112 protein-coding genes, 3 rRNA genes and 2 pseudogenes (2 of these 117 only partly in view) are annotated in these 112668 nt (G+C 71.1%); 54 read left to right on the top strand and 63 right to left on the bottom strand.

Going from position 1 to position 112668, the window contains the following annotated elements:
* Positions 1-777, bottom strand: a pseudogene (locus AMETH_RS04700) (FAD-dependent monooxygenase); it reaches 634 nt to the left of the window's first position.
* A 37-nt stretch (positions 778-814) separates the two neighbouring features.
* On the opposite strand from AMETH_RS04700, the gene AMETH_RS04695 reads away from it, so the two are divergent.
* Positions 815-1411, top strand: a complete 597-nt coding sequence (locus AMETH_RS04695; protein ID WP_017986891.1) for a TetR/AcrR family transcriptional regulator — start codon at positions 815-817, stop codon at positions 1409-1411.
* Here the strand turns inward: AMETH_RS04695 and dapC are convergent.
* The gene (gene dapC, locus AMETH_RS04690) at positions 1405-2499 is read right to left on the bottom strand and encodes a succinyldiaminopimelate transaminase (protein WP_017986890.1); all 1095 of its coding nucleotides are present in this window, start codon (positions 2497-2499) and stop codon (positions 1405-1407) included. The two genes, AMETH_RS04695 and dapC, sit on opposite strands and share 7 nt — an antisense overlap.
* Positions 2496-2816, bottom strand: coding sequence for a ferredoxin (gene fdxA / locus AMETH_RS04685; protein WP_017986889.1), 321 nt, complete (start codon positions 2814-2816; stop codon positions 2496-2498). Before fdxA ends, dapC begins: the two co-directional genes overlap by 4 nt.
* A gap of 117 nt (positions 2817-2933) precedes the next feature.
* Here fdxA and AMETH_RS04680 point away from each other — a divergent pair, with 117 nt between their 5' ends.
* Genes AMETH_RS04680 through AMETH_RS04660 form a run of 5 tightly spaced genes read left to right on the top strand, consistent with a single transcriptional unit; the run spans position 2934 to position 6879 of the window.
* The gene (locus AMETH_RS04680; RefSeq protein WP_017986888.1) at positions 2934-3680 is read left to right on the top strand and encodes a GNAT family N-acetyltransferase; all 747 of its coding nucleotides are present in this window, start codon (positions 2934-2936) and stop codon (positions 3678-3680) included.
* Positions 3677-4672 (top strand): 2-phospho-L-lactate transferase, encoded by a 996-nt coding sequence (gene cofD, locus AMETH_RS04675; RefSeq protein WP_026153814.1) that lies wholly within the window; start codon positions 3677-3679, stop codon positions 4670-4672. The genes AMETH_RS04680 and cofD overlap by 4 nt, the downstream gene beginning before the upstream one ends.
* Positions 4665-5999 (top strand): coenzyme F420-0:L-glutamate ligase, encoded by a 1335-nt coding sequence (locus AMETH_RS04670; protein ID WP_017986886.1) that lies wholly within the window; start codon positions 4665-4667, stop codon positions 5997-5999. Before cofD ends, AMETH_RS04670 begins: the two co-directional genes overlap by 8 nt.
* On the top strand, positions 5996-6526 hold the full coding sequence (locus AMETH_RS04665) for an NUDIX hydrolase (RefSeq protein ID WP_017986885.1): 531 nt from the start codon (positions 5996-5998) through the stop codon (positions 6524-6526). The genes AMETH_RS04670 and AMETH_RS04665 overlap by 4 nt, the downstream gene beginning before the upstream one ends.
* The gene (locus AMETH_RS04660; RefSeq protein WP_017986884.1) at positions 6523-6879 is read left to right on the top strand and encodes a GntR family transcriptional regulator; all 357 of its coding nucleotides are present in this window, start codon (positions 6523-6525) and stop codon (positions 6877-6879) included. The genes AMETH_RS04665 and AMETH_RS04660 overlap by 4 nt, the downstream gene beginning before the upstream one ends.
* Before the next feature lie 148 nt (positions 6880-7027).
* On the opposite strand, the gene AMETH_RS04655 is transcribed toward AMETH_RS04660, so the two are convergent.
* Positions 7028-7924, bottom strand: a complete 897-nt coding sequence (locus AMETH_RS04655; RefSeq protein ID WP_017986883.1) for a DNA-3-methyladenine glycosylase family protein — start codon at positions 7922-7924, stop codon at positions 7028-7030.
* Positions 7924-9003 (bottom strand): mannose-1-phosphate guanylyltransferase, encoded by a 1080-nt coding sequence (manB, locus tag AMETH_RS04650; RefSeq protein ID WP_026153813.1) that lies wholly within the window; start codon positions 9001-9003, stop codon positions 7924-7926. Before manB ends, AMETH_RS04655 begins: the two co-directional genes overlap by 1 nt.
* 208 nt (positions 9004-9211) lie before the next feature.
* Here manB and AMETH_RS04645 point away from each other — a divergent pair, with 208 nt between their 5' ends.
* Entirely contained in the window at positions 9212-9490 is a 279-nt protein-coding gene (locus AMETH_RS04645; RefSeq protein WP_017986881.1) for a hypothetical protein, read from the top strand.
* Here AMETH_RS04645 and AMETH_RS04640 read toward each other — a convergent pair whose 3' ends face one another.
* The 3 genes from AMETH_RS04640 to AMETH_RS04630 all read right to left on the bottom strand — a co-directional run bounded on the left by AMETH_RS04640 (position 9491) and on the right by AMETH_RS04630 (position 12877).
* Positions 9491-10363 (bottom strand): glycosyltransferase family 2 protein, encoded by an 873-nt coding sequence (locus AMETH_RS04640; RefSeq protein ID WP_017986880.1) that lies wholly within the window; start codon positions 10361-10363, stop codon positions 9491-9493. It abuts the gene before it with no gap.
* A gap of 273 nt (positions 10364-10636) precedes the next feature.
* Positions 10637-11785 carry a glycosyltransferase family 4 protein gene (locus AMETH_RS04635; RefSeq protein ID WP_038531877.1) on the bottom strand — a complete coding sequence of 383 codons (1149 nt, stop codon included), beginning with the start codon at positions 11783-11785 and terminating at the stop codon, positions 10637-10639.
* A gap of 42 nt (positions 11786-11827) precedes the next feature.
* On the bottom strand, positions 11828-12877 hold the full coding sequence (locus AMETH_RS04630) for a glycosyltransferase family 4 protein (protein WP_017986878.1): 1050 nt from the start codon (positions 12875-12877) through the stop codon (positions 11828-11830).
* An 18-nt stretch (positions 12878-12895) separates the two neighbouring features.
* Between AMETH_RS04630 and AMETH_RS04625 the strand changes: the two genes are divergently transcribed.
* From AMETH_RS04625 to AMETH_RS04615, 3 genes are read left to right on the top strand one after another with little or no spacing between them, the layout of a single operon-like run.
* Positions 12896-13801: a glycosyltransferase family 2 protein gene (locus AMETH_RS04625; protein WP_017986877.1), complete on the top strand. Its 906-nt coding sequence runs from the start codon at positions 12896-12898 to the stop codon at positions 13799-13801.
* A gap of 36 nt (positions 13802-13837) precedes the next feature.
* Positions 13838-16342 carry a glycosyltransferase gene (locus AMETH_RS04620; RefSeq protein ID WP_017986876.1) on the top strand — a complete coding sequence of 835 codons (2505 nt, stop codon included), beginning with the start codon at positions 13838-13840 and terminating at the stop codon, positions 16340-16342.
* Complete coding sequence (locus tag AMETH_RS04615; protein WP_017986875.1) at positions 16335-17420, top strand: glycosyltransferase family 4 protein; 1086 nt, start codon at positions 16335-16337, stop codon at positions 17418-17420. Before AMETH_RS04620 ends, AMETH_RS04615 begins: the two co-directional genes overlap by 8 nt.
* 65 nt (positions 17421-17485) lie before the next feature.
* Here the strand turns inward: AMETH_RS04615 and AMETH_RS04610 are convergent, their stop codons facing one another.
* A complete protein-coding gene (locus AMETH_RS04610) occupies positions 17486-18226 on the bottom strand; it encodes an SDR family oxidoreductase (protein WP_017986874.1) in 741 nt (246 codons plus the stop codon).
* A gap of 74 nt (positions 18227-18300) precedes the next feature.
* Between AMETH_RS04610 and AMETH_RS04605 the strand changes: the two genes are divergently transcribed.
* Complete coding sequence (locus AMETH_RS04605) at positions 18301-18855, top strand: TetR/AcrR family transcriptional regulator (protein ID WP_017986873.1); 555 nt, start codon at positions 18301-18303, stop codon at positions 18853-18855.
* Positions 18856-18861: 6 nt separating this feature from the next.
* Here AMETH_RS04605 and rfbD read toward each other — a convergent pair whose 3' ends face one another.
* Positions 18862-19746, bottom strand: coding sequence for a dTDP-4-dehydrorhamnose reductase (rfbD, locus tag AMETH_RS04600; RefSeq protein ID WP_209436885.1), 885 nt, complete (start codon positions 19744-19746; stop codon positions 18862-18864).
* A 2-nt stretch (positions 19747-19748) separates the two neighbouring features.
* Positions 19749-20741: a dTDP-glucose 4,6-dehydratase gene (rfbB, locus tag AMETH_RS04595; protein WP_017986871.1), complete on the bottom strand. Its 993-nt coding sequence runs from the start codon at positions 20739-20741 to the stop codon at positions 19749-19751.
* 107 nt (positions 20742-20848) lie between these two features.
* Between rfbB and AMETH_RS04590 the strand changes: the two genes are divergently transcribed.
* The 3 genes from AMETH_RS04590 to AMETH_RS04580 all read left to right on the top strand — a co-directional run bounded on the left by AMETH_RS04590 (position 20849) and on the right by AMETH_RS04580 (position 24528).
* Positions 20849-22156, top strand: coding sequence for an LCP family protein (locus tag AMETH_RS04590; protein ID WP_017986870.1), 1308 nt, complete (start codon positions 20849-20851; stop codon positions 22154-22156).
* A 54-nt stretch (positions 22157-22210) separates the two neighbouring features.
* Positions 22211-23416 carry an LCP family protein gene (locus tag AMETH_RS04585; RefSeq protein WP_017986869.1) on the top strand — a complete coding sequence of 402 codons (1206 nt, stop codon included), beginning with the start codon at positions 22211-22213 and terminating at the stop codon, positions 23414-23416.
* A gap of 413 nt (positions 23417-23829) precedes the next feature.
* Positions 23830-24528, top strand: coding sequence for a TIGR03089 family protein (locus AMETH_RS04580; protein ID WP_017986868.1), 699 nt, complete (start codon positions 23830-23832; stop codon positions 24526-24528).
* Here the strand turns inward: AMETH_RS04580 and AMETH_RS04575 are convergent.
* The 4 genes from AMETH_RS04575 to AMETH_RS04560 form a co-directional block, all read right to left on the bottom strand.
* Complete coding sequence (locus tag AMETH_RS04575) at positions 24525-24953, bottom strand: DoxX family protein (RefSeq protein ID WP_017986867.1); 429 nt, start codon at positions 24951-24953, stop codon at positions 24525-24527. The two genes, AMETH_RS04580 and AMETH_RS04575, sit on opposite strands and share 4 nt — an antisense overlap.
* A 126-nt stretch (positions 24954-25079) precedes the next feature.
* Positions 25080-25469, bottom strand: a complete 390-nt coding sequence (locus AMETH_RS37710) for a DUF3558 domain-containing protein (protein WP_156131603.1) — start codon at positions 25467-25469, stop codon at positions 25080-25082.
* A complete protein-coding gene (locus tag AMETH_RS04565) occupies positions 25466-25756 on the bottom strand; it encodes a hypothetical protein (RefSeq protein ID WP_017986865.1) in 291 nt (96 codons plus the stop codon). The genes AMETH_RS37710 and AMETH_RS04565 overlap by 4 nt, the downstream gene beginning before the upstream one ends.
* A gap of 301 nt (positions 25757-26057) precedes the next feature.
* On the bottom strand, positions 26058-27227 hold the full coding sequence (locus AMETH_RS04560) for an acyl-CoA dehydrogenase family protein (protein ID WP_017986864.1): 1170 nt from the start codon (positions 27225-27227) through the stop codon (positions 26058-26060).
* A 97-nt stretch (positions 27228-27324) separates the two neighbouring features.
* Here AMETH_RS04560 and AMETH_RS04555 point away from each other — a divergent pair, with 97 nt between their 5' ends.
* Positions 27325-28986 carry a class I adenylate-forming enzyme family protein gene (locus AMETH_RS04555; RefSeq protein ID WP_017986863.1) on the top strand — a complete coding sequence of 554 codons (1662 nt, stop codon included), beginning with the start codon at positions 27325-27327 and terminating at the stop codon, positions 28984-28986.
* Positions 28987-29062: 76 nt separating this feature from the next.
* Here the strand turns inward: AMETH_RS04555 and AMETH_RS04550 are convergent, their stop codons facing one another.
* The gene (locus AMETH_RS04550; RefSeq protein ID WP_209436848.1) at positions 29063-29989 is read right to left on the bottom strand and encodes an LLM class flavin-dependent oxidoreductase; all 927 of its coding nucleotides are present in this window, start codon (positions 29987-29989) and stop codon (positions 29063-29065) included.
* Positions 29990-30085: 96 nt separating this feature from the next.
* Between AMETH_RS04550 and AMETH_RS38980 the strand changes: the two genes are divergently transcribed.
* Positions 30086-30307, top strand: coding sequence for an alpha/beta hydrolase family protein (locus tag AMETH_RS38980; RefSeq protein WP_209436847.1), 222 nt, complete (start codon positions 30086-30088; stop codon positions 30305-30307).
* Between the two features lie 70 nt (positions 30308-30377).
* Positions 30378-30758 (top strand): cutinase family protein, encoded by a 381-nt coding sequence (locus tag AMETH_RS38975; RefSeq protein ID WP_209436884.1) that lies wholly within the window; start codon positions 30378-30380, stop codon positions 30756-30758.
* Here the strand turns inward: AMETH_RS38975 and purE are convergent.
* The 5 genes from purE to AMETH_RS04520 are packed head-to-tail and all read right to left on the bottom strand — an operon-like array spanning position 30755 to position 35766.
* Positions 30755-31288, bottom strand: coding sequence for a 5-(carboxyamino)imidazole ribonucleotide mutase (gene purE / locus AMETH_RS04540; RefSeq protein ID WP_051079491.1), 534 nt, complete (start codon positions 31286-31288; stop codon positions 30755-30757). The two genes, AMETH_RS38975 and purE, sit on opposite strands and share 4 nt — an antisense overlap.
* Positions 31261-32442, bottom strand: coding sequence for a 5-(carboxyamino)imidazole ribonucleotide synthase (locus AMETH_RS04535; RefSeq protein WP_017986861.1), 1182 nt, complete (start codon positions 32440-32442; stop codon positions 31261-31263). Before AMETH_RS04535 ends, purE begins: the two co-directional genes overlap by 28 nt.
* 5 nt (positions 32443-32447) lie before the next feature.
* Positions 32448-33593 carry a glycosyltransferase 87 family protein gene (locus tag AMETH_RS04530; protein ID WP_017986860.1) on the bottom strand — a complete coding sequence of 382 codons (1146 nt, stop codon included), beginning with the start codon at positions 33591-33593 and terminating at the stop codon, positions 32448-32450.
* Positions 33568-34899, bottom strand: a complete 1332-nt coding sequence (locus AMETH_RS04525) for a glycosyltransferase 87 family protein (protein WP_026153807.1) — start codon at positions 34897-34899, stop codon at positions 33568-33570. The genes AMETH_RS04530 and AMETH_RS04525 overlap by 26 nt, the downstream gene beginning before the upstream one ends.
* A 42-nt stretch (positions 34900-34941) precedes the next feature.
* Positions 34942-35766 carry a GGDEF domain-containing protein gene (locus AMETH_RS04520; RefSeq protein ID WP_017986858.1) on the bottom strand — a complete coding sequence of 275 codons (825 nt, stop codon included), beginning with the start codon at positions 35764-35766 and terminating at the stop codon, positions 34942-34944.
* Positions 35767-35931: 165 nt separating this feature from the next.
* Here AMETH_RS04520 and AMETH_RS04515 point away from each other — a divergent pair, with 165 nt between their 5' ends.
* Both AMETH_RS04515 and AMETH_RS04510 read left to right on the top strand, forming a co-directional pair.
* Entirely contained in the window at positions 35932-38094 is a 2163-nt protein-coding gene (locus AMETH_RS04515) for a sigma-70 family RNA polymerase sigma factor (RefSeq protein WP_026153806.1), read from the top strand.
* A 68-nt stretch (positions 38095-38162) separates the two neighbouring features.
* Positions 38163-38696: a GtrA family protein gene (locus AMETH_RS04510; protein ID WP_026153805.1), complete on the top strand. Its 534-nt coding sequence runs from the start codon at positions 38163-38165 to the stop codon at positions 38694-38696.
* A 210-nt stretch (positions 38697-38906) separates the two neighbouring features.
* Here the strand turns inward: AMETH_RS04510 and AMETH_RS04505 are convergent, their stop codons facing one another.
* Positions 38907-40196, bottom strand: coding sequence for an ATP-binding protein (locus AMETH_RS04505; protein ID WP_017986856.1), 1290 nt, complete (start codon positions 40194-40196; stop codon positions 38907-38909).
* Positions 40196-40888 (bottom strand): response regulator transcription factor, encoded by a 693-nt coding sequence (locus tag AMETH_RS04500; protein ID WP_026153804.1) that lies wholly within the window; start codon positions 40886-40888, stop codon positions 40196-40198. The genes AMETH_RS04505 and AMETH_RS04500 overlap by 1 nt, the downstream gene beginning before the upstream one ends.
* Before the next feature lie 47 nt (positions 40889-40935).
* Between AMETH_RS04500 and hisN the strand changes: the two genes are divergently transcribed.
* Positions 40936-41718 (top strand): histidinol-phosphatase, encoded by a 783-nt coding sequence (gene hisN, locus AMETH_RS04495; protein ID WP_017986854.1) that lies wholly within the window; start codon positions 40936-40938, stop codon positions 41716-41718.
* On the opposite strand, the gene AMETH_RS04490 is transcribed toward hisN, so the two are convergent.
* The 8 genes from AMETH_RS04490 to AMETH_RS04455 all read right to left on the bottom strand — a co-directional run bounded on the left by AMETH_RS04490 (position 41703) and on the right by AMETH_RS04455 (position 47199).
* Positions 41703-42236, bottom strand: coding sequence for a DinB family protein (locus tag AMETH_RS04490; protein ID WP_017986853.1), 534 nt, complete (start codon positions 42234-42236; stop codon positions 41703-41705). The genes hisN and AMETH_RS04490 overlap by 16 nt on opposite strands.
* Before the next feature lie 68 nt (positions 42237-42304).
* The gene (locus AMETH_RS04485; protein WP_017986852.1) at positions 42305-42583 is read right to left on the bottom strand and encodes a hypothetical protein; all 279 of its coding nucleotides are present in this window, start codon (positions 42581-42583) and stop codon (positions 42305-42307) included.
* Positions 42580-44397: a TNT domain-containing protein gene (locus AMETH_RS38970; RefSeq protein WP_017986851.1), complete on the bottom strand. Its 1818-nt coding sequence runs from the start codon at positions 44395-44397 to the stop codon at positions 42580-42582. The genes AMETH_RS04485 and AMETH_RS38970 overlap by 4 nt, the downstream gene beginning before the upstream one ends.
* A 3-nt stretch (positions 44398-44400) precedes the next feature.
* Positions 44401-44721 carry a hypothetical protein gene (locus AMETH_RS04475; protein ID WP_017986850.1) on the bottom strand — a complete coding sequence of 107 codons (321 nt, stop codon included), beginning with the start codon at positions 44719-44721 and terminating at the stop codon, positions 44401-44403.
* Complete coding sequence (locus AMETH_RS04470; RefSeq protein ID WP_017986849.1) at positions 44718-45143, bottom strand: YbaB/EbfC family nucleoid-associated protein; 426 nt, start codon at positions 45141-45143, stop codon at positions 44718-44720. Before AMETH_RS04470 ends, AMETH_RS04475 begins: the two co-directional genes overlap by 4 nt.
* A gap of 85 nt (positions 45144-45228) precedes the next feature.
* Positions 45229-45828 (bottom strand): GNAT family N-acetyltransferase, encoded by a 600-nt coding sequence (locus AMETH_RS04465; protein ID WP_017986848.1) that lies wholly within the window; start codon positions 45826-45828, stop codon positions 45229-45231.
* Positions 45809-46354: a PH domain-containing protein gene (locus AMETH_RS04460; RefSeq protein ID WP_017986847.1), complete on the bottom strand. Its 546-nt coding sequence runs from the start codon at positions 46352-46354 to the stop codon at positions 45809-45811. The genes AMETH_RS04465 and AMETH_RS04460 overlap by 20 nt, the downstream gene beginning before the upstream one ends.
* Positions 46355-46377: 23 nt before the next feature.
* On the bottom strand, positions 46378-47199 hold the full coding sequence (locus AMETH_RS04455; protein ID WP_017986846.1) for a biotin--[acetyl-CoA-carboxylase] ligase: 822 nt from the start codon (positions 47197-47199) through the stop codon (positions 46378-46380).
* Between the two features lie 99 nt (positions 47200-47298).
* Between AMETH_RS04455 and AMETH_RS04450 the strand changes: the two genes are divergently transcribed.
* Positions 47299-48426 (top strand): C40 family peptidase, encoded by a 1128-nt coding sequence (locus tag AMETH_RS04450; protein WP_017986845.1) that lies wholly within the window; start codon positions 47299-47301, stop codon positions 48424-48426.
* A 7-nt stretch (positions 48427-48433) separates the two neighbouring features.
* Here the strand turns inward: AMETH_RS04450 and AMETH_RS41320 are convergent, their stop codons facing one another.
* Both AMETH_RS41320 and AMETH_RS36375 read right to left on the bottom strand, forming a co-directional pair.
* Positions 48434-48556 (bottom strand): hypothetical protein, encoded by a 123-nt coding sequence (locus AMETH_RS41320; protein ID WP_267283471.1) that lies wholly within the window; start codon positions 48554-48556, stop codon positions 48434-48436.
* Between the two features lie 1484 nt (positions 48557-50040).
* Positions 50041-50562, bottom strand: coding sequence for an MFS transporter (locus tag AMETH_RS36375; protein WP_017986844.1), 522 nt, complete (start codon positions 50560-50562; stop codon positions 50041-50043).
* 83 nt (positions 50563-50645) lie between these two features.
* On the opposite strand from AMETH_RS36375, the gene AMETH_RS04440 reads away from it, so the two are divergent.
* Positions 50646-51161: a winged helix-turn-helix transcriptional regulator gene (locus tag AMETH_RS04440; protein WP_017986843.1), complete on the top strand. Its 516-nt coding sequence runs from the start codon at positions 50646-50648 to the stop codon at positions 51159-51161.
* Positions 51162-51265: 104 nt separating this feature from the next.
* Here AMETH_RS04440 and AMETH_RS04435 read toward each other — a convergent pair whose 3' ends face one another.
* Both AMETH_RS04435 and AMETH_RS04430 read right to left on the bottom strand, forming a co-directional pair.
* Positions 51266-52438: a serine hydrolase domain-containing protein gene (locus tag AMETH_RS04435; protein WP_026153802.1), complete on the bottom strand. Its 1173-nt coding sequence runs from the start codon at positions 52436-52438 to the stop codon at positions 51266-51268.
* A 128-nt stretch (positions 52439-52566) separates the two neighbouring features.
* Positions 52567-53088, bottom strand: coding sequence for a peroxiredoxin-like family protein (locus AMETH_RS04430; protein ID WP_017986841.1), 522 nt, complete (start codon positions 53086-53088; stop codon positions 52567-52569).
* Positions 53089-53160: 72 nt separating this feature from the next.
* On the opposite strand from AMETH_RS04430, the gene AMETH_RS04425 reads away from it, so the two are divergent.
* Positions 53161-53769, top strand: coding sequence for a TetR/AcrR family transcriptional regulator (locus AMETH_RS04425; RefSeq protein ID WP_017986840.1), 609 nt, complete (start codon positions 53161-53163; stop codon positions 53767-53769).
* On the opposite strand, the gene AMETH_RS04420 is transcribed toward AMETH_RS04425, so the two are convergent.
* Positions 53766-54206: a PPOX class F420-dependent oxidoreductase gene (locus tag AMETH_RS04420; RefSeq protein ID WP_017986839.1), complete on the bottom strand. Its 441-nt coding sequence runs from the start codon at positions 54204-54206 to the stop codon at positions 53766-53768. The genes AMETH_RS04425 and AMETH_RS04420 overlap by 4 nt on opposite strands.
* Before the next feature lie 110 nt (positions 54207-54316).
* Between AMETH_RS04420 and AMETH_RS04415 the strand changes: the two genes are divergently transcribed.
* The 5 genes from AMETH_RS04415 to AMETH_RS04395 all read left to right on the top strand — a co-directional run bounded on the left by AMETH_RS04415 (position 54317) and on the right by AMETH_RS04395 (position 58598).
* Positions 54317-54631, top strand: a complete 315-nt coding sequence (locus tag AMETH_RS04415) for an ArsR/SmtB family transcription factor (RefSeq protein ID WP_017986838.1) — start codon at positions 54317-54319, stop codon at positions 54629-54631.
* On the top strand, positions 54628-55569 hold the full coding sequence (locus AMETH_RS04410) for an SRPBCC family protein (protein WP_017986837.1): 942 nt from the start codon (positions 54628-54630) through the stop codon (positions 55567-55569). Before AMETH_RS04415 ends, AMETH_RS04410 begins: the two co-directional genes overlap by 4 nt.
* Before the next feature lie 324 nt (positions 55570-55893).
* Positions 55894-56661, top strand: coding sequence for a hypothetical protein (locus AMETH_RS04405; RefSeq protein WP_017986836.1), 768 nt, complete (start codon positions 55894-55896; stop codon positions 56659-56661).
* A 47-nt stretch (positions 56662-56708) separates the two neighbouring features.
* Entirely contained in the window at positions 56709-58349 is a 1641-nt protein-coding gene (locus AMETH_RS04400; protein ID WP_017986835.1) for an acyl-CoA carboxylase subunit beta, read from the top strand.
* A 9-nt stretch (positions 58350-58358) separates the two neighbouring features.
* Positions 58359-58598: an acyl-CoA carboxylase epsilon subunit gene (locus AMETH_RS04395; protein WP_017986834.1), complete on the top strand. Its 240-nt coding sequence runs from the start codon at positions 58359-58361 to the stop codon at positions 58596-58598.
* A gap of 52 nt (positions 58599-58650) precedes the next feature.
* Here the strand turns inward: AMETH_RS04395 and AMETH_RS04390 are convergent, their stop codons facing one another.
* On the bottom strand, positions 58651-59895 hold the full coding sequence (locus tag AMETH_RS04390; RefSeq protein WP_223843057.1) for an MFS transporter: 1245 nt from the start codon (positions 59893-59895) through the stop codon (positions 58651-58653).
* Between the two features lie 59 nt (positions 59896-59954).
* Between AMETH_RS04390 and AMETH_RS04385 the strand changes: the two genes are divergently transcribed.
* Positions 59955-60602, top strand: a complete 648-nt coding sequence (locus AMETH_RS04385; protein ID WP_017986832.1) for a GntR family transcriptional regulator — start codon at positions 59955-59957, stop codon at positions 60600-60602.
* Between the two features lie 8 nt (positions 60603-60610).
* On the opposite strand, the gene AMETH_RS04380 is transcribed toward AMETH_RS04385, so the two are convergent.
* Entirely contained in the window at positions 60611-61183 is a 573-nt protein-coding gene (locus AMETH_RS04380) for a dienelactone hydrolase family protein (RefSeq protein WP_017986831.1), read from the bottom strand.
* A 262-nt stretch (positions 61184-61445) separates the two neighbouring features.
* Between AMETH_RS04380 and AMETH_RS04375 the strand changes: the two genes are divergently transcribed.
* The 4 genes from AMETH_RS04375 (at position 61446) to AMETH_RS04360 (ending at position 65544) form a co-directional block, all read left to right on the top strand.
* Entirely contained in the window at positions 61446-62057 is a 612-nt protein-coding gene (locus AMETH_RS04375; RefSeq protein ID WP_017986830.1) for a PadR family transcriptional regulator, read from the top strand.
* Positions 62041-63480, top strand: coding sequence for an MFS transporter (locus tag AMETH_RS04370; protein ID WP_017986829.1), 1440 nt, complete (start codon positions 62041-62043; stop codon positions 63478-63480). The genes AMETH_RS04375 and AMETH_RS04370 overlap by 17 nt, the downstream gene beginning before the upstream one ends.
* A 16-nt stretch (positions 63481-63496) precedes the next feature.
* Positions 63497-64123: a Maf family protein gene (locus tag AMETH_RS04365; protein WP_017986828.1), complete on the top strand. Its 627-nt coding sequence runs from the start codon at positions 63497-63499 to the stop codon at positions 64121-64123.
* A 101-nt stretch (positions 64124-64224) separates the two neighbouring features.
* Positions 64225-65544, top strand: coding sequence for a dicarboxylate/amino acid:cation symporter (locus AMETH_RS04360; protein ID WP_017986827.1), 1320 nt, complete (start codon positions 64225-64227; stop codon positions 65542-65544).
* Here the strand turns inward: AMETH_RS04360 and AMETH_RS04355 are convergent.
* Positions 65541-66164, bottom strand: coding sequence for a hypothetical protein (locus AMETH_RS04355; RefSeq protein ID WP_017986826.1), 624 nt, complete (start codon positions 66162-66164; stop codon positions 65541-65543). The two genes, AMETH_RS04360 and AMETH_RS04355, sit on opposite strands and share 4 nt — an antisense overlap.
* A gap of 178 nt (positions 66165-66342) precedes the next feature.
* Between AMETH_RS04355 and AMETH_RS04350 the strand changes: the two genes are divergently transcribed.
* The 5 genes from AMETH_RS04350 to AMETH_RS04330 all read left to right on the top strand — a co-directional run bounded on the left by AMETH_RS04350 (position 66343) and on the right by AMETH_RS04330 (position 70050).
* Entirely contained in the window at positions 66343-68142 is a 1800-nt protein-coding gene (locus AMETH_RS04350; RefSeq protein ID WP_017986825.1) for an acetyl/propionyl/methylcrotonyl-CoA carboxylase subunit alpha, read from the top strand.
* Positions 68143-68151: 9 nt separating this feature from the next.
* Entirely contained in the window at positions 68152-68613 is a 462-nt protein-coding gene (locus tag AMETH_RS41315) for a DUF1707 SHOCT-like domain-containing protein (protein WP_017986824.1), read from the top strand.
* Positions 68610-68969 (top strand): DUF1707 SHOCT-like domain-containing protein, encoded by a 360-nt coding sequence (locus AMETH_RS04340; protein ID WP_017986823.1) that lies wholly within the window; start codon positions 68610-68612, stop codon positions 68967-68969. Before AMETH_RS41315 ends, AMETH_RS04340 begins: the two co-directional genes overlap by 4 nt.
* Positions 68969-69292: a hypothetical protein gene (locus AMETH_RS04335; RefSeq protein WP_017986822.1), complete on the top strand. Its 324-nt coding sequence runs from the start codon at positions 68969-68971 to the stop codon at positions 69290-69292. Before AMETH_RS04340 ends, AMETH_RS04335 begins: the two co-directional genes overlap by 1 nt.
* Before the next feature lie 119 nt (positions 69293-69411).
* The gene (locus AMETH_RS04330; RefSeq protein ID WP_209436846.1) at positions 69412-70050 is read left to right on the top strand and encodes an AMP-binding protein; all 639 of its coding nucleotides are present in this window, start codon (positions 69412-69414) and stop codon (positions 70048-70050) included.
* A 488-nt stretch (positions 70051-70538) separates the two neighbouring features.
* Here AMETH_RS04330 and AMETH_RS04325 read toward each other — a convergent pair whose 3' ends face one another.
* A complete protein-coding gene (locus AMETH_RS04325; protein ID WP_017986820.1) occupies positions 70539-72251 on the bottom strand; it encodes a glycerol-3-phosphate dehydrogenase/oxidase in 1713 nt (570 codons plus the stop codon).
* A 151-nt stretch (positions 72252-72402) separates the two neighbouring features.
* Between AMETH_RS04325 and AMETH_RS04320 the strand changes: the two genes are divergently transcribed.
* Together AMETH_RS04320 and glpK are read left to right on the top strand one after the other, a co-directional pair.
* Positions 72403-73389, top strand: a complete 987-nt coding sequence (locus tag AMETH_RS04320; RefSeq protein WP_051079489.1) for an MIP/aquaporin family protein — start codon at positions 72403-72405, stop codon at positions 73387-73389.
* A gap of 51 nt (positions 73390-73440) precedes the next feature.
* Positions 73441-74946 (top strand): glycerol kinase GlpK, encoded by a 1506-nt coding sequence (gene glpK, locus AMETH_RS04315; protein ID WP_026153798.1) that lies wholly within the window; start codon positions 73441-73443, stop codon positions 74944-74946.
* Positions 74947-75070: 124 nt separating this feature from the next.
* Here the strand turns inward: glpK and AMETH_RS04310 are convergent, their stop codons facing one another.
* The 3 genes from AMETH_RS04310 to AMETH_RS04300 form a co-directional block, all read right to left on the bottom strand.
* Positions 75071-75598, bottom strand: a complete 528-nt coding sequence (locus AMETH_RS04310) for a class F sortase (protein ID WP_017986817.1) — start codon at positions 75596-75598, stop codon at positions 75071-75073.
* Complete coding sequence (locus tag AMETH_RS04305; RefSeq protein ID WP_017986816.1) at positions 75595-76098, bottom strand: hypothetical protein; 504 nt, start codon at positions 76096-76098, stop codon at positions 75595-75597. The genes AMETH_RS04310 and AMETH_RS04305 overlap by 4 nt, the downstream gene beginning before the upstream one ends.
* An 83-nt stretch (positions 76099-76181) precedes the next feature.
* Entirely contained in the window at positions 76182-77585 is a 1404-nt protein-coding gene (locus AMETH_RS04300) for an NAD(P)H-quinone dehydrogenase (RefSeq protein WP_017986815.1), read from the bottom strand.
* A gap of 99 nt (positions 77586-77684) precedes the next feature.
* Between AMETH_RS04300 and AMETH_RS04295 the strand changes: the two genes are divergently transcribed.
* The gene (locus tag AMETH_RS04295) at positions 77685-78137 is read left to right on the top strand and encodes a gamma-glutamylcyclotransferase family protein (protein ID WP_081617741.1); all 453 of its coding nucleotides are present in this window, start codon (positions 77685-77687) and stop codon (positions 78135-78137) included.
* Positions 78138-78261: 124 nt separating this feature from the next.
* Here AMETH_RS04295 and AMETH_RS04290 read toward each other — a convergent pair whose 3' ends face one another.
* The 6 genes from AMETH_RS04290 to AMETH_RS04265 form a co-directional block, all read right to left on the bottom strand.
* On the bottom strand, positions 78262-79194 hold the full coding sequence (locus AMETH_RS04290; RefSeq protein WP_223843056.1) for a DUF559 domain-containing protein: 933 nt from the start codon (positions 79192-79194) through the stop codon (positions 78262-78264).
* Between the two features lie 176 nt (positions 79195-79370).
* On the bottom strand, positions 79371-80666 hold the full coding sequence (locus AMETH_RS04285; protein WP_017986812.1) for a M20 family metallopeptidase: 1296 nt from the start codon (positions 80664-80666) through the stop codon (positions 79371-79373).
* A 164-nt stretch (positions 80667-80830) separates the two neighbouring features.
* Positions 80831-81121 (bottom strand): hypothetical protein, encoded by a 291-nt coding sequence (locus AMETH_RS04280; RefSeq protein WP_017986811.1) that lies wholly within the window; start codon positions 81119-81121, stop codon positions 80831-80833.
* A gap of 42 nt (positions 81122-81163) precedes the next feature.
* Complete coding sequence (meaB, locus tag AMETH_RS04275; protein WP_017986810.1) at positions 81164-82147, bottom strand: methylmalonyl Co-A mutase-associated GTPase MeaB; 984 nt, start codon at positions 82145-82147, stop codon at positions 81164-81166.
* Positions 82148-82151: 4 nt separating this feature from the next.
* Positions 82152-84320 carry a methylmalonyl-CoA mutase gene (scpA, locus tag AMETH_RS04270; protein ID WP_017986809.1) on the bottom strand — a complete coding sequence of 723 codons (2169 nt, stop codon included), beginning with the start codon at positions 84318-84320 and terminating at the stop codon, positions 82152-82154.
* Positions 84320-86191 (bottom strand): methylmalonyl-CoA mutase family protein, encoded by a 1872-nt coding sequence (locus AMETH_RS04265; protein WP_017986808.1) that lies wholly within the window; start codon positions 86189-86191, stop codon positions 84320-84322. The genes scpA and AMETH_RS04265 overlap by 1 nt, the downstream gene beginning before the upstream one ends.
* Before the next feature lie 127 nt (positions 86192-86318).
* Here AMETH_RS04265 and AMETH_RS04260 point away from each other — a divergent pair, with 127 nt between their 5' ends.
* The 3 genes from AMETH_RS04260 to AMETH_RS04250 all read left to right on the top strand — a co-directional run bounded on the left by AMETH_RS04260 (position 86319) and on the right by AMETH_RS04250 (position 90732).
* Complete coding sequence (locus AMETH_RS04260) at positions 86319-88058, top strand: serine/threonine-protein kinase (RefSeq protein ID WP_017986807.1); 1740 nt, start codon at positions 86319-86321, stop codon at positions 88056-88058.
* Between the two features lie 245 nt (positions 88059-88303).
* Positions 88304-89095, top strand: a complete 792-nt coding sequence (locus tag AMETH_RS04255; protein WP_017986806.1) for a purine-nucleoside phosphorylase — start codon at positions 88304-88306, stop codon at positions 89093-89095.
* Positions 89092-90732 (top strand): phospho-sugar mutase, encoded by a 1641-nt coding sequence (locus AMETH_RS04250; protein ID WP_017986805.1) that lies wholly within the window; start codon positions 89092-89094, stop codon positions 90730-90732. Before AMETH_RS04255 ends, AMETH_RS04250 begins: the two co-directional genes overlap by 4 nt.
* A 107-nt stretch (positions 90733-90839) precedes the next feature.
* On the opposite strand, the gene rrf is transcribed toward AMETH_RS04250, so the two are convergent.
* The 3 genes from rrf to AMETH_RS04235 form a co-directional block, all read right to left on the bottom strand.
* Positions 90840-90956: ribosomal RNA gene (gene rrf / locus AMETH_RS04245) — 5S ribosomal RNA — on the bottom strand.
* Between the two features lie 76 nt (positions 90957-91032).
* Positions 91033-94149, bottom strand: a 23S ribosomal RNA gene (locus tag AMETH_RS04240).
* A 277-nt stretch (positions 94150-94426) separates the two neighbouring features.
* Positions 94427-95946, bottom strand: a 16S ribosomal RNA gene (locus AMETH_RS04235).
* The 16S, 23S and 5S rRNA genes sit together here, the layout of an rRNA operon.
* A gap of 689 nt (positions 95947-96635) precedes the next feature.
* Between AMETH_RS04235 and AMETH_RS04230 the strand changes: the two genes are divergently transcribed.
* Both AMETH_RS04230 and AMETH_RS04225 read left to right on the top strand, forming a co-directional pair.
* Positions 96636-97088 (top strand): flavodoxin family protein, encoded by a 453-nt coding sequence (locus tag AMETH_RS04230; protein ID WP_017986804.1) that lies wholly within the window; start codon positions 96636-96638, stop codon positions 97086-97088.
* A 58-nt stretch (positions 97089-97146) separates the two neighbouring features.
* Positions 97147-97545, top strand: a complete 399-nt coding sequence (locus AMETH_RS04225) for a hypothetical protein (RefSeq protein ID WP_017986803.1) — start codon at positions 97147-97149, stop codon at positions 97543-97545.
* 14 nt (positions 97546-97559) lie between these two features.
* Here AMETH_RS04225 and AMETH_RS04220 read toward each other — a convergent pair whose 3' ends face one another.
* On the bottom strand, positions 97560-98540 hold the full coding sequence (locus tag AMETH_RS04220) for an aldo/keto reductase (RefSeq protein WP_017986802.1): 981 nt from the start codon (positions 98538-98540) through the stop codon (positions 97560-97562).
* Positions 98537-98941 (bottom strand): MerR family transcriptional regulator, encoded by a 405-nt coding sequence (locus tag AMETH_RS04215; RefSeq protein WP_017986801.1) that lies wholly within the window; start codon positions 98939-98941, stop codon positions 98537-98539. Before AMETH_RS04215 ends, AMETH_RS04220 begins: the two co-directional genes overlap by 4 nt.
* A gap of 84 nt (positions 98942-99025) precedes the next feature.
* Here AMETH_RS04215 and AMETH_RS04210 point away from each other — a divergent pair, with 84 nt between their 5' ends.
* Positions 99026-99631 carry a TetR/AcrR family transcriptional regulator gene (locus tag AMETH_RS04210; protein WP_017986800.1) on the top strand — a complete coding sequence of 202 codons (606 nt, stop codon included), beginning with the start codon at positions 99026-99028 and terminating at the stop codon, positions 99629-99631.
* Here the strand turns inward: AMETH_RS04210 and AMETH_RS39635 are convergent.
* The 3 genes and pseudogenes from AMETH_RS39635 to upp form a co-directional block, all read right to left on the bottom strand.
* Positions 99592-99900 (bottom strand): hypothetical protein, encoded by a 309-nt coding sequence (locus AMETH_RS39635; RefSeq protein ID WP_017986799.1) that lies wholly within the window; start codon positions 99898-99900, stop codon positions 99592-99594. The two genes, AMETH_RS04210 and AMETH_RS39635, sit on opposite strands and share 40 nt — an antisense overlap.
* A 50-nt stretch (positions 99901-99950) precedes the next feature.
* Positions 99951-100037 (bottom strand): annotated as a pseudogene (locus AMETH_RS41310) (class I SAM-dependent methyltransferase); the annotation flags it as partial.
* Positions 100038-100178: 141 nt separating this feature from the next.
* Positions 100179-100802 carry a uracil phosphoribosyltransferase gene (gene upp / locus AMETH_RS04200; protein ID WP_038531865.1) on the bottom strand — a complete coding sequence of 208 codons (624 nt, stop codon included), beginning with the start codon at positions 100800-100802 and terminating at the stop codon, positions 100179-100181.
* Between the two features lie 134 nt (positions 100803-100936).
* Here upp and AMETH_RS04195 point away from each other — a divergent pair, with 134 nt between their 5' ends.
* Genes AMETH_RS04195 through AMETH_RS04180 form a run of 4 tightly spaced genes read left to right on the top strand, consistent with a single transcriptional unit; the run spans position 100937 to position 104802 of the window.
* The gene (locus AMETH_RS04195; RefSeq protein WP_017986797.1) at positions 100937-101557 is read left to right on the top strand and encodes a DUF1707 SHOCT-like domain-containing protein; all 621 of its coding nucleotides are present in this window, start codon (positions 100937-100939) and stop codon (positions 101555-101557) included.
* Positions 101554-102507 carry a deoxyribose-phosphate aldolase gene (gene deoC / locus AMETH_RS04190; RefSeq protein WP_017986796.1) on the top strand — a complete coding sequence of 318 codons (954 nt, stop codon included), beginning with the start codon at positions 101554-101556 and terminating at the stop codon, positions 102505-102507. Before AMETH_RS04195 ends, deoC begins: the two co-directional genes overlap by 4 nt.
* On the top strand, positions 102507-103940 hold the full coding sequence (locus tag AMETH_RS04185) for an aldehyde dehydrogenase family protein (RefSeq protein ID WP_017986795.1): 1434 nt from the start codon (positions 102507-102509) through the stop codon (positions 103938-103940). The genes deoC and AMETH_RS04185 overlap by 1 nt, the downstream gene beginning before the upstream one ends.
* Entirely contained in the window at positions 103933-104802 is an 870-nt protein-coding gene (locus tag AMETH_RS04180) for an aldehyde dehydrogenase family protein (protein WP_017986794.1), read from the top strand. Before AMETH_RS04185 ends, AMETH_RS04180 begins: the two co-directional genes overlap by 8 nt.
* A 118-nt stretch (positions 104803-104920) precedes the next feature.
* On the opposite strand, the gene AMETH_RS04175 is transcribed toward AMETH_RS04180, so the two are convergent.
* Together AMETH_RS04175 and AMETH_RS04170 are read right to left on the bottom strand one after the other, a co-directional pair.
* Complete coding sequence (locus AMETH_RS04175; RefSeq protein ID WP_017986793.1) at positions 104921-105559, bottom strand: GNAT family N-acetyltransferase; 639 nt, start codon at positions 105557-105559, stop codon at positions 104921-104923.
* Between the two features lie 11 nt (positions 105560-105570).
* The gene (locus tag AMETH_RS04170; RefSeq protein WP_017986792.1) at positions 105571-106203 is read right to left on the bottom strand and encodes a TetR/AcrR family transcriptional regulator; all 633 of its coding nucleotides are present in this window, start codon (positions 106201-106203) and stop codon (positions 105571-105573) included.
* 130 nt (positions 106204-106333) lie between these two features.
* Between AMETH_RS04170 and AMETH_RS04165 the strand changes: the two genes are divergently transcribed.
* Positions 106334-107518 (top strand): cytochrome P450, encoded by a 1185-nt coding sequence (locus tag AMETH_RS04165; RefSeq protein ID WP_026153792.1) that lies wholly within the window; start codon positions 106334-106336, stop codon positions 107516-107518.
* A gap of 8 nt (positions 107519-107526) precedes the next feature.
* Positions 107527-107718 carry a ferredoxin gene (locus AMETH_RS04160; RefSeq protein WP_017986790.1) on the top strand — a complete coding sequence of 64 codons (192 nt, stop codon included), beginning with the start codon at positions 107527-107529 and terminating at the stop codon, positions 107716-107718.
* On the opposite strand, the gene AMETH_RS04155 is transcribed toward AMETH_RS04160, so the two are convergent.
* Genes AMETH_RS04155 through AMETH_RS04140 form a run of 4 tightly spaced genes read right to left on the bottom strand, consistent with a single transcriptional unit; the run spans position 107719 to position 111809 of the window.
* On the bottom strand, positions 107719-108543 hold the full coding sequence (locus tag AMETH_RS04155; RefSeq protein ID WP_017986789.1) for a carbohydrate ABC transporter permease: 825 nt from the start codon (positions 108541-108543) through the stop codon (positions 107719-107721). It abuts the gene before it with no gap.
* Positions 108540-109475 (bottom strand): carbohydrate ABC transporter permease, encoded by a 936-nt coding sequence (locus AMETH_RS04150; protein ID WP_026153790.1) that lies wholly within the window; start codon positions 109473-109475, stop codon positions 108540-108542. The genes AMETH_RS04155 and AMETH_RS04150 overlap by 4 nt, the downstream gene beginning before the upstream one ends.
* Positions 109472-110812, bottom strand: coding sequence for an ABC transporter substrate-binding protein (locus tag AMETH_RS04145; protein WP_017986787.1), 1341 nt, complete (start codon positions 110810-110812; stop codon positions 109472-109474). Before AMETH_RS04145 ends, AMETH_RS04150 begins: the two co-directional genes overlap by 4 nt.
* A complete protein-coding gene (locus AMETH_RS04140) occupies positions 110805-111809 on the bottom strand; it encodes a zinc-dependent alcohol dehydrogenase family protein (protein WP_017986786.1) in 1005 nt (334 codons plus the stop codon). The genes AMETH_RS04145 and AMETH_RS04140 overlap by 8 nt, the downstream gene beginning before the upstream one ends.
* 136 nt (positions 111810-111945) lie before the next feature.
* On the opposite strand from AMETH_RS04140, the gene AMETH_RS04135 reads away from it, so the two are divergent.
* On the top strand, positions 111946-112668 hold the 5' portion of the coding sequence (locus tag AMETH_RS04135; RefSeq protein WP_017986785.1) for a sugar-binding transcriptional regulator. The gene runs 219 nt beyond the window's last position; the window shows 723 of its 942 coding nt (coding positions 1-723); it begins with the start codon at positions 111946-111948; its stop codon lies off the right edge, out of view.

Genomic DNA, 112668 nt, shown 5'->3' with positions numbered 1-112668 from the left:
CCCCGCGTTCAGACCGTCCAGAATGGACTGGAGCGTCTCCGCCGTCGGCTCCGCGTCGGCCTCCCCCAGCGGCGCGCCGAACTGGAACAGGCCGATCCCGGGCAGCGGGCTCATCATGACCCCGCTGCCCGGATCCGCCGCGCGCGCGAACCAGTAGCCGAACTCCGGGTCCAGGTCGGCCTCGACGTCGCCGAGCAGCATCTTCACCGACTCGTCAGTGCCGCCCTCGAACTCGATCCCCAGCGCCTTCCGCACGAAGCTGCGCCCGCCGTCGGCGCCGACCAGGTAGTCCGCGCGCACCGTCTCGCCGGTCGACAGCTCCGCGGTGACCCCCGCGCCGTCCTGCGTGAAGCCGGTCAACTCCGCGCCCAGCTCGACGCGCACCCCGAACTCGGCCAGGCGGTCGCGCAGGATGCCCTCGGTCTGCGACTGCCCCAGCACCCAGCCGTTCGGGTAGGGCACGTCGGGTGCCGGCTCGCGCCGCTCGCCCATCCGGCGCTCCATGACGTACTCACCATCGAGGTGCACTCGGAAGGCCGGTATCTCGCGGCCCGCGGCCAGCACGGCGTCGATGACCCCGAGGTCGTCGAACACCTCCAGCGTGCGCGGCTGCAGCCCGTCGCCCCGGGAGCCGCGGAAGAACTCGGTCGCTTTGTCGACGATCCGCACGCCGATGCCGCGCCGGGCGAGATCGATGGCCAGGGCCAGTCCGGCCGGTCCTGCGCCCGCGATCAACACGTCCAACGCTGAATCTCCATTCACTGAATTAGAATTCATGACGGACTTGCTAGCGTGCTCCCGTCAAGGAGGTGCCGTGAAGCGCAAGGAGAAGGCCGCGGAGACCGAGGCCGCGCTGAAGGCCGCGGCGCAGCGACTGTTCGCCACGCGTGGCTACCTGAACACGAAGATCACCGACATCGCGGCGGAGGCGGGCCGGGCGGCCGGATCGTTCTACAACCACTTCGCCGGCAAGGAAGAGCTGCTCGAATCACTGCTGGCGGACCTGGAGGAAGCCGGCGACGAGAGCGCCGACCAGCCGGGCCACAGCCCGGACTTCGCCGACCCCGCGGCGGTCCGCTTCCACGTCGAGGCGTACTGGCGCTTCTACCGCGAGCACGCGCCGACCCTGCGCGCGCTGCAGCATGCGGCGATGGTCAACGCGGACTTCGCCCGCAAGCTCGCGGAGTTCACCCGGGCGCAGAACGAGGAGCTGACCGACCACGTCGACTACGTGACCAAGGCAGGCCACCGCCTGCCCGGCACCCCGCTCGCGAGCGTCACGATGATGACCACGGCGGCCGAGACCTTCGTCCGGCAGTGGCACGACGGAGTCGTGGACATGTCCGAAGAAGAGGCGCTCGAAGCCCTCACCCGGTTCGTCTACCGAGGCCTCACCGGCCGCGACTACTGACCGAGGCGCTCGGCGGCGACTTCGACGCGCTCGTCGGTCGCGGTGAGCGCGACCCGCACGTGCTCGCCGCCCGCGGGGCCGTAGAACGTGCCCGGCGCGACCAGGATCCCGCGTTCGGACAGCCACCGCACGGTCTCCCAGGAGTCCTCACCGCGGGTGGCCCACAGGTAGAGCCCGGCCTCCGAGTGGTCGATGCGGAAACCGTTGTCCTGCAACGCCTTCTGCAGCACCACACGACGGCGGGCGTAGCGCTCGCGCTGCAGCGACAGTGCGCTGTCGTCGGCCAGTGCGACGGTCATCGCCTCCTGGACCGGGCGCGGCACGATCATGCCGGCGTGCTTGCGCACCGCCAGCAGCCCGGCGACCAGCTCCGGGTCACCGGCGACGAACCCGGCGCGGTAGCTGGCCAGGTTCGCGGACTTCGACAGCGAGTGCACGGCCAGCAGGTTGTCGTGGCGGCCGCCGCACACCGACGGGTGCAGGATCGACACCGGATCGGCGTCCCAGCCCAGCGCGAGGTAGCACTCGTCGGAGACCACGATCACGTCCCGCTCGCGCGCCCACTCGACGATCTCGCGCAGCGCCTCGGCGCCCAGCACGCGCCCGGTCGGGTTGGACGGCGAGTTCAGCCACACCATCGCGGGCGGCTCGGCGAGGCGTGGGGGGTCGTCGGCACGCAGGATCCCGGCGCCCGCCAGCAGCGCGCCGACCTCGTAGGTCGGGTAGGCCAGCTCGGGGATCACCACGGTGTCGCCGGGCTCGGCGCCCAGCAGCCGCGGCAGCCACGCGACCAGCTCCTTGGACCCGATCGTGGGCAGCACCGCCGCCGGATCGACGCCGGTGACCCCGTGCCGACGGCTCAGCGCCTCGACCGCCGCCGCACGCAGCTCGGACGTGCCGTGGGTGGTCGGGTACCCGGGGATCTCCGACACCGACGCCAGCGCGGCGCGGATCGACTCCGGGACCGGGTCGACCGGTGTGCCGACCGAGAGGTCGACGAGGCCGCCAGGGTGGGACTTCGCCCGCGCCGTGGGCTCGGCGAGCGAGTCCCACGGAAAGTCGGGCAGGCCGGCGCCGCCGCGGTTCATTCGCCCTGCGGGGGCAGGTCCTTGACCCACTGCGGATCGTTGCTGGTCTTGCCGACCTTGGAGGCGCCGCCGGGCGAGCCGAGGCTGTCGAAGAAGTCGACGTTGGCCTTGGTGTACTCGGCCCACTCGTCCGGAACGTCGTCCTCGTAGTAGATGGCCTCGACCGGGCACACCGGCTCGCAGGCACCGCAGTCCACGCACTCGTCCGGGTGGATGTAGAGCATGCGGTCGCCTTCGTAAATGCAGTCGACGGGGCATTCGTCGATGCACGCCTTGTCGAGCACGTCGACGCAGGGCTCGGCAATCACGTACGTCACTGCGATCTCCAGCTAGGTCCAAGGATCCACTACCGATCCTGGACATTACGCGCCGATGCGCGGACCTTCCAAAGTAAGGCCACCCTTAATCCGGGGATCGGCGAGCACAATGGGGACGTGGACTCCTCCGAGACGCTCGAGCTCCGCTGCGCCGAGGCCTGGCCGGCGGTGACCGTGGACAAGATCGGTGACTGGCGGCTTCGCGCCGCGGGCGGGTTCACCGGACGCGCCAACAGCGCACTGGCCGTCGGCCACCCGGGAGTGCCGGTGGCGAGCGCGTTGGCGGCCGTTTGTGACTTCGCCCACGCCAACGGCATCCCGCCCGTCGCCCACGCGGTCGTCGGCAGCGCGAACGAGCGCGCGATCGAGGCCGCGGGCTGGGTGCCGAACACCGGTCACGTGGCCGGGCACCTGGTGTCCGTGCTCACCGGCCCGCTCGGCACGGGCGCCGACGAGGTGCCCGTCCTCGCCGCGCCGACCGCGGGTTGGTGGGAGCTGACCGTCGGACGGCCCGAACCGACGGATGCCGAACGGCACGTGCTGACCACCGGCGAAATCGGCTACGGGGTCGCCGAGGTGATGGGTGTCATAGCCGGTGCGGTGCGTGCGGCGGTGGTCGACGACGTGCTCCACATCGCCCGGCTCGCCGTCCGGCCCGGGTACCGCCGGCGCGGTCTGGCCTCGGCGTTGATGGCCGCCTGCGGACCGTGGGCGGCCGAGCGCGGGGCGACGCGGGCCGTACTCCAGGTCGCGGTGGACAACGCCGGGGCGCTGGCGTTCTACGACCGGCTCGGGTTCGCCGAGCACCACAGGTACCGGTACTGGGTTCCGGGACCCCGGGCGTGCGAGGATCGCTCGCTGTGAAGGTTGTCGTAGTTGTCGGCGGGGTGGGCGGCGCCCGCTTCCTGCTCGGAGTCAAAGCCGCGCTGGGTCTGCCCCCCATCGGCCCTGGGGACTCGACGCACGAGATCACCGCGGTGGTGAACACCGGCGACGACGTGTGGATGCACGGCCTGCGGATCGCGCCGGACCTGGACACCTGCATGTACACGCTGGGCGGTGGGATCGACACCGAGCGCGGGTGGGGGCACCAGGGCGAGACCTGGGTGGTCAAGGAGGAACTGGCGGCCTACGGCGCCGAGCCGACCTGGTTCGGCCTCGGCGACAAGGACGTCGCCACCCACCTCATCCGCACCCGCATGCTGCGCGCGGGCTACCCGCTGTCCGCGGTCACCGAAGCGCTGTGCGACCGGTGGCAGCCCGGCGTGCGGCTGCTGCCGATGACCGACGACCGGGTCGAGACGCACGTCGTCATCGACGACCCGGACGAGCCGGGCAGCCGCAAGGCGATCCACTTCCAGGAGTGGTGGGTGCGCTACCGCGCGGAGCCGCGGGCGCATTCGATCGTGCCGGTCGGTGTCGAGGAGGCCAAGCCGGCGCCGGGTGTGCTGGACGCCATCGCGGAGGCCGACGCCGTCCTGTTCGCACCGTCCAACCCGGTCGTCTCGGTGGGCACCGTGCTGGCCGTGCCGGGCATGACGGAGGCGCTGCGCAAGACCGAGGCCGGGGTGGTCGGCGTGTCGCCGATCATCAGCGGCAAACCGGTGCGCGGCATGGCTGACGCGTGCCTGACCGCGATCGGGGTGGAGACGTCGGCCGAGGCGGTCGGCATCCACTACGGGTCGCGCCAGACATCGGAGGACGGGCTGCTCGACGGGTGGCTGGTCGCGGAGGGCGAAACCGTGCACGTGCCGGGTGTCGCGGTGCGGGCGGTGCCGCTGCTGATGTCCGATGTGGACGCCACCGCGGCCATGGCGCGCGCCGCGCTCGAACTCGCGGGGGCCGAAGTTGAGTGACCACTCCGCCGCACGACTGGAGATCCTGCCGGTCCAGGGCCTGCCGGAGTTCCGGCCGGGCGACGACCTGACGGGCGCGGTCGCGACCGCCGCGCCGTGGCTGCGTTCCGGCGACGTCGTCGTGGTCACCAGCAAGGTCGTATCGAAGATCGAGGGACGCCTGGTGCGCGTGCCCAGCGACCCGGAGGCCCGCGACGCGGCCCGGCGCGAGCTGGTCGAGCAGGAGTCGGTGCGGGTGCTGGCCCGGTTCAACCGGACCCTGATCACGCAGAACCGGATCGGGATCGTGCAGGCCGCCTCGGGCGTGGACGCGTCCAATGTGAACGGTGACGAGATCGCGCTGCTGCCCGCCGATCCGGACGCGGCGGCGTTGGCCCTGCGCAACGGGTTGCGCGAGCGGCTGGGTGTCGAGGTCGCGGTCGTCATCACCGACACGATGGGCCGGGCGTGGCGGGTCGGCCAGACCGACAACGCCATCGGGGCCAGCGGGTTGCGCGTGCTGCACTCCTACGAGGGCGAGGTCGACCCGCAGGGCAACGAGCTGCAGGTGACCGAGATCGCGGTGGCCGACGAAATCGCCGCGGCCGCGGACCTGGTGAAGGGCAAGCTGACCGCGACGCCGGTCGCGGTGGTGCGCGGGCTGGAGATCGCCGACGACGGGTCCGACGCGCGGAAGCTGGTGCGGCCGTCGGAGGAGGACATGTTCTCCCTCGGCACGCGGGAGGCCATCGCGCAGGGCCGCCGCGAGGCCGTGCTGGTCCGCCGGTCGGTGCGCTCGTTCACCGACGAGCCGGTCGACCCGGAAGCGCTGCGCCGCGCGATCGGCGCCGGGCTGACCGCGCCCGCGCCGCACCACACGCGGCCGGTGCGGTTCGTGTGGCTGCGCGACCGCGGGTTGCGGACGAAGCTGCTCGAAGCGATGCGCGAGGCGTGGCGGGCGGACCTGTGCGGCGACGCGTTCACCGAGGAGCAGGTCGCGAAGCGGGTGTCCCGCGGCGACATCCTGTTCGAGGCGCCGGAGGTGGTGATCCCGTTCCTGGTGCCGGACGGCGCGCACACGTATCCGGACGAGCGGCGCAACGCCTGCGAGCGGACGATGTTCACCGTCGCGGGCGGGGCCGCGGTGCAGGGGCTGCTGGTGGCGCTGGCGGCGGAGGACCTCGGCTCGTGCTGGATCGGGTCGACGATCTTCGCGGCCGACGTGGTGCGTGAGGTGCTGGGGCTGGGGCAGTCGTGGGAGCCACTGGGCGCGGTGGCGATCGGGCACCCGGTGGGCGGGCCCGCGGCGCCGCGCTCGCCCGCGCTGGACGGGCTGGTCGAGCTGTGAACCTGCACACCGACGTGGTCGAGACGCTGGAGAAGTGGCAGCCGGGGACGGCAGGGCAAGAGGCGCTGCGGCACGCGTTCCTGGGTTTCCTCGCCGCGCGCGAGGACGCGTGCCGCCGGTCGTGCGCGGCCGGGCACATCACCGCGTCGGCCGTCGTGCTGGACGCTTCGCGGTCGCACGTGCTGCTGACCCTGCACCCGCGCGTCGGGCGGTGGTTGCAGCTGGGCGGGCACTGCGAGGACTCGGACACCTCGCTGGCGGCGGCCGCGTTGCGGGAGGCGTCGGAGGAGTCCGGGATGAGCGGGCTGACGATCTCGGCGGAGCCGGTGCACCTGGACGTGCACCCGATCACGTGCTCGCTGGGGGTGCCGACGCGGCACTTCGACGTGCGGTTCGTGGTCGTGGCGCCGGAGGGCGCGCCCCCGGTGCGGAGCGCGGAGTCGGACGACCTGCGGTGGTGGCCGCTGACCGCGTTGCCGCCCGGGAGCGAGGACCTGACGGAACTGATCGCGGCGGCGTGCGAATGATCGTCTCGGTCGACCCGGCGTCCGCGGTGCCGCCGTACGAGCAGGTGCGGTCCGGGCTGGCCCGGCAGATCAACTCCGGCGCGCTCGCGGTGGGCACGAAACTGCCGACGGTGCGCGGGCTGGCGGAGGAGCTGGGCATCGCGCCGAACACGATCGCCCGCGCCTACCGGGAACTGGAGGAGGCCGGGCTGATCGAAACGCGCGGCCGGGCGGGTTCGTTCGTGGCCTCCTCGGGCGACGAGTCACTTTCGCGGGCCCGCGAGGCGGCCGAGACCTACGCCGCGGTGACCCGGGCTTTGGGGTTGTCGGGTGAGGACGCGCTGAAGATCGTCCGCGCCGCACTCGCCCACTGAGCAGACCTCACGCCGCCAACCGCAGACCTCATGCCCGCGAACGTGGGACTCGCCCAAGCCCGCGAGTCCCACCCTCCACCGCGCGAGTCCCACGCTCAGCCGCGCGAGTTCTGCGTTCCGGCGCGCGAGTTCGGGCCGGCAGCGCGCTTCACATCGCGCGGTAGTCCCGCGGCGAAAACCTCGGCCCGAACCGCGGCCGCGAGAAACCAGCGGCCTCCAGGTAGCGCACCGCGCGCTGGCGTTGTGGCGCGTAGGGCGCCAGGACCTCCGCCATGCCCTCGTCGTCCAGGGGCTCGCCCACCAGCGCGTACCCGACCACCGCCGGGATGTGGAAGTCACCGAAGCTGACCGCGTCCGGGTCGCCCCACGCGCGCTGCGCGACCTCCGACGCGGTCCACACCCCGATGCCCGGCACCTTCCGCAGCCACGCCCGCCCCTCGGCGCCCCGCAGCTCGACCGCCTTCTCCAGCTGGTGCGCCACCTGCGCCGCGAAGATCAGCGCCTTCCGCCTGCTGTGGTCCACCCCGGCGCGGTGCCACGTCCAGTCCGGAATGGACAGCACAGCCGCAGGCGTCGGCGGCACCCGCATGCCCGCCGGCGCCGGGCCGGGCGCCGGCTCGCCGAACCACCGGCACAGCTCCCGCCACGACCGGCGCGCCTCGAACCCGGTGACCTTCTGCTCCAGCACGGCCGGCACCAGCACGTCCCACACGCGCCCGGTCGAGCCGAGCCGCAGCCCGGGCATGCGGCGCCGCACCTCGGCGATGCGGTCGTGGTGCGAGACGAACCCGCTGTCGTCGTCCTCGGCGCCGACCAGCGCGGGCACGCCGTCGAGCAGCCGGTCCGCCCCCGGGCCCCACGCCGCGGCCTCGATCTCGCCGTCCGGCATCCGCCGCAGCGCCAGCGTTCCCGGGCCGTCGGCGGTGTTGCCGGTCAGCCACGTCCGGCCGTAGTCATCCGCCCGCAGACACGGATCGCCCTTGCCCCGGCGCAACGGCCGGAGGACCGCGTCGAGGTCGAGGGGGAACGGCGGGCGGTAACGCATCAGGCGTCGCTGGAGAACCGGATCGAACCGTCGGGCAGGGTCACGTCCGGCCACACCCGGGCGCCGTCGAGCAGCTCGCACCCGGCGCCGACGACCGCGCCGTCACCGAGGACGACGCCCTTGAGCACCGCGCCCTTGCCGACGCGCGCGCCCACACCCAGCACGGAGTTCTCCACGACCGCATTCTCCGCCACGGACACCCGGTCGAACAGCACCGACCCGCTGATCCGGGCGCCGGCGGCGACCTGGGCTCCCGCGCCGACCGTCGAGCCGCCGGTGACGGCCGCGTCCGCCGCGACCTCCGCACCGTCGAGGACCAGGGCCTCACCGACCGGGCCGGGCAGCGCCGACGTGGGAGCGAGCCCGCGCACCAGGTCCGCGCTGCCCCGCACGAACGCCTCCGGGGTGCCCACGTCGAGCCAGTAGGAGGCGTCGACGAACCCGTGCAGGTGCGCGCCCCCCTCCAGCAGGCCGGGGAAGGTCTCGCGCTCGACCGACACGCGGCGGCCGGCCGGGATCGACTCCAGCACCGGGCGGCGGAACACGTAGCAGCCGGCGTTGATCTGGTCGGTCGGCGGGTTGGGCGTCTTCTCCAGGAAGGCGGTGACGCGGCCGTCGGCGTCGGTGGGCACCGAGCCGAAGCGGCTCGGGTCCTCGACGCGCTGCAGGTGGAGCGTCACGTCGGCGCTGGTGTCGAGATGGGTCTGGACCAGTGCGCGCAGGTCGGCGCCGGACAGGATGTCGCCGTTGAAGATCACGGCGTGGTCGGCGCGCAGGTGGTCCGCGACGTTGCGGATGGCGCCGCCGGTGTCGAGCGGCTCGTCCTCGACGACGTACTCCAGTTCCAGCCCCAGCGACGCGCCGTCGCCGAAGTGCTCCTCGAACACCTCGGCGCGATAGGACGTACCGAGCACTACGTGCCGGATCCCCGCGCCGCGGATGCGGGACAGCAGGTGTGTCAGGAACGGCACGCCCGCCGTGGGCAGCATCGGTTTCGGGGCGGACAGGGTCAACGGCCGCAGGCGGGTTCCCTTACCGCCGACGAGCACCACGGCATCGACATCAAGCTCCGATGTCACCTCGAAAAATCCTTCCCGTTATCACGCTCCGGTGGGCGACAAGCCGCGGGAAACAATGACGGCGACGGCCCGGAGGGCCTACCCTAGACAGCACACGGAGGGCCCCGTTCGGAGAGGGCCCACGTCGAGTCGGGAGGCCTAGGGGATGGACCCCCGCGATCGAGCGAATGCTCTGCTGGCCAGGGCACAGTCCCGTGGCGCGTTCGTCGTGACGCCGGACGCCGCGACCTCGCCGATGGACGCTTCGACCACCCAGCAGATCCCCCGGAACGTCGTCAACGAGATCGACAACGACGACCCGGACACCACGGCCGTGGTGCCGTCGTCGGTGATCGAGTCGGTGCAGGGGAGCCTCGCCGCGTCGAAACCGGACACCCACGTGAACATGGCGCCGGTGCAGCCCGAGGAAGAGGTCGACGGTCTGGTGCCGACGACCAAGACCCAGACCGGGAACTCCGATTTCGCGCGGCGGCTGGAAGGCCTGTGACTACTTGCCGCGCGTCTCGAACTTCAGGCGCAGCTTGAGACCGAGCTTCACCGCGGCGAGCACCGGCTTCCAGGCCGGGCCGCGGTGGCGGTCGGCGAGGTAGCGGTAAGCGCTGTCGTGGTGGGCGGCCAGCATCTTCTTCGGCGCCCGGGACGTGGCCTTGCCGCCGATGTGGGTGACCGCCGCCGAGGGCACGTACACGTTGTGCCAGCCGGCGCGGCCGATGCGGTCGCCGAGGTCGACGTCCTCGAAGTACATGAAGTAGCGGGTGTCGAAGCCGCCGACCGAGTCCCACGCTGCGCGGCGGATGAGCTGGCACGAGCCGGACAGCCAGCCGGACGTGCGTTCGGTGGGGGCGGCGTGTTCCTGGCGGTAGGCGCGGGTCCACGGGTTGGCGGGCCAGATCTTGCCGAAGACGGCGTGGCCGACGCCGCGGCCGAGCGAGGGCAGCAGGCGCGCGGACGGGTAGACGGTGCCGTCGGGGTCGCGGATGAGCGGGCCGAAGGCCCCGCCGCGGGGCCAGCGCTGGGCGGCCTCGACGAGCGTGTCCAGCGAGCCGGGCTCCCACTCGAGGTCCGGGTTGGCGATGACGATCCAGCCGTAGCGGTCGTCGAGGGTGGCCACGCCGCGATTGGCGCCGCCGCCGTAGCCGAGGTTCTCGCCGATGCGCAGGACGTGCGTGTTCTTGCGCTTCTCGGCCCGGTCGAGGGCGTCGTCGGTCGAGTCGTTGTCGGCGACGACCACGTGGACGTCGCGGGTGGTCGCCTTTTCGAGGCTGTCGAGGAAGCGGTCGAGGTCCTCACCGGGGAAGTACGTCACGACAACCACGGCGACCCCGTCGCCGTAACGGCTCGGCTCGGTCACGCGGGCCATTGTGCCCCCACCACGCAGCGCGACGGGGCAGGCACCCCTCGATTGCTGACCGCGGTGGTCCGCTACCGCTTGCAGTCGTACGTGTACTGCTCGTCCAAGATGGCTTGGTGCCGGTTCACACCTTCATGGACCTCAACGCGCACCAGCTGGTGTTCGACAGCCGCGAGGTGCCCGTGACACGACCGTCCGGACGCACCACGGGCTCACTTCTCGGCCCTACGGAGGCCTCGCGTCACTGACTTTTACCCCATCCGGCGAAACACCGTCCAACGACTACTGCTCCCGCTGGTGCAGGTGCCACGCCTTCGCGTACGCCTCGCGGTGCTTGTCCGCGCTCGTGGCCCAGGAGAACTCCTTCGCGCGCCTCTGGGCGGCCGAGGCGAGGGACGCCCGGCGCGCGGGGTCGTCCAGCAGTTCGCCCAGCGCGACCGCCACGTCGCCGGGGCCGACGCCGCAGTACGCGACCGCGTCGCCGCCCACCTCGGGTAGCGACAGGCGCCGGGTGGTGAGCACGCAGGCCCCGCACGCCATCGCCTCGAGGACCGGTAGTCCGAACCCCTCACCGAGGCTCGGGTAGGCCACCAGCTCCGCCCCGCCGAGGAAACCCGCCAGCGAGTCGAACGGCAGGTACCCGGCCCGGATCACCCGCAAGCGCAATGGGGCCGCCGCCAGCGCGTTCTCCACCTGCGTGTCCCAGCCCGGCTGACCGGCCAGCACGAGCGCGGGCGGGTCGGGCCGGTTCTCCACGGCCTTCACGAAACCGCGGATCAACGCGGGCACGTTCTTCCGCGGCTCCAGCGCCCCGAGGAACGCCACGTACGGCATCCGCTCCAGGCCGATCGCCGCCCGCGCGGCCCGCACCTCGTCCGGCGTCGGCGGGTGGAAGCGCTCCACATCGACCCCGTGCTCGATGATCTCCGGCTGCCGCCGCGGACGGGCCACCCGCGCCAGCTCCGACGCGGTCGCCTTCGACGGCACCACGCACAACGTCGCCCGCTGCAGCGCCGTCCGCGTCCACCCGCGGAAGAACCGCGCCTTCACCGACGAGTGCAGCACGGCGTCGGTGAAGAACGTCGCGTCGTGCAGCGTCACGACCGACGCCGACGGCCCTGCCAGCGGCATCGTGTAGTGCGGCGAGTGCACCACGTCCACCCCGAGCCGCCGCGCCAGCGACGGCAGCGTCGTCTGCTCCCAGATCAGCCGCGCGGTGCGCGTCGCGGTGGACTGGACCGCCGGGACGACCCGCGAGTGCGGCGCGAGCCGGTCGAAGAGCCGGAAGTCACGCGGCTGGCAGACCACCGTGATCGGCGCGCCGCCTTCGTCCAGGGCCGCGACCAGCGAGTCCACGTAGCGCCCGACCCCGCCGCGATCCGCCGGCACGGCCGTGGCATCGATCAGGACGCTGGGTTCGCCTCTTCCCACCCGTGCAGGGTACGGCTGATCGGGATCGCGGTGGTCAGGAACTCACGAAGTGGCGCGCTCGTGAACCGCCCACACGGCCCGTGCCGCGCCCGCCCAGGAGAACGACGCCGCCCGCGCCCGTCCACGAGCGACCAGGTCAGCCGCGAGTTCCGGACTGGACAGCACCTCGCGCAACGCCGCCGCCAGCGCCGTCGCGTCCCCGCGCGGGAACGCCATCCCCGCTCCCCCGGCGACCTCGACCAGCGCTGGAGCGTCCGAGTGCACCACCGGCACCCCGGCGGCCATCGCCTCCAGCACCGGCAACCCGAACCCCTCCGCGACGCTCGGCGCCGCCAGCACGGACGCGCGCCGCAGCACCGCGGCGAGCGAAACGTCGTTCAACCGCCCCAGAACCCGCACGTCCGCCCGGTTCCCGGCCATCGCGACCGGGTCCAGACCACCCCAGCCCGGCTGCCCCGCGAGCAGCAGCGGCACACCGAGCCGCGACACCGCCTCGACCAGGACGTCGATCCCCTTGCGCGGCTCGATGGTCCCGATCGCCAGCACGTAGGACTCCGGCACGTCCACTTCGGGCAGGTCGTCGCGGGTGAACACGGCCGCCGCGCCGTGCCCGGCCACGGTCACCGGCACCCCGACCGGCACCCGCGTGCGCAGGTCGTCCGCCACCGCCCGCGTCGGCACGACGAGCCCCGAAGCGCGCCGGGCCGCCCGCGCGATCACCGCGCGGTGCCAGCGAACCCCGCGTGGCGTCAGCGTTTCCGGGTGCGTCCACGGCACGGTGTCGTGCACGGTCACCGACAACGTGCGGCCGCGCGGCACCCGCGACGGGGCGAGCGGCGTCGGCGCGTGCACCGCGTCCCCGCCCGGCCAGTACGGCAGCCCGGCCTGCCACGCCGCGACCAGCGCCCGCGGCGGCAACGGCAGCATCCGCGCGCCCGGCAACCCCTCCGCGTGCCGCGCGGTGACGGCCGACACCGTCCACCCGGGCGGCGCCGTCTCGGCCAGCGCGCGCAGCAGCTCCGCGGTGTAGCGGCCCGTCCCGCCCGGCACGGGCGCGAGCAACTGCTCGGCGATGACCACGAGTTCCGGCACGGCCCGTATTCTCCCGGTGTGCCGATCCGCAGCACCGTCGTGGTGGTCACCTGGCGCGGCGCCGCGCACATCACCGCCTGCCTGGACGCCCTCGCCGCCCAGACGCGCCCGCACCGGCTGCTGGTGATCGACAACGCCTCCGACGACGGCACCGCCCGCCTGCTGGCCACGCACCCGTCCGCGCCGGAGGTCGTCCGGCTGCCGCGCAACGCCGGCTACGCGGGCGCGACGGCGCACGCCGTGTCCGAAGTGGACACCGAGTTCACGGTGTGGCTCAACGACGACGCCGCCCCTGCCCCCGACTGGCTCGCCGAGCTGGAGGACCACGTCGGCGACGCCGCGGCCGCCGGGTCGCGCCTGGAATACGCCGACGGCCAGGTCCAGTCCCTCGGCGTGAACCTCACCCCGGACGGCCACGGCTACGACACCCCGGAGACCCCGGCCTTCGGCTTCTGCGGAGGCGCCGCGCTGATCCGCACCCGCACGCTTCGCGAAGTGGGCGGGGTGCCGGCGAGCTTCTTCTGCTACTACGAAGACACCGACACCGCGTGGCGGCTGCGGCTGGCCGGGCACGACATCGTGACGGTCCCCACGGCCCGTGTCACACACCGGCACGGCGCCAGCACGAACCCGGGATCCGACGCCTTCCACCGGTGGAACGAACGCAACCGCCTGCTCACCCTCCTGCGCTGCGCCCCGGCCGCGATCGCCGCGCGGGAGCTCGCCCGGTTCGCCGCGATCACCGCCCTGCTGCCGCTGAAGCGCGACGTGCCGGAAGCGCCCAATTTCCGCCTGGGCCTGCGGTGCCGCGTGCTCGGCGAAGTGGCCCTACGGCTGCCCGGCACGCTGGCCGCGCGGAAGTCGATCACGCGCCGCTCGACGGTCGGCCGAGGCGCGGTCTGGGCGGCCTGGACCTCCCGATAGTCTCTGCGGACATACGGCGAGTACGGAGGTCGGGCGTTGGTCCAGGGGGACACACCACTGCCGCTGGTCTCGGTGATCTTGGTGAACTACCGGGGCGCGGAGCACACGATCGCCTGCCTGCGCGCCCTGCGCGAGGACCTCGACTACCCGGAGCTCGAGGTGCTGGTCGTCGACAACGCCTCGGGCGGTGACGACGTCGCGCGCATCAAGGCGGCGGCCGGCGACGCCCGGGTGATCGAGTCCGGCACCAACACCGGCTTCGCGGGCGGCTGCAACCTCGGCGCCCGGCACGCCCGCGGGAGCGTGCTCGCGTTCCTGAACAACGACGCCCGGCCGGACGCCGCGTGGGCGAAGGCGGCGGTCGACGTGCTGCGCACCCAGCCGACGGTCGCGGCCGTGGCCAGCAAGGTCCTGGACTGGGACGGCACCGGTGTGGACTTCGTGGACGCCGGCCTGACCTGGTTCGGCATGGGCTACAAGCGGCACGCGGGCGGCCCGCTGGCCGATGTCGCGCCGGGTGAGCACGACGTCGCCAAGGACGTGTTGTTCGCCACCGGCTCGGCGATGTTCGTGCGCGCCGAGGTCTTCCAGGCGCTCGGCGGGTTCGACGAACGCTTCTTCATGTTCTATGAGGACGTCGACCTGGGCTGGCGGCTGAACCTACGCGGCTGGCGCGTGCGGTACGTGCCGGAGTCGGTGGCCTACCACCGCCACCACGGGACGATGTCCGAAGTGGACGCGCCGGACACCGGCCGGGAGACGTTCCTGTTGGAGCGCAACGCTCTCGCCGCCCTCTACAAGAACCTCTCCGACGAGACGCTGGCGAAGGTGCTGCCCGCCGCGCTGGCGCTGGCCGTGCGCCGCGCCACCGCTCGCGGCGAGCTGGACCCCACACGGCTGGACCTCGCCAAGGCCGGCCCGGTCGAGACCGCGCCGGTGGCGATCCCGCGCACCACGCTCGCCGGGGTGCTGGCCATCGACCAGTTCGTCGAGCTGCTGCCGTCGCTGGCCGAGTCGCGCGCCGCCGAGCAGGCCGCGCGTGTGCGCACCGACGCGGACCTGATCCCGTTGATGCGCAAGGCGATGGAGCCGGCTTATCCCCTGCCGCGATACCTGGACGCGCACGACATTCTGGCCGACGTCTTCGGCATCGAGGCCGTGTTCGGGCAGCGCCGCAAGGTCCTGGTGATCACCGGCGACGCGATCACCGACCGGATGGCGGGCCCCGCGATCCGCGCGTGGAACATCGCCACCGTGCTGTCCGCCGAGCACGACGTGCGCCTGGTCACGGTCAACCCGCTGGCCGCGCCGCCGCCCGCGCCGTTCCCGGTGAGCGCGGCGAAGAAGCGGGATCTGACCGAGCCGGTCGAGTGGGCGGACATCGTGATCCTGCAGGGCCACGTGCTGGAGATGGCGCCCGCGCTGAAGGCGCAGGACTCCAGCAAGATCGTGGTCTGCGATCTGTACGACCCGATGCACCTGGAGCTGCTGGAGCAGGGCAAGAGCGCGCCGGACGACCGTCGCGCGGCGGACCTGGCCGGCGTGACACGGGTGCTCGACGCGCAGCTGCTGCGCGGTGACTTCTTCCTGTGCGCGTCGGAGCGGCAGCGGCTGTTCTGGCTGGGGCACCTGGCCGCGCTGGGCCGCCTGTCGCCGCGGCTGTACGACGCGGACCCGACCACGCAGTCGCTGCTGTCGGTCGTCCCGTTCGGCCTGTCGCCGGAGCCGCCGGTGCGGACGGGCCCCGGCCTGCGGGCGACGCTGGACATCGACGGAGCCGACCGGGTCGTGCTGTGGGCGGGTGGCGTCTACAGCTGGTTCGACCCGCTGACGCTGGTGCGCGCCATCGACCGGCTGCGGCAGCGGCGGCCGGACGTGAAGCTGGTGTTCCTCGGCATGAAGCACCCGAACCCCGAGGTCGCCGAGATGGACATCGGAGCGCGCACGATCCACCTGGCCGACCGGCTCGGGCTGACCGACAAGCACGTCTACTTCAACGAGCAGTGGGTGCCCTTCGGTGAGCGGCAGAACTGGCTGCTCGACGCGAACTGCGGCGTGACGACGCACTACGAGCACGTGGAGACCACGTTCGCGTTCCGCACCAGGGTCCTGGACTACCTGTGGGCGGGGCTGCCGATCGTGACCACGGACGGTGACGCGTTCGCCGACCTGGTCCGCGAGGAGAAGCTCGGTGTCGTGGTGCCCGCCGAGGACGTGGACGCGCTGGCCGACGCGCTGGAGCGGGTGCTGTACGACGAGGACTTCGCCGCGGAGTGCCGGGCGCGGATCGAGGTCGTGGCGCAGCGGTTCGCGTGGCCGACGGCGCTGGCTCCGCTGGTGGAGTTCTGCCGCGACCCGCGCCCGGCGGCCGACCGGCTGATCGGCGCGGCTCCGCTGACGGCGGAGGTGCCGCCGCGTGGCGCGGTGGCGGTGCGGCGGGATCTGGCCCTGGTGAAGGAGTACCTCGCCGACGGCGGCCCGAAGGAGCTGGCGCGGCGGGTCGCGGGCCGCGTGCGGAAGGTAGTCCGCGGTCGTGGCTGAGCGAGCGCTCCGGGTCCTGCTGGACGGCACCCCGTTGCTGGGTGACCGGACCGGCATCGGGCGCTACACCGCGTCCCTGGCCGAAGAGCTCGCCTCGATGTCCGATGTGGACATGCGTGCGGTGGCGTTCACCTTGCGCGGCTGGCGGCGGTTGCGTTACGTGCTGCCGCACGGCGCGCGGGCGCGGGGCATGCCGGTGGCCGCGCGGATGCTGCGCAAGGCGTGGCTGCGGTCGACGTTCCCGCCGATCGAGCTGTTCGCCGGCCGCGCGGACGTGGTTCACGGGACGAACTTCGTGCTGCCCGGCGCGGTGCGGGCCGCGGGTGTCCTGACGATCCACGATCTGGCGTTCCTGGACGCGCCCGGCGAGTTGCCGCCCAGCGACCGCGAACTGCCGGAGCTGGTGCGCCGCGGCGCCGCCCGTGCGGACGTGATCTGCACGCCGACGGCCGCGGTGGCGGACGCGGTGGCGACCCGGCTCGACGTGGACCGAGGCAAGGTGGTGGTGACGCCGCTCGGCGTGGACGCGGCGTGGTTCACCGGCCGCCCGCCGGACGAGCCGATGCGCGAGCGCCTCGGGTTGCCGGAGCGGTACTTGTTGTTCGTCGGCGCGGCCGGCCCGCGCAAGGGCATGGACTGGCTGCTGAAGGCACACGCCGCGGCTGAAGACCTGCCGCCGCTGGTGTTTTCCGGGCCGGGCCCCGCGCCGGGCACGCCCCGCAGCCGTCGTCTCGGCTACCTGTCCGAACGAGACCTGCACAACGTGATGGCCGGGGCGGCCGCGCTGGTGCTCCCGTCCCGGGACGAGGGTTTCGGTCTGCCCGTGCTGGAGGCGCTGGCCTCGGACGTGCCCGTGGTGTGCTCGGACATCCCCGCGCTGAGGGAGATCTCGGGCGGCTTCGCACGGCTCGCACCGTACGGCGAGGTGGACGCGCTGATCGCCGCGCTGCGCGAGGCCGTGGCGGAGTCGCCGCTGGCGTCGAGGTCCGTGGAGCGCCGCGCACACGCGGCGAGCTTCACGTGGCGCCGCACAGCGGAAACGACACTGGCGGCCTACCGCCAAGCGACCGAGCGTTAGCGCAAGCGCCCCGAACACACCCCGAGCTGGGTGGTCATCCCACACCCAACACGGCCAGCCAACCATCACCCCTGCCGCGCAGGCCGAATAACCAGCTCCCCGATCTCCACGTCATCCGGCTGCTCGATCGCGAACGCGACCGCCCGCGCCACGGCCTCCGGAGCGATCCCCATCTCGGCCATGGCCCGCCGCGCCGCCTCCCGCTGGTCCGGGTCGGGGACGTTGTCGACGAGCTCCGTCCGCACGTACCCCGGCGAAATCGCGGTCGTCCGCACCACGCCGTCGGTCGACTCCTGCCGCAACGCCTCCAGTACCGTGCGCACCGCGTTCTTGGTGCCCGCGTACACGGCCTGCGTCGGCACGATCTTCAGCCCCGACGTCGACACCGTGGTGACGAAGTGCCCCCGCCCCTGGCTTCGGAAGACCGGCATCGCGGCGGCGATCCCGTACAGGACGCCCCGCACGTTGACGTCGATCATCGCGTCCCAGGCGTCCACCTCCAGGTCGGCCACCGGCGCCAGGCTGGCGATCCCGGCGTTGCTCACCAGCACGTCGAGCCGCCCGAACCGGTCCACCACCAGGCGCACCAGCTCCGCCAGGTCGCCCCGCCTGGTGACATCGACCTCCAGCATCTCCGCCCGACCGCCGTCGCCCCGGATCCGGTCCACCAGCGACGCGAGCCGGTCGCCCCGCCGCGCCCCCAGCACGACCGCCGCCCCGCGGTCCGCCAGCTCGATCGCCGTCGCCGCCCCGATACCGCTGCTGGCGCCGGTGATGGCGACGACCTTGCCGACCACTCCGCTCATCGCATGACTTCCCACTAAGCTGACAACTGTCCGCTTAACGGTACCGGACAATTGTCCGCTTGAGGAGGTGGCCCGTGGGAAGCCGTGAGCGCAGGTCGGACGCCGTCGCCAACCGCGACCGCATCGTCCAGGCGGCGCGGGCCGAACTGAGCGGTTCCGACGGCGGCGAGCTGAAACTGCACGCGGTCGCCAAGGCGGCCGGCGTCGGCCAGGGCACCCTCTACCGGCACTTCCCGACCCGCGAGCACCTGCTGGCCGAGGTGTACCGGCACGAGCTGACCCAGCTCGTGGACGCCGTGGCTCCCCTGCTGGCGGAGCACGCCCCGCTCGACGCGCTGACGATCTGGATGCAGCGGCTGATCGAGTACGCGCGGGTCAAGCGCGGTGTGATGGCGGCGATCGAGGCGTCGGCATGGCAGGACCTCTACGCGGACCAGCACCACCGGCTCGACGACGCGCTCGGCACGGTGCTCGACCACGGCAAGGCCGCCGGCGAGGTGCGCGCGGAGGTCGACGCCGCGGACGTCATCCTCCTGCTGGGCGCCCTGTCCCGGGTGCCGGAGGCGGAGTGGGACGCGCGGGCGCACAGAATCGTCGCGGTGATCGTCGACGGTCTGCGTCCGCGCTGACGCCGGCTACTTCCCGGCGAGGTAGTCGTGCAGCGCCTCGCGCCACGGGCGCAGCGGCGTGAGCCCGGCCTGCTGCCACGCCTCGTTGGACAGCACCGAGTACGGCGGCCGCGGCGCCGGCCGGGGGAACTCCGCCGTCGTGCAGGGCTTCACGCGCTCCGGATCGGCCCCGATCTCCTCGAAGACCGCCCGCGCGAAGCCGTACCAGGTGGTCTCCCCGGCGTTCGTGCAGTGCAGCACCCGCCGCTGGGGCGCGCGCCCGCTCACCACCGCCCGGCCGAGGTCCAGCAAGCCCGCGGCCAGATCGGCGGACCAGGTGGGCGAACCGCGCTGATCGTCCACAACGGACACGGTGTCCCGCTCGCCTTCCAGGCGTCGCATGGTTTCCACGAAGTTCGCCCCGCCGGCGCCGTACACCCACGCCGTGCGCACCACCCAGGCCCGCGCCCCCGAACCCAGCACGGCGTCCTCACCGGCCGCCTTCGTCCGGCCGTACGCGCTGCGCGGGCCGAGCGGGTCCTCCGGCTCGTAGGGCCGGGACGAGTCGCCGGGAAAGACGTAGTCCGTGGACACGTGGATCAGCGGCACCCGCCGGGACGAGCAGGCCGCGGCGATCACCCGGGCGCCGTCCGCGTTGACCCGGAACGCGCGCGACTCGTCGGTCTCCGCCGCGTCGACCGCCGTGTAGGCCGCCGCGTTGATCACCAGCGGGCTGCGCCCGGCCTCCGCCGCCTCGGCGGCGAGTGCGTTCACCGCGGCGATCACCGAACCCGCGCTCGTGACGTCCAGTTCGGCCGAAGACGGCGCGACCACCCGGACCTCGGACGAGGCGAGCGCGGACAGGGCGCTGCCGAGCTGCCCCGTTCCGCCGGGCACGAGCACACTGAGCATCGTCACTTCCCCACCAGCGCGGCGCGCCGCTTCAACGGCTCCCACCACGCCCGATTGTCGGCGTACCAGCGCACCGTATCCGCCAGACCCGCGTCGAAGGAAACCTTCGGCGCGTATCCGAGCTCGGTGCTGATCTTGGTGATGTCCACGGAGTACCGGCGGTCGTGGCCCTTGCGGTCGGCGACCTGCTCGACCCGCTCCCAGCCGACGCCGACCGCGGCCAGCAGCCGCTCGGTCAGCTCGCGGTTGGTCAGCTCGGTGCCCCCGCCGATGTTGTAGATCTCGCCAGGACGGCCGCCCTCGGCCACCAGCTGGATGCCCGCGCAGTGATCGTCCACGTGCAACCAGTCACGGACGTTCAGCCCGTCGCCGTACAGCGGGACCGTGTGACCGTCCAACAAGTTGGTAACGAAAAGCGGGATGACCTTCTCCGGGAACTGATACGGCCCGTAGTTGTTCGAACACCGAGTCACGCACACGGGCAGCCCGTGCGTCCGGAAGTAGGACCGCGCGATCAGATCGGAGGACGCCTTCGACGCCGAGTACGGCGAATTCGGCTCCAGCACGTGGTCTTCCGACCATGATCCGCTTTCGATCGAGCCGTACACCTCGTCCGTCGAGACGTGCACGAACTTGTCCACCCCGGCGTCCAGCGCGGCCTGCAACAGGGTCTGCGTGCCCAGCACGTTGGTCAGCACGAAGTCGGCGGAGCCGAGGATGGAGCGGTCCACATGCGACTCGGCTGCGAAGTGGACAACCAGGCCGACGCCTTTCATGACCTCGGCGACCACCTGCGCATCGGTGATGTCGCCCCGCACGAACCGCAGCCGCGGCGAGTCCGCGACCGGCGCGAGGTTCGCTTCGTTGCCCGCGTAGGTGAGCTTGTCGAGCACCACCACCTCGGCGTCGGCCAGCGCCGGGTACGCGCCGGAGAGCACCTGCCGGACGTAGTGCGAGCCGATGAAACCCGCGCCCCCGGTCACCAGGACCCGCATCGCCTTCTCCTCCTCAAGATCGTCACGGACCAGCCCACGACCGCTTCACTCACCCGAACAGTAATCTGGACGCATTCACTCGGGTCGGGGGCTGGGAGGGAGCGAGTGTGACCGACGGGCTTACCACCCGCCTGGACGCCGCGGACGAGGTCACGTGGCCGGCGCGGCCCATCCCGTCTCCCAGACGGCGGCGCAACCGTATCGCGATCGTCGCGCGCCGGGGCGGCAAACTCGTGGTCGCGCTCGTGTCGGTCGCGGTGCTCACCGTGACCTGGTACGGCTGGCAGTTCATCGGCGACCCGAACTCGGGCCTGTCCACCACCCAGGTCTTCGACGAGGAGCTGCACGCCGTCCCGCTCGACGGCGCGGTGGACATCCTGCTGGTCGGCATGGACAGCCGCACCGACGCGCAGGGCAACCCGCTGCCGCGCGAGGTGCTGGACATGCTGCACGCCGGCGAGTCCGACGGCGAGAAGCAGACCGACACCATGATCCTCGTGCACATCCCGCAGGACGGGCGCCGCGCGGTGGCGATCTCGTTCCCGCGCGACTCGTGGGTCGAGCTGGCCGGCGGGTTCGGCAAGCACAAGCTCAACGGCGCGTTCGTCTACGCATACAACGACCGGTTCCGGGAGCTCCAGCAGCAGGGTGCCGACCTGAAGTCGGCCGACGAGCAGGCCAAGGTCGCCGGCCGCAAGAACCTGATCGCCACGCTGGAGACGTTCATCGGCAAGCCGGGCATGATCGACCGCTACGCCGAGGTGAACCTCGCGAGCTTCTACGAGGTGACGAAGGCCCTCGGCGGCGTCGAGGTGTGCCTCAAGGCGCCGGTGCGGGAACGCAAGTCCGGTGTCGACCTGCCCGCCGGGCGACAGACCATCGAAGGCGTGCAGGCGCTGGCGTTCGTGCGGCAGCGGTACGACCTCCCGGGCGGCGACCTGGACCGCATCGGGCGCCAGCAGGCGTTCCTGTCCGGGCTGGCCCGCAGGATGCTCTCCCGCGACGTGCTGGCCAACCCCGGCAAGCTCTCCGACGTGATCACCGCCGTGAAGAAGTCCGTCGTGCTGTCGGACAACTGGGACCTGCCGGAGTTCGCCGCCCAGATGCGCGGGCTCAACGGCGGCAACATCGAGTTCCGCACGATTCCGGTGGTCGGCAACGCGGTCATCGGCGGCGCGGACGTCGTGCGCGTCGACCCGCAGGCCGTGCACGCGTTCGTCGACCAGCTCACGTCCGACGGCGGCGAGCGGACGTCCTCCTCGGTCGCGCCCACGTCGTCGGCGTCCAGCGCGCCGCCCACGTCGAGCCGCCGGGCGAGCTCGTCCGTGGCGGCGCCGCCCAGCTCACCGGCCCTGACCTCGTCCTCCCCCGCGCCGCCGCCCATCACGGCGGGTGACGTGCCGTGTGTGAACTGACCTCCCGGTGCCTTAACCTGGTCCCCAGGGGCTGATGAGGGGGAGACCACGGGGATGGACGACGACGAACCGAAACCGACGCCGTTCCCGCGGTCGAAGGACCCGGCCGACGAGCCGCGGGCCGAGCCACTCCGCCGTCGCCATCCGTTCCGGGCCACCGGGAAGACGCTGATCGCGCTCGTGTCGGTGTTCGCGCTGGCGGCGACCGGGTACGCGTGGGCGACCTACCACGAGGTGCAGGGCAACGTGCACACCACGGACGCCCTCGACCTGCCGGACGACAAGCCCGCGCCGCCCGCCGACGATGGCGCGGACGACATCCTGCTGGTCGGCGCGGACGCCCGGACGGACATGCAGGGCAACGCGCTGCCGCTGCAGGTGCTCAAGACGCTGCGCACCGAGCAGACCAGCGGCGTGAACACCGACACGGTCATCATCGTGCGGCTCCCGAAGAACGGCGCGAAGCCGTACGCGGTGTCGATCCCGCGGGACACCTGGATCGACGTGCCACGCGGCGGCCAGGGCAAGATCAACTCGGTGTACGGCGTCGCGAAGCAGGCGAAGGCCGACGAGCTGCGGCGCTCGGGCAGGCGCGACGCGGCCGGGATCGAGCGGGACTCCGACCAGGCCGGGCGACAGGCGCTGGTGCAGGCCGTGCAGGACTTCACGCAGGTGCGGGTCGACCACTACGCGGAGGTCAACCTGCTCGGGTTCTACCTGATCACCGAGGCCCTCGGCGGCGTGCAGGTGTGCCTGAACCACGCGACCGAGGACAAGGACTCCGGCGCCGACTTCCGGGCCGGGGTGCAGACCGTGTCCGGTGGCGAGGCGTTGTCGTTCGTGCGGCAGCGGAAGAACCTGCCGCGCGGGGACCTGGACCGGATCGTGCGGCAGCAGGCGTTCCTGTCCTCGGCGCTGCACAAGGTGCTGTCTGCCGGGGTGCTCGCGAACCCCGGCACGCTCGGCGAGCTGACCGACGCGCTGCACCGGTCGCTGGTGCTCGACCCGGACTTCGACCTGCTGCAGTTCGCGGACAGGGCCAAGGGACTGGCCTCCGGGGACGTCACGTTCACGACGATCCCGGTGGTCAAGATCGACGGCCGCAGCCCGGACGGCGAGCAGAGCATCGTGGAGGTCGACCCGGTCGCGGTGCGGCAGTTCTTCGCGGGCCTGGCCGGGCGGAGCGCCGGATCGGGCGGCGGGGCGTCGCCGGGTGGGGTTCCGCAGGCCGTGCCCGCGGGTGTGACTTGTGTGAACTGATCACCCGATCGGTGCAACCGAACGGACCGCATGAGTGAGGGCAGAGACGCCGGGGTGGCGTCGCCTGACGAGGAGACTCATGCGCATCCGAACTGTGGTGGCCGGCGTCATCGCCGCAGGCGCGGCACTGCTGGGTGGTCCACTGGCGGTGGCCGCGACCACCGCCGACGCGCCGCAGCCGGTTCCGGCCGGTCCGTCCCCTGCCGCCGGGACCACGCAGCTCACGACCAGGCCGGGCACCGAGCGGCCCACCACCCGGCCGGCGCCGGTGGCCAAACAATCCACCACCCAGTCACACCGAGCGCAGTGCCGTCCCCAGCCGTCACGCACCGGATCACTTCGCCGTCGGACGCTTCACCTCGCGCGACCACCCGGCAGTGGTCCGGGGCGGTCCGGGAGGCAGAATCGGCGGCGTGAGCCTGACCGACGCGTTGTTCCGCCCCCTGCTCGCCCAGCCAGGGAAGCCGCTGATCACCCACTACGACGACGCGGCGGGCACCCGGGTCGAACTGTCGGTGGCGACCACCGCGAACTGGGCGGCGAAGACGGCGAACTGGCTGGTCGAGGAGTTCGACGTGGAGCCGGGCGACCCGGTGGCCGTGGTTCTGCCCGCGCACTGGCAGACGGCGGGCGTGCTGCTGGGCGCGTGGTGGTGCGGCGCGGAGGTGGTCGCGTCGCCGGCCGGGGCGCGGGTGGCGTTCGTCGCGCCGGGCGGTTCGGGCGCGGGCGCCGAGTCGACGGCGGTAGTGGCGCTGGACCCGATGGGCCGCGGGCTGACCGCGCCGGTGCCGGGCGCGCTGGACTACCTCAACGAGGCGCGCGCGTATGGCGACGACTTCAGCCCGATGATCCCGATCGCCGGTGACACCCCGGCACTCGCGGGGTCCACTGTGGACGAGGTGCTGGCGGAAGCGCGTTCCCGCGCAGGCGCACTGGGTTCCGGCGCGCGCGTCTTGTCCACTGTGGAGTGGAGCGTGCCGGAGGGTGTGCTGGGCGGCCTGCTGACCCCGTTGTCAGCCGGCGCACACCTGGTGCAGATCTCCAATCCGGACGCGTCGAAGCTGGACGACCGCAGGGCCGCCGAGCGGACGACGGTCGACCTGCTCGCCTAGGCGGTCTGCAGCTCGGCCTTGCGGGCCCGGCGCCGCCCGACGAGCAGGTGGTCGAGCGAGAAGCGTCCGCCGTTGAACCCGAGCGCGAGGGCGGCCGCGCCGAGGACGAGCACGAGCTCGTAGCCGCCCTGACCGGTCAGGCCGGCGTCGAGGTGCACCCAGAAGATCGCGCCGACCATGTCCACGGCGAACAGCACCCCCAGCACGGGCAGCGCGGCGCCGAGGATGAACCCGACCGCGCCGACGGTCTCGATGACGATCAGGAAGAGCGCGGACAGAGTGGGCAGCGGCACGCCGATGCCGCCCATCATGCCGGTGACCCCGTCCAGGCCGGCGTCCCACTTCTGCAGGCCGTGGGCGAGGAAGACCACCCCCACCGCCACCCGGCCGATCAACAACGTCACGTCCTTGACCCGGTCGTACATCGCAGCTCTCCGTTCTGGTTGAAGTTTCAACTAGCAGCGTCGACCGTACCGGAGTCAGGTGAGCGACTTGTGAAAAACCCACATTCTGGACATGAACGCGTGAGCAGGCGCACACGGTGCGTGGGCCTACGGTGCCGGAAGCAGCGGCTCCAACTCGGTGGCAAGCTCACGCGCGGCTTCACAGGCGTGCGCGCGTTGTTCCGCGCGCAGCATCGTCTCGGTCACGACCGCACGCCCGTGCTCACCGACTTGGAGGGCGAACTCGCACATCCCCTGCCCCGCACCGAACGGTTCCCCTTGGCGCGCCTCGCGGCCGTTGATGGCCGCCGGAGCGCGGCCAGGCACTTGCCGCGCGTACTCGGCAAGCCCCTGAACGGGATCGAGAGCGAGGGAATATTTGCCGTAATCAGGCTTTGATGCATGGCATTCGTTGCGTGCGGTTTTCCGCTCGCCGGGCCCGAATCCCTCACCTTCGACCAACTGTTCGAGCACGGCGCACGCGTCCATGCCGGTCAACGTCCCAGCGCCAGCGGCAGACGACGAAGAAACTTGAATCGCCGAATATGTCTCGCGGCTTCGTCGTCGGCAGCATCATAGTTGCGGATTGCCACGTCCAACGCATGCCGCAGGTTGTCCAGGCCGGCCGTCAACGTGTGGAACACCGGGACCAGGGAACGATCATCCGAGTCCATCGCTTGCCGCATGTGCTCCGCGACTTGCTGGGCATAAGCGTCGTTGCCCAGCTTCGACGCTCGCTGGAGATAGGCCACCCGAGGGGCCAGAGTGTCGAGCCGATCCTGCATCGTGGCGATGGCACTTCGGAGAGGAGTCCCCGTTTCCTCGTCGACCGCCCAGCGGCCCGCCTGCGCCTCTCCAGGCAAATGTTTCGCGCCGTCCGCGAATGACCTGACCTGTTCGGGGCGCCCATCACACCGCTTATGGCCTCAGCGATTGGCTGCGTGGGCCCCCCAAGGTTCTGCCACCGCGTCCTCCACAGGCTCAACCACTGATTTGAACACTGTACACCGTGCCTGGTCGCGGCGAGGCGCACGAAGGGGCGGCGCCCGAGCCGAAGCCCGGACGCCGCGCCAAGAACCGCGAGAATCAGCCCTTCAACAGAGCCCGCGCCATGACCATGCGCTGGATCTGGTTCGTGCCTTCGTAGATCTGCGTGATCTTCGCGTCGCGCATCATGCGTTCCACCGGGAAGTCGCGGGTGTAGCCGGCGCCGCCGAAGAGCTGCACCGCGTCCGTCGTCACCGACATCGCCACGTCCGAGGCGTAGGACTTCGCCGCCGAGGCCATGAACCCGGCACGCGCGTCGCCGCGTTCGGTGGCTGCCGCGGAGGCGTACACCAGGTGCCGGGCGGCCTCGATCTTCGTGCCCATGTCCGCCAGCATGAACTGCACGCCCTGAAACTCACCGATCGCGCGACCGAACTGCTTGCGCTCCTTCACATACGCCACCGCCGCGTCCAGCGCGCCCTGCGCGATGCCCAGCGCCTGCGCCCCGATCGTCGGCCGCGTGTGGTCCAGCGTGCGCAGCGCCGTCTTCAGCCCGGTGCCGGGCTCGCCGATGATCCGGTCCGCCGGGATCGTGCAGTTCTCGAAGTAGATCTCCCGCGTCGGCGAACCCTTGATACCGAGCTTGCGCTCCTTGGGGCCGACCGAGAAGCCCGGGTCGTCCTTGTGCACCACGAACGCCGAAATCCCGTTCGACTTCTTCGGCGCGTCCGGGTCGGTCACCGCCATCACCGTGTACCACGTCGACTCGCCGGCGTTGGTGATCCACGCCTTCGTCCCGTTCAGCACCCAGTGGTCACCGTCCAGCCGGGCCCGCGTGCGCATCGACGCGGTGTCCGAACCGGCCTCCCGCTCCGACAACCCGTACGACGCCGTCGCCCCGGCCGCGATCTCCGGCAGCACCAGCTTCTTCAACTCGTCCGACGCCGACAGGATGATCGGCTGCGTCCCCAGCTTGTTCACCGCCGGGATCAGCGACGCCGACGCGTCGACCCGCGCGACCTCCTCGATCACAATGCACGCCGCGATCGCGTCCGCGCCCTGCCCCTCGTACTCGTCGGGGATGTGCACCGCGTTGAAGCCCGAGGCGTTCAGCGCCCGCAGAGCCTCGACCGGGTACCGCTCCTGTTCGTCCACCTCGGCGGCGTAAGGTGCGATCTCCTTCTCCGCCAGCGCACGCACGGCAGCACGCAGCTCCTCGTGCTCGTCGGCCAGCTGGTAGAGGCCCGGGGTCTCCGACACCTTCGTCACCTTTCCTCGCACGGGTAAGAAGTCCGCCGTCCATGTTAGTAGTCGTTCACCAGCCGGAATTGTGTTCTGGGCCGCACCTTCGCTCTATGGTGGGGTGATGCCGATCACTGCTGCTGGGTCATGGCCGCCCCACTTCCCGAGATCGCTCGAGTACCCCGACGTCCCCGCCGGGTCGATCCTCGCCGCCGCCGCGAAGCGCTACGCCGACCGAACCGCGTTCACCCACCACGACCGCTCCCTCACCTACGCCCAGACCTACGGCGCGGCGTGCCGGTTCGCCAACGCGCTCCGGGCGCGGGGCATCGGGCCTGGCGCGACCGTCGCCATCCACCTGCCCAACTGCCTCCCCTACCCGATCGCCTACTACGGGATCCTGCTCGCCGGCGCGACCTTCACGCCGGCGAACCCGCTGCTGCCGCCCGCCGACCTCGCCCACCAGCTCGCCGACTCCGGCGCCGTCGCCGTGGTCACGCTCGGCAAGGTCGCCCCGGTGCTCAGCGCGGTGCGCGCCCGGACCGCCGTCGAGCTGGTCGTGGTCGTCGCGCCGGACGACCTCGCCGACGGACAGGTGGAGTTCCAGTCGTTCCTCGCCGACCAGCCGGACACCCGCCCCGAGCTGGACATCGACACCCGCACCCACCTCGCCCACCTCTCCTACACCGGCGGCACCACCGGCCGGTCCAAGGGCGTGCGGCTGCCGCACCGCAACGTCGTGGTCAACACCCTGCAGTACGCCTGCTGGGGCACCGGATCGCTGCCGGCGCTGGACGACGACGGCGACCTCACGCTCGACCAGGTCGGCAGCCCGGACGAGTGGCCGACCCGGCTGGGCGCCGGCTCGGGCATCAACCTCACGCCGTGGTTCCACGCGATGGGCACCATCGGCGGGCTCAACGTCCCAGTGATGAGCGGCGGGTCCACCACGCTGCACGACCGCTTCGACCCGGTCGCCTACCTCGCCGACGCGGAGCGGCTGCGGGTCACGTCGATCGGCGGCGCGCCAGCCCTGTTCGCGGCCCTGCTGGCCAGCCCGGACCTCGCCGCGCGTGACCTGTCGAGCGTGCGGGGCATCAGCTCCGGCGCCGCGCCGCTGCCGCACGAGATGCTGAAGGCGCTGGCCGCGCGGTTCCCGGACGCGGTGATCAGCGAGGGCTACGGCCTCACCGAGGTCACCATGGGCGCCACGATCAACCCGGCGTTCCGGTCCGGGCTGCGCAAGCAGGGGTCGGTGGGCGTGCCGGTGTTCGACACCGAGGTCAAGATCGTGCCGCTGGAGGGCGGCGAGGAGCCGGTGCCCGAGGGTGAGCAGGGCGAGGTGTGCATCCGCGGGCCGCAGGTGATGGCGGGCTACCACAACCGGCCCGACGAGACCGCCGCCGTGCTGGTGGACGGCTGGCTGCACACCGGCGACATCGGCGTCCTGGACAAGGACGGCTACCTGTCCATTGTGGACCGCAAGAAGGACATGCTGCTGTACAAGGGGTACAACGTCTACCCGCGGGAGCTGGAGGAGCTGCTCATCGCGCACCCCGGCGTCGCGGCGGCGGCCGTCGTGGGGCGCAAGCAGGACGACGTCGGCGAGCTGCCGGTGGCCTTCGTCGTGCGGGCGGACGCGAACGTGACCGAGGCGGAGATCATGTCCGCGGTCAACGACAACGTCTTGCCGTACAAGCGGATCCGGGAGCTGCGGTTCGTCGACGAGATCCCGGTGTCGGCGGCGGGCAAGATCCTCAAGCGCGAGCTGCGGCAGCGGCTTTAGAGCAGCGGCAGGACCCGGGCGCGGTAGAACTCGATCGCCACGCCCGGGTCCTCCTGCGGGAAATGCAGGAACGGCGTCACGCCCGCGTCGAGCAGCTTCCGCACCGCCGCGACGTGCACGGCCGGATCGGCGCCCACCGCCCAGCGGCCGGCCACCTCCGCCAGCGGCGTCGCCTGCGCGGCCTCCTGGATCGCCTCCGGGTTGGGCAGGTCGGCCGGGTTGACCGTGAACCGCCAACACTGCGCAGCCAGGTCGATCTCGCGCTGGTCGCCGACCACGGCGAACAGTTCGGCCCATTTCGGCATCGCATCCGGGTTCTCCCGGCCGCCCGCGCGCCCGCCGCGAACGCGTCCCGCGGCGCCGGGTCGAGGGACGCTCCGGCCTGGGTGATCCAGCCGTCGCCGTACTGGCCGCCCAGCCGCGCGCTCTTCGGGCCCTGGGCGGCCACGTACACCGGCGGTGGTTTCGACGGCAGGTCGTACAGCTTGAGCTGGTCGGTCGAGAAGAACCGGCCGCGGAAGGTGACCCGCTCCCCCGTCCACAACCGCCGGATCAGTGTGATCGCCTCGACGAGCCGGTCGTGCCGCTCGGCGTAGCGGCCGTAGTGGCCGGTGCCCGCCTGCTCGTTGACCGCCTCGCCGGTGCCGACCCCGAGGAACGTCCGTCCCGGCGCCAGCAGATCGAGGGAGGCAAACGCTTGCGCGACCTCGGTCGGGTGGTGCCGGTAGCTCGGGCAGGGCACGCCGGAGCCGAAGGTGACCCGCCGCGCGCGCTCACCGACCAGGGCGAGCGTCAGCCGCGGGAACATCGAGTGCCCCTGGTCGTCCTGCCACGGCTGCAGGTTGTCGCTGGCCCAGACGAACGCGAAGTCCAGCAGCCGCGAGGTCGGGAACTGCTCGTGCGACAGCACCAGCCCGACGGGTGCTCGTGCCGCGGGCGGCTCGGCCCGGACGAACCCGGCGGATGCGGCGAACAGGCCCAGCGTGCGGCGCGAGAACTCCATGATCGCCGGGTACCCGCCGGAAACCGGACCGATCAGGAGTTCACCGACACTGGTGATTTCACCGATGCCCCGGGCAACACGATGACGGGAGACTCGGTGAATGGTCCACAACAGACTTCGCAAACTGACCCTGCTCGCCGCGCGGCGGTCGGGCTGGCCCGCACGGCGACGGTCGGCACGGCGTCCGCCGCCACCAGCGCGGCCGCCTGCTCCGACCTGGAGATCGTCTTCGCCCGCGGCAGTGGCGAGGCGCCCGGCCTCGGCATCACCGGCACCCCGCTGGTGTCCGACGTGAAGTCGGCGCTGTCCTCGGCGTAGGTGTCGTCCTACGCGGTCAACTACGCCGCGAGCTACGACCAGACCAGCGCGCCGGGCCCGGCGCCACCGACTGAGCAACCACAACAAGTCCACCGCGGCCGCGTGCCCGGACACCAAGTTCGCGATCGGCGGCTACTCGCTGGGCGCGAGCGTCACCGACATCGCGATCGGTATCCGGACCTACCTCGGCACCGGCCAGACCATCCCCACCGAGTTGGCGCCGCGGGTGGTCGCGGTGATCGCGTTCGGCAACCCGCTCGGCCTGTACGGGCAGACGATCAAGACGGCCAGCTCGACCTACGGCCCGAAGTCACTGGAGTTCTGCAACCGCGGCGACACCGTCTGCGGCGGCACGGGCACCGGGCCGGGCTACGGCCACCTCGGCTACGCCACGGACGGCAGCGTCGACCAGGCGGCGGCCTTCATCGCGAAGCAGTACACCGCGAGCTAGGACTGCAGCTTCTCCTGGAGCTTGGCGTCCTTGTCGAGGACGAGCTGTTCGAGATCGGCCTGGAAGGCGGCCATCTTCTCCCGCAGCGCCGGGTCCTGCGCGGCCAGGATCCGCACGGCCAGCAGCCCGGCGTTGCGGGCGCCGCCGATCGACACCGTCGCCACCGGCACCCCGGCCGGCATCTGCACGATCGACAGCAGCGAGTCCATGCCGTCGAGGTACTTCAGCGGGACCGGCACCCCGATCACCGGCAGCACCGTCGCCGAGGCGACCATGCCGGGCAGGTGCGCTGCTCCCCCTGCGCCGGCGATGATCACCTTGATGCCTCGGTCCGCCGCGCTGCGGGCGTAGTCGAGCATCCGCTGCGGGGTCCGGTGCGCGGAGTACACGCCGACCTCGTAGGACACGCCGAACTCGTCCAGCGCCGTCCCGGCCGCTTCGAGCACGGGCCAGTCGGAGTCGCTGCCCATGATCACGCCGACGTCGGTCACGCGTCTTCCTCTCAGTGGATGTCGTAGCCGTCGGGCCATTCGGCGTGCGACAGCCAGTGCGCGGCCAGCTTGGCGCGGGTCCGCAGGTTGTCCAGGTCGCCGCCGACGAAGTTGACGTGCCCGAGCTTGCGGCCGGGCCGCTCGCCCTTGCCGTACAGGTGCACGCGGGCGTCCGGGAAGCGAGCGAACAGGTGGTGCAGCCGCTCGTCGGGCGACATCCGCGGCGTGTCCGGCGCGCCGAGGACGTTGGCCATCACCGTCGGCGCGATCAGGTCGGTCACGCCGAGCGGGTAGTCCAGGACGGCGCGCACGTGCTGCTCGAACTGCGAGGTGGCCGATCCGTCCATCGTCCAATGGCCGGAGTTGTGCGGGCGCATCGCGAGCTCGTTGACCAGCAGCCCGCCGTCGGTCTCGAACAGCTCGACCGCCAGGATGCCGACCACGTTCAGCTCGTTCGCCAGCCGCAGCGCCAGCTCCTGCGCCTCGTGCACCTGGCGCGAGGTCAGGCCCGGCGCGGGCGCCAGCACCTCGGTGTTGATGCCGTCCTCCTGCACCGTCTCCACGACCGGCCAGGCCGCGCCCTGCCCGAACGGCGAGCGGGCGACCAGCGCCGACAGCTCCCGCTTCATGGCGACGCGCTGCTCGACCAGCAGTTCGGTGCCCGCAGCGAGCAGCTCGGGAACCAGCGTGCGCGCCTCGGCGTCGGAGTCGACCATCCACACGCCACGGCCGTCGTAACCGCCGGTGGCCGCCTTCAGCACGACCGGCCAGCCGTGCTCGGCGCCGAACTTGAGGAGGTCCTCCACTTCGGACACCTCGGCGTACGGCGGGCACGGGAACCCGGTGGCCGACAGGTGGTCGCGCATCACCAGCTTGTTCTGCGCGAACGCCAGCGCGTCCGGGCCGGGCCGCACGGTGAAGCCCTCGTTGACCAGCGCGAACAGGTGCTCCCACGGGACGTGCTCATGGTCGAAGGTGACCACGTCGACGGTCTTGGCGAACTCGCGCAGCGCGTCGAGGTCGGTGTGGTGGCCGATCTGGACCTGCCCGGCGACCAGGCCGGCGGCGTCGTTCTCGTCGATCGCGAGGACCCGGAGCGACTGTCCCAGCGAAATCGCGGCCTGATGTGTCATCCGGGCGAGCTGACCGCCGCCCACCATCCCGACGACCGGGAGACCTGTGCGCTTGTCCATAACGGTTATGAGATTAACCGGAGACGCAGCTCACGGGCCGCTAGCCCGAGAATTCCCAGCGCGGCGGCCAGCACGTACGCGTTGCCGGGCACGAACAGCTCCGGTCCCCAGCCGAACTCGGTGTCGCCGCCGTTGGGCACCAGCATCACGACACAACTGGCGAAGAACGCGGCGACCAGGCCCGCCCAGACCCAGCGCGCCTTCGACGCGAGCAGGACGATCAGCGGCACCGCCCACACCCAGTGGTGCGACCATGACACCGGCGAGACCAGCAGCCCGAAGAAGGCGGTCACCAGCAACGCGGCCAGCGTCTCGCCACGCTGGTGCAGCCGCCGCACCAGCCACACCGCGGGCGCCGCGAGCACCGCGCCGACGGCCAGCGCGACCGCCGTCGACCAGGACGCCTCGTGCGAGAGCCGGTTCACCAGCCCGCCGAGCGACTGGTTGAAGATCCAGGACACCCCGCCGACGCGGTGCGGGTCGAACGCGGCCTCGGCCCAGTACCGCGCGGCGTCGCCGGGCATCAGCGCGAACATCACGGCCTGGAGCCCGGCGAACGTGGCCAGCGCGCGCAGCCCGTCGCGCCACCGGCCGGTGACGAACAGGTGCGCCACGAAGATCAGCGGCGTCAGCTTCACCGCGGCCGCGACGCCGATCAGCACGCCGGACGAGCGCGAGCCGGCCAGCACCAGCACGTCGACCACGACCAGCGCGAGCAGCACCAGGTTGATCTGCCCGAGGAAGATCGTCTTCCAGACCGGCTCCAGCCCCAGCGCCGCCACCGTCAGCCCGGCGACCGCCCAGCCGCGGAACCACCCGCTCACGCGGACCACCACGGCGAGCGACAGCACCGACGCCGCCGCCAGCACGCCCCAGGTCAGTCCGCTGGGCAGCGCGGCGAGCGGGACGAACAGCAACGCGGCCGCCGGCGGGTAGGTGAACGGCAGCGACACCCACGACGGCAGCGTGGTCAGCCGCTCCGGGGTGTAGACCGCGTCACCCTGCAGGAAGGTCAGCGCGCCGGCGCGGTAGACCGCGCTGTCCGCGCCCAGGTGCCAGCCCGCGAGCCAGCCGGCCACCCCAGCCGCGAACGCGCCCAGGACGAGGACGCCGACGAGTGCGGGCTCAGCCCGGGACCGCAACGTCGTCACGCGCCCGCTCCCGCCGGCGCTGTAGCGCCCAGCGCGTCAACAGCACCACGGTCAGCACCAGTGGCGTGAGGATGTAGGCGTTGCCGAGCACGGTCTGCCAGAACTTCCAGTGCAGCTCGATGTTGCGCCCGTTGGGCAGCGCCAGCAGCACGCAGCTGATGAACACCGCGACCACCGCACCGGTGGCGACCCAGCGCTTCCACGCGTTCGCGAGCGTGGCCTGCGGCAGCCGGGACACCAGCAGCACGATCAGCGGCACGGCCCAGACCCAGTGGTGCGACCACGAAATCGGCGAGGCCAGCAGCCCGAAGAACGCCGTGACCAGCAGGGCGGCCAGCGCCTGACCACGGCGGTGGAAGCGCAGCATCAGCCACACGGCCGGGATCGCCAGCAGCGCCGCGACGCCCAGCGCCGCCTTCGACGCCCACGGCGCGAGGTCGGTGAGCCGGTTCATCAGGCCGTTCAGCGACTGGTTCCCGGCCCAGTGCACCGGGCCGATGCGGCCGGTGTCGGAGATCGTCTTGGTCCAGTAGCGAATGGTGTCGCCCGGGATCAGCGCCAGCATCAGCAGCTGCAAGCCGAGGAACACGCCGAACGCGCGGAACGCCTCGCGGCGGCGGCCGGTCAGGAACAGGTGCGCGACGAACACCAGCGGCGTCAGCTTCACCGCCGAGGCGATGCCGACCAGCACGCCGCCCCAACGGGTGTTGCGGGTGGTCACGACGAGCACGTCGACCACCACGACGGCCATCAGGATCAGGTTGATCTGACCGAGGAAGATCGTCCGCCACACCGGCTCGAGACCGAGCATGACCAGCGAGAACAGCAGCGTCGCACGGGCCGGCGAGGACCACCAGCGGCGGACGGCGGGCGGGGTGGGCAGCGAGCCGATCGCCACCCGGACCACGAGCGCCATCGCCAGCACCGAGATCGCCGTCAGCACACCCCAGGCGATCTGGACGGGCAGGATCGCCAGCGGCACGAACAGCAGCGCGGCTGTCGGCGGGTAGGTGAACGGCAGCAGCGCCCACCACGGTTCCGGCGGCAGGGTGTTCGCGTCGTACAGCGGTTCGCCGTGGAGCAGGGTGATCGCACCAGCCCGGTACACCGCGCTGTCCACCCCGAGCCGCCAGTCGAGCAGCCAGCCGACGACACCCAGGACGAGCGCGAGCAACGGGACGAGCGACAGCAGCAGGATCGAACGCGGCCGCACCGACAACCGGGCGAGCGAGGTCCGCAGGGCCAGGCGCGGGTGCGCCGGCTCGCTGAGCGGTTCGCCGCCGGCGGCGGGCACTGACTGGGTCACCCTTTCAGGAAATCACGAATCGGGTATTCGGTGGCGACAGGGTCAGGTTCGTGCGAGTCGCTGCAGCAGGTCGCACGCGGAGTCGTGCGTCGCGGGCAGCCGGACCAGCTTGATCTTCGGCGGGCTGACCGATTCCAGCTGGTCGTCGACCGACAGGCGCTCGTGCAGTTCGCGCCGCAGCATCACGGCCTTCGCGGCGATCCGGCCATCCCGCGGGACCGCGGCGGCGACCGTCGACGGCCCGAGCTTCGCGGTGCTCTCGCCGCCGTCGAACACCCCCCGCAGCGCCTCCGCGATCAGGATCATCGCGGTGAGCCGCGACCAGCCGGTCACGCCGCTCAGGTCGACCGAGACCACCAGCAAGGTGTGGTCCTCCGACACCCGGTGGGCCGGCCGCCCGTACAGCTCGCGCAGCCTGGTCCGCAGGTAGGACGCGGTGGGCAGGCCGGTCAGCGGGTCGATGACCTCGGTGGTGGCGAGCTTGTCCATCGCGACCTCGGCCCACGCGAGTGCCGCCACCCGCAGTAGCCGGGACGGCAGCGCGTCCACGTCGGGGCTCACCAGACCACCTGAATCCCCCGGCGGGGTGATCACGGCGTGCAACGCCGCCAGATCCGCGAGCGTTTCGGCCAGCCCGGCGCCCGCCGCGGCCCGCGCCCTGGCCAGGCCCGCGATCGGGATTTCCGCCGTGCCCCCGCGCAGCACCGCCGCGCACACCGTGTCGACCTCCGGCAGCGCCCAGTCGCTGGGGAAACGCCATCCCGCGGCCAGGCTCGCGGACCGCCAGCGTGCCCGCAGCTCCGCCAGGGACCGGCCGTCGCCGCCAGGCTCCGGTTCGAGGCGCAACCCCATGGCCGGCACGTCCACTGGCAACCGTCCTCTCGTCCCGCGACCGCTGTTCCGGTGAAGTGACGATCCACTCGGCGGGCCGTGACGGAATTACACCGCGCGGGTCAATAGGGCGAGGTGTCGCGTGACGCGGCGGGGCCGGTCAGTCACACTGATCGCGCAACACTGGGGAAAAGGAGAGCGGTGTCCACCCTTCCGGCCGATTTCGAGGGCAAGAGCGACGCGGAGTTGATCACCGACGTCCGCACCGGCACCCTGGCCGCCTACGGCACGCTCTACGAACGGCACGTGGGCGCGGCATACAACCTGGCGCGGCAGCTCGCGCGGTCCAACGCCGAGGCCGACGACCTGGTGTCCGACGCGTTCGCGAAGGTCCTCGACACGCTGCGCGGCGGCAAGGGCCCGGACAGCGCATTCCGCGCCTACCTGCTCACCGCGCTGCGGCACACCGCCTACGACAAGACCCGCAAGGACAAGCGCGTCGACCTCAACGAGGACATGACGACGGTCGGCGCGGAGGCGCTGACCGTCCAGTTCTCCGACACCGCCGTCGCCGGCCTGGAGCGGACGATGGCGGCCAAGGCCTTCGCGTCCCTGCCCGAGCGCTGGCAGGCGGTGCTGTGGCACACCGAGATCGAGCAGCAAAGCCCGGCTGAGGTCGCGCCGCTGCTCGGCCTGACGCCGAACGGGGTGTCCGCGCTCGCCTACCGCGCCCGCGAGGGCCTGCGGCAGGCCTACCTGCAGGTCCACCTCGCCGAGACCTCCGCCGACAAGTGCCGGGCGTGCGCCGACCGGCTGGGCGCGTGGACGCGGGACGGCCTGTCCAAGCGGGAACGCGCCCAGGTCGAGTCCCACCTGGACGAGTGCGAGGACTGCCGCGCGCTGGCCGCCGAACTGGCCGAGGTCAACGGCGCGCTGCGGGCGATCATCGCGCCGATCGTGCTCGGCGGGGCGGCACTGGGCTACCTCGCGACCGCGGGCAAGGCGACGGCCGCGACCGTGGCGACCGCGGGCGCCGCGGCCGGGTCCGCGGGTGGCGCGGCGTCGCTCGCCGCGGCCGGGCCGCGGCAGTTCGTCGGCGTCGGCATCGCCGGGACGGCGGTGGCCGCGGCGGTCGCCGCCGCGCTGGCCGCGGGTGGCGGCACCCAGGAAATCCCGGCGGCCGCGTCGGTCCCGGCGCCACCGCCCGCCGTCGCGCCTGCCCAGCCACCGGCACCGCCCGCGGCTCCGCCCGCCGCGCCGCCGGCGCCCGCCGTCGAGCCGGCACCCGCGCCGGTCGTGCCCCCGGCGCCCGCGCCCGCGCCGACCCCGGCGCCGCCACCACCGCCACCGCCCGCCGCGCCCGCGAACATCACCGCGGAAGGCCCGGCCTCGGCGCTCGAACTGGAACCGGGCGGGGACCCGGTCGCCCTGCCGATCACGGTGCGCAACAGCGGCGCCTCGGTGTCCGAACCGGTCGCGGCGACGCTGAACCTGCCGCCCGGCATCAGCGTCGTCCAAGCCGGCGGCGGTGGTGGCGGCGCGGGCGGCTTCGCCGCGCAGGCCGCCGACGGGCCGTTGCTGGTGAACTGCCCGCCGGGCGAGGGCACGGTCACCTGCACCACGCCGCGCGGGCTGCAGCCGGGTGAGACCGCGGTGCTGACGTTCCTGCTGAAGGCAGACCGGACGGCGTCCTCGGGACAGGTGACCGGGACGGTGAACGCGGGCGCGAACATCCGGCTGTCCGTGAACGTGCCGGTGGCCGTCGCCGAACTGCCGGACGACCTGGCGCTGGAAGCGACGGCCTTCTGGAGCGGCCAGCACGTGTGGGGGCGGTCCGCGTGGCTGTCCGTCGACGTGGTCAACAAGGGCGAGAACACCAAGCTCGTCACCCTCTCGATCGACGCCGACGCGCGGCTGATCCTGGGCAACTTCCGGGCGGCGTGCGAACGCGGCCCGACGACCACCTGCACCAGCCTCAACGCGCTCCAGCCGGGCGAGCACCTGCGGCTGTGGTTCGAGCTGGACCGGCCGAAGGAGGAATCCCGCACCGTCACCGTGTCGGCGACGCTGGGCCGCGCGCACGCGTCGCGGACCGTCACGTTCGACTGCTGGTTGCCGCACTGCGGGGTGCCGGGGCTCGCGCCGACCACGACGACGGTGCCGCCGTCGTCGAAGCCCACCACGACGACCAACCCGTCGTCGAGCGGATCGACGACGTCGAGCAGCACGACGACCACGACCACGGTTTCGCCGACGACCCCGTCGGCCCCGTCGACCACGTCGACCACGTCGGCGACCTCGACGACCAAGGACCACGGGCGGCCGTGGTGGTGGTTGCCGTGGATCCCCTACCCGCCGAAATGAATGGGATGAAACCGGCTTCAGCCGCCGCCTGACGATCCCCCGTTCCGCGGACTACGTACACTGCGCAAGTGACCGTTGTGGAAAGCGTGTTGTCGCACACGCCCGAGCCATTGCGCTCGGTCTTGATCAAACATCGGGAGCTGCTCAAATTCGGGATCGTCGGCGGAACGACCTTCGTCGTCGACAACGGTGTCTGGTACCTGCTGAAACTGAGCGTGCTGGAAGACAAGCCGACCACCGCGAAAGCGATCGCGATCATCGTCGCGACCATCGTGTCCTACATTCTCAACCGCGAATGGTCGTTCCGGACTCGTGGGGGGCGGGAAAGGCACCACGAGGCCGCGCTGTTCTTCGTGATCAGCGGCCTGGCCGTGGCCGTGAACCTGATTCCGCTGTGGGTGTCGCGGTACGTGCTGCACCTGGAACTGCCGAACGTGAGCCGGTTCGCGCAGGAGTTGGCCGACTTCGTCAGCGGGTCCATCATCGGCATGCTGCTGGCGATGGTGTTCCGCTTCTGGGGCTTCAAGCGGTGGGTCTTCCCGGACGAACTGGGGAAGCGCCGCAGGGACCTGTCCCGCGACGAGGCGGACACCAACGCCTGACACCGCCCGCCGAACGTACGTCGGCGGCCGGCTGGGCTCGCTCAGCTCAGCGCGGCACGTGCCCCGCGGTCCGGCACTCCATTGCGCTTTCCGGCACCCGCGGCGAAGCACCCCGCACACCATCACTTCCAACCCCGGACGAACCTGGTCACCCCAGCAATGCCTGACGCTGCTCGCCCAGGGCCGCAGCCGGCCGAGGCTCGCGCCCGCTCAGCGCGGCACGCGCTCCGCGGGCCAGCGCACCTCCGGCACGTCCCCGGGGTTCGGCACCCGCAGGAACAGGCTGAACACCGCCGGCCGCCGGCTGGACAGCTCCAGCCTCCCGCCGTCCGCTTCCGCCAGGGCACGAGCCAGTGCCAGCCCGACCCCGGTCGAGCCGCCGCCGGAGAAGCCGCGCTCGAAGATGTGCGGCGCGAGGTCGTCGGGGATCCCCGAACCCGTGTCGCTCACCTCGACCACCACCGTGCCCTCGGTCTCGCCCCGGCGCGCGGCCAGCGTGACCGTCCCCGCCCCGTGCCGCAGCGCGTTGTCCAGCAGCACGCCGACCACCTCGCGCAACCGCCCGGGCGTCGCCCGCGCCATCAGGCCCTCGCCGATCCTCAGCCGCAGGTTGCGGCCCTCCGCGCGCAGCAACTGCCGCCACTCCTGCGACACCTCGGGCAGCTCCGCGGCCAGCTCCAGCGCCTCCGTGTCGACCTCGCTCGCCGCGCGCGCCGCCGCCAGCAGCTCCTCCAGCGCCTCCGACAACCGGTCCGCCTGCTCCTGCGCCGCCCGCGCCTCCTCCGCCGTGTCCGGGTCGTCGGCCACCGTCAGCGACTCCAAGCGCAGCTGCAACGCGGTCAGCCTGCTCCGCAGCTGGTGCGACACGTCCCCGACCAGCTGCCGCTCCCGCTGCACGAGCTGCGCCAGCGCGGTCCCCGACGTGTCCAGCGCCTCGGCGACCATGTCCAGCTCGCCGATGCCGTAGCGGCTGGTGTCCGGCCGGAAGTCCCCGCCACCGAGCCGCGCCGCCCGCTCGGCCACGTGCCGCAGCGGCTTGGCCAGCCGCCGGGCGGTCACGGTCGCCACCACCGTCCCGATCGTCACCGAGAACACCACCAGCAGCAGGACCGCCAGCGTCACCGTGGTCTGCCGCGACCGCAGCGGACCGGACGGGATCGACAACTCAAGGTGCCCCTGCCGCGCCAGCTGCACCGTCGCCGTCACCGGGTCCTCCCCCGGGTCGGCGCCCTCGGTCATCCGCTCCTGGCCTGGCACCTCGACGACCAGCTTGCCGCCCTGCGGGATCGCGACCGACACCTGCGTGAGGTCGTTCTGGTCGAGCGCGCCGTCGGCCAGCTCGGTGTCCAGCGTCGCGGCGATCTGCGCGGCGCGGCCGGCGAGGTCCTCGTTGTAGATGCTGTCGACCAGCTTCCACGCGGTCACGCCGAGCGGGATGCCGAGCGCCGCCGCAGTCACCGCGACGGCGAGCAGGATGGCGAGCAGGATCCGGCGGCGCACTAGTCTGCGTTGAACCGGAAGCCGACGCCGCGGACCGTCGCGATCCGCCGCTCACCGTCGCCGTGGTGGATCACCGACCCCTTGCCGTCGCTGGTCACCGACAGCTTCCGGCGCAGCCACGACATGTGCATGTCGAGCGTCTTCGAGGTCTTGGACTCCAGGTCGTTCCACACCTCGGCGAGGATCTCGTCGCGGCTCACCACCTGGCCGGCGTGGCTCATCAGCACCCGCAGCAGCTCGAACTCCTTGTTCGCCAGCTGCACCTCGCGGCCGTCCACGAGAACCATCCGCGCGCCGAGGTCCATCCGCACCCCGCCGGCTTCGAGCACCTCGGGGGCCCGGCGACGCAGCAGGGCGCGGATGCGCGCCAGCAGCTCGGCGAGCCGGAACGGCTTGGCCACGTAGTCGTCCGCGCCGGCGTCGAGGCCGACCACGAAGTCGACCTCGTCGGTGCGGGCCGTGAGCATCAGCACCGGCAGCTCGCTGCCGTTCGCGCGCAGCCTGCGGCACACCTCCAGACCGTCCATGCCGGGCAGACCGAGGTCGAGCACGAGCAGGTCGACCCGCTTGGCCTGGGTGGTGTCGAGCACCGCGGGGCCGTCCCCCACCACTTCGACGTCGTAGCCCTCCCGTTCGAGCGCCCGCGACAGCGGGTCCGCGATCGCCGGGTCGTCCTCGGCCAGCAACACCATGCTCACCTGGCCAACTCTACGACCGCGCCCCGTGAAAACATCGTGGCGTGGCGAGCTACTCGGACGATCTCATCCTGGCGGGGAAGCTCGCGGACGCGGCGGACTCGATCACCACGGCCCGGTTCCGCGCCCGCGACCTGAAGGTCAGCAGCAAGCCGGACCGCACGCCGGTCACCGACGCGGACACCGCGGTCGAGGACGCCGTGCGCGAGGTGCTCGCCGCCGAGCGCCCGGACGACTCCGTGGCGGGCGAGGAGCGCGGCGGCACGGCCTGGGAGTCGGGGCGCGCGTGGGTGCTGGACCCGATCGACGGGACGAAGAACTTCCTGCGCGGCGGCCCGGTGTGGGCGACGTTGATCGCGCTGGTCGAGGACGGGCGGCCGGTGGTCGGCATGGTCAGCGCGCCGCTGCTGGGCCGCCGCTGGTGGGCCGCGGCGGGCGAGGGCGCGTGGATGAGCGACCCGGCCGGTGAGCGCCGGATCTCGGTGTCGGCGGTGTCCGCGCTGTCCGACGCCTATCTGTCCACGACGGACCTCGGCTCGTGGACCGAATACCACTCGCGCGAGGCGTACCTGGGCCTCGTCGACGCCTGCTGGGAAAGCCGCGCGTTCGGCGACTTCTGGCACCACTGCCTGGTCGCCGAGGGCGCGATCGACCTGGCGGCCGAGCCGATCGTCAACCCGTGGGACGTCGCGCCGATGCAGATCCTGCTCACCGAGGCAGGCGGCCGGTTCTCCGACCTGAGCGGCGCGGAGCGCTTCGACGGCGGCTCGGCGCTGTCGTCGAACGGGCACCTGCACGACGAGGCGCTCGGCTACCTGCGGCGGTAGCGCTCGCCGGTCACGTCCCAGAGGTGGTGCAGCGAGTCGTGGATGAAGTAGCGCGCGAAGGTGTCGATCGTGAAGTGGGCGCCGTCGCTGCGGGTGCCGGTCCGGTCCCACTCCGCGCCGGTCACCTCGGCGAGCGCCGTGGCCAGCCGGTCCGCCGCCGCGATCAGTTCGTCCTCCACCGCCTGCGGGTCCTGGGTGTCGTACCGGTCCTCGACCGCCGTCGCGTCCTGGTCCCAGTTCGGGAACAGCGGGGCGTCCTGCGTCCGGATCAGCCGCAGGCGCTCCAGGTAGATCCGGCACACGTCCCGCACGTGGCAGCCGTACTCCAAGGCGGACCACTTGTCCGGCGCGGGCCGCTCCCGCGCGTCCGGCCGGCCCAGCGCGTCACGCCAGGCGCCGGCGTTCGCGCGCAGCATCGCCGGCACGTCTTCGCGCGCGAACGTCGCGGCGTCGAAACCGCATTCCGGGCACGGCGCGCGCAGCACCCAGGTCCAGTCCTTGGTGTCGGGGGTGATCATGCGTCGAGCATCACCGCGGGAGCCCGCGAGCACCAGCGCGAATTCCTTAACGGTGCCGTCAGCCCGCCTTAAGCCGGCGCGGGCAGCAACCCCACCGCGCCGCGGGCGACCTGCGACCACGCCAGCCTGCCGAACAGGTAGTGGCACGCGACCTGCTCGTTGGTGAACCGGGCCCAGTCGTAGCGGTTGCCCTGCTCGCGCCAGAACACCTCCCACACCGGGCCGCCCTCTTCGGACTCCTCGACCCGCAGCAGGCACCACGCGTTGTCGGCCTCCTTGCCGATCGAGATCACCTCGCCGGGCACCCCGATGGCCGCCAGCCACCGCACGATCGACTCGACGTTCACTGCGCAGCGCCCTCCTCGAACGTGATGTCCGCCAGATATCCCAGGGTGACCAGCTCGTCGGCCGAATAGACCGCCCGGTACCGCTCGCCGCCGCCCGGCTGCCCGAACCACGGCGCCGACACCGCGCGCCACACCGGCATGTCCCGCAGCACGCGGTACCGCCGGTAGCCGGCGTCGCGCACCGGCGGCGGCAGCGACCGGCGCGCGAACGGGGTGCCGTCCGGCGCGAACACCCGGCCACGCGGGTCGCCGAACCGGTCCAGCACCACGCCCTCGGCCAGCACCTCCGGCTCGCCCTCGGCTGTCCCGCCCTCGGGGTACAGCTCGCCCGGCGGCCACGCGTACTCCGGCACCTCACGGCGTTTCCCGGCCAGGAAGCGGCGGTCCCAGTCGCGTTCGTGCAGACCGCCCAGCGGGTCGTACCCGGCGAGCACCCCGGCCGGGGGCGTGCCGGCGGGCGAGGGACGGCGGCCGTACCCGGCCTGGACCTTCACCAGCGCGTCGTCGGTCCTGATCAGGTCGGAGCGCGGGTGGTCGTGCGGCGGGAACCGCAGGCCCGGCGCGTAGTCGACCTCGCACGGCGGCGCGGGCAGCTGCCGCGCCGGCTTGTCGGTGGCGACGGGCAGGTGGCCGATCGGGAACATGTGGACCCGGAACAACGCGACGATCGTTTCCCGTTCCTGCCGCGGCGCGCCCATCGGCGGCGGCTCCGGCGCGCGCGGGGCGGGCTCCGGGTACGGCTGACGCGGACCCGGCGCGACCGGCGCTTGTGGCGCGGCTGGTGCCTGCGGGGCGAAGGGGGCTGCGTACCCGGCCGCGGGAGCCGCCGGCGCGTACCCGGCGGCCGGAGCGGGCGCGGCCGGAGCCGGCGCGCCCGGCAGCCCCGGCATGCCCGGCATTCCGACCGGCGGCACAGCGGTGTCGGAGTACCCCGCGGCGGCGGTCGCGTTCGGCAGCCCGGTCGACGGCGTCGGCACCTCGTCGAAGCCCCCGGAGTCCAGCAGCCCTTCGTACTGCGGCAGCGACGGCGGGGTCGGCGGGTCCGGCAGCTGGATCGGGCCGGTGTCGGTGTCGGCGAAGGCCGGTTCGGGGACCACGGGCGGCACCACCGGCGGCGTCAGCACGGCCGAGGCCACCGCAGACGGCACCGACGGCACAGCCGGCGGCGCGCTGCCGAGCACCGCGGGCGACGGCGTGACGGCCGGCGCCACCAGTTCCGGCGCCAGCCCGGTGACCACCCCGAGCAGGGCGCCCTGGCCGTCCGGCGTGCGCGCGCCCGGGTTCGGCTCGACGAGCGGGGTGACCAGCGAGCCGACCGGCGCCGGCCCGAGCGTCGCGGCGAGGCCGTGCGTCACGACCGCCAGGTTCGCCGCGGTGCCGCGCAGGATCGGCTCGACGCCGAGGATCGCAGTCGGGTGGCCGTTCTCCGCGGCGGCGAGGCTCGCGTCCCGGTTCTTCGCGGCCTCGACGAGCTGCCGCACCAGTTCGACCTTCGCTGCGCCGACCTGCTCGGCCGCGTTCTCCAGCCGGTCGGCGGCTTCGGCGGCGCCACGCGCGGCGACGGTGAGGTGCCCGTTCTCCGGGTCGACGAACGCCGACCACGCCTGCCCGGCCGCCTCGCCCGCGTCCCGGGACAGCGCGGCGACCGCGGTGCCCGCCTGCTGGTCGGCCTCCGCGGCGAGCGCGGTCAGGTCGCGGTGTGCGTCGCGCCAGGCGGACGCCTGCTCACGCAACCTGTCCTCGTCCGCGTCCGGCCAGGACAGCCCGGTTTCCGCGGCAAGGGCGGCGAGTTCCCGCGGCAGCTCGATGCCCATGCGCTACCCCTGTGCCGTGTCGATGATCGCCTGCTGCGCGTCCTCTTCGGACCCGTGATATCGCCCGGCGGCCGCGCCGACGGTCTGCCCGAACGCCGTCAGCCGCCCGGACAGGCTCCGCAGCCCGGCCAGGGTCTCCTCGGCGGGCGGCACGTGCGACGCCGCGATCGCCTGCCCGACCGGGCCGTCGCCCCACGCCCCGTGCGCGCCGTCGAGGGCGCGCTCCAGCCGCTCCGCAACCGCCGCCGCGCGCTCCGCGAGGTTGCCGAAGTCGCCGGAGGAGACCGCGAGCCGGTCCGCGTCGGCCTCGAAACCGGCGCTCATCGGGTCATCCAGCGGTGGTCCTCGAGGCTCTCCTCGTCCGGGGCTGGACGGGGTTTCGCCGGCGCGATCTCGGTCGCGTCGAGGTCGCCGGTGCCGAGGAGCAGCGCCTGCGGGTCGGTGCCCGCAGGCAGCACGGGCGCAAGCACCTCACCGGCCCGCGCGAGCGCCCGCACGGTGGCTTCGGCGGTGACCCGCACGATCTGCTGCGCCAGCTCGTTCGGCCGGTACCGCCAATACGCGCCGTCGGCGACGGTCAGGGAAGTCAGCGTGCCGCGCGGACCGACAGTCGCCGTGATCAGCCCGTCCGCGTCGGTGGCCGAGGCGGTGACGGCCGCCAGATCGCGCTGCGCCGAAGCGAGGTTCTCCCGGCTGCGACGGTAGTCGGCGAGCAGTTCCTCCACCTGCGCCCGATGCTCGGTCACGGCACCCCTCCTCGCGAGTACAGCAGTCGGCTCGGACTCGGACGCGCGGCGGCGCGCTCCGGTTCCCCCTCGGCATCAGGTTGCCTCATCGAGCGGAAATACGCATGAGTGCCCGAACCGTGTCGCGCCGTGCGGTCAAATCGAAACCAGCCGCGGAGAACATCTCGATCGTGCCGTGGTAGAGCTCGCCCGCCGGCCGCTTTTTCCTGGCGTCGACCGGATATCCCTCGACGACGCGGGCCCCGCGGTCGAACGCGTGCCGGGTCGCGGCGCGCACCATCGCCGCGGCGATGCCCCGCCCGCGGGCGCGGCGGTGCACGTAGAAGCACGTCACCGACCACACGTCCGTGGGATCGTCGTCCGGCAGCGCGGCGACCCGGGAGGCGGCCAGGCGCGGGTTGTCCAGCCGGGGCGAGACCGCGACCCAGGCGACCGGTTCACCGTCGAGGATCCCCAGCAGCCCCAACGGTTTCCCGGCCCGCACCTCGTCACGCACGTGCGCCTTGCGCTCCTCGGGACCGGTCTCGCGGTACTGCCTGCTGGTCATCCGGTACCAGGCGCACCAGCAGCCGCCCTGCAGCCCGCCGGGGCCGAGCAGCCGCTCGAACAGCGGCCAGTCACCCGGGGTCAGCTCCGTGATCCGCAGGTCGCCGGATCGGGTGAGATCACCGGACGCCGCGGCCACGGGGTTGCGGTCCCTGCTCGCCGGGGAAGTCGTCGTACGGGTTGTCGTTGACCTGGCGGTAGATCATCGTGTGCACCCGTTCGACGCGCGGGATGTCCTCGAAGCGCAGCGGCTCGTCCGAAGCGGACTCGATCACCAGCGTCCCGCAGCCGAAGAGGCGGTCCACGATGCCGTGCTCGAACTGCACGCTGCTGATCCGGCCCAGCGGGATGTCGATGCCGGTGCGCTTGATCACGCCCTCGCGGACGATGAGGCGGTCGGTCGTGACGATGAAGTGGGTCGTGCGCCAGCGGACCAGTGGCACCAGGAAGAACCAGACGATCAGCACCACCGCGACCACGGCGATCGCGATGCGGGCCACGTCGTTCCACGGCGCGGGCGCGTCGCCGGCGAGCGTGACGAGCCAGATGCCCAGCCCCAGCGTCACGAGAAAACCGATCACCGGCCAGATCAGCATCTTCGCGTGCGGATGGCTATGCACTATGACCTGCTCGTTCTCGCTGAGCAGATCGTCGGGGTAGGCCACTGCGAACTCCTCTCGCGACCGCTTCACCGTACCGGGCGCAGGTGCACGACGTCTCCGGCGAACACGGTGTGCCGCTTGCCGTTCTGGCCACGCACTTCCAGCTGGCCCGCGCCGTCCACGTCTTCGGCCGTGCCGAGGATCGCGTGGTCGCCCGGCAGCAGCACCCGCACCTCCTGACCGAGGGTCTCGCAACGGGCCCGGTAGTCGTCCAGCAGGGCGGCCTTCGCGAGGTCGCCGCCCGCCGCGCGCCAGCGGTCCTCCCGGTCGGCGAGCGCGGCCAGCAGCAGCGCGGCGACGTCGGTGCGGTCGGTGGTGCGGGCGCCCTGTTCGGCCAGCGACGTCGGCAGCAGCCCGCCCGCGCCCGGCTCGACACCCGGGCCGAGCGGGCGGACGTTGAGCCCGATGCCGAGCACCACGCCCAGCTCGTCCCCGGCGACGGCCTCGGACAGGATGCCGGCGCACTTGCCGCGGTCCGGGCCGGCGAGCACGTCGTTGGGCCACTTGAGGACGGCGTCGACACCCAGTTCGGTGGTCAGGTCGGTCACCGCGAGCCCGGCCGCGATCGCCAGTGAGCCGAGTGCGCTGAACGGGACCTCCGCCGGGCGGAGCAGCACACTGAGATAGATGCCACTGCCCTTGGGGGACGCCCACACCCGGGCACGCCTGCCGACGCCGGAGGTCTGCTCCTCGGCGATCAGCACGGTCCGGTCCGCCGCGCCCTCGACGCTCGCCCGCCGCAGGTCGGCATTGGTGGAACCGGTACTGGGGACGACGTCCAGCGCCGCGTACGGACCCTGCGGGGCGAGCAGTTCGGCGCGCAGCCGCCCGGCGTTGATCGCGTTCATGTGGGAAGCCTATTCGCCCTCCGTCACGCACGAGGGGGTCCGGTCGTTGGATCACTGTGTCCGCGGCGGTCGTTGTCTTTTAGTGTTGGCGAGGTGACCATGCGTTTCCGATCCTGGGGGCGGGCCGCCGCCGGGCGTGCCCTGATCGCGCTGATCCTCGTCGCCGCCGTCGGCACCTGCGGATGGCTGCTGGTCGAGCCGCCGGGGGAACAGGTGCGGGCCGCCGCCGACGTGGTGCCACCCGAGCCGCCGTCGGGCAACGCGGCGCTCGCGTCCGCGCCGACCGTGCTCGAGCCGAACGCACCCGTGCAGGCGCAAGCGCCCCAGGAGCAGGGCCGCAGCGAGCTGGAGAAGTGGGCGGCCGGGCTGAGCGGACCGCTGGACATCCCGGAGCGCGCGCTGATCGGGTACGCGACGGGCGAACTGACGCTGCGCGAGGAGGACCCGGGCTGCCACCTCTCGTGGGTGACGCTCGCCGGGATCGGCAAGGCCAGCACGGACCACGGCCGGTTCGGCGGCGGATCGCTCGCCGCGGACGGGACGCTGACGAAGGCGCTGGGCGCGGTGCCGCTGACCGGCGCCGCCGGTGAGGCCGCGACGGAATCGCGCGGCGGCCCGATGCAGCTGACCCAGGCCGAGTGGCAGCGGGCCGGCGCGCGGGGAGACATCCAGGACATCGACGACGCGTCCGTCGCCGCGGGCCGCACCCTGTGCGCCGGGAACACCGACCTGCAGTCCGGGCAGGGCTGGTGGAAGGCGATCGAGCACTACCGCGACTCGGACCTGTTCCGCCAGCAGGCGCTCGGCAACGCCCAGCTGTACGCGCAGCTGTCGCTGGACCCGGCGTCGGCGTCCGCGCCGTCCGTGCGGGCCACCCGGTTCGCCCTCGACCAGCTCGGCCTGCCCTACGTGTGGGGCGGCAACGGCCCCGATGCGGGCGCGGCCGGGTTCGACTGCTCCGGGCTGACGAAGGCCGCCTACGACGCGGCGGGCGTGAACCTGCTGCGCACCGCGGACATGCAGTTCCGGTCCACCCCGGCGGTCGCCGAACCGAAGATGGGCGACCTGGTGTTCTACGGCAACCCGGCGACGCGCATCCACCACGTCGGCCTCTACCTGGGCAACGGCCTGATGATCAACGCGCCGACGCAGGGCATGGCCATCCAGATCGCGACGTACCGCACGCGGACGGACGACTACGCGGGGGCGAGCCGCCCGGCCGCCTGACGCGAGCTCAGGCGCCATGGCGGGCGAGCTCGTCCAGGTACCGGCTGACCGGGCCGAGCGTGAGCAGTCCGCTGCCCGCGCCGGCCGGTTCACCTGCCGCGGGGAGCAGTTCGGCGTGCAGGCGGGCCATCGTCGCGCGGTCGCCGCGGCGGATCGCGACCAGGGCGCGCAGGCACGTGCGGGCCTCGAAGAGCAGGTCGCGCGGGGACGGCGCGATCTTCCGACCCGTCGTCGGACACCACGGGACGGCACCACGGCTCGTAGGCGCCGAAGTCGAGGTCCTGCCCGGGGTCGGCGCCGCGCTGGAGGCGATCGCACAGCAGGGCGAAGCCGAGGATCCCACTGGCCACTCCCGACATCCCGGTGCCTGCCAGCGGGGCCGCCGCCGCGCGGTACGCCGCCGCGGCGGGTTGCCCGGCCGCGGACGTCCGCATCGCGCGGTACCACTGCGTGAACACGCCGACGAGCGCGATCTCGTGCTTCTCGCCGAGCTCGTCGGCCGCCTGCGCGTGGCGGTCGGCGGCCGGGAAGTCGGCGAGGGCCGAGGCGGCCCGCATCAGCACGAGGTGGCCGAGCACCTCGAACGCCACCAGCTCGTCGCGCCGGGCCAGCTCGACCAGTTCCTGCCCGATGCGGGCCCGCTCCGGCGCGAGCCCGGCCCGCTCGAACGACTGCATGAACCTGGCGTTCAAGGCGAACGCGAGGAGGGCGGGATCGTCGAGGCGCCGGGCCAGTGCCTCGGCTTCCCGCGCGGGCCGCGGTCCCCGGTCGCCTGCGGTGTTGCGCAGTTCGAGGGCGAGCGTGGCGAGCAGGCGCGCGCGAACCGCGTCTTCGCCCGGCGGCAACGCGTCCAGGGTCCGCTCGGTCACCTCGGCGATTCGCTGGGCGAGCGCGGGATCGTCGTGCGCGGTCCAGATCGCGGGCACGTCGAACGCGGCGAGCACGCGTGCGGTCAGCGCGGGGTCGCTGACCTGTTCGGCCAGGGTGAGCGCTTCGGCCCGGTGGTTGCGGGCGCGATCGAGCTCGCCTGCCACGGCCGGCGCCCGCACCAGGCCCATGATCAGCTCGAGCCGCTCCGGCACACCGGCGGCCGCGCCACCATCCGCGTCAGCGGGCGCGCGACGATCGGCGTGGTCGAGCGCGGCCTGCCACAGCCGCGCGGCCTCGTGCGGCGCGAACCGGCGCTCGGCGTCCTCGGCGGCGGCGCGCGCGTACCGCACCGCGGCGGGCGCCTCGGCGAGCAGGAAGTGGTGTGCCAGCGCGGCGACGTCACCGGGCCGAAGGCGCTCGATCGCCTCGCCGATCCGCGCGTGCAACCGCGCCCGGCGCGAGCGGGACAGGTCCTGGTAAAGCGTGTCGCGGACGAGCGCGTGCGCGAAGCGGAACCGGCCCGGCCCGTGTTCGACGAGGAAACCGCGTTCGGCGGCGAGTTCCAGCGCGTCGAGGGCGTCGCCGGGCAGGAGGTCCAGGTCGACCTCGGTGCCGATGACCGCGGCCTGCCGCAGCACGGCCTGGACCGCGTCGGGCAGCTGCGTGACGCGGTACCGGACCACGTCCCGCACGCCGGGCGGCACCGCCGAGAGCGCGCCTCCGGTGTCGAGCACGCGTGCCAGTTCACGCACGGAGAACGGGTTGCCGCCGCTGCGCTGGTGGATCGTCCGTGCGGTGCCGGCGTCGATGTCCCGGCCGGTGGTGGCCGGCACGAGCGCCGGCACCGCGTCCGCGGGCAGGCCGCCGAGGTAGACCCGCACCGGTGATGCCGCCACCGAGCATCGCGCCCCACAGTCCCGTGGCCCGCACGCGCGCGGCCCCGGCCGGGTGGGCGTGCGCGATGAGCCCCAGGCTGGACACCAGCAACGCCGCCCAGGTCGCCGGCGCCAGCGCGCACAGCACGCTGCCGGCCGCGAGCCCCGCGCCGCCCAGCACGAACACCCGCCTGCGACCGAAAGTGTCCGCGAGACTGCCCGCGATCAGCAGCGCCGCGGCCAGGCCGAGGCTGATGCTCCCGAGGATCCAGGTTTGCCCGGCGGGCCCCGCGCCGAGCGCGTCCGCGATCTCGCCGAGCGTGGCAAGCGGCGCCGTGAAGTTCACCAGCACCAGGAACGCCGCGGCGCACGCGATCACCAGCGTTGCCATCACCCCTCCAGTTCAGTCAATGAACTAGTAGTGACCCTAGCAGCATAAGTTCAATAACTGAACCAGTCGCTATGCTTGGATCCGTGGCACTCGGCAAGGACTACGCGACCCAGGACTGCTCACTGGCGCGGGCGCTGGAGGCCGTCGGCGAGCGGTGGACGCTGCTCGTCCTGCGGGACTTCTTCTACGGCGTCCGGCGGTTCGGCGACCTGTGCGCGCACCTCGACATCCCGCGGGCCGTCCTCACCGACCGGCTGAAGTCCCTGGTGGCCGCAGGCCTGCTCGAACGGCGGCCGCGGCCGTCCGGCCACGAGTACGTCCTCACCGAGCGCGGCATCGCCCTGTGGCCCGCGGTGTTCGCACTGGCGCAGTGGGGCGAGCACGAGTTCGGGCCGCCCGCCGGGCCGCGGCGCGTCTTCAGCCACGCGGACTGCGGCACCGCCGTCACCGAGTCCGGGCTCTGCCCGCACTGCCGGACCGTCCCGGGCCCGGCGGACCTGGTGGTGAGCCTCGGTCCCGGCGCGAAGCGCGGCCACCGGGACGACCCGGTGAGCGTCGCGCTGCGGGAGCCGCACCGGCTGCTGACCCCGCTGACCTGATCCGCTCTCCGCGAAATCCCTGGCCCACCGCGTACGGGCTCGGGCAGAGTCGATCACATGCGGTGGGTCCGTGACGCGTTCTGCGCCATCACCACCCGGCCGCGCTAATCCGCGATTGACTGGTACACCGAGGTCCAGAAGTCCAGGTACAGGTTGTTGTACTGCGGGAACCCGGCCTTCTGCGTCAGCAGGATCCCCACCAGGTCCTCCTTCGGATCGGAGAACCACGACGTGCCGAGCCCGCCGTCCCAGCCGAAGCGGCCGGGCACCGACGCGATGTCGTCGCGCGCGGTGGTCATCGACAGGCCAAAGCCCCAGCCACGCGTGTCGAAGTAGCCGGGGTAGAAGCCGGACACCGCCTTGTCCCCCGACGTGAGCTGGTCGGTGACCATCGCCTCGACCGTGGGCCGCGCCAGCACCCGCCCGCTGCCGCAACGTCCGAAGTGGAGCATCATCCGGCCGAAGCGCAGCAGATCGTCCACTGTGGACACGAGACCGCCCGCGGCGGACGGGAACCGGGGCGGGCGGGACCACTCGCCGTCCGGCGGGTCGTAGACCGTCAGGTCGCCCCCGTACGCGGTGACCAGGCGGCCGGCGTCCGCGGTGAACCGCGTGTCGTCCATCCCCAGCGGGTCCAGCACGGTCTCGCGCAGCACCTCCTCCAGCGAACCGCCCACCCGCGCGAGCAGCACGCCCAGCACGTCCGAACCCGTGTTGTAGAGCCAGCGGCCGCCGGGCGGGCACATCAGCGGCAACGAGCCGAGACGCCGCATCCACTCATCCGGCTCCGGCATCTCCGACGGCCTCGGCGGGCCCATCCCGATGCCGGCCTCGTTCGCCGCCCGCACGATCGGCGGCTCTTCCGGCAGGTACAGCTGGCCGAACCCCATCCGGAACGTGAGCAGGTCCCGCAGCGTGATGGCCCGCTCGGCGGGCACCGTCTCGTCGAGCGGCCCGTCGATCCTGGCGAGCACCCGCCTGGTCGCCAGCTCCGGCAGCAGTTCGTCCAGTGGCTCGCCGAGCCGGAGCCGGCACTGCTCGACGAGCGCCATCGCGGCCGCCGCGGCGATGGGTTTGGTCATCGAGCTGATGCGGAACAGGCTGTCCCGGCTCAACGCGGGCCCGCCGAACGCGACCGAGCCGAGCACGTCCACGTGCACTTCGCCGTGGCGCTCGACGAGCGTGATCACCCCGGGGACCTCGCCGCGTTCGACGTAACCGGCCATCACGTCGTGGAGCCGCCCCAGCCGGGCTTTCGACAAGCCACCTGTGCTCATCGTCCGATTCAAGCCGAGCAGCGAGCCCCTGTGAAGACTTCGGCGCCCGCCGCCGCACCGCGCCGGCCGAGCACGCTCCCTCGGGCATCAGAGCCGCTGCCGAAGGGAATCCGTGAACAGTCCGTGCTTCACCGGACCACCGCCGTCCGCGCGAGGGCCAGCAGCTTGTCGACCGACCACTGGTCGTAGGCGTGCTCGCCGTACTTCCGCGCCACCACGCGGCCGGCGGGGTCGATCAGGAAATCCGCGGGCAGCCCGAGGCGCCCGCCCTCCTGCCGGACCGCGGGCGGGCGGTACTTGCCGAGCAGCGTCAGGGCCGAGCCCCGCAGGATCGCGCCCCACGTCCGCGGGTGCAGCAGCGCGCGGCGGCCGGACTCGACGCCGAACTCGCGGTAGTACCGCTTGTCCGGGTCGGCGACGACGGCGAACGGCAGGTCGTAGCCGCGCAGCTCGTCGGCGGGCGAGTGGAAGAAGACCACCTCGCGGATGCCGGCGGCTTCGATGTCGTCGTGCCGCTGCACGACCGAGCGGAGGTGCAGGTTGCAGATCGGGCAGCCGGCGAAGCGCCGGAACTGCAGGTGGACCAGGCGTTCCGGGTCGGGAACGCGGACGCGCTCGCCGCCGACCGCGTCCAGTTCGAACTCACGCATGGGGACCCCTTTCGTAAGCGTGTGGCGTACGCCTACGAACGTATGCGCGTATCCTGTACGCTGTCAAACGCCATGCCACGCCCCCGCTCGTTGACCACCACGCAGATCGCCACCGCGGCACTGGCCGTGCTCGACCGCGAGGGGCTCGACGCGCTGTCGATGCGCACGGTCGCCAAGGAGCTCGGCATGGGCACGATGTCGCTCTACCGCTACGTGTCCGACCGCGACGAGCTCGAAGGCCTGGTGGTCGACCTGGTGCTGCAGGCGATCGACGTGACGGTGCCGCGCGGTCCGGCCGGCGAGCGGTTGAGCGTGCTGGCCGACCGGGTCCGGATCGCGGTTTCGCGACACCCGGCGGTGGTGCCGTTGCTGCTCATGCACCGCCACCACGTGCCCAGTTCGATCCGCTGGGGCGAAACGATGCTGACCGTCCTGACGGACGCGGGTCTCACCGGCAAGCGCCGGGCGATCGCGTTCCGGACGATCGTGGGTTACGTGTTCGGCGCGTTGCAGGTGGAACACTTCGGGGCGCTGTCCGGCGCGGGCACGGCCGCACTGGCCGACCTGCCGCCGGAGGAGTTCCCGATCCTGTCCGAAACCGCCGCGCAGGCCCGGTCGATCCCGCCGGAGGAGGAGTTCCGGCACGGGTTCGACATCCTGCTGCGCGGCCTCGGGCTCTAGTCCCGAACGGGAAGCGCGCCGGGCGGGAGACCGTACACACGGGACACCGGGAGGCGGATCACCACGCGCCGCTCGTCGACCATCCGCTGGTAGAAGCGGTCGAGATCGGCGTACGGGTCCTCGAACCGCGAGGCGAGCTCGGCCATTTCCCGTCCGGTCGCGTCCCCCGGATCGGCGCTGACCGGCGACACGTCGACCTCACCCTCCACGACCGCGTACGCCATCCCGTCCGGCGCCGCGACGTGCAGGACCGCGCGCGGGTCCCGGCGCAGGTTCCGCACCTTCGCACGGTCCACGGTCGAGCTGATCCGGATGAGCTTCTCCTCCGGGTACCAGCCGTAGACCACTGTAGACAGTTGCGGCCTGCCGTCGCGGCGGATCGTGGCCAATGCGCCGAACTGGCGGCCGGCGACGAGGTCGAGGAGTTCTTCGCTCATGAGCCGATCTTGTCCCGGCCGGCGCCGCCGCGGAAGAAGGCACTTCCACGTGCCCGGGGAACACCGATGTGACAGCTTGACTTGCATTCCTCGTTGGTTATATTCCTCGTATGGCATCAACGTTCGAGGTCCTCGCCGAGCCGCGACGGCGCGAGATCCTCGACCTGCTCCGCACGTCGGAGCGCCCGGTCGGGGACCTCGTGGAGCGCCTGCGCCTCACCCAGCCCGCGGTGTCCAAGCACCTCAAGGTGCTGCGCGAGGCCGGGCTGGTGGAGGTCCGGCAGGACGCGCAACGCCGCTGGTACCGGCTGCGCCCGGAGCCGCTCGCCGAGATCGACGCCTGGCTGGCCCCCTACCGGCGCATGTGGAACGCCAGCCTGGACGCCCTCGAACGCCACCTGGACTCGATGGAGGACCCGAGGTGACCGAATTCCGCACGATCGCCGGAAAACCCGTGCTGCGCTTCGAACGGCGGCTGCGGCACCGGCCGGGGAAGGTCTGGCGAGCCGTCACCGACCCGGCCGAGCTGGCGCACTGGTTCCCGGCGCGCGTCGAGACCGAGGCGCGGATCGGCGCGCCGATCCGGTTCGTCTTCCCCGGCGACGCGCCGGTCGACGACGGCGGCACCGGCGAGGTCCTCGAATTCGACCCGCCGAAGGTGTTCGCCTTCACCTGGAACCTCGACGTGCTGCGGTTCGAGCTGCTGCCGGACGGCGACGGCTGCCTGCTGGTGTTCACCCAGACGATCGGCGGCGGCGACATCGGGCGGCTGGCCGCCGGGCGGAACGCGATCGGCTGGGACACCTGCCTCGGCGCACTGAACGCGCGGCTGGACGGCGCCGACGCGCCCCCGCCGCCGGACTGGCTGCCCGCGATGGAGCACTACATCGACCAGTTCGGCCTCGGCGACGGCTCGGTGCCCGAAACGGCCGCCGGGTACGAGTTGCGGTTCGCGCGTGACCTGGTCTGGAAGCCCGCCGCCGAGATCTGGCAGCTGCTCACCGAGGACTCCCCGGTCGAACCCGGCGGCCCGCCACCACTGCGCGCCACCAACGGCTACGTGCCCGCGGGGAAGATCGTCACCGCGTCCGCGCCGCACGTGCTGGAGTACGTTTGGCTGCACGACGGCGCGCCCGCGGGCCGGGTCCGGTTCGAGATCGTCGCGGACGCCGAACTCGGCACCCGGATCGAGCTCACGCAGACGGTCCCGTTCGCGCTGAAGCACCTGCGGGCCGAGCTGCTGGCCGCCTGGCACACCCACCTGGAGTTGTTCTTCGCCGCCACGTTCGGCGAGATCCGCTGCCCGTGGCCCGAGGAGCGCACGGCCCTGCTGGCGAAACGCTACGAGGAGAAGGCGCGGTGACCGATCTCGACATGTGTGGAACGCGCCGAGCAGCTGACGGGCTGACAGCGGTCGCTCGCCGTTCACCTGGCCGCCGTCCGCGCCGCCTAGCTTGTCGATCATGACGAACCCGGTGTCCCGGCGCGCGGTCCTCGGCGGCGCGTTCGCGCTCGCCACCCTCGGTGGCGGAACCGCCGGCGCCTCCCGGGCCCCGCACGTGCTGATCGCGACCAACGAGCCGTGGGGCACCTACCACGTCAAACCGCTGCTGGCCGAGGCCGCGCGGCGCGACTGGCGGCTGACCCAGCTGGTCCCGGACCTGACCGGCATCACCCCCAGCGACCGGTGCCGGTCGCGACGCCGGACACCGCGCCGCGGGCGGACCTGCTCGTCGTCACGGGCGCCGGGGACTGGCCGGCCGACTGCGCGGCCCGCTTCCGGAAGCTGCCGCTCGTCGCCAGTTCGCTCGCCTACCAGCAGCCGGTCCGGGCCGCGCGCGCGAAGGAGCTGCACCCGCGGCTGATCACGTCCTCCTCCCCCGCCGAGGCCCGCGCGTTCGGCGCCTACCTCGGCACGCGCCGCCGCATCAAGGTCGTCGGCTCGCCGCAGACCGACGGCCTGCCCGAGCGCAAGCCGGAGCCGGGCCTCGTCCTGGTGCTCACCAGCGTCACCCACCCGGACGGCACCGGCTCCGCGGCGCCCGGCACCGAACTGCTGCTCGCGTCGGCGGAGAAACTCGCGGCGGCCGGCAAGCGGATCCTCGTCGGCCCGCACCCGCGTGAGGACCGCACGCTGTGGGACCGGTACGAGATCAGCGACGTCGCGTCCGTGCAGGCCACGGCCCGCGCCGAAGCCGCCATCGGCATCCCGGGCACGGTGTTCCCACTGGTCACCGCGGTCGGCACGCCCGTGGTCGGGGTGACCGACCCCGCCCTGACCGTGCCGGACTACCTGCTGTCGGTCTGCTCGTCGACCATTTCGGACGCCGAGCAGGCGGTGGCGGCGATCGACTCGGCGCAGCTGCCGGACGCGCGGACCCTGGCCGACGCGGTCGGGCCGGTGGGCGGATCGGCCCGGCGGCTGCTCGACGTGTGGTCGCGGTTCGCCAGGTGAGGTTCACGCCACACACGCGCCCCTTGCGCAGTAGATAGGCTCCCGTCATGAGCAGCGCGACGGAGCCGATCGGGACGCCTCCGGCGGAGGAGCCGGACATCCACACCACGGCCGGGAAGCTGGCCGACCTGTACCGCCGGAACGACGAGGCGGTGCACGCCGGGTCCGCCCGTGCCGTGGAGCGTCAGCACGCGAAGGGCAAGAAGACCGCCCGCGAGCGGATCGACCTGCTGCTCGATCCCGGCTCGTTCGTCGAGCTCGACGAACTGGCACGGCACCGGTCGACGAACTTCGGGCAGGAGAAGAACCGCCCGTACGGCGACGGCGTGGTGACCGGGTACGGCACCATCGACGGCCGCCCGGTGTGCGTGTTCAGCCAGGACGTGACCGTGTTCGGCGGTTCACTCGGCGAGGTCTACGGCGAGAAGATCGTCAAGGTGATGGACCTGGCCATCAAGACCGGCCGCCCGATCATCGGCATCAACGAGGGCGGCGGCGCGCGCATCCAGGAGGGCGTGGTCTCGCTCGGCCTGTACGGCGAGATCTTCACCCGCAACGTGAAGGCCTCCGGCGTCGTCCCGCAGATCTCGCTCATCATGGGCGCCAACGCGGGCGGGCACGTCTACTCCCCCGCGCTCACCGACTTCATCGTGATGGTCGACCAGACCTCGCACATGTTCATCACCGGTCCGGACGTCGTGAAGACCGTGACCGGCGAAGAGGTGACGTTCGAGGAGCTGGGCGGCGCCCGGACGCACAACACCAAGTCGGGCAACGCGCACTACCTCGGCACCGACGAGGAGGACGCGATCGCCTACGTCAAGGAGCTGCTGTCCTTCCTGCCGTCGAACAACCTGTCCGAGCCGCCGGTGTTCGACTCGCCGGAGCCGACCGACGGGTCGATCGCCGACGGCGTCACCGAGTCCGACCTCGAGCTGGACACCCTGATCCCGGACTCGCCGAACCAGCCCTACGACATGCACGAGGTCATCACCCGCGTGCTCGACGACGGCGAGTTCCTGGAGGTCCAGGAGTTGTTCGCGCCGAACGTAATCGTCGGGTTCGGCCGGGTCGACGGGCACGCGGTCGGCGTGGTCGCCAACCAGCCGACGCAGTTCGCCGGCTGCCTGGACATCGACGCCTCGGAGAAGGCGGCGCGGTTCGTGCGGACCTGCGACGCGTTCAACGTGCCGGTGCTGACGTTCGTGGACGTGCCGGGCTTCCTGCCGGGCACCGACCAGGAGTGGAACGGCATCATCCGTCGCGGCGCGAAGCTGATCTACGCCTACGCCGAGGCGACGGTCCCGCTGGTCACGGTCATCACGCGCAAGGCCTACGGCGGCGCCTACGACGTCATGGGTTCCAAGCACCTCGGTGCGGACATCAACCTGGCGTGGCCGACCGCGCAGGTCGCGGTGATGGGCGCCCAGGGCGCGGCCAACATCGTGCATCGCAAGACGCTCGCGAAGGCCGCCGAGGAGGGCAAGGACGTCGAGGCGCTGCGGGCCGAACTGATCCAGGAGTACGAGGATACGCTGCTCAACCCGTACGAGGCGGCTGAGCGGGGTTACGTCGACTCGGTGATCGTGCCGTCGCACACGCGCGGCCACGTGGCCCGCGCGCTGTCCATGCTGCGTGACAAGCGCGAGACGCTGCCGCCCAAGAAGCACGGCAACATCCCGCTGTAAGGGGGAGCGATGAGCGAATCCGAGGAAACGCCGCCCGCCCGGCCGTTGCTGCGCGTCGTGCGCGGCACGCCGGACGAGGCCGAGCTGGCGGCGCTGACTGCCGTGGTGGCCGCGGCCGCGTCAGCGCCAGGCGAGGAGCCGGAGAAGCCGGAGCGGACCTCATTCTGGGCGGACCGCGCCGCCCTGGTGCGGCGGCCGTTGCCGCAGCCGGGTTCCGGCGCGTGGCGGGCTTCGGCCTGGCCGCGTTGAGTTTTCAGTTCTGCGCCGGTGGGCCCGCCCACCGGCGCAGAGCTGCGTCCGGCTAAGCGGCCAGCTCCAGCTCGCGCGGACGCACTCCGGCGTGCTTGTGCAGGGTCAGCAGCCGCACGGTGCCTGCCAGTCCCATCGCCAGCGCCACCAGGAACGACAACCGGTAGGCCAGCGGCCCGGCCACCCCGTGCCGCAGCAGTTCGTCCAGCAGCAGGCCGCCCCCCAGCTCGGCGACCACCGCGAAGGTGAATCCGCCCATGTTGGCCACTCCGCTCGCCACCCCGGCCTGGTGCCCGTGGTTGGCCGAGCGCGCCAGGTCGAAGGCGAGCATGCTCACCGCGCCCGCCGCGCCGATCAGGAACAGCACCGGCCCGAGCACGGCCACCGGCAGCGGTCCGGGCACCACGACCAGCACCGCCCAGCACACCACGCTCACCACCGCGGCCCAGGCGACCATGGGCCCGCGCACCCCGGGACGCCGGGACGCCAGCTGCCCGGCGAACGTCCCGGCCAGCACGAAACCGCCCACCACCACAGTCAGCAGCGCGCTCGCCGCCGCCGGGGTCCGGCCCTGCGCGTGCACCAGGTACGGCTGCCCGAGCACCGCGGTGAACGTGACGAACGCGCCCATCAGCGTGAAGTGCGTCCACATCGCGTGCCGGGTGCCGCGGTTGCGCCACGCGTGCCGCAGGCTCACCCGCAACGGTTCCCGCGGCTCCTCGCGCACTGTCGCCGACGGGCCGTCCCGCAGCGCGACGCCGACCGCGACCAGCAGCACCGCCGTGATCACGCCGGCCACCAGGAACGCGGGCGTCCACCCGAACCCGGCGAGCAGTGCGGCCAGCGGCGCGGTCGCGATCAGCTGGCCGAGCCCGCCGATCATCCCGGTGAGCGCCGCGACCAGCGCGTACCGGCGGCCGGGGAACCAGTTGTGCGCGAGCCGCAGCACGTTGACGAACAGGAACGCGTCACCGGCGCCGATCAGCGCCCGGCCCGCCATCGCCGCCGGGTAGGCCGTGGCCAGCGCGAACACGATCGACCCCGCGGCCATCAGCGCCATCCCGAGCGCCAGCAGGCGCCGCGGCCCGAACCGGTCGGCGGCCGCGCCGACGGGCACCTGCAGCAGCGCGTAGAGCACGAGCTGCACCACGGAGAACGCGGCCAGCCCGGTCGCGTCGATCGAGAACCGCTCCTGGGCGGTGAGACCGGCGACCGAGAGGCTCATCCGGTGGAACAACGCGGTCAGGTAGCACAGCGCCCCCAGCCCCCACATCAGCCAAGCCCTGCCCGCTGCCACCGGATCACCTCCTGTTGCATCTATCTTGTATCTATCAGACTCCTGGCTACGATGCGCGCATGTCAACGAGGGACCGCTCACAGGCGGCCGGCGACCGGGCCTACCAGTGGACCAAGGACCGCATCCTGGACGGCCGCCTCGAAGGCGGAAGGCTGATCAGCGAGGGCGAGATCGCCGAGGCGCTGGAGCTGTCCCGCACCCCGGTCCGCGAGGCGTTCCTGCGACTGTCCGCCGAGGGCCTGCTCCGGCTCTACCCGAAGCGCGGCGCGCTGGTCGTCCCGGTGTCGCCGAACGAGGTGCACGACATCGCCGAGGCCCGGATCTTCCTGGAGCGGCACGCGGCCGCGAAGATCATCGCCGCCGGGACGCACCGCGAGGTCGCCGCGAAGATGCGCGCCGTGCTCGGCGAGCAGCGCGCCGTCTCGATGCCCGAGCACACCGCCCGCTTCACCCAGCTCGACCGCGAGTTCCACGCGACGCTCGTCGAGGCCGCCGGCAACGCCCTGCTCGCCGAGTTCTACTCCGGTCTGCGCGACCGCCAGCTGCGGATGGTCAACACCGCGCTGCGGGACAACACGGTGCGCCCGCCGATCATCCTGGCCGAGCACGAGCGCATCTGCGACCTGCTCGCCGACGGCGACGCCGAGCCCCTGCAGGCGCTGATCGGCGACCACATCGCCGCCGTCCGGGACGAAGCCGCGCACTGACCCCGCCGCTACCGCACCGAAGCGAGGAAAGCCCGCACGCGGTCCAGGAGCGTCCCGGCCGCTTCGGCGTCGTACGCGGGCAGCGAGGAGTCGGCGAAGAGGTGCTGGTCGCCGGGGTACACGAACAACTCCGCGTGCGGGGTGGAACTGGCGAGCTCACGCGCCGAGGGCAGGTCCTCCTCGAAGTACTCGTCGGCTTCTTTGCCGTGGATCTGGACGGGAACGCCGGCGGGCCACGCCTTCCCGAACTCCGTGAGCGGTAGACAGGAGTCGATGAGCAGCGCGCCGCGCGCCCCAGAGCGGGTTTGCGCGAGGCGCTGCGCGATGGTGACGCCGAACGAGAACCCGGCGTACACGAGTGCCGGTCCCAGCGCCTCGGCCTCGGCGATCCCACGCTCCCGCAGCTGCTCGAACCCGGCGCCGCGAGCGAAGGCGAACCCCTCCTCGATGCTCGCGAACGTCCGCCCCTCGAACAGATCCGGCGTGTGCACGGCGTGCCCCGCCCGGCGCAGTTCGTCGGCGAACGCCCGCAGGCCGTCGGTCAAGCCCTGGACGTGGTGGGACAGCACAACCTCGGCCATTGGAACCCTACCTCAACGATCCACGTGCCTGGAACATTCGATGAAGCTGGTCTGTGGTGCGCTCGCGGCGGGTTCGGGCGATCGAGGAACGGTTCTACGGCGCTCGCGCGCGAGTCGGCCCCGGCGTTCGAGGCCGGGCAGCGGCCTCACGATGCGTCCTGAGCACCAGCCCACCCTGCTTGTCCATCAGGTCTTCCGCACCGTATAGTCCACGTGGAATAACCGGACTGGAGCGATCATGGCCTCCCCGAAACTGACTCCGATGGCGATGGCCGTCCTGGAACTGCTGCACGAGCGGCCGATGCACCCGTACGAAATGACCCAGCTGATGCGCGACCGCCATCTGGACAACCGGGTCGCGGTGAAGGCGGGCTCGCTGTACCACACGGTCGACCGCCTGCTGGCCGCCGGACACATCAAGATCGTCGAGACCCAGCGCGCCGGCCGTCGCCCGGAGCGCACCGTCTACGCGCTGACCGAACAGGGCCGGGACGCGTTCGTCGACCGCGCCAAGACGATGCTCGGCACGCTCGCCAACGAGCACCCCGAATTCCTCAGCGGCCTCGGCGCGATGGACGACCTCGGCCGCGAAGCCGCGTTGGAGCAGTTGCAGATGCGCTTGCTGCACCTGGAGGCGAAGGCCGCGGCGCAGGAGCTCATCACGCGCAGGCTGGTCGACGAGGTGCCCGCGATCTACTGGGTCGACTGGCGTTACACGACCGCGCAGGTCCGCTTCGAACTGGAGTGGACCCGGCAGCTGGTGGACGACATCACCAGCGGCCGTCTCGACTGGACCGGCGACTGCCACCCGGACCGCCTCCACCCGGTCCCCACCGAATCCATTGAGGACAGATCCGATGACCGAGCGAGCTAGTCCGTGGGCGGCGCTGATCGCGCTGTGCATCGGGTTCTTCATGATCCTGCTGGACACCACGATCGTGTCCATCGCGATCCCGTCGATGGTGAAGGGCCTGAACACCGACCTCAACGCCATCGTCTGGGTCATGAGCGTCTACCTGCTCACCTACGCCGTGCCGATGCTGTTCACCAGCAGGCTCGGCGACCGTTTCGGGCCGAAGCGCCTGTACCTGGCCGGGCTCGCGGTGTTCACGCTCGCGTCGCTGTGGTGCGGCCTGTCCGGCACCGCCGAGATGCTGATCGCGGCGCGCGCCGTGCAGGGGCTGGGCGCCGCGATGATGACGCCGCAGACGCTGGCGTTCATCACGCACCTGTTCCCGCCTGCCAAGCGCGGCCCGGCGATGGGCCTGTGGGGCGGGGTCGCCGGCCTGGCCACCATCGCCGGCCCGCTGCTCGGCGGGATCCTGGTCGACCACCTGGGCTGGGAGTGGATCTTCTTCGTCAACGTGCCGGTGGGTGTGGTCGGCCTGGTGCTCGCGGCGCTGCTGGTGCCGGACTGGCAACCGCGCAACTCGCACTCGTTCGACGTGCCCGGCATCCTGCTGTCGGTCGCCGGGCTGTCGCTGCTGGTCTTCGGCCTGCAGAACGGGCAGCACTACGACTGGGGCACCGTCGCAGGCCTGGTCAACGTGGCGGAGGTGATCGCCGCCGGGGTGCTGCTGCTGGCCGGGTTCGTGGTGTGGCAGCGCCACAACCGCCGGGAGCCGCTACTGCCGCTGCGGGTGTTCACCAACCGCAACTTCTCCGCGGGCACGCTGACGGCCGTCACGATCGGCTTCACGATGACCGCGATGTTCCTGCCGCTGGTGATCTACGTGCAGGACGTGCTGCTGCTCTCCCCCACCCAGGCCGGACTGGTCACCGCGCCGATGTCGCTGCTGTCCGGCATCATCGCGCCGTTCATCGGCCGGCTGTCGGACCGGACGAACCCGAAGTACCTGGTGATCTTCGGGATCGTCGCGCTCGCCGCCGGCCTCGGGCTCATCGCGTTGATGGCGCGCGAGACGAGCACCTGGTGGGTCACCTTCCCCGGCCTGCTGCTGTGCGGGGTGGGCACCGGCTCGGTGTTCGCGCCGATGAGCAACGTGACCATGAGCTCGGTCGAGCCGCGACTCGCAGGCACCGCGTCCGGCATCTTCAACACGGCCCGTCAGGTCGGCGGCGTGCTCGGCAGCGCGGCGTGCGGCGTGCTGCTGCAGGCCCGGATCAGCGCGGGCATGGCGAGCAGCGGCGGGAACGAGCCGCAAGCGCTGACGGACGCGGTGCGCGAGACGTTGCTGCTGCCGGTGGCCGTGCTGTTGCTGGGAATCATCGCGGCGGCCGCCATGCGCCGCCCGGCTCCGCGTCCCGCGCCCGCCCCAGCCGCCACGCGGGCCTGACGGATACCCTCCCGACGTGCACTTCGTTCTGGCCTCACAGTCCCCCGCACGCCTGGCGGTCCTGCGCGCCGCGGGCATCGAACCGAGCGTCGTGGTCTCCGGCGTCGACGAGGACGCCGTGGCCGCGGCCCTGACCGACCCGTCCCGCGAGGAGCTCGTCACCGCCCTGGCGCTCGCGAAGGCCGAGGCCGTGCTGGGCGAAGTCGCCCGCACGCACGCGGACGCGGTCGTCGTCGGCTGCGACTCGATGCTCTCGTTCAACGGCGAGATGCTCGGCAAGCCGGGCGACCCGGAGACCGCACGCAAGCGGTGGGCCCAGATGGCGGGCGGCACCGGCGACCTGCTCACCGGTCATGCGGTGCTGCTGGTCAAGAGCGGCGCGAAGGTCGACCAGGCCGTGGGTACCCAGACCACGCGGGTGCGGTTCGCGTCGCCGTCCGAGGCCGAGATCGACGCCTACGTCGGCACCGGCGAGCCGCTGCGGGTCGCCGGCGCGTTCACGCTCGACGGGCTCGGCGGGTGGTTCGTCGAGGGCATCGACGGCGACCCCTCCAGCGTGATCGGGATCAGCCTGCCGCTGACCCGGCGGCTGCTCGCGGAGGTCGGGGTCAGCGTGACCGACCTCTGGTCTCCCACATCCTGAGAACTCCCCCACACGAACGGGGCATGGGGAAGAGTCCGGTGACGCCGCGTGTTGACCACACGCGGCACAACCCAGTGACTTTCACGCCCCGGAGCGAACTCGTGTCCCTGTTACGGACCTACACCAAACCCAAGGTCTTCGGCCTGATCGTGGTCGTCGCCCTCGTCGTGGGCGCCCTGCTCGGCGTCCTCGCGAAGCAGACCAGCCAGGACTGGCTCGTCACGACCCTCGACACGATCGGGTCGATCTTCACGAACCTGCTGCAGGTCACCGTCCTGCCGCTGGTCTTCACCGCCATCGTGCTGGGCATCGTGAGCCTGCGCGGCCTCGGCGGCGCCCGCACCGCGGCCCGGCTCGGCGGCAAGACCGTGCTGTGGTTCGCGACGACCTCGCTGATCGCGGTGCTCATCGGCATCGTCATCGGCAAGATCGTGAACCCGGGCAGCGGCGTCTCGCTGCAGGCCCAGCCCGCGACCGTGGAGAAGCTCGCCTCGCGCGACCAGGGCTCGTGGCTGGACCTGATCAACAACCTGGTGCCGAGCAACCTGTTCGAGGCATTCGCCGACGGCGAGATCCTCCAGGTCGTGCTCGTGTCGCTGGCCGTCGGCCTCGCCGCGTACGCGCTGGGCGACCGCGCCGAGCCGTTCGTGAACTTCAACCGCGCGGTGTTCGACATCGTGCAGAAGGTGCTGGGCTGGATCATCCGCCTCGCGCCGCTGGGTGTGCTCGGCCTGATCGGCAATGCGTTCGCCACCTACGGCGACCAGTTCGTGCGGCCGCTGCTGTCGCTGATCGTCGCCGTCTACGCGGGCACGCTGCTGGTGCTGTTCGGCGTGTACCCACTGCTGCTGCGGTTCGTCGGCAAGGTGAGCCCGGCGGTGTTCTTCCGCAAGTCGTGGACGGCGCTGCAGTTCGCGTTCGTGTCCCGCTCGTCCGGCGCGACGCTGCCGCTGAGCCGCCAGACCGCGGTGAACCTGGGCGTCGACCCCGGCTACGCGAGCTTCGCGGTCCCGCTCGGCACGACGACCAAAATGGACGGTTGCGCCGCGGTTTACCCCGCGGTGGCGACGATCTTCATCGCGAACCTGTTCGGCATCTCGCTGTCCTTCGGCGACTACCTGCTGATCGTCGTGGTCGCGGTGTTCGGCGCGATCGCCACGGCCGGGGTGACCGGCTGGTTCACGATGCTCACGCTGACGCTGAGCACGCTGAACCTGCCGCCCGAGGTGATCGCCACCGGGATCGCCGTGATCTACGGCATCGACCCGATCCTGGACATGATGCGCACGGCGACGAACGTGGCCGGCCAGATCGCGATCCCGACGTGGATCGCGCGCACGGAGGGCCTCCTTGACGACGAGGTCCTGAACTCCCCCACGGCGGCGCCGCTCCTCGACGCCCCGCAGCCAGTTCGCGCCTAGGTACAAGCCCGGAGATCACTGGAGTTGAGCTGCACCTCGGGCCAGCCACGCAGTTGGCTGACCGAGGTGTAGCGCCGGGTGCAGCCCAGCGCGCTGCCGTCGAGCGCGAACACCCGCGCCAGCACCGGCGACGTTTGCACGACCACCACCTCCGGCGCGGTGTCGCCGGTGACGTCGTCCAGCCGCACGACTCCGCCGCTGGAGTAGTAGGGCTTGTCCACCGAGCGCCAGGTCCCGGCCCGGTCGACGAGCAGTTGCGCGATCGAGGCGCCCTCCTGCCGCGCGTGCACCAGGCAGGCCGACACCGCGCCGCTCACGCAGGACAACGAGTTCGCGTCCAGGCGCCCGCCCAGCGCGGTCACCGTCACCTCGATCGCGTTCGCGCCCGCCTGAAATCGCCCGTTGCCGCCCTGGGAATCGGCGAGCAGCTCGACCGGTTTGCCGTCCACGGTCGCCCGCGCCACCACCTGGCAGGGGCCCTCACCGCAGTCCGCGCCCGCTGTCACCGCGGTGCTCCCGGCGCCTCCGACCGGCGCCTGCGCACTCGCCCCGTCCTCGCGCAGCAACCGCACGGTGACCAGCGCCGACAACGCCACGACGGCGGCCACGACCGCGGTCACGACAACCGATCGAGGCGCGCGTCCCCTGCCCACGTGCCCACCCCTTTCCCCTTCAGGGTAAGCGTGAGCCGGGTCTCACCGCAGCACGACTACTCCACCGTAAACTCCGGGAAAGGCCCGCGGAAGCGCCGCGCGACGCTCCGGGGGATTGCGTGAAGGACCAGATGGAGGTAAGGGCGTGCCCGAGCAGGCCAGCGCGACCCAGGGCGGACCGGTGACGAAGATCCTCGTCGCCAACCGGGGTGAAATCGCGGTCCGCGTCATCAGAGCGGCCAAGGACGCCGGGCTCGCGAGTGTCGCGGTGTACGCCGAGCCCGACCGGGACGCGCCGCACGTCCGGCTCGCCGACGAGGCGTTCGCCCTCGGCGGCACCACGGCCGCGGAGAGCTACCTCGTCATCGACAAGCTCATCGACGTGGCCAAGCGCTCCGGCGCCGACTCCGTCCACCCCGGCTACGGCTTCCTCTCCGAGAACGCCGACTTCGCGCAGGCGGTCATCGACGCGGGCCTGACCTGGATCGGGCCGAGCCCGCAGGCGATCCGCGACCTCGGCGACAAGGTCACCGCGCGGCACATCGCGCTCAAGGCCGGTGCCCCGCTGGTCCCGGGCACCAAGGACCCGGTGGGAGGCGCCGAGGAGATCATCGCCTTCGCCGACGAGCACGGCCTGCCCGTCGCGATCAAGGCGGCCTTCGGTGGTGGCGGCCGCGGGCTGAAGGTCGCGCGCACCAAGGAGGAGATCCCCGAGCTGTTCGAGTCGGCCACCCGCGAGGCGGTCGCCGCGTTCGGCCGTGGCGAGTGCTTCGTCGAGCGCTACCTCGACAAGCCGCGCCACGTCGAGGCGCAGGTGCTCGCCGACCTGCACGGCAACGTGGTGGTCGTCGGCACCCGGGACTGCTCGCTGCAGCGCCGCCACCAGAAGCTGGTCGAGGAGGCGCCCGCGCCGTTCCTGACCGACGAGCAGCGCCGCACGATCCACGAGTCGGCCAAGGCGATCTGCAAGGAGGCCGGCTACTCCGGCGCCGGCACGGTCGAGTACCTGGTGGGCCTGGACGGGACGATCTCGTTCCTGGAGGTCAACACCCGCCTGCAGGTCGAGCACCCGGTGTCCGAGGAGACCGCGGGCGTCGACCTGGTACGCGAGATGTTCCGCATCGCCAAGGGCGAGAAGCTGCGGTTCACCGAGGACCCCGAGCCGCGCGGCCACTCCATCGAGTTCCGCATCAACGGCGAGGACGCCGGGCGCAACTTCCTGCCCGCGCCGGGCACCGTCACCAAGCTGGTGTTCCCCGAGGGGCCCGGCGTGCGCGTCGACTCCGGCGTGGTCACCGGCAGCGTCATCGGCGGCCAGTTCGACTCGATGCTGGCCAAGGTCATCGTCACCGGCACCGACCGGCAGAACGCGCTGGAGCGCAGCCGCCGCGCGCTGGACGAGATGGTCGTCGAGGGCATGGCGACGGTCCTGCCGTTCCACCGCGTCATCGTGCGCGACCCGGCGTTCGTCGGCGACGAGGACGGCTTCTCCGTGCACACCCGCTGGATCGAAACCGAGTTCGACAACCAGATCGAGCCGTTCACCGCGGCCGCGGAGGCCGAGGAGGACGCCGAGCCGCGTCAGACGGTGGTCGTCGAGGTCGGCGGGCGTCGCCTGGAGGTGTCGCTGCCCGGTGACCTCGCGCTGGCGAGCGGCGGCGGCAAGGGCGGCGGCGCCGCGAAGGCCAAGCCGCGCAAGCGGGGCGGCGGCACGAAGGCCGCGGCGAGCGGTGACACCGTGGCCGCGCCGATGCAGGGCACCATCGTCAAGGTCGCGGTCGAGGACGGCCAGCAGGTCGAGGCGGGCGAGCTGCTCGTGGTGCTCGAGGCGATGAAGATGGAGAACCCGGTCACCGCCCACAAGTCGGGCACCGTGACCGGACTTTCGGTCGAGGTCGGCGCCGCTGTCACGCAAGGCGCTTCCCTGCTCGAAATCAAGGACTAATCTGACGGGGTGACCGAGGTTCCCTCGCCCGATCTGCGCATCGGCGACAACGACCGGGAGTCCGCGCTGAAGGCTCTCGGCGAGCACCTGAGCGCCGGGCGCCTGGACCTCGACGAGTACGGCGACCGTTCGGCGAAGGTCACCGCCGCCCGCACGCGGCGGGACCTCGCCGAGCTGTTCGCGGACCTGCCCGAGCCGCATCCGGTGTTCGAGCAGCCGCAGCAGGCGAAGGCGGTGGAGAAGAAGCCGGACCGGCCGCCGCAGTGGACCGAGCGCCCGACGTCGCAACGGGTGGCGGCGGCCGCGGTGCCGTTCCTGTGGGTCGCGGCGGTCTCGTTGTCGATCGTCACCGGTGTCTGGTGGTGGATCGCCCTGCCGTTCGTGTTCACCGCGGCGGCCAGCGCGTTCTGGGGCAAGGACTGGGAGCGGGACCGGCACGGCGCCTACGACCGGCGGGACCGGCGCCGGTGAGCGACGAGGCGGACCTGCGGCTGTCCGACGCCGAGCGCACGGAGGCCATGGACGCCCTGTCCGAGCACGTCCGCACCGGCAGGCTGGACATCGACGAGTTCGGGCGGCGCTCGGCGCAGGTCGCCGCGGCCCGGACCCGGTCGGACCTAGCGCCGCTGTTCGCCGACCTGCCCGCGCCCCGGCCGCGGGTGCTCGACCGGCCCGTGCCCGCCCGGCCGCCCGCACGGAAGGTCGGGCTCGGGCTGCTTCCGCTGCTGGTGATCGCGGCGGTGGCGGCGTTCGTGCTGACCCGCGGCATGTGGGTGGTCCTGCTGGTGCCGGTGGTGATGGCGGTCGTGCTGAGCTGGCGGCGCTGATGGATCCGGTGGAGATCAACGCGGGCCGGTACTACCTGCGGCAGTTGCGGTCCGACGACCAGCTGGACGACCGCCCGGCGCTGACGGCGGCCGGGGTGACCGCGCCGAGCCAGTACGTCGCGCGGCGGGCGCGGGACGAGAGCTACGCGTGGGTGATCGCGGAGCCGCGCACCGACGCGATGCTGGGCGAGGTCGTGCTCGGCACCGACAGCACCATCGAGGTCTGGACCTCTCCCGACGACGAGGTGGCCGAGCGGGACGCCGTGGCCGCGGTCGCCCGGTTCGCGGCGGGCGCGCTCGGGCTGGCGGTCCGGCGTCCGTAGCCGTCCGTGGCCCAGATGTGGCCCAGTCCTCTTGTGCCGGCTGACACAATTCCTCGCGCGCGGTGGCGTGTTGTGATGATCTGGATTCAGATTCCGATTCAGCGCTGAACGGGGGGAACGTGGGCGAGTCCAGCGTCTTTCTGACCCGCATCCTCGACGTGCTGTTAGATGGCGGCGACCAGATCGCTTTCGCCCATCGTGGCCGGTCGATGACGTATCGGGAGACCTTCGACACATTACGGCGGCTGCATGCGACTTTGCAATCCGAGGGGATCGTCCCCGGGCAGCTGGTCGCAATTACCGGCGGAAACGCGCCGGAAACAATTCTTCTGCAGTTCGCCTCCCAGTTGCTCGGTGCTCGTGTGGTGCACATCAACGAGGGCCGTTCCGATTTGCTGGAGCTGCTCGAGGTCGACCACGTGCTGACCACTGACCCGGAAGGCCCGCTGGTGACGTCCCGCGTCGCGCGAGCCGCGCGGCGGGACGAGGAGACCCCGCTGCCGCGCTCGATCGAGACGATGTTCTCCGGCGACGGCACGAACCTGGTCTGCTACCGGGACGTGTACGAGGAGATGGCCCGCACGACGCAGCCGAACACCGACGGCCCGCAGCGGGTGCTGTTGATAGCGCCCCTTTCGCACCCGATCGGCAACCGGCTGACGTGCAAGGCCCTCCTCGCTGGCGACACGGTGGTCCTGCACGAACGTGCCACAGGCACCGGGAGCTTCGCAGCAGCCAACCTCGCCGGCGAAGCCTGACAGGCCCACTCGCAAGCTCCGGCCGCAGCCACAGCGCGCCGCGCACGCCTGCCGCACGCGGCGGGCCGCGGCCCGCTCGGGGCCGCACCACGAGCTACCGCCGGAGCCGCCCTGCCATCGCGCCCGCAGCCACCGCGCGCCCGCCACCGAGCGGCCCTAGAAGGCCGATTCGCGGCAAGGCCACGCGGGCCACCCCCCGCCGCGCTCCTGGCGCGCCCACCAACTCCCACCAGCCCCATCGCGGCGAGGCCGCGGCCACAGCCGCCAACCTGCCCGCGGTCAACGCCCGCACTCACGCGCCGCACTCGCGGCGCGACCGCCGACTCCCACCAGCCTGCGGCGCCCGGGCCTCCACGGCAAGCCGCAGCCCCCACGCCTGACCATGCTTGTCAGCCGCGCCGCACCGCTCAGCCCCAGCGCCAGCCCAGCCGCGACCGGCCTGGGCTCGGCATCGGGCGCCCCATCCATGCCCCCTCAGGCGCGAAGCCTCACCCCACCGGCGCGGTCAACCGGGCCCGCGCCTCCGGCGCGCTGGACCGCCGCTCGTCGGCCGCCTCGTCGCTCGGCTGCGTCTGCGAGTCCCGCTCCGCGGCCACCCTCGCGGTGTACACCTCGACCTCGCGCCGGACCGTCTCCTCGGACCAGCCCAGCACGTCCGCGACCATCCGCGCCACTCCCTCGGCGCAGTCCACACCGCGGTGCGGGTACTCGATCGAGATGCGCGTGCGCCGGGCGAGGATGTCCTCCAGGTGCAGCGCGCCCTCGTGGCTGGCCGCGTACACCGCCTCGACCCCGAGGTAGTCCGGGGCGTGCTCGATCGGCCGCAGCAGGTCCGGTTTGCCGTCGCCGAGAGCCAGCACCTCGTGCACGAGCGAGCCGTACCGGTCGAGCAGGTGCCGGACCCGGTACGGATGCAGGCCGTGCTGCGCGGCGAGGTGGTCGGCCTGGTTGACCAGCGCGTGGTAGCCGTCGGCGCCGAGCAGCGGCACCTTGTCGGTGATGGACGGCTGCAGCCGGCCGGGCAGGTCGGGCGCGGCGGCGTCGACCGCGTCCGCGGCCATCACCCGGTACGTCGTGTACTTGCCGCCCGCGATCGCCACCAGCCCGGGCGCCACCCGCGCCACGGCATGCTCGCGGGAGAGCTTCGAGGTCTCCTCGCTCTCCCCGGCCAGCAGCGGGCGCAGTCCGGCGTAGACCCCCTCGATGTCGTCGTGCGTCAGCGGCGTCGCGAGCACCGAGTTGACGTGCTCGAGGATGTAGTCGATGTCGTTCTTGGTGGCCGCGGGGTGCGCCAGGTCGAGGTGCCAGTCGGTGTCGGTCGTGCCGACGATCCAGTGGTTGCGCCACGGGATCACGAACAACACGGACTTCTCGGTGCGCAGGATCAGCCCGGACTCCGACACGATCCGGTCCCGCGGCACCACGATGTGCACGCCCTTGCTCGCGCGCACCCGGAACCGGCCGCGACTGCCGGACAGACGCTGCAGCTCGTCGGTCCAGACCCCGGTGCAGTTGATGACCGCGTTGGCGTGGACCTCTGTCTCGCGCCCGTCCTCCACGTCGCGCACGCGCACGCCGGACACCCGGTCGGCCTCCCGCAGGAAACCGACGACCTGCGTGCTGGTGCGGACCACCGCGCCGTAGTGCGCGGCGGTGCGAGCGACGGTCATGGTGTGGCGGGCGTCGTCGGCCTGCGAGTCGTAGTACCGGATTCCCCCGATCAGGGCGTCGCGTTTGAGCGCGGGGATCAGTCGAAGTGCGCCCGCACGGGTGAGGTGCTTCTGCCCGGGCACCGACCGCGCGCCGCCCATCGTGTCGTACAGGAACAGGCCGGCCGCGGTGTAGGGACGTTCCCAGACGCGGTGCCGCAGCGGGTACAGGAAGCTGACCGGCTTCACCAGGTGCGGCGCGATGCGGGTGAGCATCAGCTCGCGCTCGCGCAGCGCCTCGCGGACGAGGCCGAACTCCAGCTGTTCGAGGTACCGCAGGCCGCCGTGGAAGAGCTTGCTCGACCGGCTCGACGTGCCGGACGCCAGGTCACGGGCCTCGACAAGGGCGACCCGCAGGCCGCGGGTGGCCGCGTCGAGCGCGGTGCCCGCGCCGACCACCCCGCCGCCGATCACCACGAGGTCGAACGTCTCCGCACCGAGCCGCCGCCAGGTCTCCTCCCTCGCCTCCGGCCCCAGCTTCGCCTCAGTCACTCCGGTTCCTTCCCTCGTGAACGTCCGCTGCACCCACCCAGCATGACACGTTTCCGCACGTCCTCACCGCGCAAGCGCTTGTCGTCCGGTCGATGGGCGAGCACCATGTGACGTTCGGGACAACGTCGTCTCGCGCATTGGGAGGTGTGTCATGACCGACCGGACAGCCCGTCCCTGGACGAGGATGCGGCAGACCACGGCGGGCGAGCTACTGGCCGAGTTCCTCGGCACCGCGATCCTCATCATCCTCGGTTGCGGATCCGTGGCCGTCGCCGTGGTCGGCCTGCCGGGCTCGGGCAGGCAAACCGGCGACTTCGGGCCCGCCAACTGGCTGATCATCGCGTGGGGCTGGGGCCTCGCGGTGGTCTTCGCCGTCTACGTCGCGGGCGGGGTCAGCGGGGCTCACATCAATCCGGCGGTGACCCTGGCCTGGGCCGTCCGCCGCAAGTTCCCCTGGGCGAAGGTCCTGCCCTACTGGGCGGCCCAGGTGGTCGGCGCGTTCGCCGGCGCAGCACTGGTCCTGGCGGTGTACCACGACGCGATCGACGCGTTCCTCGCGTCGCAGAACCCGCCCACGGGCCGGGACGGTTCGGTGGGCACGTTCTCGATCTTCGCGACGTTCCCCGCGAAGTACTTCGGCGACGGGGTGTGGGGGCCGCTGGTCGACCAGATCGTCGGGACGGCGATCCTCGTCGCCATCATCGCGGCGCTCATCGACGCCCGCAACCAACCACCGTCGGCCAACCTCGCACCGTTCGTGGTCGGCCTGGTCGTGGTCGCGATCGGCCTCACCTACGGGACGAACGCCGGGTACGCGATCAACCCGGCCCGCGACTTCGGGCCCCGGCTGCTGGCGTTCGTCGCTGGGTGGGGGGACGCGGCCTTCCCCGGCAACGGGGACTGGTTCAGCTGGTACTGGTGGATTCCGATAGTCGGACCGCTCGTCGGCGGGGTGGTCGGTGTGCTGGTCTACGACTTCTTCATCGGCAGCGTGCTGGCCGTCCGGCCGGCGCCGGATGCCGAGCCGACGCCGCCGCCCGGCCGCGTTCCCGGCTCCGCCGACGGCGAGGCGGGCGACGGTGCCCGGGCCGAGGGGGACGTGCTGCCCGAGACGGACCAGACCCGGTCCGGGCGGTAGGTGCAGCGAAGCGAACAGCCCATAGGCAGGCAAATCAACGGGAGGAGTCCCATGGCCTCATATGTCGCCGCAATCGACCAGGGCACCACATCGACGCGGGCGATGATCTTCGACCATTCCGGCCGGGTGATCGCCGTCGACCAGCGGGAGCACGAGCAAATCTTCCCGCAGGCCGGGTGGGTCGAGCACAACGCGGAAGAGATCTGGGAGAACACGCGCGCGGTCACCGCGGGCGCGCTCGCCAAAGCCGACCTGCAAGCCGGGGACATCGCCGCGGTCGGCATCACGAACCAGCGCGAGACGGCGCTGGTGTGGGACCGGAAGACGGGCAAGCCGGTCTACAACGCGATCGTCTGGCAGGACACCCGCACCGACCGGATCGTCGACCAGCTCGGCGAGCTCGGCGGCGGCCAGGAGCGGTACCGGCCGAAGACGGGTCTGCCGCTGGCGACGTACTTCTCCGGGCCGAAGGTCAAGTGGATCCTGGACAACGTCGACGGCGCGCGGGAACGCGCGGAGGCCGGCGATCTGGTGTTCGGCAACATGGACACCTGGACCGTGTGGAACATGACCGGCGGTCCGGACGGCGGGGTGCACGTGACGGACCCGACGAACGCGTCGCGCACCCTGCTGATGGACCTGGACACGCTGAGCTGGGACGCGGACATCGCGGCGGACCTGGGGATTCCCATGTCGATGCTGCCGGAGATCCGTTCGTCGTCCGAGGAGTACGGCAAGGTGCGCCCGCGCGGGGTGCTGTCGGGTGTGCCGATCGCCGGCATCCTGGGCGACCAGCAGGCCGCGACGTTCGGGCAGGCGTGCCTGTCGCCAGGCGAAGCCAAGAACACCTACGGCACCGGCAACTTCGTCCTGCTGAACACGGGCACGGAGAAGGTGATGTCAGAGAACGGCCTCCTCACGACGGTCTGCTACAAGATCGGGTCGAACGAGACGATCTACGCGCTGGAGGGCTCCATCGCGGTGACCGGTTCGCTGGTGCAGTGGCTGCGGGACAACCTCGGGATCATCAGCACCGCTGCCGAGATCGAGGAGCTGGCACGCACGGTGGAGGACAACGGCGGGGCGTACTTCGTGCCGGCGTTCTCGGGCCTGTTCGCGCCGTACTGGCGGTCTGACGCGCGAGGCGTGATCGCCGGGTTGACGCGCTACGTGAACAAGGGGCACATCGCGCGAGCTGTCCTGGAGGCGACGGCGTTCCAGACGCGCGAGGTGATCGAGGCGATGAACGCGGACTCTGGCGTGCCGCTGAAGTCGCTTAAGGTCGACGGCGGGATGGTCGTGAACGAGCTGTTGATGCAGTTCCAGGCCGACATCCTGGATGTCCCGGTGATCCGCCCTGTGGTGGCGGAGACAACGGCCCTCGGCGCCGCGTACGCCGCCGGCCTGGCGGTGGGGTTCTGGGCGAGCGAGGACGACATCCGCAACAACTGGGCCCAGGACAAGGAGTGGAACCCATCGATGGACGCCCAGCACCGCGAGGCGCAGTACCACAACTGGAAGAAGGCGGTGACGAAGACCTTCGACTGGGTGGAGTGACAGATCGCGGCGCGCGTTTTCCTTGCCCGGCGGGGTTTCAGCGGAGGGCGCGCGCCGCACCCGGGCGCGCCCTGCCGCCGCGCCCTGCGGTGAGCGGCGGCAGGGCCACCCTCGACAAAACGGGTCAGCCGAGAACGGCGTACACGATCACGCTGTCCCGATAACTGCGCGTGGCCCGGTCGAACACGCCGCCGCACGTGATGAGCCGCAACTCCGGCCCGGCCGTGTCGCCGTACACCGCGGCGGTCGGGAACTCCGCTTTCGGCACCCGCTCCAAGCGGATCACCACGAAACCCGCCCGTGAACCGTCCACACGCGACACCTCAACCCGGTCGCCGGGCGAAAGTTCTTTCAACCGCGCGAAAATCCCCGGCTGCCGGTTGCCGTCGACGTGTCCCAGGATCACCGCGGGCCCGGGTTCGCCCGGCGCCGGGCCGTGCGAATACCAGCCCGCTTGCCCGGGCGAGGTCACCGGCGGGGTCTGCACGGTCCCGTCCTCGTTGAGCCCCAACGGGATCAGCGTCGAGCGCGCCCCGATCGCCGGGATCTCCACGGCGACGGGATCCGCGACCGGCCGGGTCTGCTCCGGCGATGCGGCGCAACCGCACAGCAGAAGCAGGCCCAGCACCGCGGCGAACACCGCCCGGATCACGGCGCCAGCGACCCGTCACCGGTCTGCGGCGCGCCCCGCGGCACGACCCGCGTCTGCCCCGGGCTCGGCGCGGAGCCCCGATCCGGCTTTCCCGGCGCGGGCGAGGAATCCCGGTCGAGCACAGTGAAGTAGACGGTCACCGGTTCCTCACCGCAGTGGAACGACACCGGATAGGAGCCTTCCGGCACATCGCGGATCACCGTTTCGGCGAACAACGCCCACGGCTGATGCCCCTCCGCGTTCGCCGCAAGCGGTTGCGTCACCCGCAGGGCTCGAGTGGTGAGTGGACTGGCTTCGGCCTCGCAGGCGGCGGCGACCGAGACCCGCTCGCCGGCGTGCCCGCTGTACGCGGACAGCTTCAACCAGGTGGGAATCGGAGCCGAAGTGGTTTCCTCCGCCGAGGTGGTTTCCTCCGGCGAAGTGGTGGTGGTCTGCGCGAACGCCGGCGTGGCGGCGACCAGGGTCGCGAAGATGCCGGCGACGATGGCGGTTGTTCTCATGGCGGCCTCACGGCGGTAGGGCTGATGGCCCTTAAGGCGCGCCGCCGGGCACCGGGGTTGGCCCCCGACACCCAACCGTGACATCAGTCCAGGTCGTCGTGCCGCATCAGCTGCCGCGCGGCCTCCGTGATGGAGCCGGACAGCGACGGGTACACCGCGAAGGTGAGCGCCAGGTGGTCGACCGTCAGCTGGTTCTGCACCGCCAGCGCGATGGGCAAGATCAGCTCGCTCGCCGTCGGCGCCACCACCACGCCACCGACGATCACGCCGGTCGCCGGGCGGCAGAACAGCTTCACGAAACCGCGGCGCAGACCCTCCATCTTCGCCCGCGCGTTGGTCGCCAGCGGCAGCATGATGGTCCGGGCGGGGACCTCGCCGGAGTCGATCGCGCTCTGGCTGATGCCGACGGTCGCGATCTCCGGGTGGGTGAACACGTTCGCGGCGACCGTCTTCAGCTTGATCGGCGCCACGCCCTCGCCGAGCGCGTGCCACATCGCGATCCGGCCCTGCATGCTGGCCACCGACGCGAGCATCAGCACGCCGGTGCAGTCGCCTGCCGCGTAGATGCCGGGGACGCTGGTGCGGGACACCCGGTCGACGGTGATGAACCCGCCGGGGCCGGGCTCGATGCCGACCCGTTCCAGGCCGATGTCCTTGGTGTTGGGCACGGAGCCGACGGTCATCAGCGCGTGGGTGCCCTCGATGATCCGGCCGTCCTGCAGGTGGACCTCGACGCCCTTCTCGGTGCGCTCGACCCGCTCGGCCCGCGCGTGCTTGACGACGGTGTTGCCGCGCTGGGCGAACACCTCCTCCAGCACGGCGGCGGCGTCCGCATCCTCGTGCGGCAGGACGCGGTCACGGCTGGAGACGAGGGTGACCTTGACGCCCATCTCGGTGTAGGCGGAGGCGAACTCGGCACCGGTCACCCCGGACCCGACCACGACCAGGTGCTCGGGCAGTTCCGGCAGGTCGTAGAGCTGGCGCCAGTCGAGGATGCGCTCGCCGTCGGGCACCGCGCCGGGCAGCACGCGCGGCGTGGCGCCGGTGGCGATCAGGACGACGTCGGCGTCGAGCACGTCGACGTCGCCGGTGGCCTTCATGACGCGGACCTTGTGGGTGGCCAGGCCGGGCTCGTCGTCGTCGAACCGGCCCTCACCGGTGAGGATCTTCACACCTTCGCGCTGCACGCGGGCGCGGATGTCGGCGGACTGGGCGAGCGCGAGGCCCTTGACCCGGCCGTGCACCGTGCGCAGGTCGACGCTCGTGTCGGCCATGTCGGTGATGATCCCCAGCTCACCGAGGCCGTGCATGTTCGCGCGGGCGCCGGAGGAGGCGATGAACGTCTTCGACGGGACGCAGTCGTAGAGCACGCACGCGCCGCCGAGCCCTTCCTTCTCGACGATCGTGACGTCGGCGCCGTGCTGTGCGGCCACCAGCGCCGCCTCGTAGCCCGCCGGTCCGCCGCCCATGATCACGATCCTGGTCACGTGGTCTCCTCCTCCTTACGCGCACCTCATCCACAACCTTAGGCGGCGACACCTGGAGTACGTCCGGTCGGGTGAGCGATGGGCGGCTAGGCTGTGCGCGTGCCGTTGTATGCCGCCTACGGGTCCAACATGGATCCGAATCAGATGATGGAGCGGGCGCCGCATTCGCCCATGGCCGGCACGGGCTGGCTGGAGGGGTGGCGGCTGACCTTCGGAGGCGAGGACCTCGGCTGGGAAGGCGCCCTGGCGACCATCGTCGAAGACCCGGGCTCCCGGGTCTTCGTCGTGCTGTACGACGTGACGCCGCTCGACGAGGCGCTGCTCGACCGCTGGGAAGGCGGCGAGCTGGGCATGCACAACAAGATCCGGCTGCGCGTGCAGACGATGGACGGCTCCGCGCTGGCCTGGCTGTACGTGCTGGACGCCTACGAGGGCGGTCTGCCGTCGGCCCGGTACCTGGGCGTGCTCGCCGACGCCGCCGAGGCGGCAGGCGCGCCGACGGACTACGTGGACGACCTGCGAACCCGCCCCTGCCGCGGCATCACATCCTGACCCCCCGCGCGTTGGCCCCTCCCGGCACCGTGTTCGCCCCTCCAGGCACCGTGTTCGCCCCTCCCGGCACCGTGTTCGCCCCTCCCGGCACCGTGTTGGCCCCTCCCGGCACCGTGTTGGCCGCTCACGGATATATCCGGTAGCCGCGTTCGCGGAAAGCCTCCCGCAATTCGGCCAGGAACCGCGAGGGATCGACGAGGTCGTCCTTCCTGACCCGGATGATCCGCCAGCCCCGGCTGCTCAACCGGTCATCACGCGTCGCGTCGTGCAGCTCCCGGCCCTCGTGCGCTTCGTACCCGTCGTACTCCACTCCGATCCGCAATTCCGCCCAAGCCAGATCCAAGCGGTAGATCAACTCACCCTGCAGGGTGGTGATCGGATGTTGCGTTGTGGGGATCGGAAAGCCGGCGTCGATGATCGTCAGCCGCAACCGGCTCTCCTGGGGCGACTCGGCACCTGTCGTTCCCAAGACGATCAACGCCTCCGCATTGCGGATCCCGCGCCGGTCGTCCCTCTCCACCAGCCGCCGGTCGACCTCCTTCCGGAAGTCCGCGACCTCGTGCGGCGACTGCTCGTTCAACGCCTGGTCCAGGCAGGCGAGCGCCTTCCACCTGTCTTCGGTGCACAGGAGATCCGCGAGAACAGGCTCGAGCGCGAACACCGGCAAGCCCTGCAGCTCGACGACGTCTCCGCGGTCGAACCTGTCGTGGTGAACCACCAACCCGGTCTTCGACCGCACCCAGACGGAGTAGGGCACGGTCACGTGGATCTGGTTGGACCGCGCCGCGGTGCATCCGTGCAGCCATGCGGCAGTGTGGTGCGAGAGCACCGCCTCCGGGCCCCCGGCGAGGACGGCCGCGGCCGCGCGGGTCAGCGGGTCCAGTGCACGCCGCGCGTCGATGATCACTCCGCGCCACAAGTGGATGAGCACTTTGTCCCGCAGTGCTCCGCGGAGGGTTCGCTCGCCGAGAGCGTCGATCAAATCGCTTCGGCGCGCCGCGCCGTGTTCTGTGTCAGGTATTCCGAACATGGAGACAGATTGCGCCTGTTCAGCCACGAATAGTGACCGCGCCGGCAATCTGTGGATAACTGGAGCGCCTGTGGACAACTGCCGGGCAAGGCGGTGGCGGTCGTTTCGGCAAACTCGGCGCGCCCAGCGGCCAACACGCCGCCCGGAACGGCCAACACGCTGTCGGGAGGGGCAAACACGGCGGCCGGCGTCGCGGACGGCGGTCAGGCCAGGGCGGCCAGGGCGGTGTGGACCAGGACGCGGACGCCGACGTGCAGCGCGCGCTCGTCCAGTTCGAAGGTGGGGCGGTGCAGGTCGCGCTGGTCGCCCTCGCCGGACCACACGCCGAGGCGGCAGAAGGCGCCCGGCACGTGCTCCAGGTACCAGGCGAAGTCCTCGCCGCCGGACGACTGTTCCGTACCGGTCACCGCATCGTCGCCGAGGGCCGCCTCGATGCCGGCGCGCAGCAGCGACGTGCTGTCCTCGTCGCCGACGACCGGCGGCACCCCGCGGCGGTAGTCCAGCTCGAAGCCGACCCCGTAGGGCGTCAGCAGCGACTCCACCGACGACCGGACGAGCGGCTCCAGCGCCTTCCACACCTCGTGGTCGGCCGTCCGCAGCGTGCCCCGCAGCACGCCCTCCTCGGGCACCGCGTTGGCGGCCTGCCCGGCGTGCACCGCGCCCCACACCAGCACGGTGCCGGACCGCGGGTCGACCCGCCGGGACAGCAGCGACGGCAGCGAGGTGATCGCGACGCCCAGCGCGTGCACCAGGTCGGCGGTGAGGTGCGGCCGGGAGGTGTGCCCGCCGGGCGAGGTCAGGCGCAGCTCGATCAGGTCTGCGGCCGAGGTCAGCGCGCCGACGCGGGTGCCGATCTTGCCGACCTCGACCCGCGGGTCACAGTGCAGGCCGAAGATCCGGTCGACGCCGTCGAGACCACCCGCGGTGATCACGTCGAGCGCGCCGCCGGGCATGACCTCCTCGGCGGGCTGGAAGATCAGCCGCACGCGGCCGGGCAGCTCGGGCGCCGACGCGAGGGCCTTGGCCGCGCCGAGCAGGATCGCGGTGTGCGCGTCGTGCCCGCAGGCGTGCGCGGCACCGTCCACCGTCGACGAGTAGGGCAGGCCGGTCGCCTCGGTGAGCGGCAGCGCGTCGATGTCGGCCCGCAGCGCGACGCAGCGGTCACCCGATCCGACGTCGCACACCACACCGGTGCCGCCGGGCAAGATCTCGGGGTCCAGCCCGGCCGAGCGCAGGACGTCGCAGATCAGCTCGGTGGTCGCGAACTCGTGGCGCGCCAGTTCCGGGTGGGCGTGGATGTGACGGCGCCAGGCGACGAGGTCCGTACCGCCGCGCTCGAGCCACTCGTCCAGCCAGAAGGGGCCCCGGCCCGCACCGAGATCGGTCACGGGAGCCATGCTGACGCCATCCGCCGTGATCAGCGCGTGCGGCGCCTCGAACGAGGTAGGGCGACCACCGTGATCACCGGGCACCTCCGGGCGGGAGTCCAGCACGGTCACGCCGCACCTCCATACACACCGAGAACTACGTAACCCATTTGACGCAATCCTGCACCATGCAAGGAGCAATCTTCGAACCGGATCTCACGCTGAGCGACGGCCGGTAGTGGATCTGCGGCGAGCGGCACTACGGAATACGGCGTAACCGAATGCGCCGCGTGCGGTCAGCTGGAGGCCTTGCGCTTCTTGCGCCGCACGCTCCGTCCCCAGAGGACGATGGCGGCGAGCACCGCGGCGAGCACCCCGACGATGATCTTGTTCTTCGTCTTCTCCTGGTTGGCCTTGCTGTTCTCGTCGGGGTTGATGCGCGGCCCGGGGTCCGTGGTCTGCTGCGCCACCACGCCGGCGGCGACGTGCACGGAGACCGGCGCGGCGAGCGCGGGCGCGGTGGGCACGGCGAACGTGACCATCGTCGTCAGCATCAGACCCGCCAGCACGGCACGCACCTTGACCATGCTGCCCAGTGTGCCGGTTCCGTTACCCGTCAACAAGGAGACTCACGCGGAGAAGGCGTCCAAGATCTTCTGCGCCGCCAGCGTGGCGGTGAGCCTGCCCTCCCGGACGTCCTCCTCGACCTCGGGTACCAGCGCTTTCACACCGGGGTGCTCGGCGAGGCGGGCCTGCAGCTGTTCGCGCACCATCGCCCAGGTCCAGTCGACCTGCTGCTGCTTGCGCTTGCGGTCCAGCTCGCCGGATCCCGCCAGGGTTTCGCGGTGCCGCTCGATCTGCTGCCACACCGTGTCCAGGCCGATGTCGTTGAGCCCACTGCAGGTCAGCACCGGCGGGGTCCACGCGGCGTCCGGGCCGTAGATCATCCGCAGCGCCCCGGCCAGTTCCCGCGCGGCGCGTTTGGCGTCGCGCTCGTGCTCGCCGTCGGCCTTGTTTACCGCGATCACGTCGGCGAGCTCCAGCACGCCCTTCTTGATGCCCTGCAACTGGTCGCCGGTGCGGGCCAGCGTCAGGAACAGGAAGCAGTCGACCATGTTCGCCACGGTCACCTCGGACTGCCCGACGCCGACGGTCTCGACCAGCACGACGTCGTACCCGGCGGCCTCCATCAGCACGATCGTCTCGCGGGTGGCGCGGGCGACGCCGCCGAGCGTGCCGGACGTCGGCGACGGCCGGATGAACGCGGCCGGGTCGTTGGCCAGCCGCGCCATGCGGGTCTTGTCGCCGAGGATGCTGCCGCCGGTCCGGGTCGACGACGGGTCGACGGCGAGCACCGCGACCCGGTGGCCGGACTCGGTCAGGTCGGTGCCGAGCTGGTCGATGAAGGTCGACTTGCCGACACCGGGCACGCCCGTGATCCCGACGCGCCGCGCGCCGCCGGCGTGTGGCAGCAGCTCGACCAGCAGCTCCTGGGCGAGCTGCCGGTGGTCCGCCCGCTGGGACTCGACCAGTGTGATCGCCCTGGACAGGGTGCCGCGGTCGCCCGCGAGGACACCCTTGGCGTAGGCACCGACGTCGATCTTGCGCGGCAAGGGCTCAGGACTCCCGCTGCTCGAGCTGGTCGAGCAGGTCCAGCGCGGCGTCCGCGATGACCGTGCCCGGCCCGAAGATCGCCGACGCGCCCGCGGCCCGCAGCTCGTCGTAGTCCTGCGGCGGGATGACGCCGCCGCACACGATCATGATGTCCTCGCGCCCGAGCTGGGCCAGCTCCTCGCGCAGCGCGGGCACCAGGGACAGGTGACCGGCGGCCAGCGAGGACACGCCGACGACGTGCACGTCCGCCTCGATCGCCTGGCGCGCGACTTCGGCCGGCGTGGAGAACAGCGGGCCGACGTCGACGTCGAAGCCGAGGTCGGCGAACGCCGTGGCGATCACCTTCTGGCCGCGGTCGTGCCCGTCCTGGCCCATCTTGGCGACGAGGATGCGCGGACGGCGCCCCTCGGCCTCGGCGAACGCCTCGACCCGCGCGCGTGCCTTCTCCACGTTCCCGGATTTCCCGACCTCGTCGCGGTACACCCCGGAGATCGTACGAATCTGCCCGGCGTGGCGGCCCCACACCTTCTCCAGCGCGTCGGAGATCTCCCCGACCGTCGCTTTCGCGCGGGCCGCGTCGACGGCCAGCTCCAGCAGGTTGCCCGAGCCTTCCGCGGCGGCGGTGAGACGGCGCAGCGCGTCCTGCGTGGCGTCCTCGTCGCGCTCCTCACGCAGCCGCCGCAGCTTCTCCAGCTGCTGCGCGCGCACCCCGGCGTTGTCGACCTTGAGCACGTCGATCTGCTCGTCGTCGACCACCTGGTACTTGTTCACGCCGATCACCGGCTGGCGGCCGGAGTCGATCCGCGCCTGGGTGCGGGCCGCGGCCTCCTCGATGCGCAGCTTCGGGATGCCGGCGTCGATGGCGCGGGCCATGCCGCCCGCCGACTCGACCTCGCTGATGTGGCCCCACGCCTTGCGGGCCAGGTCGTAGGTCAGCTTCTCGACGAACGCGCTGCCGCCCCACGGGTCGATCACGCGGGTGGTGCCGGACTCCTGCTGCAGCAGCAGCTGGGTGTTGCGGGCGATGCGCGCGGAGAAGTCGGTCGGCAGGGCCAGCGCCTCGTCGAGCGCGTTGGTGTGTAGCGACTGCGTGTGCCCCTGGGTCGCGGCCATCGCCTCGACGCAGGTGCGGATGACGTTGTTGAACACGTCCTGCGCGGTCAGCGACCAGCCGCTCGTCTGGCTGTGCGTGCGCAGCGAGAGCGATTTCTCGGATCTCGGCGAGAACTGCTTGACCAGCTTCGCCCACAGCAGCCGGGCCGCCCGCAGCTTGGCGACCTCCATGAAGAAGTTCATGCCGATCGCCCAGAAGAAGGACAGGCGCGGCGCGAACTTGTCGACCTCCAGGCCCGCGTCCATCCCGGCGCGGATGTACTCGACGCCGTCGGCCAGCGTGTACGCCAGCTCCAGGTCGGCGGTCGCCCCGGCCTCCTGCATGTGGTAGCCGGAGATGGAGATCGAGTTGAACCGCGGCATCCGCTGCGAGGTGTACGCGAAGATGTCGGAGATGATCCGCATCGACGGCTGCGGCGGGTAGATGTAGGTGTTGCGGACCATGAACTCCTTGAGGATGTCGTTCTGGATGGTCCCGGCCAGCTGCTCGGGCCGCACGCCCTGCTCCTCGGCCGCCACGATGTAGAGCGCCATGACGGGCAGCACCGCGCCGTTCATGGTCATCGACACGCTCATCTTGTCCAGCGGGATGCCGTCGAACAGCTGCCGCATGTCGTAGATCGAGTCGATCGCCACGCCAGCCATGCCGACGTCCCCGGCGACCCGCGGGTGGTCGGAGTCGTAGCCGCGGTGGGTGGCCAGGTCGAAGGCGACCGACAGGCCCTTCTGCCCGGCCGCGAGGTTGCGGCGGTAGAAGGCGTTGGACTCGGACGCGGTGGAGAACCCGGCGTACTGGCGGATCGTCCACGGCTGGTTCACGTACATCGTCGGGTACGGGCCGCGCAGGAACGGCGCGATGCCCGGGTACGTGCGCAGGAAGTCCAGACCAGTGGTGTCCTCGGCGGTGTAGAGCGGTTTGATGCCGATGCCCTCGGGGGTTTCCCAGGTCAGGGCGTCGGCGCCCTTGCCGGTGCTCGAGTGCAGCGCCTCGGCCCAGTCGGTCTGGCTGCCCGGGTCGGGGATACCGAGTTCGACGTCGGTGAAGTCGGGGATGGCCATCACTTCACTCCCAGCGTGTCGAGGATGGCGGCCAGGGCGGCGAGGGCGTCGCAGCCCGCGTGCACGTACGTGTCGACGCCCGGGTACTGCCCCTTGCCCGCGAGGATCACCCGCGCGGCGCCGGCGTCCGTCAAGGCACGCGCGGTGTCCGCGGCGTGCTCGGCGTAAAGCTTGTCGGTGCCGCAGAGGCAGGCGACCGTCGCGCCGCTCTCGCGGAAGGCCGCGACCACGTCCTCGACCGCACCCGGGTTCAGCGGCTCGATGCCGCCCGCCTGGAGGAGGTTGGACGCGAAGGTCGCGCGGGCGGTGTGCGCGGCGACCGGGCCGAGCGTGGCGAGGAAGACCTTCGGCCGCTCACCCGTCGCGGCGAGGTGCGCGTCGGAGCGGTCCCGCAGCTCCTCGTAGGCCTGCGCGTACCGCACCCGCGGCAGCCCGCCCTCGTCCACAACGGACGGAGCCGGGGTGCGCTCGACCGCTTTTTCGTGCAGGTCCGGGAACTCGCTGACCCCGGTGATCGGGTCCTTGCGGGTGGCCAGGCGCTTCTGCCGCGCCTCCCAGGTCTCCGCGAGCCGGGCCGCGAGGGCGCCGGAGTCCAGCACCGCCTCGATGCCGCCCTCGCGCTCGATCTCGGTGAACTCGCGCCAGGCCGCGTTGGCCAGCGCGTCGGTCAGGTTCTCCACGTACCAGGAGCCGCCCGCCGGGTCGATCACGCCGGACAGCTTCGATTCCTCCAGCAGGATCGACTGGGTGTTGCGGGCGATTCGGCGGGAGAACGCGTCGGGCAGCCCGATCGCGAAGTCGAACGGCAGGACGGTGACGGCGTCCGCGCCGCCGACACCTGCGGCGAAGCAGGCGACGGTGGTGCGCAGCATGTTCACCCACGGGTCGCGGCGGGTGAACATCGCGGGCGAGGTGACGGCGTGCTGGCGCATGCCGCGGCCGGCGGTCGCGCCGCACACCTCGCACACCCGCGCCCACAGGCGGCGGGCGGCGCGCAGCTTGGCGATGGTGAGGAACTGGTCGGCGGTCGCGGCGAAGCGGAACTCGAGCTGGTCGGCGGCGGCGTCCACGCTCAGTCCGGCGTCGGTGAGGGCCCGCAGGTAGGCCACCCCGGCGGCGATGGCGGCGCCGAGTTCCTGCGCGTCGGACCCGCCCGCCTCGTGGTAAGGCAGGGCGTTGACGACCAGCGTGCGCAGCTTCGGGTGCTTGGCGGACAGGCGGGCGGCGAGCGCGGCGGCGGGGGCGGTGGCGTGCGGACGGCCGGTGCGGGCACGCAGGGCGATCGGGTCGGCGCCGATGGTTCCGGTGACCTCGCTGTCCGGGATGTTCTTCTCGGCGAGGAGCCCGAGAAGCGCGTCGGCGGCGGCCTCGTAGTCGGCGCCGGGGTCGAGCACGATCGGCGCGAGGTCGAGGTAGACCTCGTTGAGCGCGTCGGCGAGGGCGTCCAATGGCAGTGCGTCACCACCGACGCGCAGCCACACCGAGGAGGCGCCGTTCTCCAGGTCGGCGAGGATGGCCTTGTTGGTCTCGGCCGCGTCGGCGCCGCCGTGCAGGACGCGCACGTCCCAGCCGGTGCCGACGTTGCCTTCGGCCCGCGCGCCCCGCACGTACGGGGGCAGGCCGGGGAACCCGGCGGGCGCGGTGGCGTCGTCGGCGGTGTAGAGCGGCCGGATCTCGATGCCGTCGTAGGTCTTGCTGGTCAGGAGGCTTTCCGGGGCGCCGTCGAAGTCCTTCGGCAGCACTCCGCTCTTCGTCAGCACCCCCGCGACGAGGCGTTGCCAGTCCTCGTGCCGCGGCGTCCCGAACTCGGCGGCGAGGGCCAGCTCGTCCGGTGAATCCGGGGTGGGCGCCGTTGTCCCAGCCTGAGTCATAGGTCTGATGGTAGGGGGCGGGCAAGGGGCACGATTGTGACTCTGCTCGCGGCCCGGCAGCGCCCGCAGTCACCGAGCGCGCATCCGCAACAATGGTGCCGTGGTGAGTTCGAGCGAGGAGACCAGGGTGGTGGCCGGGCGGTACCGGCTGCGCTCCGTGCTGGGCTCCGGCTCGATGGGCACGGTGTGGTCGGCCTACGACGAGTTCCTGCACCGGCCGGTGGCGGTGAAGGAGATCCTGCTCCCGCCCGGGGTCACCGCGGGCCAGGCGAACGAGCTGCGCGAGCGGACGTTGCGCGAGGCCAGGGCCATCGCCGTGCTTTCTCACCCGAACGTGATCACCCTGCACGACGTCGCACGTCAGGACGGCGAGCCGTTCGTCGTGATGGAGCTGCTGCCGTCGCACAGCCTCGCCGAGCTGATCCGCGACCACGGGTCGCTGTCGGTCGAGCAGGCCGCCGCGGTGGGTGACGCGGTGGCCGCGGCGCTGGGAGCCGCGCACAACGCGGGCATCACCCACCGTGACGTGAAGCCGGGGAACGTGCTGGTCGCCGAGGACGGGCGGATCAAGCTCACCGACTTCGGCATCGCCCGGAACGTGTCCGACGCGTCGATGACCCGCACCGGTATGACGCTCGGTTCGCCGGCGTACATCGCCCCGGAGGTGGCTTCCGGCAAAGCCGTCACCCCGGCCGCGGACCTGTGGGGTCTGGGCGCGACGTTGTTCTGCGCGGTGGAGGGCCACCCGCCGTACGACGCGGACGGCGACCCGCTGGAGACGATCGGGAAGGTCGTGAAGGGCGAGGTGCCGCGGCCGTCGCCGGGCCCGCTCGCGCCGTTGATCACCGCGTTGATGGCGAAGGAGCCGCGGGACCGGTTGCCGCTGGCGCAGGTGCGGCGGCAGTTGTATCCGATCCTGGAGAAGGCGCCGCGGGTCCTGTTCGGACCGGAGATGTTCGCCGCGGCAAGCGGTCAGCGCGAGGAGGCCACCGACACTCGGGAGATCTCGGCGAACCCCGTGCTGGAGGACGGTGCGGCGGAGGCGAGCGGTGAGCTGGCGGCCGATCCCGGGCCGTTGCCGTTCGGCCCGCCCCGCGCGGAGGCGAGCAGCGAGCTGGCCGCCGATCCCGGGCCGTTGCCGTTCGGGGAGCCCCAGCCGACCGGCACAGTCGCGGCACCCCGCCCGGCTGCCACGCTGGCCGCGCCTGCCGCGGCGGGCCGCGGCACGACGGCGACGGTGTTGCTCGTGGTGGCTTCGCTGGTGCTGTTCGTGGCTGCGGCGTTCGGCGGTTTCGTCGCGGCGCGGGTGATCGGGGCGCAGCCGGTGGCGCCGCCGTCGCGGGACGAGACGTCCGCGCCGTCGGTCCCGCAGCCCACGGTCTTCGAGCGGCGCACAGGTGAGGCGTCGAGCGTCAAGGGAGCGCAGGACGGCACCTTCACGGTTGATGTGCCTGCCGACTGGACGCGGTTCACGAGCTCCCAGGCCGGCGACGACCTGCCCCTGTCGACGCTGGTCCAGTTCGTCTCGGCGGACGGCTCGCAGATGCTGGCGGTGAACCACTTTCCGAAGTACTTCCCCGGCAACGACATCGACGACTACGTGAAGGCGCTGGAGAAGAGCCGCTCGAACGGTGAGTTCAAGCTGGTCAACCAGGCGAAGCTCGCCGAGCAGGACGGTCTGACGTTGATGTACCGGACCATCGACCGGGCCCCGGCGGGATCCGTGAGCCGCACGACGTACGCGAAGGTGTTCAGGCACGGCACCAGCCTGTGGGCGGTGAGCGTGACCGTGCCGACGGAGCAGGAAGAGACCGCGAAGACCGCGCTCTACGACCGCATCCTGCCCACCTTCCAGGTGACCGGCTAGCAGCGGCACAGACCTCCCCCGCCCCCGGTCCACAGCCGATCTTTAGTCGCCGACCGGCCGTGTCGAGGTGCTCTTTCCCGCCTTGACACGGCTGCTCGGCGACTAAACACAATCGGGGAGAGGGGCGGGGGTGGTCGAAAGGTGACCTATTGGCGCAGTGAGGCGCTTTCCGCGCGAAGGCGCGGGGTGGTTCATCCAGCTTGGGTTGGGGCACGGCCGTGGCAGGCCGCTGGGAAGATGGCTCCATGACCGAACAAGATGTGGCGTCGGCTGCTGCCGCCACCATCGCGGAGCGCACCGGGTTCGCCAAGCACGACATCGCGGTAGTGCTGGGCTCCGGGTGGCGTCCCGCGGCGGACGTGATCGGCGAGCCCGAGGCGGAGATCCCGCTCGGCGAGCTGCCCGGCTTCGAGACCCCGACCGCCGTCGGGCACGGTGGCACCGTCCGCTCCGTGGACGTGGACGGCAAGCGCACCCTGGTGCTCCTCGGCCGCACCCACCTGTACGAGGGCAAGGGCGTGGGCCGCGTGGTGCACAACGTCCGGACCGCCGCCGCCGCGGGCGTGAAGTCGGTTCTCCTCACCAACGCCGCCGGCGGGTTGCGGGGCGACTACCAGGTCGGCCAGCCCGTGCTGATCTGCGACCACCTCAACATGACCGCGACCTCCCCCATCACCGGCGCGAACTTCGTCGACCTCGTCGACCTGTACTCGCACCGCCTGCGGGACCTCGCGCGTGAGATCGACCCGAGCCTCACCGAGGGCGTTTACGCGGGCCTGCCCGGGCCCCACTTCGAGACCCCCGCCGAGATCCGCATGCTGCGCACGCTCGGCGCCGACCTGGTCGGCATGTCGACCGTCCTCGAAGCGATCGCCGCCCGTGCCGCCGGCGTCGAGGTGTTCGGGCTGTCCCTGGTCACCAACCTGGCCGCGGGCATGACCGGTGAGCCGTTGAGCCACCAGGAAGTCCTGGAGGCCGGACGCGCGTCGGCCGAGAAGATGGGCACCCTGCTGCGCCGGCTCGTCGCGCGCGCATGAGCCGCCTCACCCCCGAACTCCGCGACCGCGCGATGCGCTGGATCGCCGACGACGTGGACGCGGCCGCGCGGCAGGAGTTGCAGGCCGTGCTCGCCGCTGCGATGAACGGCGCCCCCGATGCGGTGACCGACCTCGACGACCGGATGGCCGGTCCGCTCGAGTTCGGCACCGCCGGGTTGCGCGGCCCCGTCCGGGCCGGACCGAACGGCATGAACACCGCCGTCGTCGTCCGGACCACGGCCGGGGTGGCGACGTGGCTGACCGCGCACGGCAAGGCCGGCGGGATCGTCGTCGTCGGCCGGGACGCCCGGCACGGCTCGGAGGAGTTCGCGACCGCGGCCGCCGAGGTGCTGCACGCGGCCGGGTTCGACGTCCGGGTCCTGCCGCGCCCCCTGCCGACCCCGCTGGTGGCGTTCGCGACGAAGCACCTCGGCGCGGCCGCGGGCATCCAGATCACCGCGTCGCACAACCCGCCTGCCGACAACGGCTACAAGCTGTACGACGACGTCGCGATCCAGATCGTGCCGCCCGCCGACGCCGAGATCGAGGCCGCGATCGCCGCGGCCCCCGGCGCGATCAGCGTGCCCCGCAAACCGGGGGCGACCGTGCTCGGCGACGAGATCCTCGACGAGTACCTGTACCGCGTGTCGCAGGTCCCGCGGTCGCCGCACCGCGGGCTGCGGGTCGCCGCGACCGCCCTGCACGGGGTCGGCGCCGAGGTCCTGCGCGAGGCGCTGTCCCGGGCGGGGTTCGCGGACGTGCACCTCGTGGCCGAGCAGTCGGCCCCGGACGCGGACTTCCCGACGGTGTCCTTCCCCAACCCGGAAGAGCCGGGCGCGACGGATCTGCTGCTCGCGCTGGCCGCGGAGGTCGACGCCGACCTCGCCATCGCCCTGGACCCGGACGCGGACCGCTGCGCTGTCGGCGTGCCGGACGCGACCGGTCAGTGGCGGATGCTCCGCGGGGACGAAACGGGAGTCCTGCTCGGCGACTACGTCCTGTCGACGACGAGCAACCCGGACCCGTTGGTGGCGACGACGATCGTGTCGGCCGCGATGCTGGGCGACATCGCCCGGGCCCACGGCGCCCGGTATGCGGAGACGCTGACGGGCTTCAAGTGGCTGACCCGGTCCGGCGATGGGCTGGTGTTCGCCTATGAGGAGGCGCTGGGGCTGTGTGTGAACCCGGACTTCGTGCGGGACAAGGACGGCATCGCCGCGGCGACCCTCGCGTGCGACGTGGCCGCGAAGCTGAAGGCCGAGGGCCGGTCGCTGCTCGACGAGCTGGACCGGCTGGCCGTCGCGCACGGGGTGTACGTGACGGACCAGGTGTCGTTGCGGGTGACGGATCTGTCGGTCCGCGGGCAGCTCATGGCACGCCTGAGGAAGTCGCCGCCGGCGGAGCTGGCCGGGGCGGCCGTCGAGGTGGAGGACCTGTTGCCGCAGACGGATGCGTTGCGCATCGCCGGCGGTGGGTCGCGGGTGGTGATCCGCCCGTCGGGCACCGAGCCGAAGTTGAAGTGCTACCTGCAGGTGACGCGGCCGGTGCCGGATGAGGCGGCTCTGGCTGAGGTGCGCGTGGATGCGACGTCGACGATGGCGGCGTTGCGCGCCGACGTGGAGGCTCTGCTGGCTTGACCGTCCGGTGCTGCCCCCTGGTCAGGGACAGCACTGCACCGCAAAAAGCTCGAGGCCCCGGGAGAACCTTTGACGGTTCTCAACCGGGGCCTCGAGTATCAAGTTGTGTTCGGCGGTGTCCTACTCTCCCACACCCGCGGGGGTGCAGTACCATCGGCGCTGGCAGGCTTAGCTTCCGGGTTCGGAATGGGACCGGGCGTTTCCCTACCGCCATAACCACCGAAACTCTCCGAAACAACACCAGAGATGTTCCAACTGGTGTGGTGTTTCAGAGTTGCAGAGCGGATGCGTAGCAGCTTTGTGGGCAAGTCCTCGGCCTATTAGTACCAGTCCACTCAAAAACACATTACTGTGCGTCCATGTCTGGCCTATCAACCCAATCGTCTCTTGGGGGCCTTAACCCACAAAGGGGTGGGAGACCTCATCTAGGAACAGGCTTCCCGCTTAGATGCCTTCAGCGGTTATCCCTTCCGAACGTAGCTAACCAGCCATGCCACTGGCGTGACAACTGGCATACCAGAGGTTCGTCCGTCCCGGTCCTCTCGTACTAGGGACAGCCTTCCTCAAGTCTCCTACGCGCGCGGCGGATAGGGACCGAACTGTCTCACGACGTTCTAAACCCAGCTCGCGTGCCGCTTTAATGGGCGAACAGCCCAACCCTTGGGACCTACTCCGGCCCCAGGATGCGACGAGCCGACATCGAGGTGCCAAACCATGCCGTCGATATGGACTCTTGGGCAAGATCAGCCTGTTATCCCCGGGGTACCTTTTATCCGTTGAGCGACATCCCTTCCACCAGGAGATGCCGGATCACTAGTCCCTGCTTTCGCACCTGCTCGACCCGTCAGTCTCACAGTCAAGCTCCCTTGTGCACTTACACTCAACACCTGATTGCCAACCAGGCTGAGGGAACCTTTGGGCGCCTCCGTTACCTTTTAGGAGGCAACCGCCCCAGTTAAACTACCCACCAGGCACTGTCCCTGAACCCGATCAGGGCCCTAGGTTAGATTCCCAATCCGACCAGAGTGGTATTTCAACAACGACTCCACGAGAACTAGCGTCCCCGCTTCACAGTCTCCCACCTATCCTACACAAGCCGAACCGAAAACCAATACCAAGCTATAGTAAAGGTCCCGGGGTCTTTCCGTCCTGCCGCGCGTAACGAGCATCTTTACTCGTAGTGCAATTTCACCGGGCCTGTGGTTGAGACAGCCGGAAAGTCGTTACGCCATTCGTGCAGGTCGGAACTTACCCGACAAGGAATTTCGCTACCTTAGGATGGTTATAGTTACCACCGCCGTTTACTGGCGCTTAAATTCTCAGCTTCGCCCCCAAAGGGAGCTAACCGGTCCTCTTAACGTTCCAGCACCGGGCAGGCGTCAGTCCATATACCTCGTCTTACGACTTCGCATGGACCTGTGTTTTTAGTAAACAGTCGCTTTCCGCTGGTCTCTGCGGCCAACTCACCCTAGCCCGCAAAGGGCTTCAAGTGCTTTGGCCCCCCTTCTCCCGAAGTTACGGGGGCATTTTGCCGAGTTCCTTAACCACAGTTCACCCGACCGCCTTAGTATTCTCTACCTGACCACCTGTGTCGGTTTGGGGTACGGGCCGCACATGTTCTCGCTAGAGGCTTTTCTCGGCAGCAGAGGATCACCCTACTTCGCCTCAACGGCTACGCATCACGTCTCACCCTCAACGGGACACGGATTTGCCTATGTCCCAGGCTACACGCTTACACCAGTACAACCACTCACTGGCGGAGCTACCTTCCTGCGTCACCCCATCGCTTGACTACTACACACTCAGGTCCCGCGCGTCCCCGATCAACTCCGAAGAGCCTCACAGTTCAGGGCGGTTAGTATCATGCGCCTCATCATGGGCGAACATACGCGGGTACGGGAATATCAACCCGTTGTCCATCGACTACGCCTGTCGGCCTCGCCTTAGGTCCCGACTTACCCTGGGCAGATTAACTTGACCCAGGAACCCTTGGTCATCCGGCGGCAGAGTTTCTCACTCTGCATTCGCTACTCATGCCTGCATTCTCACTCCCACACCCTCCACGACTCGCTTCCACGGCCGCTTCCCTGGATGCAGGACGCTCCCCTACCCAACAACACCACTAGATAATCACCCGAAGATGAAAACCGATGTAATGTGTTATTGACACGGCTTCGGCGGTGTACTTCAGCCCCGCTACATTATCGGCGCAGGACCACTTGACCAGTGAGCTATTACGCACTCTTTCAAGGGTGGCTGCTTCTAAGCCAACCTCCTGGTTGTCTCAGCGACCCCACATCCTTTCCCACTAAGCACACACTTAGGGGCCTTAGCCGGTGTTCTGGGCTGTTTCCCTCTCGACGACGAAGCTTATCCCCCGCCGTCTCACTGCCGCACTCTCACGTGATGGTATTCGGAGTTTGGTTGACTTCGGTAACCCGGTAAGGCCCCTAGGCCATCCAGTAGCTCTACCCCCACCACGAAACATGCGACGCTGCACCTAAATGCATTTCGGGGAGAACCAGCTATCACGGAGTTTGATTGGCCTTTCACCCCTACCCACAACTCATCCCCCAGGTTTTCAACCCTGGTGGGTTCGGCCCTCCACGAGGTCTTACCCTCGCTTCAGCCTGGCCATGGGTAGATCACTCCGCTTCGGGTCTAGACCACGCGACTCACACGCCCTATTCAGACTCGCTTTCGCTACGGCTACCCCACACGGGTTAACCTCGCCACGCAGCACTAACTCGCAGGCTCATTCTTCAAAAGGCACGCCATCACCATCACAAAGATGGCCCTGACGGCTTGTAGGCACACGGTTTCAGGTACTCTTTCACTCCCCTCCCGGGGTACTTTTCATCTTTCCCTCACGGTACTCGTCCGCTATCGGTCACCAGGAAGTATTTAGGCTTACCGAGTGGTCCCGGCAGATTCACAGCAAATTCCACGAGCTCGCTGCTACTCGGGAACACCACCACACCACACCAACACAGCTTTCGCGTACGGGACTCTCACCCACTCCGGTCCACCATCCCAGGCGGTTCCACTAGCCATGCAGCATCGTGCCAGGAGTGTCAGCTCCTGGAAGGCAGGTCCCACAACCCCGCACACACAACCCCTGACAGGTATCACATGCGCACGGTTTAGCCTCCTCCGCTTTCGCTCGCCACTACTCACGGAATCACTAGTGTTTTCTCTTCCTACGGGTACTGAGATGTTTCACTTCCCCGCGTTCCCCCCACGTACCCTATATATTCAGGTACGGGTAACACCTCATAACAGGTGCTGGGTTTCCCCATTCGGACACCCTCGGATCACAGCTCGGTTGACAGCTCCCCGAGGCTTATCGCAGCCTCCCACGTCCTTCATCGGCTCCTGATGCCAAGACATCCACCATGTGCCCTTAACAACTTGACCACAAAGATGCTCGCATCCACTCTGCAATTCTCAAACACCACACCCAGAAACAACACACCGTGTTGCCTCAGGACCCAACAGCGTACCAACAAGCACCCACCAGCGGACTTCGCTCCAGTCGTTCCACGCCGTTACCGACAGTACTAAACCAGAACCTCCATCCCCCGATGAGCATCAGCCAGCCGTCCACAATTCCTTGAGCGTCTGAGCAGCACCACACTCGGGCACTAGACTCAGCCACTCCATCCCCAAGGGATGGAAGTGAATTGCTCCTTAGAAAGGAGGTGATCCAGCCGCACCTTCCGGTACGGCTACCTTGTTACGACTTCGTCCCAATCGCCAGTCCCACCTTCGACCACTCCCTCCCACAAGGGGTTGGGCCATGGGCTTCGGGTGTTACCGACTTTCATGACGTGACGGGCGGTGTGTACAAGGCCCGGGAACGTATTCACCGCAGCGTTGCTGATCTGCGATTACTAGCGACTCCGACTTCACGCAGTCGAGTTGCAGACTGCGATCCGAACTGAGACCGGCTTTAAGGGATTCGCTCCACCTCACGGTATCGCAGCCCTCTGTACCAGCCATTGTAGCATGTGTGAAGCCCTGGACATAAGGGGCATGATGACTTGACGTCATCCCCACCTTCCTCCGAGTTGACCCCGGCAGTCTCCCGCGAGTCCCCGCCATTACGCGCTGGCAACACAGGACAAGGGTTGCGCTCGTTGCGGGACTTAACCCAACATCTCACGACACGAGCTGACGACAGCCATGCACCACCTGCACACCGGCCACAAGGGGGCCGACATCTCTGCCGGTTTCCAGTGCATGTCAAGCCCAGGTAAGGTTCTTCGCGTTGCATCGAATTAATCCACATGCTCCGCCGCTTGTGCGGGCCCCCGTCAATTCCTTTGAGTTTTAGCCTTGCGGCCGTACTCCCCAGGCGGGGCGCTTAATGCGTTAGCTACGGCACGGACAACGTGGAAGTCGCCCACACCTAGCGCCCAACGTTTACAGCGTGGACTACCAGGGTATCTAATCCTGTTCGCTCCCCACGCTTTCGCTCCTCAGCGTCAGTATCGGCCCAGAGACCCGCCTTCGCCACCGGTGTTCCTCCTGATATCTGCGCATTTCACCGCTACACCAGGAATTCCAGTCTCCCCTACCGAACTCAAGCCTGCCCGTATCCACTGCAGGTCCGGAGTTAAGCCCCGGATTTTCACAGCAGACGCGACAAGCCGCCTACGAGCTCTTTACGCCCAATAATTCCGGACAACGCTTGCACCCTACGTATTACCGCGGCTGCTGGCACGTAGTTAGCCGGTGCTTCTTCTCCAGGTACCGTCACTTACGCTTCGTCCCTGGCGAAAGAGGTTTACAACCCGAAGGCCGTCATCCCTCACGCGGCGTCGCTGCATCAGGCTTCCGCCCATTGTGCAATATTCCCCACTGCTGCCTCCCGTAGGAGTCTGGGCCGTGTCTCAGTCCCAGTGTGGCCGGTCACCCTCTCAGGCCGGCTACCCGTCGTCGCCTTGGTAGGCCACTACCCCACCAACAAGCTGATAGGCCGCGGGCCCATCCCGTACCGCCGAAACTTTCCACCCACCGAGATGCCTCGACAGGTCATATTCGGTATTAGACCCCGTTTCCAGGGCTTATCCCAAAGTACAGGGCAGGTTACCCACGTGTTACTCACCCGTTCGCCACTCATCCACACCCGAAGATGCTTCAGCGTTCGACTTGCATGTGTTAAGCACGCCGCCAGCGTTCGTCCTGAGCCAGGATCAAACTCTCCAACAATGTCAGAAAATCAAACCCGGCTATTCTCATAGCCTCAAAGGAACCCACAAAGGGTTCTAGCTAATCAACTGGCTTTAGCTCATCAATACACTGTTGAGTTCTCAAACAACACGCTTTGTTGTGTCACCCGACGACCCCTCCAGCGCACGAAGTCTCGCAACTCCAATTACGCTGTGGTTTCATCCGGCGGCGGTCACCCACTCTACCACCATCGGTGGGAGCTTGGTTCGTGACCCCCCGCCCGGATCCCGTTCCCTTGGGGCTTTTCTTCCCCGCCGGCCCGGTCTCCCTGGCGACGAAGAGAAGATTACATGCCCCGAAATGGGGCCCGAACAGGGGGGTCCCTTAACGGTAAAAGCGCTGATCAACTGCCCTTTGGGCCCGGGCGGCGGCCCGACGGCCCTCCGCCGGGCCGCCGCCCGGGGTTCGACGCCGCCTGGACCCCGGGCCGAGCGGCGCTCGATGTCGACGTGAAGTACGAGGTGCTGGCGTGGCACCCCCTTGGTCGCAACGCAGCCAGGCGTAGGTCCCGCGGACCGGCGAGAGCGACGTGGTGCTCATCCCCCGCCGCGGCCGGCGGGTCATCCTCTACACCGCCGCGCCCCGCAGCCCCGGCCAGGAGGTATTGCGGCTGCCCGGCACCCCGGCGCGGTTGCACCGGCGCATCGGCCACGGCACGCTCCCCAGGCGTGCCCACCTTGCTGATCGTGCACCACACGCCCTCACCGAACCTGCAGGCCATGTTCGAGGCCGTCGTCGCAGGCGCGACCACCGACGAGATCGAGGGGGTCACCGTCGTGCGGCGGGCGGCTCTCGCGGCCACCGCCACCGACGTGCTCGACGCGGACGGCTACCTGCTCGGCACCACGGCCAACCTCGGGTACATGTCGGGGGCGCTCAAGCACTTCTTCGACCAGGTCTACTACCCGTGCCTGGACTCGACGCGCGGCCGCCCGTTCGGGTGTTACGTGCACGGCGGCAGTGACGTCTCCGGGACGGTCCGCGGGATCGAGTCGATCACCACGGGCCTCGGGTGGGAGAAGGCCGCGGAGATCGTCACCGTCACCGGCGAACCGTCGAAGGCGGACCTCGAACGCTGCTGGGAGCTGGGCGCGACCGTCGCCGCGGGGCTGATGGAATAACGACGTTACGTAACACTGTTACGATCGCGGTGGAACGCTCCCAAGGAGGAAGCTCGCGATGATCGTCCTGTCCGGTTCCACCCAGCTGTTCACCGTGATCGCGCTGGTTTCGCTGCCGACGGTGATGTTCGGCGGTTACTCGCTGCTCGCCCTGCTGCGCAAGCGCAAGCTCACCGACGAGCAGCGGGCATACTTCCGCGCCGGGCACGCGCACGCCGGTGTGCTGCTCGTTCTGGCGCTGATCACCCTGCAACTCGTCGCCGCGGGCGGTCTCGGCGCCGCCGGCCAGTGGGTGGTCTGCCTCCTGCTGCTGGTCGGGATCCTCGCGCAGTCCGGCGGGATGTTCCTCAACCTGCTGCCGGGCCGGAAACCGCTCGCCCACGGCGTCACCGTCAGCGGCGCGGTGCTGCTCGCCGCCGCGATGATCACGACGGCGGTCGGTGTGGCGATGGCCTGATCAGGCCACCTGCCTCACTTGCCGACGTTGCGAGCCAGGGCCGCCGGGTAGCGCTCCCCCGCCACGGCCTCCGCGGGAACGGCCGCCTCGATGCTCCGGATGTCCGCTTCGGACAGTTCGAGCGCGGCGGCGGCCACGTTCTCCTCCAGGTACTTCCGGCGCTTCGTGCCCGGGATGGGGACGACGTCCACGCCCCGGCTCTGCACCCAGGCCAGCGCCAGCTGGCCGGCGGTCACGCCCTTCTCCGCCGCCAGCTTCCGCAGCGCCTCGACGATGCGCAGGTTCCGGTCCAGGTTGCCCTCGGCAAAGCGCGGCAGGTTGCGGCGCATGTCGTCGGACGGCAGCTCGTCCACCTTGGTGATGCTGCCGGTCAGGAACCCGCGGCCGAGCGGCGAGAACGGCACGATCCCGATGCCCAGCTCGCGGCACGCCGGCACCACCTCGTCCTCGATCCCGCGGGTCCACAGGCTCCATTCGCTCTGCAGCGCCGTCACCGGGTGGACGGCGTGCGCCCTGCGGATGGTCTCCGCGGACGCCTCGGAGATGCCAAGGTGACGGACCTTGCCCTCGGCGACCAGCTCGGACAGCGCGCCCCAGGTCTCCTCGACCGGGACGGCCGGGTCGACCCGGTGCTGGTAGTAGAGGTCGATGTGGTCGACGCCGAGGCGGCGCAGCGAGTCCTCCGCACACTGGCGGACGTAAGCCGCGTCACCGCGCACCTGCTGCCCCTCGGCGCCGAGGACGATGCCGAACTTCGTGGCCAGCACGACCTGATCCCGCTTGCCCGCGATCGCGCGGCCGACCAGCTCCTCGTTGGCCCCCGCGCCGTACACGTCGGCGGTGTCCAGCAGCGTCACGCCCAGCTCCAGCGCGCGGTGGATCGTCGCGATCGACTCCGCGTCGTCACCGCGCACCCCGTAGGCCTGGCTCATGCCCATGCAGCCAAGGCCCTGCGCGCCGACCTCCAGCTCGCCGAGCTTCCTCGTGCCGATCACGCGGAGATCTCCTCCCGGACCACGCTGACGGCGCCCGGGACACGGGCGCAGATGCGGTCGTAGTTCTCGATCTTGTAGTTCAGGACGTCCATGCAGGCCTGGAGTTCGGCGATGCGCTCGGCGACGGACCGGCGCTGTTCGAGCAGGATCGCGCGGCGGCGGCCGGCGCTGGCGTCACCGGCGGCGCGCAGCTGCGCGTACTCCCGCATCATCTTGATCGGCATGCCCGTGGTGCGGAGCTTGGTGAGGAACTCCAGCCACGCGAGGTCGGCGTCGGAGTAGGCCCGCCTGCCCGCGGTGTCCCTGGCGGGCGGGTCGAGGAGTTTGATGCGCTCGTAGTAGCGGAGGGTGTCGATCGACAGCCCGCTGCGACGTGCGGCTTCCGCTATCGAGTAGCTCATGCTGCCGACACTACGACCTGGAGTGCACTCCAGGTCAACTCCGGAACGAGGGGAACGATAACGGTGTCGCGATAGCCTTGGGGCATGCCGCGACCCCGGACCCACGACGAAGCACTCCGGCTGAAACTGCTCGACCGGGCCGGTGAGCTGCTGTCGGCGGACGGGCCGAAAGCGCTCAGCCTGCGCAAGCTCGCCGCCGACGTGGGCACTTCGACCACCGCGGTGTACTCGCTGTTCGGCGGCAAACCCGAGCTGGTCAACGCCGTCTACCTGGAGGGGTTCCGGCGGTTCGGGGCGCGGTTGCGGGGCATCTCGCGCTCCGGCGACCCGGTGGAGGACTTCGTGCGGCTCGGGCTGGCCTACCGGGAGAGCGCGCTGGCCGACCCGCACCTGTACTCGATCATGTTCACCAAGGCCCTGCCCGGGTTCGAGCCGGGCGCGGAGGCGACGCGGACCGCGCGGGACTCGCTCGCGCCGCTGGTCGACACCGTGCGCGCGGCGATCTCCGCCGGAGTGTTCCGGGCGGTCGCGCCCGAGGTGATCGCGGTCAGCGCGTGGGGCATCGTGCACGGGCTGGTGTCGCTGGAGCTGAACGGGAACCTGCCGAGGGACTTAGACGTGGTCGCGTCCTACGAGGCGGCGCTGCGCGCTCACGCCGACGGGTGGCGCTTGACCCAGGTCAGGGAGTAGCGGCGGAGGAGGCGCCGCCGGTAGCGCACGCCGGGCATGAGGCGCCGGGCCGCGTCGCTGACCTCGCGGTAGCTCATCGCCGGTTTGGCGGTCGGCACGCCTGCCGGGACGCTCGCCCGGCGCAGCACCTTGGTGATCCGCACGACCAGGGTGGCCGCGGCCCAGATCGCGCAGTCCGCCAAGGTCGCCTCGCGCGCCAGGCCGACGACGAGCGTGCCGCCCGGCCGCAGCAGGTCCCGCATGCGGGCCAGCGCCGGCTCGAACGCCATGTGGTGGATCGCGGTGACGAGCAGACGAAGTCGTAGTATCCGGTGGGGAGGCCCGCGGCGAGGAAGTCGTCCTCGACGAGCCGGGGACCGCAGGCCTGTTCGCGGGCGCGGGCGATCATTTCCGGCGAGCTGTCGATCCCGGTGACCCGCTTCGCGCTGCCCGCCGGGTTCCGCGCGAGCAGCCCGTCGCCGCAGCGGCGTCCAGCGCTTCCGCACAGCCGTCCGGCCCGGCACGCAGGATCCCCGCGTGCCGGGCGACATTGCTGTTCCAGTACGGGTCAGCGGGCACCGTATTGACGGTCACCCGCGTCGCCGAGGCCGGGGACTATGAAGCCGGAGTCGTTGAGCCGTTCGTCGACGCTCGCGGTGACCACGCGGACCGGCAGGCCGCTGTCCTGCAGGTGCTTGATCCCCTCCGGCGCGGCGAGTGCGCAGATCGCGGTGACGTCGGTGGCGCCGCGGCCGGTCAGCAGCCGGATCGTGTACTCCATCGAGCCGCCGGTGGCGAGCATCGGGTCGAGGACGAACACCGGGCGGTCGGACAGGTCGTCGGGCAGCGACTCCATGTACGGGGTCGGCTGGAGGGTCTCCTCGTCGCGCGCCAGGCCGACGAAACCCATCTGCGCCTCGGGGATCAGCTTGTGCGCCTGGTCGGCCATGCCCAGCCCGGCGCGCAGGACGGGCACCAGCAGCGGCGGGTTCGCGAGCCGGTACGCGTCGGTGCGGGCGACCGGCGTGTGGATGCGTTCGGTGCGCACCGGCGCCTCGCGGGTGGCCTCGTAGATCAGCATGACGGTCAGCTCGTGCAGGGCCGCCCGGAAGGCCGCGCTGTCCGTGCGGGCGTCACGCATGGTCGACAGCCTGGCCTTGGCCAGCGGATGATCGACGACAAGCACGTCCATGGAGCGTCACGGTAGCCGACGACGGGGGTGGATCGTCGGCGTGGAGGGAACAGTCTCCGGAAGGTGACCCGGAAGCAGGCGGACCCCGATAGGCTCGCGCGGTGGAACAGCCTGGGACCCCCGAGCGCCGGCCGATGCGGGCCTCCGACGCGGACCGGGAACGGGTCGCGCAGATCCTGCACAACGCGCTCGCCGAGGGGCGGATCACGGTGCAGGAACTGGAAGAGCGGCTCGACACCGTGTACGCCGCCAAGACGCTCGCCGAACTGGAGCCGCCGGTCGCGGACCTGCCGGGGGTGTCATCGGCCGCCGTGCAGCCCGCCGCGCCGCGGGCGCTCACCCCGGACGACCGGATCGGCGGGGTGCCCGGCTCGAAGGCCTCCGTCGCCGTCATGTCCGGCGTCACCCGCAAGGGCCCGTGGACAGTGCCGCCGGAGCACACCAGCGTCGCGTTCTGGGGCGGCGTCGAAATGGACCTGCGCAGCGCCCGGTTCAGCGAACGGCACACCACCATCACGGCCGTCGCGATCATGGGCGGCATCGACATCGTGGTGCCCGACGACATCATCGTCGAGGTCACCGGCGTCGGTTTCATGGGCGCGTTCGAGAGCCAGGACCGCGGCGGCGCGTCCACGCAGCCCCCGCCGCCGGGCGCGCCGGTCGTCAAGGTCACCGGGCTCGCGTTCTGGGGCGCGGTCACGGTCGTGCGCAAGCCGCGGAAGAGTCAGACCCCGCAACTAGACTCTGGCGGGTGAGCGCACCCACCCTGCCGGCCGCTCTCGCCGACGCCACCCGCGACGACGCGAGCCTCCGGCGCTTCCTGCACGGCCTGCCCGGTGTGGACCAGGTCGGGGTCGAAGCCCGGGCCACCGCCCTGGCCACCCGCAGCATCAAGAAGTCCAGCAAACTCTGGGCCATCGACACCGCGATCTCGATGGTCGACCTGACCACGCTCGAGGGCGCCGACACACACGGCAAGGTCCGCGCGCTGACCGCGAAGGCGCGGCGTCCCGACCCGGAGCGGCCGGACACGCCGCAGGTCGCCGCGGTGTGCGTGTACCCGGACCTCGTCGCGACGGCCGTCGACGGGCTCAAGGGCACCGGCATCGGCGTCGCGAGCGTCGCCACGGCCTTCCCGTCGGGGCGGTCGTCCCGGCAGGTGAAGCTCGCCGACGTGGCGCTGGCCGTGGAGTCCGGTGCGACCGAGGTCGACATGGTGATCGACCGGGGCGCGTTCCTCGAAGGCCGCTACGGCGAGGTGTTCGAGGACATCCAGGCCGTCAAGGCCGCCTGTGGCGACGCGCACCTGAAGGTCATCCTGGAGACCGGCGAGCTGGTCACCTACGACAACGTGCGCCGCGCCTCCTGGCTGGCCCTGCTGGCGGGCGGCGACTTCATCAAGACCTCCACCGGCAAGGTCTCCCCCGCCGCGACGCTGCCCGTCACGCACGTGATGCTGCAGGCCGTCCGCGACTGGTTCACCACCACCGGCGAACTGCGCGGCGTCAAGCCGGCAGGCGGCATCCGCACCACGAAGGACGCGATCAAGTACCTCGTCGCCGTGCACGAGGTCGCCGGCGAGCAGTGGCTCACCCCGGAGCTGTTCCGCTTCGGCGCGTCCAGCCTGCTCAACGACCTGCTGCTGCAGCGGCGCACCCAGCACGACGGCCACTACAGCGGCCCCGACTACGTGGCGGTGGACTGATGCCTGTCTTCGAGTACGCGCCCGCGCCCGAGTCGCGCGACCTGGCGAACCTCAAGCCGAGCTACCGGCCGTTCATCGACGGCGAGTTCGTCGACGGCGGCGGCGAACCGCTCAAGACCGTCAACCCGGCCACCGAGGAGGTCCTCGCCGAAGTCTCGACCGCGAGCGCCGCCGACATCGACACCGCGGTGAAGGCCGCGCGCAAGGCGTTCGAGAAGACGTGGGGCCCGATGCCGGGCAGCGAGCGCGCGAAGTACCTGTTCCGCATCGCGCGGCTGATCCAGGAACGCTCGCGTGAGCTGGCTGTGCTGGAGACGCTGGACAACGGCAAGCCGATCAAGGAGTCCCGCGACTCGGACCTGCCGCTGGTCGCCGCGCACTTCTTCTACCACGCGGGCTGGGCCGACAAGCTCGACTACGCCGGCTACGGGCCGGACCCGAAGCCGCTGGGCGTCGCCGGGCAGATCATCCCGTGGAACTTCCCGCTGCTGATGCTGGCGTGGAAGATCGCGCCCGCGCTGGCCACCGGCAACACCGTGGTGCTCAAGCCGGCCGAGACGACCCCGCTCACGGCGCTCGTGTTCGGCGAGATCTGCCAGCAGGCCGGGCTGCCGCCGGGGGTGGTGAACATCCTGCCGGGCGCCGGGGACGTCGGCGCGCGGCTGGTCGGGCACCCAGGCATCGACAAGATCGCGTTCACCGGGTCGACCGAGGTCGGCAAGCTCATCCAGCGCCAGGTCGCGGGCACGCCCAAGCGGCTCACGCTGGAGCTGGGCGGGAAGGCCGCGAACGTGGTCTTCGACGACGCGCCGCTGGACCAGGCCGTCGAGGGCATCGTCAACGGCATCTTCTTCAACCAGGGCCACGTGTGCTGCGCCGGTTCGCGCCTGCTCGCGCAGGAGTCCGTCGCCGAGGAGCTGCTGGACAAGCTGCGGCACCGGATCTCCACGCTGCGGCTGGGCGATCCGCTGGACAAGAACACCGACGTCGGCGCGATCAACTCGGCCGAGCAGCTGACCAGGATCCGCGAGCTGGCCGACTCCGGCGAGGCCGAGGGCGCGCAGCGGTGGACCAGCCCGTGCCCGGTGCCCGACCGCGGGTTCTTCTTCGCGCCCACGGTGTTCTCCGGCGTGCACCAGTCGATGCGGATCGCGCGCGAGGAGATCTTCGGGCCGGTGCTGTCGGTGCTCACGTTCCGCACGCCGGACGAGGCGGTCGCGAAGGCCAACAACACGCCCTACGGGCTTTCCGCCGGGATCTGGAGCGAGAAGGGCTCGCGGATCCTGTGGACGGCGAACCGGCTGCGCGCCGGGGTGGTCTGGGCCAACACGTTCAACCGCTTCGACCCGGCGGCGCCGTTCGGCGGCTACCAGGAGTCGGGCTTCGGCCGCGAGGGTGGCCGCACCGGTCTGGAGGGGTACCTCAGTGTCTAATCAGCCTGAGCGCATCACTGTCGCGAAGACGTACAAGCTGTTCATCGGCGGCAAGTTCCCACGCTCGGAGTCCGGCCGGGTGTACCCGGTGACCGACCGCAAGGGCAACTTCCTCGCCAACGCCGCGCACGCCTCGCGCAAGGACGTGCGGGACGCGGTGGTGGCCGCGCGCAAGGCGTTCCCCGGCTGGTCGGGCGCGACCGCCTACAACCGCGGGCAGGTGCTGTACCGGGTCGCGGAGGTGTTGGAGGGGCGCCGCGACCAGTTCGTCGCCGAGGTCGGGGCAGCCGAGGGGCTGTCCGGGCGTCGCGCCGAGACGGTCGTGGACGCCGCGATCGATCGCTGGGTCTGGTACGCGGGGTGGACGGACAAGGTGGCGAGCGTGCTGGGGGCGGCGAACCCGGTCGCCGGGCCGTACTTCTCGTTCACCGTGCCGGAGCCGACCGGGGTGGTCGGGATCCTCGCGCCGCAGAAGTCGTCGCTGCTCGGCCTGGTGAGCGTGCTGGCGCCGGCGCTGGCGACCGGCTGCACGGCGGTCGTGGTGAGCAGCGCGGAGCGGCCGCTGCCCGCGATCACGCTGTCCGAGGTGCTGGCGACGTCCGACCTGCCGGGCGGGGTGGCCAACATCCTCACCGGGCGCGCCGCGGAGCTCGGCCCGTGGCTGGCCTCCCACGGCGACGTGAACGCGCTGGACCCGACGGGCGCGGAGGACCGCGCGGAACTGGCGCGCGAGGCGGCCGGGACGGTGAAGCGCGTGCTGGCCGTGCCCGCGGAGGAGCCGGACTGGACGCAGCGACCGGACATCGCCCGGCTGCGGCGCTACCTGGAGGCGAAGACCGTCTGGCACCCGATGGGCGTTTAGCGGGGCGGGGCCGCGTGACTGCCGCCCGCGCCTCGGCGCGCGAAGGCACCGCGACCTCGCCAAGGGCATCAGAACAACGCCCTCGGCGGGGCTAGCGGTAACGCAACTCCCGGCCGCCCTAGCGGTCGCGGTGCCGTCCGCGGGGGCGCCAGTGCCGCCCCCGCGGGCTGGTGGCCGGGAAGTCCGGGTGGATCTCCGCGAACTCGGTGTCCGTGATGCCCATCAGCACCAGGTACTTGACACCGTCACGGGACAGCTCAGTGTCGCGGACCCGGCCCTCCTCGCGGAAGCCGAGCCCGGCGTGCATCGACAGCGACGCCACGTTGCCGCCGTAGATGCTGACCTCGCACTTCCGGTAGCCGCGCTCGCCGAACATGAAGCGCAGCAACGTGATCACCGCGTCGCCCGCGTAACCGCAGCGCCGGTGCTGCAACCCGATCCCGATGCCGTAGCTGAACCGGTCCGGCGAATCCGCCTCGGTGGCCGACAGCGAGCCCACCACGAGACCGCCGCGCAGGGTCTCGATCGCGAAGTGGAAGTCGGCTTCGGCGCGGTGCGCCGCCCAGTGCCGGTACTCCCCGACGCGGCGGGTGTCCGCGGCCTCCCGGTCGAACCCGGCCAGCCTGCGCTGATCGGCAGGCGTGATCACCCGCAGCCGCACCTTCCGCCCGGCACGCGCAGGCACGTCGGCCCAGACCGGGGCACGGTAGCGCGCCAGGTCGAGACGGGGCGGAGGCATCACCATCGCGAGCACCATACCGGTACCCGTCAAGAAATCCGGAGGTCCTCGCCGGTGATCGGACGGCCCGGCAACGGGCTGCCGGAGCTCGACCGGAGCCCGTCCAGCATGACCGCCGCGGCGCGTTCGAAGGCCAGCAGCGCGGGGTCGTCCACCGCCGGTGGCTGGCGCAGGACCAGGGAAAACAGGATGGCGACGTCGCCGGTCCCGACGTCGGCGCGGATCGACCCCTCGGCTTGCGCCGCCTTCACGATCGCGTCCAGCTCGGCCATCAGCGCGTCGCGGGACGCGGCGGTTTCCGGGTCGCCCTTGAGAATTTCCTTCGCCCGCTCGGAAACCAGCGCCAGCTGGACGCTGGCCTGCAGCTGGTGCGACCGCCCGACGACGCGCACCAGCGCGTCGAACGCCGTCGGTTCCTCGGCCGCCGCTTCCCTCGCGTCGGCGAGGACCTGCGCGAAGCTCTCCCGCGCGACGGCCCGGATCAGCGCCTCCCGGTCGGGGAAGCGCCGGTAGAGCGTGCCGACCCCGACTCCCGCGGCGCGTGCGATCTCCTCCATCGGCACGTCGGGACCCGCTTCGGCGAATACCTGGCGGGCGGCGGCGACGATCTGGTCGCGGTTGCGCTGGGCGTCCGCGCGCAGCCGCGTTTCCGAAGCCGTCATGTCGTTCCTCTCCGTCACCCCCGCGAGATTCTCTCACCCGAACGTAGGTGGACGAAAAACTTCCACATCAGTACGTTGGCGATAAGTGGACGACATCCTTCCACATTTTCTCCGGATTGGGGGCGACACCGTGACCGCTCAGCTTCCCGCCACACTGCCCATCACTCGCGGCTGCCCATACGCGCCGCCGGATGAGCACCGCAGACTGCGGGACGAGGCGCCGATCCAGCGGGTGACGCTGCCCAGCGGCGAGACGGCGTGGACGATCACCCGGCACGAGGACATCCGGGCGATGCTGACCGACCCGCGGTTCAGCTCCGACCGGCGCAACCCCCACTTCCCGCTGCTGGCCAAGGGACAGCGGATCAACACCGGCTTCCGCGCGTCGCTGATCGGCATGGACCCGCCGGAGCACGGCCCGGCGCGGCGCAAGGTGGTCGGCGAGTTCACGGTGCGGCGGATGGAGGCGCTGCGCCCGCGCATCCAGGAGATCGTCGACCAGCACATCGACGCGATACTCGCCGGTCCCAAGCCGGCCGACCTGGTGAAAGCGCTCTCTCTGCCGGTGCCGTCGCTGGTCATCTGCGAGCAGCTCGGCGTCCCGTACACCGACCACGAGTTCTTCCAGCTGCACTCGTCCCGTCTGCTCAGCCGGCTCACGCCGCCCGCGGAGCGCAAGGCGGCGATCGACGCTCTGCGCGACTACCTGGGTGAGCTGATCGAGCGGAAGGCGCAGGAACCGGCCGACGACCTGCTGAGCCGCCAGCTCGAACAGCAGGACGACCGCGAAGAGCTGGTCAGCCTGGCGTTCCTGTTGCTCGTCGCCGGGCACGAGACCACAGCGAACATGATCTCGCTGGGCACCATGGCGTTCCTGGAGCGCCCGGAGGACATCCGGAAGATCCAGGAGGACTCGTCGAAGACGCTGCCCGCGGTCGAGGAACTGCTGCGGTACTTCACGATCGCCGAGTTCGCGGTCTCCCGGGTGGCGGTCGAGGACGTCGAGCTCGGCGGCGTGCTCATCAAGGCCGGCGAAGGCGTGGTGCCGCTGAGCAATCTCGCCAACCGCGACCCGGAGGCGTTCGACCACCCCGAGGAGCTGGACATCGAGCGAGGCGCGCGGCACCACCTGGCGTTCGGCTTCGGCGCGCACCAGTGCCTCGGCCAGAACCTCGCGCGGATGGAGCTGCAGATCGTGTTCGACACCCTGTTCCGGCGGATCCCCGGCCTGCGGCCGGCCGTGCCGCTGGACTCCCTGCCGTTCAAGGACGACGCGAGCGTCTACGGTATCCACGAGTTCCCGGTGACCTGGTAGGAGGAGCCATGCGCATCGTCGCGGACACCGATCTGTGCATCGGCGCGGGCCAGTGCGTTCTGACCGAACCGGAGGTATTCGACCAGGACGACGACGGCACGGTCGTGGTCCTGGTCGAAAACCCCGAGGGCGGGCAGGTGGACAGCGCCCGCGAGGCGGTCAAGCTGTGCCCCGCAGTGGCGCTGTCCCTGCAGGAGTAGCTACTTCACCGCACCCATCGAAAGGCCGCGGACCAGGTGGTTCTGCGCGATCCACCCGACGATCATCACCGGCAGCGAGGCCAGCAGCGCGGCCGCCGACAGCTGCGCCCAGTACAGGCCTTCGCTGGTGATGAAGCCGACGAGGAACACCGGCACCGTGCCGGCCCGCGCCGCCGTCAGGTTGACCGCGTAGAAGAACTCGGTCCACGAGAAGATGACGCAGATCAACGCGGTCGCCGCGATGCCGGGCGCGACCACGGGCAGGATCACCCGGTACAGCAGTGTCGGAAGGCTCGCCCCGTCGACGCGCCCGGCCTCGATCATCTCGGTGGGCACCTCGAGGAAGAACGAGCGCATCATCCAGATCGCCAGCGGCAGGTTCATCGCCGTGTAGAGGATGACCAGCGCCCATACGTTGTCCAGCAGCTGAGTGCGCTGCGAGATCACGTACAGCGGGATGATCGCGGCCACGACCGGCAGCATCTTCGTGGACAGGAAGAACCCGAGCACGTTGCTGGTCTTGGGCACCGGGGCGAGCGACAGCGCGTACGCCGCCGGGACGCCGAGGAGCAGCACGATCAGCGTGGACAGGATCGTCACGAACGCGGAGTTGCCCAGGTAGGGCAGGAATCCGCGCTCGAAGATGCTGGCGAACTGGTCCAGCGTCGGGGTGAACGCGATCCGCGGCGGATCGGTGTAGGCGTCGGCCTCCTGCTTGAAGGCGGTCAGCACCATCCAGATCAGCGGGAACACGAACAGGATCGCGACCACCCACGTCGCGGTGGTCAGTGACGCGGCACCGAGCCGCCTGCGCAAGGTGCTCACTTCACGACCCCCTTGCTCACGTCGAACGCGCGGAACATCAGGCGCAGCGCGAAGGTCGCGACGATCAGCGTCAGGACCACCACGATCACGCCCATCGCCGAGGACTGGCCGATGTCGAAGCCCTGGAACGCGCGCTGGAAGATGTAGTACGGCAGGTTGGTGCTCGCGGTGCCCGGACCGCCCTGGGTCATCAGGAAGATCGCGTCGAAGCTGTTCACGATGTAGATCGCGCCCAGCAGCACCGACAGCTGCAGGTACCGGGACAGGTGGGGCAGCGTGATCGACGCGAACGTCCGCCACCGGCCCGCGCCGTCGACCTGCGCGGCCTCCAGCACGTCCTTCGGCTGGCTCTGCAGGCCGGCCAGGATCAGCAGCATCATGAACGGCGTCCACTGCCACACGATCTGGGCCATCACCGACGCCAGCGGGAACTCCGACAGCCAGTCGGTTTCGCCGCCGAAGACGAAGTTGAGCAGCCCGTAGGTGGGGTCGAACATCGTCGTCTTCCACAGCAGCGCACCGGCCGCGGGCAGGATGAGGAACGGCGTGATCAGCAGCGTCCGCACCACGCCGCGGCCGAGGAACTTGCGGTCCAGCAGCAGCGCCAGGCCGAGCCCGAGCAGCAGCGCGACGAACACGCACACCACGGTCAGGACGACCGTGTTGAGCATCGCGCCGCGGAACTGCGAGTCGGCGAACACGTCGGCGTAGTTCTGGAACCCCACGAAGTGCTGCGACCCCGGACGCACGAGGTTCCACGACTGGAACGAGTAGACCACCGTGAGGATGAACGGGATCTGGGTCACCACGATGGTGAACAACAGCGCGGGCAGCAGGGGCGCGCGACGCGCCCACGGGCTCGCGCCCTTGCGCTTCTCCGGCTTCGCTTCGACTCTCTGTCCACTTGCAACAGTGGGCGCAACGGCGGTCATTTCGTCTCCCGGTAGGAATCGCCGACGGTCTGCGCGTACTCCTGAGACTGTTCGATGGCCTCGTCGACGGTGATCTGACCAGCGATCGCGGCCGACAGCTCCTGGCTGACCCGGGTGCCCAGGTCCTGGAACTCGGGGATGCCCACGAACTGGATACCCGGGTAGGGCACCGGCTGCGTCATCACCTTGCGCTGGTCGGCCGCGTCGATGCCGTCCAGCGTCGGCTGAGCGTAGGCCTTCGCGGCCTCGGCGTACTCGGGGATCCGGTAGGTGGAGAACCGGCAGCCCGGCGGGACCCGGTTCCAGCCGTAGGTCTTGCCGACGGTCTGCACGAACTCCTTGTTCGTCATCCACTGCAGGAACTTCCAGGCGTCCTGCTTGTTCTTCGCGACCTTCGGGATCGCCAGCGCCCACGTGTAGAGCCAGCCGCTCGCCTCGGTCTTCACCACGGGCGCGGCGACGTAGCCGGACTTGCCGACGACCTTGCTCGACTCCGGGTCCTCGTTGGTCCCGGCCATCACGGTCGCGTCGTACCACATCGCGGCCTGGCCCTGGCCGTAGCGCGTGCCGCATTCGGAGAACCCGGCGCTGGAGGCGCCGACCTCGCCGTGCTCGCGGACCAGGTTGACGTAGAAGTTCGCGGCCTCGCGGAACTCCGGCGTGTCCAGCTTCGCGTTCCAGTCCTGGTCGAACCACTGCGCGCCGAAGGTGTTGGCGACGGTGGTGAACGGCGCGAGGCTCTCGCCCCAGCCGGGCTTGCCGCGCAGGCAGATGCCGGCGACACCGGCCTGCTTGTTGTCCAGCTTCGCGGCGAAGTCGGCGATCTGCTGCCACGTCGGATGCTCCGGCATGGTCAGCCCGGCCTGCTCGAACAGATCCTTGCGGTAGGCCAGGAACGACGACTCGCCGTAGAACGGCACCGCGTACATCGAGCCCTGGTAGGACAACGAGTCGCGGATGCTCGGGATGAAGTCGCCCGGGTCGTAGCCAGCGCTGGCGTCGATGTAGGGCTGCAGGTTCTCCAGCCAGCCGTTGGCCGCCCACTGCGGGGTCTCGTAGTTGCTGATCATCACCGCGTCGAACTCGCCGCCCTGGGTGGCGGTCGAGGCGGTGATCTTCGCGCGCGCCTGGTTCTCCGGCAGCGACACGAACTTGAGCTTGACGCCCGGGTTCACCGCCTCGAACTCGTGCGACAGCGAAATCGCGTCGTTCATCTGCGGGTTCGCCACGATCGCGATGACCAGTGTGTTGGCCCCCGCGCCGAGCGCGCCGGCGCCCGCGCAGCCGGTCAGGGTCAGCAGCGCGGCGACCGCGAGGAGTGCCAGCCGCTTACGCATCCGTGGCCCCCGGCAGCACCTGCACCTTCAGACCCGCACCACTGCGCATCAGGTCCAGCGCGTCGGGGAACCGCTCCAGCGGCAACGCGTCGGTCAGCAGGGCTTTCGTGTCGATCGCGCCGGAGGCCACCAGGTCCAGCGCGGCGCCGTAGGAGTGCAGAACAGCCATCGATCCCACCACCGTGATCTCGTCGTTGTAGATCCGGAACGGCGAAAGCGCGACACGTGCCTCCGCCGGGGCGACGCCGAAGACGAGCAGACGCCCGCCGCGGCGCAGCGCGTCGAACGCGGCCTCGATCGCCGGGGCCGCACCGGTGCAGTCGGCCGCCGCGTCGAACCGCTCACCGTCCAGTTCGGACACATCGGTGGCGACGGCGTGCGCACCGAGGTCCTTCGCCCGTGGCAGGCGGGACGCGTTGCGGTCGACGACGGTGACCCGCGCGCCGGCCCGCTGCAGGAGCATCTGCATCACCAGGCCCATGGTCCCGGCGCCGACGACCAGGAAGTGCTCGCCCGCCTCGACCCCGATGCGCCGGACGCCGTGCACCGCGCAGGACACCGGCTCGACGAGGGCGCCCTCCTGCCAGGACAGGTGGTCGGGCAGGCGGTAGCAGGTGCTCGCCGGCACCTTCACGTACTCGGCGAAGGCGCCGTCGACGGTGTCGCCGGTGGCGCCCCAGTTCTCGCAGAGGTTGCCGTGGCCGGCGCGGCACGGGTCGCAGTAGCCGCAGAACAGGGAGGGGTCCACGGCCACCCGGTCGCCGACCTGCCAGCCACCGGGGACGTTCTTGCCGATCTCGACGATCTCGCCGGCGAACTCGTGGCCGGGGACGATCGGGTAGGGCGTCGGAGGGAAGTGCCCGTCGGCGATGTGCAGGTCCGTGCCGCAGATGCCGCACGCGCCGACCTTGATCACGACGTCGCGCTCCCCCGGCGTGGGATCGGGAACCTCGCCGACCCTGATGGAACCCGGCTGATCGACGATGGCGGCCCGCATGCCGTCTCACCTCTTCCTGCGCTCATCTGAGTGCATCACGACTTTGTGGTCACATGTCTGGTCATGCATTAGAGGGGTTTTGAGGGTTTCTCGTCAACGGAGCTAGCGCTATAGTGCTCAGATGAGCGAAGCTGGCATGCTGGACGGGCTCACCGCGACGCTGGTGGCGCACCGGTTCTACGTGCTGGGGCAGTCCAAGATCGAAATCGCCGCCGACTTCGGGATCAGCAGGTTCAAGGTGGCGCGGCTGATCGACGCGGCGTTGTCGCAGGGCTTGGTGCGGGTGGAGTTCGCTCCCCCGGCTCCGGTCGACGTGCGACTGTCCGACGAGCTGCGGTCCGCGTACGGGCTGCGCCAGGCGTTTGTGCTCAATCGAGCGGCGAGCACCGGGCCGCGCCCGCAGGTGCGACGGCAGATCGGGGCGTTCGCGGCGCAGCTGCTGTCGGAGACGGTCACCGAGGACGACGTGGTCGGGTTGTCGTGGGCGCGGTCGGTGAACGCGATGGCGGCGGCGGTGCGGCGGCTGCCGAAGTGCCCGATCGTGCAGTTGTGCGGTGTGCAGGCCGGGATGGACATGCGGGACCGGTCGGTGGAGACGGTGCGGCAGGTGGCGGAGGTGTCGGGCGGGGACGCGTACCCGATCTACGGGCCGCTGGTGCTGCCGGACCGCCGGACGACGGAGATCCTGCGGCGACAGCCGGGCATCGCGGAGACGTTCGCGCAGTTCGCGCGCCTGACGAAGGCCGTGGTGAGCATCGGGGCGTGGCTACCGGGCGAGTCGACGGTGTACGACGCGGTGTCCCCGGCCGAACGCGAGGCGATCACCGCGCGGGGCGCGCGGGCGGAGGTCGCGGCGCGG

It is taken from the genome of Amycolatopsis methanolica 239 (assembly GCF_000739085.1).
In the GTDB taxonomy this organism is placed as follows: Bacteria; Actinomycetota; Actinomycetes; order Mycobacteriales; family Pseudonocardiaceae; genus Amycolatopsis_E; species Amycolatopsis_E methanolica.
This window is presented reverse-complemented; position numbering and strand designations above follow the sequence as displayed.

Coding starts and splice junctions, on each gene's coding strand:
- AMETH_RS04185 (WP_017986795.1), top strand. CDS start 102,507: ATGCCTGTCTTCGAGTACGCGCCCGCGCCCGAGTCGCGCGACCTGGCG.
- AMETH_RS04455 (WP_017986846.1), bottom strand. CDS start 47,199: ATGAACGCGATCAACGCCGGGCGGCTGCGCGCCGAACTGCTCGCCCCG.
- AMETH_RS04660 (WP_017986884.1), top strand. CDS start 6,523: ATGATCGTCTCGGTCGACCCGGCGTCCGCGGTGCCGCCGTACGAGCAG.
- AMETH_RS04435 (WP_026153802.1), bottom strand. CDS start 52,438: ATGAGCACAGGTGGCTTGTCGAAAGCCCGGCTGGGGCGGCTCCACGAC.
- AMETH_RS04215 (WP_017986801.1), bottom strand. CDS start 98,941: ATGAGCTACTCGATAGCGGAAGCCGCACGTCGCAGCGGGCTGTCGATC.
- AMETH_RS39635 (WP_017986799.1), bottom strand. CDS start 99,900: ATGGCGTTCGAGCCGGCGCTGGCCCGCATGCGGGACCTGCTGCGGCCG.
- AMETH_RS04575 (WP_017986867.1), bottom strand. CDS start 24,953: ATGTACGACCGGGTCAAGGACGTGACGTTGTTGATCGGCCGGGTGGCG.
- AMETH_RS04265 (WP_017986808.1), bottom strand. CDS start 86,191: ATGACTCAGGCTGGGACAACGGCGCCCACCCCGGATTCACCGGACGAG.
- AMETH_RS04500 (WP_026153804.1), bottom strand. CDS start 40,888: ATGGTGTTGCTGGCCGAGGACGACCCGGCGATCGCGGACCCGCTGTCG.
- AMETH_RS04160 (WP_017986790.1), top strand. CDS start 107,527: ATGCGCATCGTCGCGGACACCGATCTGTGCATCGGCGCGGGCCAGTGC.
- AMETH_RS04610 (WP_017986874.1), bottom strand. CDS start 18,226: ATGAGCGGAGTGGTCGGCAAGGTCGTCGCCATCACCGGCGCCAGCAGC.
- AMETH_RS04280 (WP_017986811.1), bottom strand. CDS start 81,121: ATGGTCAAGGTGCGTGCCGTGCTGGCGGGTCTGATGCTGACGACGATG.
- AMETH_RS04250 (WP_017986805.1), top strand. CDS start 89,092: ATGAGCCGCCTCACCCCCGAACTCCGCGACCGCGCGATGCGCTGGATC.
- AMETH_RS04140 (WP_017986786.1), bottom strand. CDS start 111,809: ATGCGGGCCGCCATCGTCGATCAGCCGGGTTCCATCAGGGTCGGCGAG.
- AMETH_RS04585 (WP_017986869.1), top strand. CDS start 22,211: ATGGACGACGACGAACCGAAACCGACGCCGTTCCCGCGGTCGAAGGAC.
- AMETH_RS04175 (WP_017986793.1), bottom strand. CDS start 105,559: ATGGTGCTCGCGATGGTGATGCCTCCGCCCCGTCTCGACCTGGCGCGC.
- rfbD (WP_209436885.1), bottom strand. CDS start 19,746: ATGCTCAGTGTGCTCGTGCCCGGCGGAACGGGGCAGCTCGGCAGCGCC.
- AMETH_RS04550 (WP_209436848.1), bottom strand. CDS start 29,989: ATGGAGTTCTCGCGCCGCACGCTGGGCCTGTTCGCCGCATCCGCCGGG.
- purE (WP_051079491.1), bottom strand. CDS start 31,288: ATGGCCCGACGGCTACGACATCCACTGAGAGGAAGACGCGTGACCGAC.
- AMETH_RS04195 (WP_017986797.1), top strand. CDS start 100,937: ATGCGGGCCTCCGACGCGGACCGGGAACGGGTCGCGCAGATCCTGCAC.
- AMETH_RS04415 (WP_017986838.1), top strand. CDS start 54,317: ATGGCATCAACGTTCGAGGTCCTCGCCGAGCCGCGACGGCGCGAGATC.
- AMETH_RS04210 (WP_017986800.1), top strand. CDS start 99,026: ATGCCGCGACCCCGGACCCACGACGAAGCACTCCGGCTGAAACTGCTC.
- AMETH_RS04450 (WP_017986845.1), top strand. CDS start 47,299: ATGCGTTTCCGATCCTGGGGGCGGGCCGCCGCCGGGCGTGCCCTGATC.
- scpA (WP_017986809.1), bottom strand. CDS start 84,320: ATGGCCATCCCCGACTTCACCGACGTCGAACTCGGTATCCCCGACCCG.
- AMETH_RS04400 (WP_017986835.1), top strand. CDS start 56,709: ATGAGCAGCGCGACGGAGCCGATCGGGACGCCTCCGGCGGAGGAGCCG.
- AMETH_RS04430 (WP_017986841.1), bottom strand. CDS start 53,088: ATGCGTGAGTTCGAACTGGACGCGGTCGGCGGCGAGCGCGTCCGCGTT.
- AMETH_RS04335 (WP_017986822.1), top strand. CDS start 68,969: ATGGATCCGGTGGAGATCAACGCGGGCCGGTACTACCTGCGGCAGTTG.
- AMETH_RS04255 (WP_017986806.1), top strand. CDS start 88,304: ATGACCGAACAAGATGTGGCGTCGGCTGCTGCCGCCACCATCGCGGAG.
- AMETH_RS04145 (WP_017986787.1), bottom strand. CDS start 110,812: ATGCGTAAGCGGCTGGCACTCCTCGCGGTCGCCGCGCTGCTGACCCTG.
- AMETH_RS04305 (WP_017986816.1), bottom strand. CDS start 76,098: ATGAGAACAACCGCCATCGTCGCCGGCATCTTCGCGACCCTGGTCGCC.
- AMETH_RS04555 (WP_017986863.1), top strand. CDS start 27,325: ATGCCGATCACTGCTGCTGGGTCATGGCCGCCCCACTTCCCGAGATCG.
- AMETH_RS04385 (WP_017986832.1), top strand. CDS start 59,955: ATGTCAACGAGGGACCGCTCACAGGCGGCCGGCGACCGGGCCTACCAG.
- AMETH_RS04655 (WP_017986883.1), bottom strand. CDS start 7,924: ATGCGTTACCGCCCGCCGTTCCCCCTCGACCTCGACGCGGTCCTCCGG.
- AMETH_RS04640 (WP_017986880.1), bottom strand. CDS start 10,363: ATGGCCCGCGTGACCGAGCCGAGCCGTTACGGCGACGGGGTCGCCGTG.
- AMETH_RS04395 (WP_017986834.1), top strand. CDS start 58,359: ATGAGCGAATCCGAGGAAACGCCGCCCGCCCGGCCGTTGCTGCGCGTC.
- AMETH_RS04425 (WP_017986840.1), top strand. CDS start 53,161: ATGCCACGCCCCCGCTCGTTGACCACCACGCAGATCGCCACCGCGGCA.
- AMETH_RS04370 (WP_017986829.1), top strand. CDS start 62,041: ATGACCGAGCGAGCTAGTCCGTGGGCGGCGCTGATCGCGCTGTGCATC.
- AMETH_RS04535 (WP_017986861.1), bottom strand. CDS start 32,442: ATGGACAAGCGCACAGGTCTCCCGGTCGTCGGGATGGTGGGCGGCGGT.
- rfbB (WP_017986871.1), bottom strand. CDS start 20,741: ATGCGGGTCCTGGTGACCGGGGGCGCGGGTTTCATCGGCTCGCACTAC.
- upp (WP_038531865.1), bottom strand. CDS start 100,802: ATGGACGTGCTTGTCGTCGATCATCCGCTGGCCAAGGCCAGGCTGTCG.
- AMETH_RS04170 (WP_017986792.1), bottom strand. CDS start 106,203: ATGACGGCTTCGGAAACGCGGCTGCGCGCGGACGCCCAGCGCAACCGC.
- AMETH_RS04490 (WP_017986853.1), bottom strand. CDS start 42,236: ATGATCACCCCCGACACCAAGGACTGGACCTGGGTGCTGCGCGCGCCG.
- glpK (WP_026153798.1), top strand. CDS start 73,441: ATGGCCTCATATGTCGCCGCAATCGACCAGGGCACCACATCGACGCGG.
- AMETH_RS04565 (WP_017986865.1), bottom strand. CDS start 25,756: ATGCAGGATCGGCTCGACACTCTGGCCCCTCGGGTGGCCTATCTCCAG.
- AMETH_RS36375 (WP_017986844.1), bottom strand. CDS start 50,562: ATGGCAACGCTGGTGATCGCGTGCGCCGCGGCGTTCCTGGTGCTGGTG.
- AMETH_RS04375 (WP_017986830.1), top strand. CDS start 61,446: ATGGCGATGGCCGTCCTGGAACTGCTGCACGAGCGGCCGATGCACCCG.
- AMETH_RS04420 (WP_017986839.1), bottom strand. CDS start 54,206: ATGAGCGAAGAACTCCTCGACCTCGTCGCCGGCCGCCAGTTCGGCGCA.
- dapC (WP_017986890.1), bottom strand. CDS start 2,499: ATGAACCGCGGCGGCGCCGGCCTGCCCGACTTTCCGTGGGACTCGCTC.
- AMETH_RS04225 (WP_017986803.1), top strand. CDS start 97,147: ATGATCGTCCTGTCCGGTTCCACCCAGCTGTTCACCGTGATCGCGCTG.
- AMETH_RS41320 (WP_267283471.1), bottom strand. CDS start 48,556: ATGGCCCGCCTGCACGCCGAACTGCTCCCCGCGGCAGGTGAACCGGCC.
- AMETH_RS04150 (WP_026153790.1), bottom strand. CDS start 109,475: ATGACCGCCGTTGCGCCCACTGTTGCAAGTGGACAGAGAGTCGAAGCG.
- AMETH_RS38970 (WP_017986851.1), bottom strand. CDS start 44,397: ATGGGCATCGAGCTGCCGCGGGAACTCGCCGCCCTTGCCGCGGAAACC.
- AMETH_RS04475 (WP_017986850.1), bottom strand. CDS start 44,721: ATGAGCGCCGGTTTCGAGGCCGACGCGGACCGGCTCGCGGTCTCCTCC.
- AMETH_RS04380 (WP_017986831.1), bottom strand. CDS start 61,183: ATGGCCGAGGTTGTGCTGTCCCACCACGTCCAGGGCTTGACCGACGGC.
- AMETH_RS04320 (WP_051079489.1), top strand. CDS start 72,403: ATGACCGACCGGACAGCCCGTCCCTGGACGAGGATGCGGCAGACCACG.